General features: G+C 70.7%; 100 protein-coding genes. 49 read left to right on the top strand and 51 right to left on the bottom strand.

Annotated features, from left to right (window positions below; genetic code table 11):
• Positions 1 to 1,337: 1,337 nt before the first annotated feature.
• Together ABZ862_RS33020 and ABZ862_RS33015 are read right to left on the bottom strand one after the other, a co-directional pair.
• Positions 1,338 to 1,739: a hypothetical protein gene (locus ABZ862_RS33020; protein ID WP_360966373.1), complete on the bottom strand. Its 402-nt coding sequence runs from the start codon at positions 1,737 to 1,739 to the stop codon at positions 1,338 to 1,340.
• A gap of 996 nt (positions 1,740 to 2,735) precedes the next feature.
• Positions 2,736 to 3,503, bottom strand: a complete 768-nt coding sequence (locus ABZ862_RS33015) for an IS5 family transposase (RefSeq protein ID WP_360966370.1) — start codon at positions 3,501 to 3,503, stop codon at positions 2,736 to 2,738.
• Between the two features lie 571 nt (positions 3,504 to 4,074).
• Between ABZ862_RS33015 and ABZ862_RS33010 the strand changes: the two genes are divergently transcribed.
• Together ABZ862_RS33010 and ABZ862_RS33005 are read left to right on the top strand one after the other, a co-directional pair.
• Entirely contained in the window at positions 4,075 to 4,437 is a 363-nt protein-coding gene (locus ABZ862_RS33010) for a hypothetical protein (RefSeq protein ID WP_360966368.1), read from the top strand.
• Entirely contained in the window at positions 4,434 to 6,674 is a 2,241-nt protein-coding gene (locus ABZ862_RS33005) for a tetratricopeptide repeat protein (protein ID WP_360966365.1), read from the top strand. The genes ABZ862_RS33010 and ABZ862_RS33005 overlap by 4 nt, the downstream gene beginning before the upstream one ends.
• A 433-nt stretch (positions 6,675 to 7,107) precedes the next feature.
• Here ABZ862_RS33005 and ABZ862_RS33000 read toward each other — a convergent pair whose 3' ends face one another.
• From ABZ862_RS33000 to ABZ862_RS32990, 3 genes are read right to left on the bottom strand one after another with little or no spacing between them, the layout of a single operon-like run.
• Complete coding sequence (locus tag ABZ862_RS33000) at positions 7,108 to 7,491, bottom strand: hypothetical protein (protein WP_360966362.1); 384 nt, start codon at positions 7,489 to 7,491, stop codon at positions 7,108 to 7,110.
• Positions 7,488 to 7,913: an ATP-binding protein gene (locus ABZ862_RS32995; protein WP_360966359.1), complete on the bottom strand. Its 426-nt coding sequence runs from the start codon at positions 7,911 to 7,913 to the stop codon at positions 7,488 to 7,490. Before ABZ862_RS32995 ends, ABZ862_RS33000 begins: the two co-directional genes overlap by 4 nt.
• 46 nt (positions 7,914 to 7,959) lie before the next feature.
• Positions 7,960 to 8,367, bottom strand: coding sequence for an NUDIX domain-containing protein (locus ABZ862_RS32990; RefSeq protein ID WP_360966387.1), 408 nt, complete (start codon positions 8,365 to 8,367; stop codon positions 7,960 to 7,962).
• Positions 8,368 to 8,476: 109 nt separating this feature from the next.
• On the opposite strand from ABZ862_RS32990, the gene ABZ862_RS32985 reads away from it, so the two are divergent.
• The 12 genes from ABZ862_RS32985 to ABZ862_RS32930 all read left to right on the top strand — a co-directional run bounded on the left by ABZ862_RS32985 (position 8,477) and on the right by ABZ862_RS32930 (position 16,015).
• A complete protein-coding gene (locus tag ABZ862_RS32985) occupies positions 8,477 to 9,268 on the top strand; it encodes a GntR family transcriptional regulator (RefSeq protein WP_360966356.1) in 792 nt (263 codons plus the stop codon).
• A gap of 68 nt (positions 9,269 to 9,336) precedes the next feature.
• Positions 9,337 to 9,597 carry a hypothetical protein gene (locus ABZ862_RS32980; protein ID WP_360966353.1) on the top strand — a complete coding sequence of 87 codons (261 nt, stop codon included), beginning with the start codon at positions 9,337 to 9,339 and terminating at the stop codon, positions 9,595 to 9,597.
• Positions 9,598 to 9,761: 164 nt separating this feature from the next.
• The gene (locus ABZ862_RS32975) at positions 9,762 to 10,118 is read left to right on the top strand and encodes a hypothetical protein (protein ID WP_360966350.1); all 357 of its coding nucleotides are present in this window, start codon (positions 9,762 to 9,764) and stop codon (positions 10,116 to 10,118) included.
• Positions 10,118 to 11,431, top strand: a complete 1,314-nt coding sequence (locus ABZ862_RS32970; RefSeq protein WP_360966347.1) for an FtsK/SpoIIIE domain-containing protein — start codon at positions 10,118 to 10,120, stop codon at positions 11,429 to 11,431. The genes ABZ862_RS32975 and ABZ862_RS32970 overlap by 1 nt, the downstream gene beginning before the upstream one ends.
• A gap of 82 nt (positions 11,432 to 11,513) precedes the next feature.
• On the top strand, positions 11,514 to 11,726 hold the full coding sequence (locus ABZ862_RS32965) for a hypothetical protein (RefSeq protein WP_360966344.1): 213 nt from the start codon (positions 11,514 to 11,516) through the stop codon (positions 11,724 to 11,726).
• Between the two features lie 25 nt (positions 11,727 to 11,751).
• On the top strand, positions 11,752 to 12,405 hold the full coding sequence (locus ABZ862_RS32960; RefSeq protein ID WP_360966341.1) for a DUF2637 domain-containing protein: 654 nt from the start codon (positions 11,752 to 11,754) through the stop codon (positions 12,403 to 12,405).
• Between the two features lie 13 nt (positions 12,406 to 12,418).
• Positions 12,419 to 12,610: a mobile element transfer protein gene (locus tag ABZ862_RS32955; protein ID WP_360966338.1), complete on the top strand. Its 192-nt coding sequence runs from the start codon at positions 12,419 to 12,421 to the stop codon at positions 12,608 to 12,610.
• A gap of 10 nt (positions 12,611 to 12,620) precedes the next feature.
• Positions 12,621 to 12,815, top strand: a complete 195-nt coding sequence (locus ABZ862_RS32950) for a hypothetical protein (RefSeq protein ID WP_360966334.1) — start codon at positions 12,621 to 12,623, stop codon at positions 12,813 to 12,815.
• A gap of 22 nt (positions 12,816 to 12,837) precedes the next feature.
• A complete protein-coding gene (locus ABZ862_RS32945; RefSeq protein ID WP_360966331.1) occupies positions 12,838 to 13,083 on the top strand; it encodes a SpdD protein in 246 nt (81 codons plus the stop codon).
• 133 nt (positions 13,084 to 13,216) lie between these two features.
• Positions 13,217 to 14,545, top strand: coding sequence for a replication initiator (locus tag ABZ862_RS32940; protein WP_360966384.1), 1,329 nt, complete (start codon positions 13,217 to 13,219; stop codon positions 14,543 to 14,545).
• Positions 14,538 to 14,771 (top strand): helix-turn-helix domain-containing protein, encoded by a 234-nt coding sequence (locus ABZ862_RS32935; RefSeq protein WP_360966328.1) that lies wholly within the window; start codon positions 14,538 to 14,540, stop codon positions 14,769 to 14,771. Before ABZ862_RS32940 ends, ABZ862_RS32935 begins: the two co-directional genes overlap by 8 nt.
• Positions 14,771 to 16,015, top strand: coding sequence for a site-specific integrase (locus ABZ862_RS32930; RefSeq protein WP_360966325.1), 1,245 nt, complete (start codon positions 14,771 to 14,773; stop codon positions 16,013 to 16,015). The genes ABZ862_RS32935 and ABZ862_RS32930 overlap by 1 nt, the downstream gene beginning before the upstream one ends.
• 80 nt (positions 16,016 to 16,095) lie before the next feature.
• On the opposite strand, the gene ABZ862_RS32925 is transcribed toward ABZ862_RS32930, so the two are convergent.
• Positions 16,096 to 16,857 (bottom strand): phosphoglyceromutase, encoded by a 762-nt coding sequence (locus ABZ862_RS32925; protein WP_360966322.1) that lies wholly within the window; start codon positions 16,855 to 16,857, stop codon positions 16,096 to 16,098.
• A gap of 179 nt (positions 16,858 to 17,036) precedes the next feature.
• Between ABZ862_RS32925 and ABZ862_RS32920 the strand changes: the two genes are divergently transcribed.
• Positions 17,037 to 18,350 (top strand): MFS transporter, encoded by a 1,314-nt coding sequence (locus tag ABZ862_RS32920; RefSeq protein WP_360966319.1) that lies wholly within the window; start codon positions 17,037 to 17,039, stop codon positions 18,348 to 18,350.
• 61 nt (positions 18,351 to 18,411) lie between these two features.
• Here ABZ862_RS32920 and ABZ862_RS32915 read toward each other — a convergent pair whose 3' ends face one another.
• Entirely contained in the window at positions 18,412 to 18,879 is a 468-nt protein-coding gene (locus tag ABZ862_RS32915; protein ID WP_360966316.1) for a DUF2000 domain-containing protein, read from the bottom strand.
• A 49-nt stretch (positions 18,880 to 18,928) separates the two neighbouring features.
• Here ABZ862_RS32915 and ABZ862_RS32910 point away from each other — a divergent pair, with 49 nt between their 5' ends.
• Entirely contained in the window at positions 18,929 to 19,789 is an 861-nt protein-coding gene (locus tag ABZ862_RS32910) for an AraC family transcriptional regulator (protein ID WP_360966313.1), read from the top strand.
• Here the strand turns inward: ABZ862_RS32910 and ABZ862_RS32905 are convergent.
• Entirely contained in the window at positions 19,758 to 20,393 is a 636-nt protein-coding gene (locus ABZ862_RS32905) for a YbjN domain-containing protein (RefSeq protein ID WP_360966310.1), read from the bottom strand. The two genes, ABZ862_RS32910 and ABZ862_RS32905, sit on opposite strands and share 32 nt — an antisense overlap.
• On the bottom strand, positions 20,386 to 21,723 hold the full coding sequence (mshA, locus tag ABZ862_RS32900) for a D-inositol-3-phosphate glycosyltransferase (protein ID WP_360966307.1): 1,338 nt from the start codon (positions 21,721 to 21,723) through the stop codon (positions 20,386 to 20,388). The genes ABZ862_RS32905 and mshA overlap by 8 nt, the downstream gene beginning before the upstream one ends.
• 257 nt (positions 21,724 to 21,980) lie before the next feature.
• On the opposite strand from mshA, the gene ABZ862_RS32895 reads away from it, so the two are divergent.
• The 3 genes from ABZ862_RS32895 (at position 21,981) to ABZ862_RS32885 (ending at position 26,025) form a co-directional block, all read left to right on the top strand.
• Complete coding sequence (locus ABZ862_RS32895) at positions 21,981 to 22,868, top strand: class I SAM-dependent methyltransferase (protein WP_360966305.1); 888 nt, start codon at positions 21,981 to 21,983, stop codon at positions 22,866 to 22,868.
• A gap of 308 nt (positions 22,869 to 23,176) precedes the next feature.
• The gene (locus ABZ862_RS32890) at positions 23,177 to 24,301 is read left to right on the top strand and encodes an NlpC/P60 family protein (RefSeq protein ID WP_360966302.1); all 1,125 of its coding nucleotides are present in this window, start codon (positions 23,177 to 23,179) and stop codon (positions 24,299 to 24,301) included.
• A gap of 365 nt (positions 24,302 to 24,666) precedes the next feature.
• A complete protein-coding gene (locus ABZ862_RS32885; RefSeq protein WP_360966299.1) occupies positions 24,667 to 26,025 on the top strand; it encodes a fused response regulator/phosphatase in 1,359 nt (452 codons plus the stop codon).
• A gap of 78 nt (positions 26,026 to 26,103) precedes the next feature.
• Here the strand turns inward: ABZ862_RS32885 and ABZ862_RS32880 are convergent, their stop codons facing one another.
• From ABZ862_RS32880 to ABZ862_RS32870, 3 genes are all read right to left on the bottom strand, one after another.
• Positions 26,104 to 26,478: a DUF2516 family protein gene (locus tag ABZ862_RS32880; RefSeq protein WP_360966296.1), complete on the bottom strand. Its 375-nt coding sequence runs from the start codon at positions 26,476 to 26,478 to the stop codon at positions 26,104 to 26,106.
• 91 nt (positions 26,479 to 26,569) lie between these two features.
• Complete coding sequence (locus ABZ862_RS32875; RefSeq protein ID WP_360966294.1) at positions 26,570 to 27,250, bottom strand: hypothetical protein; 681 nt, start codon at positions 27,248 to 27,250, stop codon at positions 26,570 to 26,572.
• A 76-nt stretch (positions 27,251 to 27,326) separates the two neighbouring features.
• A complete protein-coding gene (locus ABZ862_RS32870) occupies positions 27,327 to 27,815 on the bottom strand; it encodes a helix-turn-helix transcriptional regulator (protein ID WP_360966291.1) in 489 nt (162 codons plus the stop codon).
• A 224-nt stretch (positions 27,816 to 28,039) separates the two neighbouring features.
• On the opposite strand from ABZ862_RS32870, the gene ABZ862_RS32865 reads away from it, so the two are divergent.
• A complete protein-coding gene (locus ABZ862_RS32865) occupies positions 28,040 to 28,342 on the top strand; it encodes a hypothetical protein (RefSeq protein ID WP_360966288.1) in 303 nt (100 codons plus the stop codon).
• Here the strand turns inward: ABZ862_RS32865 and ABZ862_RS32860 are convergent.
• Positions 28,293 to 29,609, bottom strand: coding sequence for a PQQ-binding-like beta-propeller repeat protein (locus ABZ862_RS32860; protein WP_360966285.1), 1,317 nt, complete (start codon positions 29,607 to 29,609; stop codon positions 28,293 to 28,295). The two genes, ABZ862_RS32865 and ABZ862_RS32860, sit on opposite strands and share 50 nt — an antisense overlap.
• 466 nt (positions 29,610 to 30,075) lie before the next feature.
• Positions 30,076 to 30,777, bottom strand: coding sequence for a TetR/AcrR family transcriptional regulator (locus tag ABZ862_RS32855; protein ID WP_360966282.1), 702 nt, complete (start codon positions 30,775 to 30,777; stop codon positions 30,076 to 30,078).
• 135 nt (positions 30,778 to 30,912) lie between these two features.
• On the opposite strand from ABZ862_RS32855, the gene ABZ862_RS32850 reads away from it, so the two are divergent.
• Positions 30,913 to 31,476 (top strand): hypothetical protein, encoded by a 564-nt coding sequence (locus tag ABZ862_RS32850; protein WP_360966279.1) that lies wholly within the window; start codon positions 30,913 to 30,915, stop codon positions 31,474 to 31,476.
• Positions 31,477 to 31,563: 87 nt separating this feature from the next.
• Here the strand turns inward: ABZ862_RS32850 and ABZ862_RS32845 are convergent, their stop codons facing one another.
• From ABZ862_RS32845 to ABZ862_RS32830, 4 genes are all read right to left on the bottom strand, one after another.
• Positions 31,564 to 32,214, bottom strand: coding sequence for a dihydrofolate reductase family protein (locus ABZ862_RS32845; protein ID WP_360966381.1), 651 nt, complete (start codon positions 32,212 to 32,214; stop codon positions 31,564 to 31,566).
• A 167-nt stretch (positions 32,215 to 32,381) separates the two neighbouring features.
• The gene (locus ABZ862_RS32840; protein WP_360966276.1) at positions 32,382 to 34,451 is read right to left on the bottom strand and encodes an aminoglycoside phosphotransferase family protein; all 2,070 of its coding nucleotides are present in this window, start codon (positions 34,449 to 34,451) and stop codon (positions 32,382 to 32,384) included.
• Positions 34,452 to 34,883: 432 nt separating this feature from the next.
• Positions 34,884 to 35,774 carry an HAD-IA family hydrolase gene (locus tag ABZ862_RS32835; protein ID WP_360966273.1) on the bottom strand — a complete coding sequence of 297 codons (891 nt, stop codon included), beginning with the start codon at positions 35,772 to 35,774 and terminating at the stop codon, positions 34,884 to 34,886.
• A complete protein-coding gene (locus ABZ862_RS32830; RefSeq protein ID WP_360966270.1) occupies positions 35,723 to 36,601 on the bottom strand; it encodes a winged helix-turn-helix domain-containing protein in 879 nt (292 codons plus the stop codon). The genes ABZ862_RS32835 and ABZ862_RS32830 overlap by 52 nt, the downstream gene beginning before the upstream one ends.
• 221 nt (positions 36,602 to 36,822) lie before the next feature.
• Between ABZ862_RS32830 and ABZ862_RS32825 the strand changes: the two genes are divergently transcribed.
• Positions 36,823 to 37,017, top strand: coding sequence for a hypothetical protein (locus ABZ862_RS32825; RefSeq protein WP_360966267.1), 195 nt, complete (start codon positions 36,823 to 36,825; stop codon positions 37,015 to 37,017).
• 4 nt (positions 37,018 to 37,021) lie between these two features.
• Here ABZ862_RS32825 and ABZ862_RS32820 read toward each other — a convergent pair whose 3' ends face one another.
• The 3 genes from ABZ862_RS32820 to ABZ862_RS32810 form a co-directional block, all read right to left on the bottom strand.
• Positions 37,022 to 37,981: a GntR family transcriptional regulator gene (locus ABZ862_RS32820; protein WP_360966264.1), complete on the bottom strand. Its 960-nt coding sequence runs from the start codon at positions 37,979 to 37,981 to the stop codon at positions 37,022 to 37,024.
• A 357-nt stretch (positions 37,982 to 38,338) separates the two neighbouring features.
• On the bottom strand, positions 38,339 to 39,748 hold the full coding sequence (locus ABZ862_RS32815) for a GNAT family N-acetyltransferase (protein ID WP_360966262.1): 1,410 nt from the start codon (positions 39,746 to 39,748) through the stop codon (positions 38,339 to 38,341).
• A gap of 135 nt (positions 39,749 to 39,883) precedes the next feature.
• Positions 39,884 to 40,531 (bottom strand): aerial mycelium formation protein, encoded by a 648-nt coding sequence (locus ABZ862_RS32810; protein ID WP_360966259.1) that lies wholly within the window; start codon positions 40,529 to 40,531, stop codon positions 39,884 to 39,886.
• Between the two features lie 293 nt (positions 40,532 to 40,824).
• Here ABZ862_RS32810 and dtd point away from each other — a divergent pair, with 293 nt between their 5' ends.
• The gene (gene dtd / locus ABZ862_RS32805; RefSeq protein WP_360966256.1) at positions 40,825 to 41,250 is read left to right on the top strand and encodes a D-aminoacyl-tRNA deacylase; all 426 of its coding nucleotides are present in this window, start codon (positions 40,825 to 40,827) and stop codon (positions 41,248 to 41,250) included.
• A 43-nt stretch (positions 41,251 to 41,293) separates the two neighbouring features.
• On the opposite strand, the gene ABZ862_RS32800 is transcribed toward dtd, so the two are convergent.
• The 6 genes from ABZ862_RS32800 to ABZ862_RS32775 form a co-directional block, all read right to left on the bottom strand.
• Positions 41,294 to 42,259, bottom strand: a complete 966-nt coding sequence (locus ABZ862_RS32800; RefSeq protein WP_360966253.1) for a folate-binding protein — start codon at positions 42,257 to 42,259, stop codon at positions 41,294 to 41,296.
• Positions 42,260 to 42,270: 11 nt separating this feature from the next.
• Positions 42,271 to 42,744: a transcriptional repressor gene (locus tag ABZ862_RS32795; RefSeq protein ID WP_360966250.1), complete on the bottom strand. Its 474-nt coding sequence runs from the start codon at positions 42,742 to 42,744 to the stop codon at positions 42,271 to 42,273.
• Positions 42,745 to 42,783: 39 nt separating this feature from the next.
• On the bottom strand, positions 42,784 to 43,359 hold the full coding sequence (locus ABZ862_RS32790; RefSeq protein ID WP_360966247.1) for an FABP family protein: 576 nt from the start codon (positions 43,357 to 43,359) through the stop codon (positions 42,784 to 42,786).
• A 265-nt stretch (positions 43,360 to 43,624) separates the two neighbouring features.
• Positions 43,625 to 44,575, bottom strand: coding sequence for a hypothetical protein (locus ABZ862_RS32785; protein WP_360966244.1), 951 nt, complete (start codon positions 44,573 to 44,575; stop codon positions 43,625 to 43,627).
• Entirely contained in the window at positions 44,572 to 45,699 is a 1,128-nt protein-coding gene (locus tag ABZ862_RS32780; protein WP_360966241.1) for a hypothetical protein, read from the bottom strand. Before ABZ862_RS32780 ends, ABZ862_RS32785 begins: the two co-directional genes overlap by 4 nt.
• Positions 45,696 to 46,427 (bottom strand): hypothetical protein, encoded by a 732-nt coding sequence (locus ABZ862_RS32775; RefSeq protein WP_360966238.1) that lies wholly within the window; start codon positions 46,425 to 46,427, stop codon positions 45,696 to 45,698. The genes ABZ862_RS32780 and ABZ862_RS32775 overlap by 4 nt, the downstream gene beginning before the upstream one ends.
• 210 nt (positions 46,428 to 46,637) lie before the next feature.
• On the opposite strand from ABZ862_RS32775, the gene ABZ862_RS32770 reads away from it, so the two are divergent.
• Positions 46,638 to 47,000 (top strand): DsrE family protein, encoded by a 363-nt coding sequence (locus ABZ862_RS32770; protein ID WP_360966235.1) that lies wholly within the window; start codon positions 46,638 to 46,640, stop codon positions 46,998 to 47,000.
• A 45-nt stretch (positions 47,001 to 47,045) separates the two neighbouring features.
• Here the strand turns inward: ABZ862_RS32770 and ABZ862_RS32765 are convergent, their stop codons facing one another.
• From ABZ862_RS32765 to ABZ862_RS32730, 8 genes are all read right to left on the bottom strand, one after another.
• The gene (locus ABZ862_RS32765) at positions 47,046 to 47,309 is read right to left on the bottom strand and encodes a DUF3099 domain-containing protein (RefSeq protein WP_360966232.1); all 264 of its coding nucleotides are present in this window, start codon (positions 47,307 to 47,309) and stop codon (positions 47,046 to 47,048) included.
• A 110-nt stretch (positions 47,310 to 47,419) separates the two neighbouring features.
• On the bottom strand, positions 47,420 to 47,707 hold the full coding sequence (locus ABZ862_RS32760; RefSeq protein WP_009189358.1) for a DUF1416 domain-containing protein: 288 nt from the start codon (positions 47,705 to 47,707) through the stop codon (positions 47,420 to 47,422).
• Between the two features lie 65 nt (positions 47,708 to 47,772).
• The gene (locus tag ABZ862_RS32755; protein ID WP_360966229.1) at positions 47,773 to 48,612 is read right to left on the bottom strand and encodes a sulfurtransferase; all 840 of its coding nucleotides are present in this window, start codon (positions 48,610 to 48,612) and stop codon (positions 47,773 to 47,775) included.
• A gap of 127 nt (positions 48,613 to 48,739) precedes the next feature.
• Complete coding sequence (locus ABZ862_RS32750; protein WP_351055874.1) at positions 48,740 to 48,820, bottom strand: Ms5788A family Cys-rich leader peptide; 81 nt, start codon at positions 48,818 to 48,820, stop codon at positions 48,740 to 48,742.
• 279 nt (positions 48,821 to 49,099) lie between these two features.
• The gene (locus tag ABZ862_RS32745; protein ID WP_360966226.1) at positions 49,100 to 49,837 is read right to left on the bottom strand and encodes a DUF2993 domain-containing protein; all 738 of its coding nucleotides are present in this window, start codon (positions 49,835 to 49,837) and stop codon (positions 49,100 to 49,102) included.
• 253 nt (positions 49,838 to 50,090) lie between these two features.
• The gene (locus ABZ862_RS32740) at positions 50,091 to 51,275 is read right to left on the bottom strand and encodes a hypothetical protein (RefSeq protein ID WP_360966223.1); all 1,185 of its coding nucleotides are present in this window, start codon (positions 51,273 to 51,275) and stop codon (positions 50,091 to 50,093) included.
• An 8-nt stretch (positions 51,276 to 51,283) separates the two neighbouring features.
• Positions 51,284 to 51,538 carry a MoaD/ThiS family protein gene (locus tag ABZ862_RS32735; protein WP_360966220.1) on the bottom strand — a complete coding sequence of 85 codons (255 nt, stop codon included), beginning with the start codon at positions 51,536 to 51,538 and terminating at the stop codon, positions 51,284 to 51,286.
• A gap of 63 nt (positions 51,539 to 51,601) precedes the next feature.
• Positions 51,602 to 52,441 (bottom strand): alpha/beta fold hydrolase, encoded by an 840-nt coding sequence (locus ABZ862_RS32730; protein WP_360966217.1) that lies wholly within the window; start codon positions 52,439 to 52,441, stop codon positions 51,602 to 51,604.
• A 165-nt stretch (positions 52,442 to 52,606) separates the two neighbouring features.
• On the opposite strand from ABZ862_RS32730, the gene ABZ862_RS32725 reads away from it, so the two are divergent.
• From ABZ862_RS32725 to ABZ862_RS32700, 6 genes are all read left to right on the top strand, one after another.
• Positions 52,607 to 53,407, top strand: coding sequence for a response regulator transcription factor (locus ABZ862_RS32725; protein WP_360966214.1), 801 nt, complete (start codon positions 52,607 to 52,609; stop codon positions 53,405 to 53,407).
• Between the two features lie 224 nt (positions 53,408 to 53,631).
• A complete protein-coding gene (locus ABZ862_RS32720) occupies positions 53,632 to 54,654 on the top strand; it encodes a LacI family DNA-binding transcriptional regulator (protein ID WP_360966211.1) in 1,023 nt (340 codons plus the stop codon).
• Positions 54,655 to 54,808: 154 nt separating this feature from the next.
• Positions 54,809 to 56,062, top strand: a complete 1,254-nt coding sequence (locus ABZ862_RS32715) for a trypsin-like peptidase domain-containing protein (protein WP_360966208.1) — start codon at positions 54,809 to 54,811, stop codon at positions 56,060 to 56,062.
• Positions 56,063 to 56,120: 58 nt separating this feature from the next.
• Entirely contained in the window at positions 56,121 to 56,339 is a 219-nt protein-coding gene (locus ABZ862_RS32710) for a hypothetical protein (RefSeq protein WP_360966205.1), read from the top strand.
• Positions 56,340 to 56,471: 132 nt separating this feature from the next.
• Positions 56,472 to 57,206, top strand: coding sequence for a response regulator transcription factor (locus ABZ862_RS32705; RefSeq protein WP_360966202.1), 735 nt, complete (start codon positions 56,472 to 56,474; stop codon positions 57,204 to 57,206).
• Positions 57,203 to 58,678 (top strand): HAMP domain-containing sensor histidine kinase, encoded by a 1,476-nt coding sequence (locus ABZ862_RS32700; RefSeq protein ID WP_360966199.1) that lies wholly within the window; start codon positions 57,203 to 57,205, stop codon positions 58,676 to 58,678. Before ABZ862_RS32705 ends, ABZ862_RS32700 begins: the two co-directional genes overlap by 4 nt.
• Here the strand turns inward: ABZ862_RS32700 and ABZ862_RS32695 are convergent.
• A complete protein-coding gene (locus ABZ862_RS32695) occupies positions 58,650 to 59,009 on the bottom strand; it encodes a hypothetical protein (RefSeq protein WP_360966196.1) in 360 nt (119 codons plus the stop codon). The genes ABZ862_RS32700 and ABZ862_RS32695 overlap by 29 nt on opposite strands.
• A complete protein-coding gene (locus ABZ862_RS32690; protein ID WP_360966193.1) occupies positions 59,006 to 59,356 on the bottom strand; it encodes a hypothetical protein in 351 nt (116 codons plus the stop codon). The genes ABZ862_RS32695 and ABZ862_RS32690 overlap by 4 nt, the downstream gene beginning before the upstream one ends.
• A gap of 301 nt (positions 59,357 to 59,657) precedes the next feature.
• On the opposite strand from ABZ862_RS32690, the gene ABZ862_RS32685 reads away from it, so the two are divergent.
• Together ABZ862_RS32685 and ABZ862_RS32680 are read left to right on the top strand one after the other, a co-directional pair.
• Entirely contained in the window at positions 59,658 to 60,380 is a 723-nt protein-coding gene (locus ABZ862_RS32685) for a methyltransferase domain-containing protein (protein ID WP_360966190.1), read from the top strand.
• Positions 60,381 to 60,578: 198 nt separating this feature from the next.
• Positions 60,579 to 61,310 carry a response regulator transcription factor gene (locus tag ABZ862_RS32680; RefSeq protein WP_360966187.1) on the top strand — a complete coding sequence of 244 codons (732 nt, stop codon included), beginning with the start codon at positions 60,579 to 60,581 and terminating at the stop codon, positions 61,308 to 61,310.
• Here ABZ862_RS32680 and ABZ862_RS32675 read toward each other — a convergent pair.
• From ABZ862_RS32675 to ABZ862_RS32665, 3 genes are all read right to left on the bottom strand, one after another.
• Positions 61,300 to 63,084 (bottom strand): ABC transporter ATP-binding protein, encoded by a 1,785-nt coding sequence (locus tag ABZ862_RS32675; RefSeq protein WP_360966184.1) that lies wholly within the window; start codon positions 63,082 to 63,084, stop codon positions 61,300 to 61,302. The two genes, ABZ862_RS32680 and ABZ862_RS32675, sit on opposite strands and share 11 nt — an antisense overlap.
• A 115-nt stretch (positions 63,085 to 63,199) precedes the next feature.
• Positions 63,200 to 63,328, bottom strand: a complete 129-nt coding sequence (locus ABZ862_RS32670; RefSeq protein WP_360966181.1) for a hypothetical protein — start codon at positions 63,326 to 63,328, stop codon at positions 63,200 to 63,202.
• 284 nt (positions 63,329 to 63,612) lie between these two features.
• Positions 63,613 to 65,484 carry a bifunctional metallophosphatase/5'-nucleotidase gene (locus ABZ862_RS32665; RefSeq protein ID WP_360966178.1) on the bottom strand — a complete coding sequence of 624 codons (1,872 nt, stop codon included), beginning with the start codon at positions 65,482 to 65,484 and terminating at the stop codon, positions 63,613 to 63,615.
• A 159-nt stretch (positions 65,485 to 65,643) separates the two neighbouring features.
• On the opposite strand from ABZ862_RS32665, the gene mshD reads away from it, so the two are divergent.
• From mshD to ABZ862_RS32645, 4 genes are all read left to right on the top strand, one after another.
• The gene (gene mshD / locus ABZ862_RS32660; protein ID WP_360966175.1) at positions 65,644 to 66,621 is read left to right on the top strand and encodes a mycothiol synthase; all 978 of its coding nucleotides are present in this window, start codon (positions 65,644 to 65,646) and stop codon (positions 66,619 to 66,621) included.
• 341 nt (positions 66,622 to 66,962) lie between these two features.
• Positions 66,963 to 69,338 carry an RNA degradosome polyphosphate kinase gene (locus ABZ862_RS32655; RefSeq protein ID WP_360966172.1) on the top strand — a complete coding sequence of 792 codons (2,376 nt, stop codon included), beginning with the start codon at positions 66,963 to 66,965 and terminating at the stop codon, positions 69,336 to 69,338.
• A gap of 94 nt (positions 69,339 to 69,432) precedes the next feature.
• Entirely contained in the window at positions 69,433 to 70,470 is a 1,038-nt protein-coding gene (locus ABZ862_RS32650; RefSeq protein ID WP_360966378.1) for a CHAD domain-containing protein, read from the top strand.
• 169 nt (positions 70,471 to 70,639) lie between these two features.
• Entirely contained in the window at positions 70,640 to 71,056 is a 417-nt protein-coding gene (locus ABZ862_RS32645; protein WP_360966375.1) for an NUDIX hydrolase, read from the top strand.
• A 50-nt stretch (positions 71,057 to 71,106) separates the two neighbouring features.
• On the opposite strand, the gene ABZ862_RS32640 is transcribed toward ABZ862_RS32645, so the two are convergent.
• A complete protein-coding gene (locus ABZ862_RS32640; RefSeq protein WP_360966169.1) occupies positions 71,107 to 71,280 on the bottom strand; it encodes a hypothetical protein in 174 nt (57 codons plus the stop codon).
• Positions 71,281 to 71,427: 147 nt separating this feature from the next.
• Between ABZ862_RS32640 and ABZ862_RS32635 the strand changes: the two genes are divergently transcribed.
• Entirely contained in the window at positions 71,428 to 72,279 is an 852-nt protein-coding gene (locus ABZ862_RS32635) for a hypothetical protein (protein WP_360966166.1), read from the top strand.
• A 166-nt stretch (positions 72,280 to 72,445) separates the two neighbouring features.
• Positions 72,446 to 72,625 (top strand): hypothetical protein, encoded by a 180-nt coding sequence (locus tag ABZ862_RS32630; protein ID WP_360966164.1) that lies wholly within the window; start codon positions 72,446 to 72,448, stop codon positions 72,623 to 72,625.
• Between the two features lie 32 nt (positions 72,626 to 72,657).
• Here the strand turns inward: ABZ862_RS32630 and ABZ862_RS32625 are convergent, their stop codons facing one another.
• Positions 72,658 to 73,017 (bottom strand): metal-sensitive transcriptional regulator, encoded by a 360-nt coding sequence (locus tag ABZ862_RS32625; RefSeq protein ID WP_360966161.1) that lies wholly within the window; start codon positions 73,015 to 73,017, stop codon positions 72,658 to 72,660.
• 195 nt (positions 73,018 to 73,212) lie between these two features.
• Between ABZ862_RS32625 and ABZ862_RS32620 the strand changes: the two genes are divergently transcribed.
• Both ABZ862_RS32620 and ABZ862_RS32615 read left to right on the top strand, forming a co-directional pair.
• Positions 73,213 to 73,833, top strand: a complete 621-nt coding sequence (locus ABZ862_RS32620; protein ID WP_360966158.1) for a DUF47 family protein — start codon at positions 73,213 to 73,215, stop codon at positions 73,831 to 73,833.
• 8 nt (positions 73,834 to 73,841) lie between these two features.
• Positions 73,842 to 74,840 carry an inorganic phosphate transporter gene (locus ABZ862_RS32615; protein WP_360966155.1) on the top strand — a complete coding sequence of 333 codons (999 nt, stop codon included), beginning with the start codon at positions 73,842 to 73,844 and terminating at the stop codon, positions 74,838 to 74,840.
• 391 nt (positions 74,841 to 75,231) lie between these two features.
• On the opposite strand, the gene pstB is transcribed toward ABZ862_RS32615, so the two are convergent.
• The 4 genes from pstB to pstS all read right to left on the bottom strand — a co-directional run bounded on the left by pstB (position 75,232) and on the right by pstS (position 79,389).
• Positions 75,232 to 76,008 carry a phosphate ABC transporter ATP-binding protein PstB gene (gene pstB / locus ABZ862_RS32610; protein ID WP_360966152.1) on the bottom strand — a complete coding sequence of 259 codons (777 nt, stop codon included), beginning with the start codon at positions 76,006 to 76,008 and terminating at the stop codon, positions 75,232 to 75,234.
• Positions 76,009 to 76,047: 39 nt separating this feature from the next.
• On the bottom strand, positions 76,048 to 77,112 hold the full coding sequence (gene pstA, locus ABZ862_RS32605; RefSeq protein ID WP_360966149.1) for a phosphate ABC transporter permease PstA: 1,065 nt from the start codon (positions 77,110 to 77,112) through the stop codon (positions 76,048 to 76,050).
• A complete protein-coding gene (gene pstC / locus ABZ862_RS32600) occupies positions 77,109 to 78,119 on the bottom strand; it encodes a phosphate ABC transporter permease subunit PstC (RefSeq protein WP_360966146.1) in 1,011 nt (336 codons plus the stop codon). Before pstC ends, pstA begins: the two co-directional genes overlap by 4 nt.
• A gap of 136 nt (positions 78,120 to 78,255) precedes the next feature.
• Positions 78,256 to 79,389, bottom strand: coding sequence for a phosphate ABC transporter substrate-binding protein PstS (pstS, locus tag ABZ862_RS32595; protein ID WP_360966143.1), 1,134 nt, complete (start codon positions 79,387 to 79,389; stop codon positions 78,256 to 78,258).
• 467 nt (positions 79,390 to 79,856) lie between these two features.
• On the opposite strand from pstS, the gene ABZ862_RS32590 reads away from it, so the two are divergent.
• Positions 79,857 to 81,407 (top strand): FAD-binding protein, encoded by a 1,551-nt coding sequence (locus ABZ862_RS32590; RefSeq protein ID WP_360966140.1) that lies wholly within the window; start codon positions 79,857 to 79,859, stop codon positions 81,405 to 81,407.
• A gap of 169 nt (positions 81,408 to 81,576) precedes the next feature.
• On the opposite strand, the gene ABZ862_RS32585 is transcribed toward ABZ862_RS32590, so the two are convergent.
• From ABZ862_RS32585 to ABZ862_RS32570, 4 genes are all read right to left on the bottom strand, one after another.
• The gene (locus tag ABZ862_RS32585) at positions 81,577 to 82,284 is read right to left on the bottom strand and encodes a phosphatase PAP2 family protein (RefSeq protein ID WP_360966136.1); all 708 of its coding nucleotides are present in this window, start codon (positions 82,282 to 82,284) and stop codon (positions 81,577 to 81,579) included.
• A 233-nt stretch (positions 82,285 to 82,517) separates the two neighbouring features.
• Positions 82,518 to 83,525: a bifunctional lytic transglycosylase/C40 family peptidase gene (locus ABZ862_RS32580; protein WP_360966133.1), complete on the bottom strand. Its 1,008-nt coding sequence runs from the start codon at positions 83,523 to 83,525 to the stop codon at positions 82,518 to 82,520.
• Positions 83,526 to 83,747: 222 nt separating this feature from the next.
• Complete coding sequence (locus ABZ862_RS32575) at positions 83,748 to 84,548, bottom strand: trypsin-like peptidase domain-containing protein (RefSeq protein ID WP_360966130.1); 801 nt, start codon at positions 84,546 to 84,548, stop codon at positions 83,748 to 83,750.
• Positions 84,549 to 84,852: 304 nt separating this feature from the next.
• Complete coding sequence (locus ABZ862_RS32570) at positions 84,853 to 85,812, bottom strand: oxidoreductase (protein ID WP_360966127.1); 960 nt, start codon at positions 85,810 to 85,812, stop codon at positions 84,853 to 84,855.
• A gap of 62 nt (positions 85,813 to 85,874) precedes the next feature.
• Here ABZ862_RS32570 and ABZ862_RS32565 point away from each other — a divergent pair, with 62 nt between their 5' ends.
• The 8 genes from ABZ862_RS32565 to ABZ862_RS32530 all read left to right on the top strand — a co-directional run bounded on the left by ABZ862_RS32565 (position 85,875) and on the right by ABZ862_RS32530 (position 96,288).
• Positions 85,875 to 86,465: a TetR/AcrR family transcriptional regulator gene (locus ABZ862_RS32565; protein WP_360966124.1), complete on the top strand. Its 591-nt coding sequence runs from the start codon at positions 85,875 to 85,877 to the stop codon at positions 86,463 to 86,465.
• Between the two features lie 794 nt (positions 86,466 to 87,259).
• Positions 87,260 to 88,570, top strand: a complete 1,311-nt coding sequence (locus ABZ862_RS32560; RefSeq protein ID WP_360966121.1) for a S53 family peptidase — start codon at positions 87,260 to 87,262, stop codon at positions 88,568 to 88,570.
• A 452-nt stretch (positions 88,571 to 89,022) separates the two neighbouring features.
• Positions 89,023 to 89,331 (top strand): hypothetical protein, encoded by a 309-nt coding sequence (locus tag ABZ862_RS32555; RefSeq protein ID WP_014673544.1) that lies wholly within the window; start codon positions 89,023 to 89,025, stop codon positions 89,329 to 89,331.
• A 182-nt stretch (positions 89,332 to 89,513) separates the two neighbouring features.
• Positions 89,514 to 90,380 (top strand): hypothetical protein, encoded by an 867-nt coding sequence (locus ABZ862_RS32550; RefSeq protein ID WP_360966118.1) that lies wholly within the window; start codon positions 89,514 to 89,516, stop codon positions 90,378 to 90,380.
• On the top strand, positions 90,370 to 91,761 hold the full coding sequence (locus tag ABZ862_RS32545) for a hypothetical protein (protein ID WP_360966115.1): 1,392 nt from the start codon (positions 90,370 to 90,372) through the stop codon (positions 91,759 to 91,761). Before ABZ862_RS32550 ends, ABZ862_RS32545 begins: the two co-directional genes overlap by 11 nt.
• Complete coding sequence (locus ABZ862_RS32540) at positions 91,758 to 93,317, top strand: SCO6880 family protein (protein ID WP_360966112.1); 1,560 nt, start codon at positions 91,758 to 91,760, stop codon at positions 93,315 to 93,317. The genes ABZ862_RS32545 and ABZ862_RS32540 overlap by 4 nt, the downstream gene beginning before the upstream one ends.
• Positions 93,318 to 93,326: 9 nt before the next feature.
• Entirely contained in the window at positions 93,327 to 94,739 is a 1,413-nt protein-coding gene (locus ABZ862_RS32535; protein ID WP_360966109.1) for an ATP-binding protein, read from the top strand.
• 13 nt (positions 94,740 to 94,752) lie between these two features.
• Positions 94,753 to 96,288, top strand: coding sequence for a type IV secretory system conjugative DNA transfer family protein (locus ABZ862_RS32530; RefSeq protein WP_360966106.1), 1,536 nt, complete (start codon positions 94,753 to 94,755; stop codon positions 96,286 to 96,288).
• A 34-nt stretch (positions 96,289 to 96,322) separates the two neighbouring features.
• On the opposite strand, the gene ABZ862_RS32525 is transcribed toward ABZ862_RS32530, so the two are convergent.
• Positions 96,323 to 96,904: a GNAT family N-acetyltransferase gene (locus ABZ862_RS32525; protein ID WP_360966103.1), complete on the bottom strand. Its 582-nt coding sequence runs from the start codon at positions 96,902 to 96,904 to the stop codon at positions 96,323 to 96,325.
• Between the last annotated feature and the right edge of the window lie 113 nt (positions 96,905 to 97,017).

Raw genomic sequence — 97,017 nt, 5'->3', positions numbered from 1 at the left:
AGCCCCAACGAATACGAACGCCGACACCACGCCGCTAAGCTCACGCTCGCCGCGTGATCAAAGACCGCGTGCCCACCATCTTGGGGGAAGGCCCGACCCCCCAAACGACGCTTCCGCTGCGGAGAGTGCGATGCCAGGATGCGGCCATGCGGATTGGTGTCGTGACCTCCTGGACGGCTCGTCTTTGCGCCACGGTCGGCGGCATCGCGCTCGCCCCGGTCCTTCTCGTGGCTGGCGGCCCTCTCCTCCGCTGCTACTTGCGGTACGTCTACAGTGACAGAGGTCCAGGGCTTGTGGACAAGGAACGTGGCTGGGTGAACCCCGGTTGGTACGTCGTCAACAACGTGGTCGTGCGACGTCTGATCTGGCCTTCAGAGCAAGTGATGGCCACGCTTGATCGCGGACGACCGAGATGGCATCGCCAGGACGGTTCTTGAGCGCGGTCTGCAGCTTCTCGGACGGGTGACCATCTCGACGCGAACTACGGGCCGGAAGATTGCTGGGTCCGGCCTACAGCAGTACTGGAGGCACTCCGACCCGGGACTGACGCTCAAGGTGTACGCACACCTCATGCCCAGTAGCCGGGACCCTGTCCGAAAGGCTCTCGGTCAGGCACTCCGGCCGCCGCAGGACCCGCCGCGCTGAGGGCCCACAGTGGGCCCAGACCGCGAAAATGCCCCCGACCCGCACCGTATGCGCAGGTCGGGGGCATGATCACGAAACCTACTTCTTCTTGCCCTGGGTCTTGCCCGGGATCTTGGTGACCTGCGTTTTCGCTGCTCAGGTGCGGTGGGCTCGTGCGCCGGGTGGTCGTCGTTGGTCGTCATTGGCCACTGTCGAGCGGCCTCGGACGGCCCAGGGACGGCCCAGCTTTGGTGCCCTCTCCTGACGGCCGGCACTTCGATATGACCCGTCTGAACCTCAGCCGACGACAGTCAGCCACGATGGCGGGTGTGCCGACCGACCACGCACGCGTATGCCCGCTGCACCCCCACCGGTCTCAGCCACGCTGCCAATGCCGTCGACCAGAGTGAGCCACGACGACCGGGCCGCTACGACGGTGCTGTGCCATCAGCTTGGGAAGCTGCGGGCATTTGAGGCCGGTTCGGTCACTGACGTGGGCGAACGCTCGGTTCGTGCTTCTTCTGGGCTCAGCCCCTTTCACTGTTGTTCCCCGCTGCTCCCCGCTCGTTCTGGTGCGGTAGTGGTGCAGAGCTGCGGCAACCAGGAGGCCATCAGGCGGGCACGTGCCATTCATCGCGGGGAGACCCGTGAGGGCCGGTGTCGGTCGCTGGCGGTTGCTGGGGTTGCTGTACTCCATTGCTGTACAGCAACGGCTACCAGTCCCGCCAGTCATCCGTGATCTCGGTGCGGCTGATGCCTCGCCTCGCTGCCAGAGCAGGGACATCGATGCCGTGTTCCGTCAGGGTCTGGTCGATGTAGAGGCACAGTTCCTCGCGCTCTTCGGTCTCGTAGCCGGCGCCGTCGTGGTCTTCGTTGATCTCATTCAGTGCCAGCACGACACGCTTGATCACCTCGAAGATCTGCTCGTCGTCCTGGTCGCGGAGCGGGTCCGCCTCCGACTCGAACGCGTGCAGTGCCGCGTCAGTCGCCGCCAGCAGTGACACAGGGAAGAGCTCCGGCAGGAAGGCATCGCTCGGGGCCCGTGTCCCGGCGGCGAGTTCGGTCGCCTCTTCGTCCACGCGGACCCGCCAACGTGCTGATGGTCTGATTGCCATGCCTGGACCGTAGGCCCAGGCTCTGACAGTGCCGTCAGGGTGCACGCTTTCCAACTGTGGTGGTGGGGCGGCGGGTGTTGTCCGAGGGCGTTCAGCTGCGTTCATTGGTGGCCGGTCGTCTGGGCGGCTACCGCCTCCGGTCCCGTCTGAACGGCCGTGAACGGCGCTGAATGAGACGGAAACTGAGACGGCCCGGCCTGTGACCGAGCCGTCTGACGGGGTGGCGTGACCTTCTGATCCGTAGCTCTGTAGAGATCGGTCATTGGAGGTCTTACAGGCTGCGGAGAGGGTCGTGAGGGCCTGTGCGGGTCGCTGACGGTCGCTGGGGTTGCTGTACTTGGCTGCTGTACCGCAGGATCGCCGGGTGTCCCGTCTGATCGGCCTGCACACCGCCGACCCGTGCCCTCGCTGCGCCGACGAAGCAGTCCGTCTGGGCACTCCGCCCTGTGCCGCCAGCCCCGCTGAGGTCGGGTACACGTGCGACCGCTGCGGCCACGTCTGGTCTCGTTCGATCGAGACGGACTTGGCGGTCTACGACACCGTCCGGGCGGATCTTCCCGACGCGACGCTTTACGGGACGGTCTGGGGCCTGGAGGGCGACCGCGTGTTGCTCCGCGGGCCGGGTGGTGATTGGCACCGGTGGGTCGAGCACTGGCGAGTCATCCTCTACTGACCATCTCCTGTTTGCGCCTCAGCCGACGACAGTCAGCCACGACGGCGGGTCAGCCGACCGCGCAGGCGCGTGTGTGTCTCGCTGCACCCCCACCGACCTCCGCCACGCTGCCCGTGTCGTCGATCAGAGCAAGCCACGACGGCCGGTACGTGAGGACGGGGCCTGAGCCCTCAGCTTGGGAAGCTCGGGTCATCTAGGGAAAGTTGGGCGTCTGACCTGCGGGGGAGTGTCCTAACGCACCGTCGGTGCCGATGTCCCGGTGCCCGTCATTCCCCGTGGCTCCCCGCCCAACCTGGCACGGGTCTGGCACGGAGGCTTTTCCATCATCGGTCTGAGCTGGCCAGATGCAGGGTGAGGACGGCCTGGACGAGGCTGGTGACCCGGGTGGTCGAGCACCGGAGCTTGCGCAGGAGCCGCCAGGACTTGAGGGTGGCCATGGCCTGCTCGACGAGGGCGCGGATCTTCGCGTGGGACCGGTTCACCGCCTGCTGCCCGGTGGAGAGGGTCTCCCACCGGCCCCAGCACGGGGTGCGGACCGTACCGCCGGCACCTCGGTAGCCCTTGTCGGCCCAGCACGGGATGTCGGCCGCGGTGAGGGCGTCGACGATGCCGTGTTCGCGGGCTGCGCGGATGTCGTGGACGGCGCCGGGCAAGGCCGGTGAGGCCCACAGCAGTCGGCCGAAGGGATCGGTGACGACCTGCACGTTCATCCCGTGTCTCTTGTGCTTGCCCGAGTAGTAGGGCCGGTCCGCGGCGATCCGGTCGATCGGCAGCAGGGTCCCGTCCAGCAGCACGAACGCCTTCGAGGATGCCGTCCGGACCGCATCCGCAAGGGTGGGCGCGAGAGCGGCCAGGACCTCGACGGCCTCGGTGATGTACCGGTACGCGGTCGTGGTCCCGATGCCGAACCCCGCCGCGAGCTGGGCATACGGGTGACCGTTGCGGAGATGGACAAGAGTGAGCAGGGCCTGCCGACCGGCGCTCAGGCGCCGCCAGCGGGTACCGAGTTCGTGGCGGCGCTGACGGAGCTTGGCGGACAGGAATCGCAGGGCAGAACTGGACACGTCGACGCCCGACGGGTAGACAAGCACACGAAGCCTCTGGTGGAGACGGATTTCTTGGTCGAAAACCCATCTACCAGGGGCTTCACCTGTCTGTCAGCCCAACTGCCTCACCAGCCAGACAGGTTGGAAAGAGCTCACGGACCTAAGTCGAACAGTAGAGGAGCCTCTACGCGACCCTCTCAGAGCGCGTTAGCTCAGTTCTCCGGGCTTAGGCATGGCGCTACCAGTGTCGCAGACGGAACCCAGTGACCTGGGAATGTCGCTCTGGACAACTATCACTGCCGGTCGCCGTTGGTCACCGTCGAGCGGCCTCGGACGGCCCACAGACGGCCCGAGCCTCCCGGCTCGCCCACGGTGCTGACCAGCTGGTTCCGAGACTCATAGCCCCAGCATGATTCAACGGCTGATTGGCGGCCAGCGTCCGTGACGGCAGGGCATCGCCAGTCCCGTCTGGGTCCTGGCGCAGTTCCCGGTGCCAGCGGTAGCTTTCGGTGATCCGGCTGGTAGCCGGGAGGCGCACGGACAGCTAGGGGGGCTGGTGGATCCAGAACAGTTGACCGCTCTTGCGGGTACCGCCGGGACGACGATTGTCTCGCTCATGGCCACTGAAGCATGGCAACGCACTCGTGATGGGGTCACGGCCATCTGGCGGCGAGTACACCCGGAGCGGGTTGGCACCGTCGCTGGCGAGCTCGATCTGACTCGCGAACAGGTTATTGCCGCACGCAACGACGGAGATGCTCAGACGGAGCAAGAGCTGCAAGCGGAGTGGAGAGGAAGAGTTCGACGTCTGTTGGTCGACGACCCCGGCATCGCTGAAGAACTTCGAGCACTCCTGGACGAGCTTTCCCCAGCGTCACCGGAGAGCGGCGATACGTACAAAGTGCAGATGACGGCCCACGCAAAAGGGAATGGCCGGATTTACCAGGCTGGCCGCGATCAACACATCAAAGAGTCGTGAGCAGGCACGATAATCCCGTAACGCTAAGCGGGCAAGCATCGGGCAATTCCCGCTTATATCAGGCTGGACGCGACCTCTACGTCGGCACTGGTAACAACCTCGCCCCGCCGACGGTAATTCCAATAACCGATTCGAGCACCATCAGAGGGCACCTAGTTGGGCGAAGCGCAGAAATAGAGGCAATATCCGCCGCGCTTCAGAGTAAACCGGGAAGCTCTGAAGGTTCAGTTCTAGTACTGTCAGGGCTTGGCGGCATTGGAAAGACAGTGCTCGCCGGGCACGCCTCTCGCCTTGCCGTTAGACGAGGGGCGTTTCCCGGCGGCGCCATAACGATCGACTTCCGCGGGTACGAGGCAGAATCCAACCTATGCGTTTACCCGCAGCAGGTCTACTCACCCGCACTCAAGGCGCTCGGAGTGGACGAGATTGACCCCGCTCCCGAGAACCATGGCCCTCAATTTCATTCTGAGCTTAACCGGCGAGCCGCCAAGAATAACCCCACACTGCTCTTGCTCGATAACGTTCGGGACCCGGAACAAGTCCTCCCCCTCCTGCCGATTTCTAATCTTCATCGAGTTCTAGTCACCTCACGTAACGCTTTAGCGCCGCTTCTCCCGGGGGCTACAAATCTTCGGCTCGACGTCCTGCCGCAGGAAGATGCGACAAAGCTGATCAAATTGAAAGCTAACAGGGAAATCAACTCGGCCGACCTCGACGAGTTGGCAACTCTCTGCGATCGATTGCCTTTGGCGCTTAGCATCGTTGGCTCCATCTTGGCTTCCGATCCGCAATTGAGCGCTCGAGACCTCGCTTGTGAGCTTTCGCAGGAGGAGGAACGTCTAGAAGGACTGGAGCATGAAGACGTTGCCGTTCGAGCAGCTTTTCACCGGTCCTACGCACGGCTGAGGGATTTCGATGCGCAAGCATTTCGAGCGCTCTCGCTCAACCCGAGTTCAGATATATCCACTGAGGCCGCAGCTCTTCTGATTGATGTCTCAAAGCTAAAGGCGAGACGGGCACTTCGCCACCTCTTGAACTGCCACTTGGTGGAATCGGGTAATTCTTCCGACAGGTGGACCATGCATGATTTGGTCCGACTGTACGCAACCGAACAGGCGGAACAGGTTGATAGAGAGGAGATACGTCATGAGGCGAGGATGAGGCTATTTGAATATTACGTGAGCCAATCCTCAAATGCCGCAGAATGGATTAACGGCCAACCAGAGGAAAGTGATTACGAGGGTTTTTCAAGTCGCGATAGCGCCATGGAGTGGTTCGCCGCGGAAGCGGCAAACCTAATTGCAAGTGTTCGAATCTCCGATAGCCTTGGCGAGCATGACGTTACAACGAGCTTGGCTACGTCTCTCGTCGGCTATCTAGACAACGTGGCGGATTACTCGTCCGCCATTTCCATACTATTTTCTGGGATTGAGGCGGGAAAGAGGAGTCGCAACGATCTGAGTATTGGTGCCGCGTACAACAATCTTGGCATCACGTATACTTCGATGAGGAAATATCGCGATGCGGTGCGCTGGCTAAATAAGGCAGTCGCTCTTTTCAGATCTCTGGGCGAACCTGACGAGGAAGCCCGCTCGCTTATTAATCTTAGTGGGGCGTTACGGATGATGCTCGGCTTTGAGGCCAGCATAGAGCCGCTACGCAGAGCCATGGAGATCAGAGGCAGTGAATCACCTGGTGCAGGCTTTGCCTTCACCAACCTGGGTATCGGATTGCGAGAGGCGGGTCGACTTCAAGAGGCGAAACCTGCTCTCCTGAAGGCGCTTGAGATTCACTCTCGAAGCGGAGCTAGGAATGCCCAAGCCTCCACCCTCACCCAGCTTGGCACAACCATGCTGCAAATTGCACAAAAGAAAAACTCCAGTCGCGACCTTGCGGAAGGTATTCGCTACCTCCAAGAAGGAATTATCGCCTACCGCGATGTTAGGGACCGAACCGGTGAAGGGGCAGCGCTCCTCAATTACGGCAATGCCATCTTGCTGACTTCCGAAAAGGAAAAGGCGCTTGAAGCTTACCGGAGCGCCCTGCAGGTCTTTCAGGACATAGGAGATGGCCACGGACAGGGGTTGGCAGAAGGGGCAATCGGCCTCATGATGGCCCAGCATGGAGATGCTGTAGGCGCCCAACCGCACTTGACCAAATCCCTACAGCTCTTGGCCCCATTTCACGAACCGGAAAAGAAGATGCTGATGGCTAAGTATCTCAGGTCTGGGAATTAAGGCTGGCGGACGGCTGACGTTTATCTACCGAACCATGAACGCCGCTCCCATCCCGTCCGCCGTCGACCCACACACCGTGGAGCGGGCGTGGTTCAGGGGCGTCAAGGTGGAGCGCGCCACTGTACGAACGACCTTGACGCCCCTGAACCACGTCTGCTCGGCTCTGCCTGGGTCGACGGTGGACGGGATGGGAGCCCCCCACGCTCACCACGATGGGCCTGCGGCCGGGAACGGCGCCCCCTCCCACCCGGTGCCGGCCGATCCCCCGCCGGAGGCATCATCTTGTGCCTGCGGATAACGTCCCGCCCTTGCCCGCATGCACGCAGCGCGCCGCCGGGCGCGGCCAGCCGGGGCGGAGACAGGAGGCAGGCCGCGCACGGCGGCGCGCGCCCGCGCCGTGCGCGGGCCTTGAACCCGTGAAGAAGGTTGTAACTCAGTCGGTGTGCTGGGGCTTGTAGTCGTATGCGCAGGATGGGAGTTCGGTGCCTGCTCGGTGGGCGAGGGGCAGGAAGAGCGCTGGTCGGATCGTCCAGGTGATGCGGGTGGTGGCCTGGGTGATGGTCACGGTGCAGGGCTGGGAGCGTAGGAGGGCTCGGCGTGTGGTGATGCGACCTTCGTAGAGCCATTCCCATGCTTCGTCGGAGGCGTCGGTGTCGAGTGCGGGGGTGATGGTGCGGAGTGCGACGGCGACCCATCGGTCGGCCTGGGGTGCGGTGTAGGCGTCGAAGGATGCGTGAAGTGCCGGCGGTTCGGTGGTGGTGAGGTCCTGGGTCCAGCATTCGCACCAGTAGCCGCGTCGAGGGAGGCCGGTCGTCACGGGTGGCCTCCGGGGCGGGTGTCGGTGTAGAGCTCCGCGGTGACGGTGTGGCCGTCGTGGGTGTTGTGGATGACGACGTGGTGGGCGAGCGCGGTGACCATGCTCAGGCCCCGGCCGTGTTCGGCGTCCTGGTCCTGGTGCTCGACCTTCGGCGCGGTGCCGGTTCCTCCGTCGTCGGTGACGGACAGGGCGACCACCTGCGGGGTGACGGCCAGGGCCAGGTGGAAGCTGCCGCGGTGCCGGCCGCTGGCTGTGTGCAGGATCGCGTTGGTACTCAACTCGCTCACGATCAGTTCGGCGGCCTCGGCGTGGGGGGAGCCGTGCAGGATGTCGCGGGTGAAGCGGCGGGCCCGGCTGATCTCCTCGGGGAATCCTGGGCAGGACAGTCCCCAGACCCCCACCCTGCTCGTATACTCGTGCACACAAGTTCCTTCGTGCTGGTAGGCCGCCATGTTCAGCGGGTTCGGGCTAGACGAGTTTCACGCCGTCGTGTGCGCGGACGGCGGGCGGGGCTGCGGCGTCGAGTGCGTCCAGGACGCGGATCGCGTACGCCTCGTCGGCAAGCTCGGTGACCTCGTCGCGGGTGGCCCAGCGCAGTGCGCGGGTCTCGTCACCGGTGGTGGGCGTGCCGTCGGCGGCCTGGCAGCGGAAGACGAGCGAGACGATCAGGCCCGTCATGTTCTTGTAGACGCCGGTGAGGGTGGCGGGTTCGGTGATCTTGATGCCGGTCTCTTCGAGGACTTCCCGCCCGAGGGCTTCGGGGATGGTCTCGCCGCGTTCGAGGATGCCGCCCGGGGGCTCCCACTTGCCGTTGTCACGGCGCTGGATCAGCAGGGCCCGGCCCTCGTCGTCGACGACGACTCCGGCCACGCTCACGGAGTGCGGGCGGTTGATGCTCACGTTCCTCGGCCCTCTCGGCTGGCTAGGCTCTCCACCGTAGCAACAACACTCGGCCACACGTCTAGATACCTAAAGGAGTACACGCATGAGCCCTTCTCTCCCCTCGGGACTCCTCGGCGACCTCGACCCCACGAGCGACCGCGCGGTCTTCCGGCAGATCGCCGACCAACTGCGTGAGGCGATCGACCGCGGCCGGTTCCACGAGGGCGACAAGCTGCCCTCGGAGGCCGACCTTGTCGAGCACTTCGGGGTGTCTCGGATGACCGTGCGCAACTCCTTCTCGATCCTCCAGGGTGAGGGCCTGGTCCACGCCGAGCACGGCAAGGGCGTCTTCGTCCGCCCCCGGCCCCCCGTCCGCCGTCTCGCCTCCGACCGCTTCGCCCGCCGTCACCGCGAGTCGGGCAAGTCCGCGTTCATCGTGGAAGCGGACGCCGCCGGCAGCCACCCCCAGGTCGACAGCCTGGAGGTCAAGGAGGAGAAAGCCAGTCAGGACGTCTCGACGCGACTCGGTTCCGTGCGGCGGGTGCTCGCCCGGCGACGCCGCTACCTCCTCGACGGACGCCCGGTCGAGTTCGCCACCTCCTACCTCCCTCTCGACATCGCGCGGGGCACGCAGATCGCCGAGCCCAACCCCGGTCCCGGCGGCATCTACGCCCGCCTCGAAGAGCTCGGCCACCGCCTCGACCACTTCGAGGAGGAGATCCGCGCCCGGATGCCCTCGCCCACCGAGGTGAAGACGCTCCGGCTGGCCTCCGGCGTGCCTGTCATCCACCTGATCCGCACCGCCTTCGACAGCGAGGGGCGGCCCGTGGAGGTGTGCGACACGGTCATGGCGGCCGACGCCTACGTCCTCTCCTACCAGCTCCCGGCCACGTGAAGCACATGGAGAGCGTAGAGAGAGCGGTGCCGGTGGACAGTTGGCGGCTCACGCAGGGAAGCCGGCTCGTGGGAACGCTGCGGCTGGAGGCGGTCGACATGTTCTGGACCGACTGCCGCTTCGAACCGGGCCCCGGCTGGTCGGCGGTCCGCCCGTTGTTCGAGGCCTCGCGTGACGCCTGGCTGGCGCACGACCGGGAGGCCGCTCGGGCTACGGATGAGCGCATCCAACAGGCTGGCCTCGTCCTCATCCCGGATGACAACAGCGAGCCCATGAGGGACTTCATCGTCCGTATCCATGGAGACCAGGCCCGGTTCAGGTGGTGGTGACACCGAGCGCGGTCCGGGCCCGGCGGCACTCAACTCGTACACCCCAACACGCTTACTCGTATAGACGAGTGGGCAAGTTGTGTGGCAAGATGGTCCGCGTGATCCCGGGAGATCGGGTTCGCAGAACACATCTTGTATAGACGAGTAGATGGGAAGTGTGTGCTGTGCGCACCATCCGTGTGGAGACCTCGGCCGCGACGATCCTGCTGACCGAGGCGCCCGAACCGAAGGTCCGTGACCGTCAGACGGGCGAGATCGCCAAGGACGCGGTGAGCGGTGAGGCGCTGATGACGATCGGCGTCGTCTACATCGAGGACGGTGAGTCGTCCCTGATCAAGGTGACCGTCCCGGAGAGCGGCATCACGCCGGGCCTGGCCCTCGGCTCGCCCGTCTCGCTGCCGGGGCTTCTCGCCCGGCCGTGGGAGAGCGTGTTCAACGGACAGCAGCGGCACGGCATCGCCTACCGGGCCGCCGCCGTCACCCCGGCCGTTTTCCCCGCCGCTGCGGGGGCCGTGGCCTGATGTCGGATCTCGTGACGCTTCTGGAGGTGGGTGGTCCCCTCGCCGCGCTCGGCGGCGGGGCCGCCTACACCCGGGCCAAGCATCCGGCGGCGTACTGGTCCACGGTCGGCCTGCCGATGTCCACGGCCCGGCTGCTGGGCTCGTACGGCTCGGTCATGGAGGCGTGCGGGCTGACCGTGGCCCCGTCCCGGCTGCGGGTCCTCGCCGTCAAGGCCATGACGCAGCGGGAGGTACGGCCCGTGCCGCCCCGCCGGGGCCTGATCCGGCCCACCTCGACCGGGCTGCGCGTCCGCATCCGCCTCGCCCCCGGCCAGGAACCCGCCGACCTGGCGGCCTCGGCGGAACGGCTGCGGCACGCCTGGGGCGTCCACGCCGTCTACGTCACCACCGTCAAGCCGGGCGTCGTCGACCTCCGGCTCGTCGGATACGACGTCCTGCGCCGCGTCCGGATGCCCCGCAAAACCGGCGGCGGGTTCCTCACGGTGCCGGTCGCCTTACGCGAGGACGCCACCCCGTTCATGCGGGACTACCACGCTGTCCCGCACCAACTCACCCTCGGCGCGACCCTGTCTGGCAAGTCGATGTTCCTGCGCCACCTGATCGCCGGACTCGCCCCGCAGCCGGTCGCCCTGGTCGGCATCGACTGCAAGCGGGGCGTGGAACTGGCCCCGTTCGCCGCCCGGCTCTCCGCGCTCGCCGTCGACCCGGACCAGGCCGCCGACCTGCTGCCCGCGCTCATCCAGGAGATGGAGGACCGATACGACCTGATCAAAGCCCGGCAGGGCATCACCCCCACCACCCCCGACGAGGAGATCACCTCCGACATCTGGGGTCTGCCCGAGAGTGAACGGCCCATACCCGTGGTGCTGTTCATCGACGAAGTCGCCGAACTCTTCCTGACCGCCACCAAGAAGGACGAGCAGCGGCGCGACGAGATGGTCACCCAGCTCATCCGCCTCGCCCAGCTCGGCCGCGCCGCCGGTATCTACCTGGAGGTGTGCGGGCAGCGCTTCGGCGCCGAACTCGGCAAGGGCGCCACCATGCTCCGCGCCCAGCTCACCGGGCGCGTCTGCCACCGCGTCAACGACGAAGCCTCCGCCAAGATGGCCCTCGGCGACATCGCCCCCGAAGCCGTCGAGGCCGCCTGTGCCATCGCACCCGAACGGCCCGGCCTCGCCGTCGCGGGCGACACCTCCGGCGGCTGGTCCCGCATCCGCACCCCCTACCTCTCCCTCGGCGACGCCGCCGCCATCTGCCGCGAGACCGCGCACCTCGTGCCCGACCTCCCCGCACTCAAGCCCTTCCAGCCGTAGGGCCCCCTCGATCCGGTCGGCGTGACCGTCTCGCGCCGCGTCCTTACCTCTCCCATGCCCGAAACCGGAAGGAAGCAGCCCTGTGCCACGCCCCTCCATCGCCGAGGTCAGCGCGCTCGTCGCCGACCTGGCCGCGTTCAGGAAGAACCGCACGTCCACCGACTACGCCGCGCTCATGAGCCGTAAGGCGGACCTGCTGGAGCGCATCGCCCTCCACTCGCCCGGCGACGTCGACGCCGCCGAGGTGGCCCGACTCGCCCGTGAGCGCGCCGACTCCCTCACGTCCGCCGACTGATCACACCGGAAGGAGACCGAGACCGATGCGTGCCCACCTGGCCCGAGTCGACGCCGTGCTCGTGCAAGCGCTCATCGCCGCCGCCCTGTCCTTCGCCCACCTGCACGACATCGCTGCGGCGGCCGGACAGGACGGCTGGAAAGCCTGGGCCTACCCCGTCAGCGTCGACCTCCTACTCGTCGCCGCCTGGCGCCGACTGCGCACCGGCCACGCGAAAGCGGCGCCCTGGTGCTGGTTCGTCATTGCCCTGACCGCCTCCCTCGGCGCCAACGTCGCCACCGCCGGACTCCTCGACACGGACCAGGTGCCGGCCTGGCTGCGCATCCTCGTCGCGGGCTGGCCCGCCATCGCCTTCCTCGGCGGCACCCTCCTCGCCCACACCACACCCACCCGGGTCCCCGCAACGGCCGTTCCCGTAGCCGTCGACGCCGAGCACGAGGACCAGGGCCCCACGCCCGAACCGGTCGCCCAACCGGCCGTCGAGCCGATCCCGCACCCGGTCATTGAGGCGGCACCGGAACCTGTCGCCATCTCGGTACCGGCCGCCCTGGTCGACCACGCCCGCAAGGTCGCCGCCGAACACCACACCCGCACCGGGGCACCCATCGACACCCCGACCCTCCGCGCCCGCCTCGGCGTCCCGGCCCCCATGGCCGACGCCATCGCCGCCCAGCTCTGAGAGGAGAGTCCCCATGAGCGCCAACCGCCGCTTCCGCAACGTCACCCGCATCGGCCCCGTCCAGGTCGCCACCTCCTACGACAACCGGGGCCGCGAGAAGCACACCGCCGCCTGCACCGCCCCGCGCTGCAACTTCTCGGCCGACTACGACAGCCGCGCTGCCGCCGAACTCGCCGCCCGCACCCACCGCTGCCCCATCCGCTGAGGAGACCCCCGTGAGTGTCAGCCTGCCCCTTGTCTTCGTCCTCGGCGCCTTCGCCTGGGGAGCCGTCAAGTTCCTCGGCGTCCGCACCTGGGTCGTCGTCCTGATCGCCCTCTTCGGCTTCTGGCTCTCCCACACCTTCCTGGCCCCCGCCATCGAGGACGGCACCCGTACCGGCGTGACCGTCATAAACCGCACACATAACTAGACGAGTAGATGAGGAGATCGCCGTGTTCCTGCCCAAGTACCCCGACAACCCCACACCGCCGCCCGTCCACCAGCACACCCCCACCGCCCCCGTGCCGGTTCGGCGTCCGGGCCTGCCGGTCTCCGTCGACCGCCACACGCTCGCCCTCGTCGTCGTGGGCGGTGTCGTCCTGACCGCGCTCCTGGCCGCCGTCGCCGTGACCGCGATCTCCGTCGCCGTCGCCGCCGTGGTCCTGCGCTCCCTGCTCAACGAGCACCACCGCCGCTGAACCCCCACACCCCCGCACTCCCAGCCTCCGGGGCGGCACGACACCGCCAAGCATCCGCCGCCCCGGGGCCCAACCCTCCCGACCCAAACGCCAGAAGGAGACCACCATCTTCACCCGCACCACTTTGGCCCCGCTGCCACAACTCGCGAACCTGGCAGCACAGGGAACCCTGCCCGGTATCCTCCGCCAGCTCGCCGGCCTCGGCGGCTGCACCCGCCCGATCCGCCTCGACGGACACCGCACCGAGCACGCCGTCGACACCACCACCGGTGAGATCGGCCGCATCCTGCGCCACTTCGACTCGGCAGACCTCCCCGCCGGTCAGCTCCTCGTCCGCTGCAACAACCGCCGCACCACCCGCTGCCCGGCCTGCGCCGAGGTCTACCGCCGCGACACCTTCCAGCTCATCACGGCGGGCCTGCGCGGCGGCAAGGGCACCCCGGAAACCGTCGCCGCACACCCCCGCGTCTTCGCCACCTTCACCGCCCCCGGCTTCGGCCCGGTTCACAACCGCCGCACCGACCACCGCCCCTGCCGCTGTGGCACCCGCCACGACCCCGACGACACCGCCCTCGGCACCCCGCTCGATCCCGACGCCTACGACTACGACGCGGCCGTCCTGTGGAACGCGCACGCGGGTGTCCTGTGGCGGCGCTTCTCGATCTACCTGCGCCGTGAGGTCGCCAAGCGCGCCGGACTCTCCCAACGCCACCTCCGCGACCACGCCCGCGTCTCCTTCGCCAAGGTCGCCGAGTACCAGAAACGCGGCGCCGTCCACTTCCACGCCGTCATCCGCCTCGACGGACCCGGCGACACCACCGCCCCACCCCCGCCCTGGGCCACCGCCGAACTCCTCACCGACGCCATCACCACCGCCGCGGCCAAGGTCCGCGTCGACGGGCCGGTCGTCGACGGACGCGCCCACACCTTCGCCTTCGGCCGACAGCTCGACGTCCGCACCATCCACTCCGCCGACTTCAACGACGGCCAGGAACTCACCGAACGGGCCGTCGCCGCCTACATCGCCAAGTACGCCACCAAGGGCGCCGAGACCGCCACGGGAGCCCTCGACCGCCCCCTCAAGTTCGCCGCCGAACTCGCCCAGCTCGACATCAGCGACCACGCCCGCCACCTCATCCGAACCGCCTGGACCCTCGGCGCCCGCAAAGACCTCGAACACCTCCGCCTCCGCGCCTGGGCCCACATGCTCGGCTTCCGCGGCCACTTCTCCACCAAATCCCGCCGCTACTCCACCACCCTCGGCGCCCTCCGCACCGCCCGCGCCGAATGGCAGCGCGCCCAGACGGCCCCGCCCGAGCAGCACGACACCGGCACGACCTACGTCCTCGCCCACTGGGCCTTCGCCGGAACCGGCCTGTCCGACACCGAGACCTGGCTGTCCGCATCCCTCGAACCCACCCCCACCCCCACCGGAACGGAAGGAGAACCCACCCATGGCTGACCGACGCCTGGCAGTGGCGGAGGCCGCACCGCGTGCGCTGCCTTCGCGGTTCCTCACTCCTGACGACCTGGTGGAGCTGTTCGAGCTGCCGAGCGTCGAGACGGTCTACCAGTGGCGCCGCAAGCGCACCGGACCGCGCGGTTTCCGCGTCGGCCGGCATCTGCGCTTCGACCCGGACGACGTACGTGCCTGGGTTGAGTCCCAGCTCAAGGGGGCTGCTGCCTGATGGCCGGGCATATCCAAGACCGCTGGTACAAGATGGAGACCGGCCCGGACGGCAAGACCCGCAAGGTCAAGACCGAGCGCTACGGCTCCGGCTCGCGCTACCGCGCCCGCTACGTCGGCCCGGACGGTACGGAGAAGTCCAAGAGCTTCCCCGATCGGCAGAAGCGCCTCGCTGATCAGTGGCTGGCCGAGACCGAAGCGGACATGGCTCGCGGCCAGTACATCGACCCCCGGGCGGCCCGGATCACGTTCCAGCAGTACGCGGAGACGTGGGTGACCCACGCGCCCGACCCGAATACTCAGGCGTCGATGGAGTCACAGCTCCGATTGCACGCGTTCCCGTACCTGGGTTCGCGTCCTCTCGGCTCCTTCCAGCCCGCGCACATCCGTGACTGGGTGCGGCAGCTCCAGGCGAACGGCGTCCGGGGCTCGTACGCCCGGACGATCTATTCCAACGTTCGCGCCGCCCTGAGCGCGGCCGTGGACGACGGGCACCTTCCCCGGAACCCGTGCGCCGCCCGCTCCGTCCGGCCGCCGACCGTGGACACCAAGCGCGTTGTCCCTTGGGAGCCGGAACGGGTCTTCGCCGTCCAGGCCGGTATGCCCGAGCGGTTCCGGGCCATGGTCGACCTGGGCGCCGGCTGCGGGCTGCGGCAGGGGGAGATCCTCGGCGTCGCCGTCGACGCGATCGACTTCGAGTCGGACACGCTCCACGTGGTCCAGCAACTCAAGCTGAGCCGGAGCAAGGCGGTGTTCGCCCCGCCCAAGGGCGGCAAGCTGCGCGATGTGCCGCTGCCTGGACCGGTCGCCGATGCGATCCGGGCCCATATGAAGCGGTTCCCACCGGTCGAGATCACCTTGCCCTGGAAGGTGGCCGACGGCCCTCCGGTGACCAAGCGGCTGATCTTCACCAGGCCGCGGGGCGGGCACGTCTGGCGTACATCGCTCAACGAGGAGGTGTGGAAGCGGGCACTCGCCTCGGCCGGGGTGATCCCTGAGCGGAGGCCAGGTGAGTCGTACGCCGAGTCACGCGAGAACGGAATGCACGCGCTCCGCCACTTCTACGCCTCGGTGCTCCTGGACGCCGGGGAGAACATCAAGGCTCTGGCCGAGTACCTGGGTCACTCGGACCCGGGCCTGACGCTTCGCGTGTACGCGCATCTGATGCCGTCAAGCCAGGAGCGCACCCGCAAGGCGGTCGCCGCCGTCTTCGACACGGCCCGGCCGGACCCGTCCAGCACCTGACGGCCCAGAGACGGCCCAGAGGCAGCAACGAGCCCCCTGCTCGCGGAGAAACCGCAGGCAGGGGGCTTGTTCGTGCGAGTTTACTTCTTCTTGCCCTGGTTCTTGACCGCCTCGATGGCGGCTGCGGCGGCCTCCGGGTCGAGGTAGGTGCCGCCCGGGGTGAGCGGCTTGAAGTCGGCGTCGAGCTCGTAGGACAGCGGGATGCCGGTCGGGATGTTCAGGCCCGCGATGTCGGCGTCGGAGATGCCGTCCAGGTGCTTGACCAGCGCGCGGAGGCTGTTGCCGTGGGCGGCGACGAGGACCGTGCGGCCGGCCAGCAGGTCCGGGACGATGCCGTCGTACCAGTACGGGAGCATCCGGAAGACGACGTCCTTCAGGCACTCCGTCTTCGGACGCAGCTCCGGCGGGATGGAGGCGTAGCGCGGGTCGGCCGACTGGGAGAACTCCGTGCCGTCCTCGAGCGCCGGCGGGGGGGTGTCGTAGGAGCGGCGCCACAGCATGAACTGCTCCTCGCCGAACTCCGCGAGGGTCTGCGCCTTGTCCTTGCCCTGGAGGGCGCCGTAGTGGCGCTCGTTCAGGCGCCAGGTGCGGTGGACCGGGATCCAGTGACGGTCGGCGGCCTCCAGCGCGAGCTGCGCGGTACGGATCGCGCGCTTCTGGAGCGACGTGTGGACCACGTCGGGGAGAAGATCGGCGTCCTTCAGAAGCTCGCCACCGCGGACTGCCTCCTTCTCGCCCTTCTCGTTCAGGTTGACGTCCACCCATCCGGTGAACAGGTTCTTCGCGTTCCACTCGCTCTCGCCGTGGCGGAGGAGGATCAGCTTGTACGGTGCTTCGGCCATGCGTATGAGACTAATCCAAGGTTCAGATCCTTGACGCTTTCAACCGGTGATACGGGCATACCGGACACCCTGTGTTCACCGGTCGGTTTATCGGGTAGCCCCGGCGCGACTAGGGGTTGTAAGTTGCCCTACGGCTATTCGGCGCTTACATATGGTGCTTACGCACGTGGGGGGTCCTTGTGTCCGTCGGCAGGGTCGGGCGTGCCGTCCGGGAGTCCGTCTCGGGGCTGCCCCGGGAGTTCTGGTGGCTGTGGACCAGCACCCTCGTCAACCGGCTCGGCGCCTTCGTCGCCACCTTCATGGCGCTCTACCTCACCCTCGAACGCGGCTACTCGGCCTCCTACGCCGGTCTCGTCGCCTCCCTCCACGGTCTCGGCAGCGTCGTCGCCTCCCTCGGCGCCGGTGTCATGACCGACCGGCTCGGGCGGCGGCCCACCCTGCTGATCGCCCAGACCTCCACCGCCGCCTCCGTCGCCCTGCTCGGCTTCATGAGCCACCCCGTCGCCATCGCCGGTGTCGCCTTCCTCGTCGGCATGGCGAGCAGCGCCTCCCGGCCGGCCGTGCAGGCGATGATCGCCGACGTCGTACCGCCCGCCGAGCGCATGCGCGCCTTCTCCCTCAACTACTGGGCCATCAACCTCGGTTTCGCCGTCTCCTCCGCCGCCGCCGGCTTCGTCGCCGAGTTCAGCTACCTCGCCGGTTTCCTCATCGAGGCGGTGATGACGCTGCTGTGCGCCGTCGTCGTCTTCCTGAAAGTGCCCGAGTCCCGGCCCGCGTCCGGCAGCGGCCCGCAGACGGAGGGCACCGCCGTCGGGCTGCTCACCGTGCTGCGCGACCGCCGGTACATGAGCGTCGTCGGACTGTCCTTCCTCGTCGCCCTCGTCTTCCAGCAGGGCGCCGTCGGACTGCCCGTCGCCATGGGGCGCGCCGGGTTCAGTCCCGCCGACTACGGCCTCGCCATCGCCCTCAACGGCGTCCTCATCGTCGCCCTCCAGATACCCCTCACCCGGTTCATCGAGCACCGCTCCCCCGGCCGGCTGCTCGTCGTCTCGTCCCTCCTCGCCGGGTACGGCTTCGGGCTCACGGCCTTCGCCGGATCCACCGGCTCCGTCGGGGCCATCGCCCTCACCGTCTGCGTGTGGACCCTCGCCGAGATGATCAACGCGCCCACCCAGACCGGTCTCGTCGTCCGGCTCTCCCCGGTGCACGGACGCGGGCGCTACCAGGGCGTCTACAGCCTGTCCTGGTCACTGGCCGCCCTCGTCGCCCCGCTCATGGCCGGTTTCGTCATCGACCGGTTCGGGGCCGGGTGGCTGTGGGGGCTGTGCGCCCTGGTGGGTACCGTCGCCGGACTCGGGTACGGCCTGCTCACCCGGCGGACGGGGGAGGGGGAGGGCAGGAGGAAGGGGCGCGCGGAGGCGTCCGGTGGTTCCGCCTCCGGTGGTTCCGTCTTCGGCGGGGTGGAGGCGGAGAAGGAGGTCGGGGCACCCTGACCCGGCCAGGACCAGGACCAGGACCCGGCCTCAGGCCCCGGCCCCGGCCTCACCGGAGGCGTCACGGGTGCATCTTCGCCCCCTTCAGCACCTTGTCCACCGCGTTCCGCGGCCCGTACACCGCCAGGCCCACCAGGTCCAGTTCCGCCGTCGGCACCGCCCGTACCGCCGCCCGGTTGTCGCCGTCGTGGCCCGTGGCGAACAGGTCCGACGTGAACAGGGCGCGCGGCAGCGCCCGGGACAGGGTGCGGGAGTGGGCCGCGGTCAGCGTCTCCTTCGTGCCCTCGAAGACCAGCACCGGCTGCCGGAGCATCGGCAGGTACGGCACCCCGTCACCGTCCTCGTACGGCTCCCCGATCACCTCGGGCAGCTGGGTGCCCAGGCCGCTGACCAGGAACGCCGTCACGTTCAGACGCTGCCAGGTCTCCAGGTCGGAGCGCAGCAGCACCGCGATCTTCGTGTCGAAGCGGACAGGGGCGGGCGGGGCGGTGTCGGCGGGCGTCGTCGCGGTGGCGGGCATCTCGTTCATGCGCTGAGACTGCCGGGCCTTCCGCCGCCCCGTCTTGTACGTTTCTTGCATGGCCGCTCGGCGTGACATCACCGCCTGGCGCCCGCGGGTCCCGGGCGTCACCGAGGTCTTCCACGCCCACTTCACCGAGTACGCCTACCCCATGCACGTCCACGAGTCCTGGACGCTGCTCATCGTCGACGACGGCGCCGTACGCTACGACCTGGACCGGCACGAGCACGGCACCCCGCACGACACGGTGTCGCTGCTGCCGCCGCACGTCCCCCACAACGGCTCCCCCGTCACCCCGCACGGCTTCCGCAAACGCGTGCTGTACCTGGACTCCACCGTCCTCGACGACAGCCTCATCGGTCCCGCCGTCGACGGCCCCGATCTGCGCGACCCGCTGCTGCGCCGCCGCGTCGGGCAGGTGCACGCCGCGCTCGCGCGTCCCGGTGACGAACTGGAGGCGGAGAGCAGGCTGTTGTTCGTCGGGGAGCGGCTGCGGGAGTATCTGCGGCCGAGGATCGGCACGGCGGCGGCACGGGAGCGCCGTGATCCGGTACTGGCCCGGCGGTTGCGCGAGCTGCTGGACGAACGGCTCGTGCCGGGGTTGAGCCTGGAGGACGCCGCCGCGCTGCTGCACGCCCATCCCGCGCACCTGGTGAGGGCGTTCACGCGCGCCTACGGCATCGCCCCGCACCAGTACCTCACCTCGCGCCGCGTCGGACGGGCCCGGCGGCTGCTGCTCGACGGGCTGCCGCCGGGCGAGGTCGCCGCGTCGGCCGGGTTCTACGACCAGGCCCATCTGACGCGGCACTTCCGGAAGTTGGTCGGGGTGACGCCGGGGCGGTACCGGACGGGGGCGGCCGGTGAGCGCGGTGACCGTCAGGGACGGGTCATTCGCCCGGGCGCCGGATCAGGTTCGTGAACGCGTCGAGGTTGCGCGTCGATTCGCCCCGGGCCACCCGCCAGGCGTACTCCTTGCGGATCGCGGTGGCGAAGCCGAGTTCGAGGAGGGTGTCGAAGGCGCCGTCCGCCGCCTCCAGCACCTGGCCGAGCAGCCGGTCGACACCGTCCGGGGTGACGGCGGCCAGCGGCAGCTTCCCGGCGACGTAGATGTCGCCGAGCGGGTCGATGGCGTAACTCACCCCGTACAGCTTGAGGTTGTGCTCCAGCAGCCAGCGGTGGACGCCGGGTTCGTTCTCGTCGGGGTGGCGGATCACGAAGGCGTTGAGGGAGAGGGTGTGGCGGCCGACGAGGAGGGAGACCGTCGTCGACAGCTTGCGGGTGCCGGGGAGCCGGACGACGTAGTGGCCCGACTCCGGGGATTCCCAGTCGAGTTCGGTGTCGTCGTCGAGTGCGGTGTCCTTCAGGACGTGCTCGACGACCTCCCTGGCCCGCCGCTGTTCGGGGGTGTCGTTCGCGTCGTCCGTCCCGTTGCCGGTCTCGTCCGTCCCGTTGCCGGTCTCATCCGTCCGGTCGGCGGTCACCTTCGTCCGGTGGTCGGCACCGCTGTCACTCGTGTCACCCATGGTGGGAGCGTACGCGACGGCGGTGGGCCTGCGTCGCCGCCGTGTAGACGTCCGCCGTGGCGGCGGCCGAGGTGTCCCAGCCGAAGGACTGGGCGTGCCGGGCGGCGGCCTGCCCCATACGGGCGGTGAGCGCCGGGTCGTCGGCGAACCGGCCCAGGACACGGGCGTACGACACCGGGGCGTGCCCCTGCACCAGGAACCCGGTCTCCCCGTCCCGTACGGCCACCGGCAGGCCGCCGACCGACGCCGCGAGCACCGGCGTACCGGATGCCTGCGCCTCTATGGCGACCAGGCCGAACGACTCGCTGTACGACGGCATGACGAGGACGGACGCCGCCCGGAACCAGTCCGCGAGCCGCTCCTGGCCGACGGGCGGCTGGAACCGTACGACGTCGGCGACGCCGAGCCGCGCGGCCAGCTTCTGGAGCCCCTCCGGCTTGGCGAGGCCGCTGCCGCTGGGGCCGCCGACGACCGGTACGACGATGCGGGAGCGGAGTTCGGGACGCTCGTCGAGGAGGACGGCGATCGCGCGCAGCAGGACGTCCGGCGCCTTCAGGGGCTGGATGCGGCCGGCGAAGAGCGGGACCAGGGCGTCGGGCGGGAGACCGAGGCGGGCGCGGGCGGCGGCGCGGCCGTCGGCGGGGCGGAAGCGTTCGAGGTTGACGCCGGGGTGGACGACGGCGACCTTGGCGGGGTCGGCGTCGTAGTGCCGCACCAACTCGTCCGCCTCCTCGGCCGTGTTGGCGATGAGGCGGTCGGCGGCGACGACGATCTGGGTCTCGCCGATGACCCGGGCGGGCGGCTCGGGGGTGTCGCCGTCGGCGAGGTTGGCGTTCTTGACCTTGGCCATGGTGTGCATGGCGTGGACCAGCGGGACGCCCCAGCGCTGGGCGGCGAGCCAGCCGACGTGGCCGGAGAGCCAGTAGTGCGAGTGGACGAGGTCGTAGTGGCCGGGGCGGTGCTCGGCCCAGGCCTGCATGACGCCGTGGGTGAAGGCGCACAGCTGGGCGGGGAGGTCCTCCTTGGCGAGACCCTCGTAGGGGCCCGCGTCGACATGCCGTACGAGGACTCCGGGGGCCAGTTCGACGCTGGGCGGGAGGGCGGCGGCGGTGGCCCGCGTGAAGATCTCGACCTCGATGCCGAGGGCGGCGAGGCGCTGCGCGAGCTCGACGATGTAGACGTTCATGCCGCCGGCGTCGCCGGTGCCCGGCTGGTGGAGCGGTGAGGTGTGCACGGAGAGCATGGCGACGCGCCGGGGGCGGCGGTGCAGCCTGAGCCGCGTGGGTGCCGCCGGTGAGCGACGCCCGAGCCTGCTGACGTACTGGCTCACGGTGGCGGTCCTCCTTGCTGCGGGCATGGCGGCGGGAGGGGGTGGGGCTCCCTCCGGGGGATGCAACGCCGGAGGTGGCGATTCCATTTCCGGGCCGTTTCGGGAGAGGGGGACTTTGCTCAATCATTACCGTGAGGGGCTCAACCGCGGGACCGGGTGGGGCGTGGGCGGGGTGAGGCACAGGGGCTACACGTGGTCGAGGAGGGCGGGGGCGTGAGGGGGCACCGCCGTACGCGTGCCCGCATACCCTCGTACGTATGACAGCCCGCGCAGCGCCCCTCCCCCGCTCTCGGCCTCGCCCGGCCGGGGGCGCCTCCGTCGTGGGAACGGTGACGCGCGGGACGACCAACCCCAACCGGCTGCGACGCATGGACCGCTGGATCGTCGCCACGCACGGCGCCGCGCTGCGCCGGGCCGCCGGGCCTCTCGCTTCCGGCCCGGTCGGCCCGGTCAACCCGCACGGCCCGGGCGGTCCGGTCGCCGTCGACCTCGGGTACGGCGCGGCCCCCTGGACGGCGGTCGAACTCCTCGCCCGGCTGCGGACCGTCGCGCCGCGCACGCGCGTGGTCGGCGTGGAGATCGAACCGGCGCGGGTCGCGGCGGCGCTGCCGTACGAGCGGGACGGGCTGGTCTTCCGGCACGGCGGCTTCGAAGTGCCCGTCCCCGGGCGCCCGTCGCTGATCCGGGCCGCCAACGTGCTGCGGCAGTACGAGGAGGGCGAGGTCGCCGGGGTGTGGGCGCGGCTGTGCGGGCGGCTCGCACCGGACGGGCTGCTGGTCGAGGGGACGTGCGACGAGATCGGGCGGCGGCACGTCTGGGTCGCCCTCGGGCCGGAGGGGCCGCGCACGGTCACCTTCGCGACCCGGCTCGGCTCGCTGGAGAGGCCGTCCGACCTGGCCGAACGGCTGCCGAAGGCGCTGATCCACCGCAACGTCCCCGGGGAGCCGGTGCACGCCTTCCTGCGGGACTTCGACCGCGCCTGGGCGGCCGCCGCACCGTACGCCTCCTACGGCGCCCGCCAGCGGTGGATCCGCGCCGTGCGGGACCTCACGGCGGACTGGCCGGTGCGGGACCGGGCGAGCAGGTGGCGGCAGGGTGAAGTCACGGTCGCGTGGGAGGCGTTGGCACCGCGGACGGGGGCGTGACCGGCACGTCGGGACGTGACCGGCACGCCGGTGGGGTGAACGTCACGCCGGTGATGTGACGGAGTCCGCACCACGAGTGCACCGGCCGTGGCGCCGCCCGTCACACCCGCCGCCGACCTGCGGGGAACGATCTCGGTGAGCCGTTCGTCACAAAGGCATGGAGATCGTCTCGCGTGGGCGGGAAGGAGGAAATTCCCGGAAGTGACCCGGGGACGACATCTACGACCCCTGTCGATTTACGGCGCGACGTGGCACGATCCCCGAGGCGTCCGTAAGTTACTGACGGTAAATCACCTGGGGGCAGGGGTATGGGGACGGGCAAACGTGGTCTGCTCGCGGCGGCCGTGACCGTGGTCTGCGCGGTCACCGTGCTGGGCGCGTCCGGTACGGCGTACGCGAGCCCGACGCCGTCGAAGTCGCCGTCGCCGTCCGCGTCGAAGTCCCCCGCCGCCACGTCGACCGCGTCGGCTCCGTCGGTTCCCTCGGCTCCCTCGAACAAGGACCTGGAGGCCGTCCGCAAGAAGCTGGACGAGCTGTACCACGAGGCGGCCGTCGCCACCGACGCCTACAACGCCGCCCAGGAGCGGGCCGACCAGCAGTCGGCGCAGATCGTCGAGTTGGCCAAGGTGATCGTCAAGGGCCAGGCGAAACTGGACGATCTGAAGAACCGGGCGGGCGCCGCGGCCCGCGCCCAGTACCGCACCGGCGGACTGCCGCCCGAGGCACAGCTGATGCTCAGCGACAACCCGGGCGAGTTCCTCGACGGGGCGGGCCGGGTGATCCAGGGCGAACGCGCCACCAAGGGCCTGCTCAGAGAACTGACGCAGACGCAGCAGGACTTGAAGCAGTACGCCGCCGACGCCTCGGACCAGTGGCAGAAACTGGAGGCCAACCGCAAGGCCAAGGCGTCCGCCAAGAAGCAGATCCAGCAGCGGATCAAGGCGGCCGAACAGCTCGAGTCCCGGCTGGAGAAGGCGGAGAAGGAACGCCTGGCCAAGCTGGAGCAGGAGGCCGCGAACAAGGCGCAGACCGCGTGGCTGGACTCCGGCGTCCTCAAGGACATCACGAGCAAGGCGTCCGAACAGGGCAAGAAGGCCGTGGAGTTCGCGACCAAGCAACTGGGCAAGCCGTATGTGTGGGGCGCCGAGGGCCCGGACTCCTACGACTGCTCCGGGCTGACCTCACAGGGCTGGGCCGCCGCCGGGCATCCGATACCGCGCACCTCGCAGGAGCAGTGGAAGCAGCTGAAGCACGTCGCCGTCCAGGACATGCGCCCCGGTGACCTGATCATCTACTTCAGCGACGCCAGCCATGTCGCGATGTACATCGGCGGCGGCGCCATCATCCACGCCCCGCGTCCCGGACGGACGGTGACGCTCGCGGGGGCGGGTTCGATGCCGATCCTGGGTGTGGTCCGGCCGGACGCGAGCTGACCCCGGCACACCGCGGCAGGGCCTCGGCACCGGTGACGGTGAGGGGAGCGACGGCGGCGGCAGAGGCGGAGACGACCACGTCAGAAGCACAGGCGGGGCCGGCGCGTACGACGGTGACGGGCGCCACGTGAGCCACCGCACCCCAACGCCGTTACAAACTGCCCGCGGACGTGACCTTCGTCATCCCGCCCGTGCCGTCACCACACCCAACTTCCTTACAAAGCACGGAACATGACGGATACCACCAGCCGAGCGACCCAGCTCACACCATTCCGTTACCACCTCCTCAACCGCTATGGTCCCCGTCTGGTGGCGCGAGACCCCTTGCCCGCCGCGCCCTCGGGGGGAGGGAAGGAAACAACACGATGCCCGTACCCGTACCGCGGCAGAGAGTGATCCCGGCCGTGGAGAGCGGTCCGGCGCGGACCACCACGGCGGTCCGCAGCCCCTCCGCAGGAGAGGGCCCCTCCACGAGAGACACGTCACGCAAGGACGAAAAGGTCGAGAACACCCACATCACCCTGACGCTGCTGCTGATCGAGGACGATCCCGGCGGCTCGCCGGTCGTGCCCGAGCTGCTGGACCCGGTGGGCCGTCCCATGCGCGTCCGCACCGCCCGCAACCTCACCGAGGCCGAGCGGCTGCTCACCGACGACGTCCACTGCATCCTGCTGGACCTCGCGCTGAGCGAGAACGGTGAGGGTGGCGGCGCCGCGGCCCCGGACACCGGCGGGACCACCGTCGTGGACGTCGACGAACTCGCCGTACTCCGTCAGGTCCTCGAACTGGCCCCCCGCCACGCCGTGCTCGCGCTCACCGCGTCCGGCGATGCGGAGCGCGGTGCCGAGGCGGTGCGCGTGGGCGCCCAGGACTACCTCTTCCGCGACGAACTGGACGGACGTCTGCTGAGCCGCGCGATCCGCTACGCGGTGGAGCGGAAACGTTCCGACACGGCCGAGCGCAGGCTGGCCGAAGGCCGGCTGCGCGCCCAGGAGAACCGCCGGCTGGAACGCGGACTGCTGCCGACGCCCCTGCTGGAGGGCTCCTCGCTGCGGTTCGCCGCCCGCTACCGCCCCGGCCGCTCCCGCGCGCTGCTCGGCGGCGACTTCTACGACACCGTCCGCACGCCCGACGGCACCGTGCACGCCATGATCGGCGACGTCTGCGGCCACGGCCCGGACGAGGCGGCGCTCGGCGTGGAACTGCGCATCGCGTGGCGGGCGCTGACGCTGGCCGGGCTGTGCGGCGACGCGCTGCTGAAGACGCTGCAACAGGTGCTGGAGCACGAGCGGTCCGAGGAGGAGATCTTCGCGACCGTCTGCACGGTGGACATCGCACCGGACGGCCGCCGGGCGGGACTGTGCCTGGCCGGCCACCCGGCGCCGCTGATCGCCCGCCCCGGCCGCCCGGCGGAACTGCTGCCGTACGACAACAACGGCCCCGCGCTCGGTCTGCTGCCCGGCGCGCGCTGGCCGCGGCTTCAGGTGGAGCTGGGGGCCGAGTGGAGCCTGATGCTCTACACCGACGGCCTGATCGAGGGCCGGGTCGGCGCGGGCGGGGAACGCCTGGGGCAGGACGGGATGGTGGAGATGGTGCGCCGCCAGCTCGCGGAGGGACTGCGGGGCGAGGAACTGCTGCGTGCGGCGGTGCAGGAGGTCCGCGAGCTCAACGGCGGGGAGCTGACGGACGACGTGGCGGTCCTGCTGCTGGACCGCACGGCCTGACACCCGTCACCGGCCGGGGGACGGACGCGGGACGCCGCACGCCGGGGGCTGCGGGGGGGCTGCCGAGGGCTGCCGCCCTCACCGCCCGCCGTTGTACGGCCCGTAGGGCCCGTCGCTGCTGCTGCCACCGCCGCGGCGACGGCCCCAGCCGCCCCTGCCACCGCCACCGCCGCCGGAGATCTGCCGCACGGCGGGCCGGACGTCGACGATGTACACGATGCTCGCGATCACCCCGGCGATGGGCAGGATGGACAGGATCGAGAAGAGATAGCTCACCACGAGCGCGATGGCGAGGATGACGAGCCAGAACACCTTGTTCTGCTTGCCGGCCGCGCGGAACGCGTCCTCGCGCCGGAAGGCGGCGTCGAACAGCCCGAACGCGGCCAGCCCCATGAGCACGATCTTCAAGAGCCCGAGAAATCCCGTGAAGCCCAACATCAACATGTTGCCCACCGCCCGTTTTCTCCGATTCCGACGCGCTTCACCGTACCCGTACAACGGGCCGGACACCCGACTGGTGCCCGGCCCGATGCGGCGGTAGACCTCACTTGGCGGGAGGCGTGGTCTTCTTGGCGGTGGTCTTGCGGGTCGGGGTCTTCTTGACGGCGGCCTTCTTCGCGGGCTCCCCCGGCTCGACGACGGGCTCGGCCACGGGCGCGGCAGCGGCGGGCTTCGCCTCCTCGACCACGACGGGCCCGGTCTCGGCCTTCGGCTTGGCCTCGGGCTCGACGACGATGGCGAACTCCTCGATCTCCTCGGCGGCCTCACCACGCCAGGTGCGCACGGTCTGCTCGCCGTGCTCGGCGACCTTCTCGTAGGTCTCGCGGGCCTTGACGGCGTACTCGGCGGCGACGCCGACACCGCGCAGGGCCAGGTCCTGGGCGGACTCGCCGAGCTTCTTGAGGTCGGCGTCGAGGGTGGTGCCGAGCTTCTTCAGGTCGCCGTCGAGGCTGCTGATGAACTCGCTGACCTTGGTCTGCAGCGTCTCCTGCGCCTCCTTGGCCTTCACCGAGGCCTCCTTGGCGCGGGCGGCGGCCTTCTCCTGGACGGCCTTGGTGTCGGCGTTGCGCACGGCCTCGATACGGGCCGGGGCCTCGGCACGCAGCTGCTCGACCAGGCCGGGGACCTTCTTCGCCTCCTGGAGGGCCAGGTCGGCGGCGCCGGCGGCGAAGTAGAGCGGAGTGGGGTTGCTGAGGGTCTTGCGCAGCTCGTCGGTGATGGCCATGGTGATGGTCCTCCCGGATTCGTTCTGGTCTGGGGTCAATGGGGTCCGCAGCCGGACGGCCGGCGCCTTGCCGGGTTCACCCGGCCGTCTGCTGCGGACCGGAGCCGTTTCCGCTCTCGCCGTTGCTGTGCTTGCTGTTACTGCTGTTGCTGCCGGTGTCGCTCCTCAGGACGTCCGCCACCGCGGTGCCCCCCTCTTCGCCCTCGCCGCCGGTCCCGAACCCGTTCTCCTTGCGGAAGGACTCGTAGATCTGGAGCAGCACCTGCTTCTGCCGCTCGTGCAGCGTGGGGTCGGCGAGGATGACGGCGCGCGTCTCGACCTCGTCGCGGTCCCGTTCGGCGTCGAGGATGCCGGCGCGCACGTAGAGCGTCTCGGCGGAGATCCGCAGCGCCTTGGCGACCTGCTGGAGCACCTCCGCGCTCGGCTTGCGCAGCCCGCGCTCGATCTGGCTCAGGTACGGATTGGACACCCCGGCGGCATCGGCGAGCTGCCTGAGCGACAGCTGCGCGGTACGCCGCTGCTCACGCAGGTACTCACCGAGATTGCCGACGTTGAGCGATGCCATGCCTCCACTGTGCCAACCTTTGCTAACTATTGCAAGCGCCCTGCTTGCAATAGTGCACCACACCTTCCGGGCTCCCCGTGTGACTTCACGCGATAGGTGTCACCAGTGGTCCCGTACATGTCAGACGCGGACAGCCGAAGTCAGGAGTCGCCGTCTGATGTGCCCGGGTCCGATGGAGTCGGGTTGCTGGAGAATGGGCTGTCCAGCAGTATGCGGAAGCTGTCATGCCCCACAGCTGTCCACCCGAGTTCCGCCGCAAGATCCTGGACCTGGTCGGGTCCGGCCACAAGGTCGCTGAGGTCGCCCAACTCCTGCGGATCGGCGCGCAGACCATCTGCGTATGGCGCCGCCGGCGCTTGATCGACGCCGGTCGGCTGCCCGGCACCACCCCTGCCGAGAACGCCGAACCGGCCACCGCACGGCGGCGGATCGCCGGGCTGCCGGCGGAGGTGGAGATCCAAGGCTTCGCTCTCGGGGTCACGGCCGAGGTGGGCACTCCAGGATCCGGCCGTCGACGGTTCCGATGAGCAGGTGCCCTCGGGGCGCCACAGCGAGGGACAGCGCCGTGGTCGGTACTCCGTCGACCTTGAGCTCGGTGTGCCATCGCACCGAGCCGTCGTTGACGTCCAGTGCTGTCAGGGCGCCGGAGTTGCAGGCCACGTAGACGGTGTCCCCGTCGGTGTCGAGGGCGGTGGCAGGATGATCAGTGCGGTACTGCCACCGCACCGAGCCGTTCAGTGATCGCCGCACGACGTAGGCGCCGCCGGGCTGGAGCCCGTGACCGTGGTGGACGGCACCGGCATAGATCAGGGACTGCCCTGTTTCGACCGCAGGACCCCCGAAATGATGTTCCTCCGGTACCCAGGAGTGTGGGAAGAGCCGCCGCAGCGTCCCATCGGTGTCCAGGGCGGTGACCCACTTGTCCCTGTGCGGCTTGTCCGGGTCAGTGCCGACCAAGATGTAGGGACGGCTCGCGCGACGGACGGCGAACGGGTGATTGAGCAAGTCGAAGTGGCTGACCTCCGGACCGTCCACGGGACCGTTGAGGTCGAACATCAGCAGCCGCTCGGGATGTTTGCGGCGGTCGTCCACCGGCCTGAGGATCGTCCTGTGGTCGACTGCGACCACAACCGTGAACACTCCTGGACTCAGGGTCTCCAGCACCTGCCCTGTGCCGACAGCGATTCGGGCCAGCCGGGGTGCGGGCGTCTCCCGGCGTCCTCCCTTGCGGCGACCGCGGCGTTCGGCGTTGGTCCAGACCGATGCGCCGTCGGGGGCCAGAACCAGCTGTCGGCCGCCTTCCTCGTCCTCGACCGCCCATTGCAGGTCTCCTGACGGCAGCCACGACTCCGCCAGGACCCCGTCCAGAGCGGCCAGCACGCGACCGTCCTCCGTACCTTCGACAGCCCACACCCGCCGGCGTACGGACCACTGTCGACCGGCCGAGGCCGCGAGGTCCGCGAGGAACCGGCGGGCCTCCGCACCGCGTTCCGGCTGGACGACCGGTTCCGCAGGAGCAGCCAGTTCCTCGGCACCGATCGCTCTCTGCCCAACGGCGCCCCAGTCCGGGCGAGCCACAACGACCGCATGGCCCTGCTCATGCGCCTGCGGGTTCTTCCAGTCGTCGCACGGCGCCAGGACCATACGAAGTGCCGTCTCGCTGCGCCATTCCACGCCGAGCACCTCCCGCGAGTACTGCAGGGCGGACACCACGTCGCCGGAGTCCAGGTGGATCAGCAGCAGCTCGCCTTCAAACGAGTAGCCACCGTCGTACTGCCCCGTACCGACGGCCATCAGGGGCAGAACCGGGTGAAAGGCGAGAGACCGAACGGGGTGCCTCGACCGCACCAGGTGCCGACACCGCAGCCCGTCCTGCTCGTAGACACCGATCCGGTGCCCCGTCCATCGGGAGTCCGCGGTCCCGCTGCCACTCCACTGGACATACCCGAGGTCCCCACCCACAGCGACCGTCCGCGAGCGCTCGTCAGCGACGGCCAGAACAGGTTCTCCGATCTCGGCAAATGGACCGTCGCCAAGCACGCGTCGGACTGTAGGCGCAAGGGTCATACAGGGTTCCTCCCGGGTCGGCACATGAACGACCGCCGTCCTGGGCGCGGCACGGCGGCAGCTCATGATCCCGTCGGGCGGCGGGGTACACCAATGGATTTGAGATTCCTGGCATCTCCCCGTCTCAGCTGAACTGGTCTCCGCGAGTCAGGAGTCCGGCTCGGAGCCGGATCGCTTGAGACGGAACATGGGATCAGGGGGACTGCGGGGCGGGTGGGGAGCAGTCGGGGCCGGAGATCGTGGTGGTCGCCGGGGGTGTCGGGTCGGGTGTGGGGGCGGTGCTTTCGTCGGGTCCGCGGCCGGTGTGGGCCCGCAGCAGTCCTTCGATGCCGCGCAGCAGGGTCTCGCCCGCCTCGGCGGGGCCGTCGAGGTGGCCGCCGCTCATCGCGCCGTCGCGGAGCATGACGAAGTGCCGTCCGGCGTGCTCGGCCGGCGCGTCCGCGGTCTCGGCGAAGAGTCCGGTGATCGTCCGCAGGTACCACGCGCGGTGCTGCACGACGGCCCGGTGGACGGGGTGGTCGGGCGCGGGGAATTCCGCCGCCGCGTTGAGGAAGGCGCATCCGCGGTAGCCGGGTGAGCGGATCTGCTCGACCAGCGACGCGCCGATGCCCCGCAGGATGCCGTCGGCCGGCAGCCCGGCGGCCGTCAGGGCGCCGAGCTGGGCGCGGATCGCCTGGTCGACGCTGCGGACGTAGGCGACGACCAGGTCTTCCTTGCTGCGGAAGTGGCGGTAGAAGGTGGCGTTGGTGACCTTCGCCTCGGCGACCAGGCGGTCGACGCCCACCGTGTGGATGCCCTCGGCGTAGAAGAGCTGCCCGGCGGTCCGCAGGAGGCGTTCCCGGGCCTCGGAGACCCGCCCGCCGGTGCCGACTTCCGCCTGTGCCATGCCGCTCATCGTAGCGGGCGGATCGACCGTTCCAGCGAAGAGGGAGAACGGTCTCTCTTGTCCTCGGGGCCACGGTGTGTCATCGTCTGGGGGGAGCGGTAGAGAGAACGTTCTCTCTACCTGAACCACTCACGGGAGAACCCCATGGCATCCACCACCGCCTCCGCCCGGCACGCCGGCTCCGCGCCCGCCCTGAGCCGGCTCTACCTCGTCCGCTTCGCGTTCGCCGCCGCGTGGGCCGCGCTCCTGCTGCTGTCCGGCTCCCACCTCACCACCGGGGCCCGGCTGCTGCTGTTCCTCTATCCCGCCTTCGACGTGGTCGCGGCCGTGGTGGACGCCCGGTCGGCGCGCGTCTCCGGGCCGGTCAGGGGCCTGTACGCCAACATGGCCGTCAGCACGCTCGCCGCCGTCGGCGTCGCGGTCGCCGGTGCCTCGGGCGTCGCCGACGTCCTGCGTGTCTGGGGCGCGTGGGCGGTCGTGTCCGGGCTGGTCCAGCTTCTCGTGGGCGTCGCGCGCCGGCCGATGGGCGGCCAGTGGGCGATGATCCTCAGCGGCGGCATCTCCGTCCTCGCCGGGGCGTCCTTCTTCCGGAGCGCGGCACAGGACGACCCCTCACTGACCGCACTCGCCGGTTACGCCCTGCTCGGCGGGATCTTCTTCCTCGTCTCGGCGATCCGCCTGTCCCGCTCGACGGCTCCCAGGAGCTGACCCGCGTCGCGTCACCCGCACATCACGGCGAGCGGGCGCGATGAGCGGGCGCGGCGAGCAGGCCAGGGCAGGGCAGGGCAGGCCAGTTCAGGGCGACCTGCGCCAGAACAGGTGGTGGGTCACGCCGCTCGGGCTGGGCACGACCTCCAGGTGGTACCGGTCGAGCAGTTCCTCCGGGGACTCCCAGAGCCGTAGCCCGGCTCCCAGCTTCAGCGGTGAGACCGCCACGTGCAGGGTGTCGACGAGACCGGCGTCGAGGAACTCGCGGATCGTGGTGACCCCGCCGCCGAGCCGGACGTCCCGGCCCCGTGCCGCCTCCCGCGCCTGTCCGAGGACCGTGGCCGGGTCGCCGCCGACGAAGTGGAACGTGGTGTCGGAGAGCGTGAACGACGGACGGGCGTGGTGGGTCATGACGAACACCGGCGTACGGAACGGGGGCTCCTCCCCCCACCAGCCCTGCCACCCGTCGTCCTGCCAGGGCCCGCGCCGGGGCCCGAACTTGTTGCGGCCCATGATCTCGGCGCCGATGTTGCGGGCGAAGTCCCGCGTGAAGTAGTCGTCGAGGCCCCGGCTCCCGCCGGGATCCGTGCGCATGGGCCAGCTCGCCGTGGCTCCCGCCCAGGAGAACAGCCTCTCGGGCCGGTCGAGGCCGAACGGCCGCTCCAGACTCTGCTCCTCCCCGGCACCGATCCCGTCACTCGAGACGTTGAAGTTCATGACTCTCAGCAGCTGGTCCATGATGTCCCTCGCCAGATCCGTCACGTCGTCGTACGGCAGGACGCCGCACACCATCACGTCGAACGGGAAACGGCCGTATCGACAGCGGCCCCCGTCACTTTTCCAGGGCGGCACACCGGCGGCGAGCCGTGGCCACCCGGAGGGTCAGGTCAGGGGTACCCGGACGGTCATGCCAGGGCCCGGGTCAGGTACGGGTTCGGGGTGGGATGGGCCGGGAGGCCCAGGGCGGCTTTCGCGGCGGCCAGGGTCATGGCGTACGAGGCGAGCGCGCGGCGGACGTTGGGGGCGTCCAGGCCGGTGCCGGTCGCCAGGCGGTCGAGGTCGACGTAGGCCGAGCGGACGGTCTCCAGCCAGCGGTAGACGCGCCAGTCCTGCCGCCAGTCCGCCGTGTGCGCGAGGTCCAGTCCGCGCTCCCAGCGGGTGAACATGCGGGTGCGGATCTCCGGTCGGGTCGGCGTGAGGTGCATGTGGCGGACCAGGTCGTAGAGGGGGTCGCCGACCAGGGCCATCTCCCAGTCGATGATGGTCAGGGCGAGGTGGTCGGTGCGGCGGACGAGGTTCCAGGGGTTGAGGTCGCCGTGCAGGAGGGCCGGCTTCCGTTCGCGGACGGTGTGGCGGGCGAGGATGTCCGCGAGACGGTCGGCGTCGGGCAGGCCGAGCAGGCGGGCCAGCTGCCGGGACTCCCGGGGGAGGCCGGCCACCAGGGCGACGAGCTGGCGGGTCAGCCAGGGATGGAAACCGCCCTCTCCGGCGGTCGGGTCGACGGTCCGGTGGTCGACCGCCGTCAGGGCGCAGAGCTGGTCGACCAGGGCATCCGCCTCATGGGGCAGGAGGCCGTTCACCGGGTGGTCGGGCGGCTGGTCGATGCCGTCGTCACGGCCCAGCGGCGGGCCCTCGTACGTGTGGACGGTGAAAGGTTCCCCCTGGCGGTCCCGGCCCAGCGCCAGCGCCTTCGGCGCGCCCACGGGGGCGCCGCACAGCTCGATCGCCCGGAGCACCCTGTGCTCGCTGAGGTAGCGGGGTTCGCGCCGGGACACGTCCGGCAGTCCGCGGCGCACCACCACCGGGACGTCGTGGCCGGGCACCCGGACCACGGTGTTGAGGTGCGCGGTCCCCTTGAAGACCCGGCTGGCCGGGGCCCCGCCCTCCTGGCTCAGGGCCTCGGTCACCGCGGCGTGCGGGAAGTCGGGGCGTTCGCCGAGGCGGTGGTCCGGCCGCCATGACGAGACACGCGTCCCGGTGCCCGCGCCGCTCAGCGCCCACCGGGACACCTGCCAGCGCAGCAGCGCGCCCTCGATCTCCTTGGCGGTCGGCACGCCGCGCAGTCCCAGCGGCTCCGCCGCCGCGGTCAGGGCGCGGCCGACCTCCTCCGTGGCCCGGTCCATGACGGCCTGCTCGAACGTGCCCTCCAGCGTCCGCGCGGCCCGCATGACGTCCGCGAACGCGGCCTGCGCGCGCTCGAGGCGGATGTAGTGCCGGAGGTCCTTGGCCCAGCCGTTCACGGCCGCCGGGCGGGTCGCCCGCATGGCGGTCGCCCATGCCTCGGTGACCTCCGGCCACTGCCCCTCCGGGTACCGCATGCGCACCAGATGGGTGGCGAGGTCGTACAGCGGGTCGCCGAAGGTGGCCAGTTCCCAGTCGACGCAGACGAGCGGCGGACCGCCGCCGTACGCCAGGATCAGATTGTCGCGGTGCAGGTCGGCGTGCAGGAGGCTGAAGGGCCGTCTCGACATGGGCGGCACGCGCTCGGCCAGCTGCGAGAGGGCGTCGTCCGGGATGCCGAGTGCGGCGAACAGGCCGCCGTGGACCGCCCAGTTGGGCTGCCGGATCTGTTCGTCGGCGGCGTGGGCGAGCTTGCGCAGGAACGCCTGGCTGTCCGTGTGGGCGGCGGGCCAGCCGGGCGGCAGGGGCGGCAGGGATCTCAGGCGCACACGCGTCATCTGGGCCAGCAGGTCGGCCAGCGCCCGCACGATCAGGTGGTCCACCGGCGTGCCGTTCGCGCACACTGCGGACAGGGGCACGCCTTCCACATGGCTGTGGATCGCGAACCCGTCGCCCTCGGCCAGGCACTCCGGGGCGTGGGGCAGAACGCCCCTGACGGCGCGCAGGACGTCCGACTCCCTGCGCCACGTCCTGACGACCACGGGCAGGGCGTCCGGCCGCGGGACGCGCACGATCACCGCGGTCCCGGGGGCGCGGTCCAGCAACCGGGCGATGTCCTCCGGCAGTTCCGCCACATGGTTGTGATGGTGGTGGCCGCTGCTCGCCGGGCCGGACGCGGCGGCCCTCGCGAAAGCTCTCAGGGCTTCGGAACGATCATCACCGAGTCGTCCCCGGAAAAGGTGTCCGGGAACAGGGGGTGCGCCCACTGGCCGCTCCGTGGTACGTGCAGAAAGGGTGGTCCGGTACGGCGAACCCTAGGTCTTCCGATCCCAGGTAATACGCCGAACGGCCAAAGTCACAGCGGAGCGCGGCCAATGGGTGCAATCACCGCGTTCACGGACGATCAGCCGTGAGGTCGTCCCGGGTGGGGCCTGTTCGCCGGAGCCGGACGTCCGCGCCGGAGCGGTCGCTCGCGCGAGGGGGATGCTAACGCATTTCCGGCCACCTCATGGGGGCCGGCCCCCTGACCGGTACCCGGGCGCCGGCCCGAGTGCTCCTCCGCCGGCTCACGGCCGGGGCGTCGCCGCCGCCCGGACCGCCTCCAGGAGCGGCTTCAGCGACCCCACCACGTCCGTGGCCCCCGCGTCCCTCAGCCGCTTCTCCTTGTACGCGTTACGCGCGTAGCCCAGGAACCGGACACCGGCCTTCTTCGCCGCCGCGCAGTCGGTCGGGGTGTCGCCGATCATCAGGGCGTTCTCCGGGGCCGAACCCATGGTGTTCAGGGCGCGGTTGAGGCAGTGCGGGTCGGGTTTGAGGCGGTGGAGGTCGCGGGTGCGGCCGTAGAGGTGCGGGGCGAAACAGGAGAGGAGGCCGCGGCCCGCCAGGTACTCGTGGACCACCAGGGGGGAGTTGTTGGTGGTGATCGCCATACGGGAGCCCAGGGCCGTCCAGGTCCGGATCAGCGGGTCGGCGTACGGGGTGGGCATCGCGGAGGCCGCGGCCTTGTGCTCCTCCTTGGTGAGACGTTCCTCCAACTCGGTCACCAGGTCGCTGCCGGGGTGCCGGTGGTCCACGGCGCGCAGCACGAAGTGCGGGTCGACGGAGGTCCGTTCGTCCTCGGTCAGCAGCCCGTGCAGACCCTGGCGCGCCAGCCACCGCACCAGGTCGTCGGCGACCAGGCGGGCGGAATGCTGCGCGAACAGCCGGCAGATCGGCCCGTCGAAGTCCCACAGGACCACTTTGGCGCGGGCCACGAGGTCGGCCAGCGGGCTGCCGGTGTCCGCGCCGGTGCCGGTGCCGGTGTCCGTGCCGGTGGCGTCGCCGGTGTCCGTGCCGGTGCTCCTGCTGGTACTGGTACTGGTGCTCTTGTCGGTGTCTGTGCCGGGCTGTGTCGTATCAGAAGTCACTAGGAGAGTGTCAGGTCCGTCGAGATGGTTTCCCAGAGGGCGTTGAACCACTTCTGCGATTCGCCGGTGTACGCCGCGTCCCGCCGGCCGGCTCTGGCCTCGAAGGAGAAGAGCAGGGACTCGGTGCCGAGCACGTCGTACATGTCCAGGGTCCCGCCGTCCGTGGGCTCCTCCCGGCGCGTGACCATGTAGTACGCCATCAGCGCCTCGGTCCCGTTGAGCAGGTACAGCTTCACCGGCGGGGTGAACGGCAGCGCGCGGAACGTCACGCGTACGTCGATGCCGTGCGAGGTGCGCAGGCTCTGGAGGTTGTGGCGCAGGACGTGGCCCTGGGCGTTGCGCTGGGCCAGCCAGCGCTGGTGGACCGGGTCGCTCTCGCCCCGTCCGTCGACCTGGACCGGGAACGCGAGGTTGATCTCCCGTGAGGGCAGCAGGATGCGCACGTCGATCGACTTGGGCTGGAGCTCCCCGCTGTGGATGAGGCGGATCGGTCCCCCCAGGCCCAGCATCAGGGACTCGGCGGTGAGGCACACGGCGTCGATCCGCACCTGCGGCGCCCGGAACGCCTCGACGAGCCGGGCGGCCAACGCCACCATGGTGGGCTGCGGTTCGCCCTTCGAACGGGCCGGTTCGGCGATCCGCGGCGGACTGCCCTTGCTGACGTTGCTGAGCAGACCGGCCTCGTGGAGAACGCGCAGGGCCTGGCGTACGGCGCCGCGCTCCACGCCGAACTCCTCGGCGAGCTCGGCCTGGGTGGGCAGCCGGTCGCCGACCTTGAGGTCACCCACGCGGATGCGTTCCCGCAGGACGTCGGCGATCTCCTGGGGCGAGAGCCTGCTGCTGCCGTTCACTGCCACGTTCTCCTGGGTCACGACCAATGACGCTACAACTCCGACCTATCTTACGGCAGTTGTTTGAAAGTTGTTTATAACCGGTAACCAAGTGGGGACAACATAGTTGTAGTTGGTTACCAACTTTAGCCAGTTGGTAGAAGTTCCGCTCACCGGCCAGGAGTGATCAACGATTCACGGTCCACGGATCCACCGTGCGACAGCGCGATCACGGACTCCGCGCCCGGCAGTCTCAAGGGGGAACCGCCATGCCTGCCGCATCCGCCATCTTCTTCACCGTCGTCGAGAACGGCGCCGAGCAGTTCGTCCAATGGAGGTTCGGCACCGCCGGCTTCGTCGGCCTGCTGCTGTTCAGCATCGGGATCAAGGCGAGGAACGCGAAGGTCGCGTCCGTCGGGGCGGCGCTGCTGGCCATCCTGATCGCCGGTAACCCCGCCCAGTGAGACGTCAGCTCGTGAACATCAGGTCCGAGCTGATGGTCCCCCACAGCGCGTCGAACCACGCCCTCGACTGCGCCACGAATGTCGTGTCCCGCGGCCCCGCACCCCGCTCGAAGGCGAACAGCATCGACTGCGTGCCCACGGCGTCGTACGTCTCCAGGTGTGCGTCGTCTATCTCGGTGGGGCGCCTGACCAGCGTGTAGTAGGCGAACAGCGCCTCCGTGCCGTTGAGCAGGTAGAGCTTGACCGGCGGGGTGAACGGCAGGGCCCGGAAGGACACCCGGACGTCCACACCGTGGGTCGAGCGCAGCTGGAGCAGGTTGTGGCGCAGCACCTGCACCTGGGCGTTGCGCTGGGCCAGCCAGCGCCGTTGCAGCTGCCGTCCGGCCGCCGGACGGTCGGGGACGGAATCCCCCGCCGACGGGGCCGGGGCCGGGAAGGCGAGGTTGATCTCCCGGCTGGGCAGCAGCACCCGGACGTCGATCTTGGCCGGTTCCAGCCGTCCGGCATGGATCTGGCGCAGCGGTTCTCCGATGGCGATGCCGAGAGAGACCGAGGTCAGGCACAGGGCGTCGATCTCCACGTGCGGCGCGGCGAACGCCTGCGCGATACGCGGCGCGAGGGCCACCGTGGTGGGCTGGGGTGCGGCCTGCGGATCGGCCGGCGTCCGGTCGAGGCCCAGGTCGGGAAGCTGATCGCGGCCGGGGAACGGGGCGACGGTGGCCGGGCTGCCCTGGGTCGCGTCGACGAGCAGCCGCTCGGCGCGCAGGATGCTCAGCGCCTGCCGTACGGCGCCCCGTTCCACCCCGAACTCGTCCATCAGCTTGGCCTGGGTGGGCATGCGCTGACCTGGCCGCAGTTCCCCGGACCTGATCCGGGCGCGTAAGGCGTCGGCCACCTGGTGGTGTGACGTGCGTGGCCGCTGTGCCGTCTTCCGCCCACCGGCGGCGGCGTTTCCCGGTTCCACACCAGAACACTACAACTTCTCGCCATCTTGCGTCAGTTGCCGGGAAGGTGGTTATGAGACGCTTCCAAATGGAGATAACCAACATTAAGTTGGCTGCCAACTTGGGCAACATGGTCAAGACTTCAAGTGGTTGGCCACCGGGGAAACAGCCGGGGGATTCGTCCGGCCGACCGGGCTCCCTTCCGGGAGGGGAGCCGGAGCCCGGTCGGTACCGGAGACGCACAGTCACAACTGAACACCGACAACCGAACAGGGCATGCACCGTCACAACTCAACATCGACAACCGAATCGACAACCGAATCCACCACCGCACAGCAAGCTACGGATGTCCACCCGTCGCCGGCAGGAGGGAGCGCTCAGAACAGGTCCGGGCACCACGGTCGCCTGGACGTACGCAGCAGGGCGTCGGCCACCTGGGCGGCGCCCGCTCGTTCTTCCCGCACCCGGCCGAGCGCCGCGAGCCGTACGGCCGACTCGTCGCCCAGCCACAGCGAGGCCAGCGCGGCGGCGTCCAGCGTGAGGTCCGCGTCCCGCGTCGTCGGCGTGCACGAACCGGCGAACGGCCCGGCGAACGGCCCGGCGAGCGGGCCGCCGACCGAGCCATCGACCGAGCCGCCGACCGACCCGGCGAGCGGTCCGGTGGTGTCCGCGGCCGTCTCGAGCAGCCAGCGCCCCGCCGCGTAGCCGTCCCGGTCGGTCACCTCCAGCACCAGCGCGCCCGCGGCGCCGTACGTCCGCGCCTCCAGGGCCGCCGTGACGTCCAGGACCCGCACCCACAGCCAGTCCGCCAGCGTGCTGATCCTGGCCGCCCTCGCGTCGGGGAGGAAGTGCGGGAGCAGGTCGTCGAGGGGCCGTCCGTCGCTCTTCACCTCGGTGATCCAGTCGATCGAGCAGAGGTAGTGCCACAGCGCGCGCTCGGCGGCGGGGCCGTCGGCCAGCAGCCAGTTCACCTCGGCCGTGTTCTCCGGCTGCTTGCCCTGCCACTTCACCTTCGCCTCGTACGACACCAGGCCCCGCAGCTCGCCGTCCGCGGAGCGGTACGCGGCGAAACAGGGCTCGGTCCAGGAGGTGCCGAGGCGCACCTCGCCGGTCGCCAGCCGCCACCACTGCCCGGTACGGCTGACCGCGCCGGGCCGGGCCCGCCGGAAGCGCTCGTGCAGCGCGGGGCCGAGCCTGCGCACGTCCTCCGCGTCGACGATGTCGATCCGGCCGCCGTCGTCCGGGCCCGACCGGCGGGGGTCCAGGCCGGTACGCGGCACGTCCACCGTCCACTCGGCGATTCCGGCGGCGGGGCCGAAGCCGTAGCGGCCGTAGATCGGGTACTCCGCGGCTATCAGCGTCGCCACGACGTCCCCGCGTTCGCGGGCCGCCGCGAGGTCCTGGTCCATCATGCGGGTGAGGAGGCCCCGGCGGCGGTGGGTGGGGCTCACGGTGACGTTGGAGATGGCGTCGGCGGCCACCGGCCTGCCGCCCACGGCGGTGATCTGCTGGGCGAAGCTGCGGAACGTCGCCACGCAGCGGCTGCCGTCGAAGGCACCCAGCACCCGGCCGAACACGAACTCCGGGCGGCGGGCGTCGAGCTGGGCCTGGCCGGGGGTGGGCTCGGCCAGGAAGCCGACGTTCTTGGCGCGGTGCCATTCCGGCAGTTCGGCCTCGGTGACCGGGCGGATCTCGATACCGCCGGACGCCGTCCCGGCGGCGGGGGCGGCGGCGGTTTCGGTGGTGGGGCCGGTGGCAGGGGCGGGGGTGTGGGCGCGGGTGGTCATGAGGTCACGGTAGGACCGCTGCGGTGAGGGCGTCGCCGGGTTTTCCGCCCGCCGCCCGTCCTCCCCCGCGCTCTGGTCGGCGGGGTCACCATGGTCCGCTCCGCCACCCCCGCCGTCGGACCGGCAGGTCCTCCGTCACACCGGCAGGTCCTCCGTCAGGTCGTCCACCAGGTGTTCCACCAGCTCGTCCACCTGGGCCTCTCCCTCCCGGTACCGGCGGGTGATCTCCGCGCTGCAGTCGTCGACCGTGCGCTGGAGCCGCTGGCGGCGGTGGGACACCTGGCGCTCGTACCCCACGAGGCGGCCCATGGCGGTGTCCAGTTCGGGGTCGGTGCGCGCCTGGAGGTCGGACAGCTCGACCTCGCCGAGCATCTCGGCGGCCAGCAGCCGGTACTCCTCGCCGTACGGGGTGCCCACGGTGACGTGCCGGGCCGAGGAGCGGATGCGGGCGGGGGCGTCGGTCAGGATCTCCGGGAGACGGTCGACCACCGGTGCCCCGGCCGGTACGACAACCACCCCTCCGGCCGGTACGGCCACCGGCGCCGCCTGCGGGGAACGGTGGGCGAGTTCCGCGCGCAGGATGTCGATGCGCCCCTGCAGCAGCCGCCGGACGTAACTCAGGTCGGCCTCGTCGCGCTGGGCGTCGCGTCGCAGGGCGCGCAGCTCGGGCAGGCTCAGCCCGGTCAGGCCCGGGTCCGGGGCCTGCGGGGGCAGCGGTGGACTGTCACTGCGCTGGGCGGGTGGCCTGGTCATGCCCGCCCGCTCGGTACCGCGTGTGCTCATGTGTCTCTGACCGTCCCCTCGACCGGCGTGTGGGAAGCATCGTGCCACCCCGCGTGGCCGCTATGTGACCGAGTGCCCCCGAACGGCCCCAGATGGGGGGTTAAGGATCAGAAACAGTCGTCCTGTGGACCGCGTGCGAACGCACCGCGATCCTCCTGTGCATCTATTGCGCGCTCTTCGCGCGCCCTGTGCGCCACTTTTGACACGCCTCTCACGCGCCTGCCCACACCCCTGTGACCCCTCGCGCGCCCCTCCCGGCCGGCGCACTCCGCCGTCCGGGCATGATGGTCCGCATGCGAGCAGTGGTGCAGAGGGTGGACGGCGCGAGCGTCGTCGTGGACGGCGAGACCGTGGGACGGATCGAGGGCGAGGGCCTGTGCGTCCTGGTCGGGGTCACCCACGAGGACACCAAGGAGAAGGCGGCCCAGCTGGCCAGGAAACTCTGGTCGATCCGGATGCTGCACGACGAGCAGTCGTGCAGCGACATCGACGCGCCCCTCCTCGTCATCAGCCAGTTCACCCTCTACGGCGACGCCCGCAAGGGGCGCCGCCCCACCTGGAACGCGGCCGCGCCCGGCGAGGTGGCCGAGCCGCTGGTCGAGGAGGTGGTCGCTCAGCTGCGTGCGCTGGGCGCGACGGTGGCGACGGGCCGCTTCGGCGCGCGGATGCGCGTGTCGCTGACCAACGACGGCCCGTTCACCGTCCTCCTGGAGATGTGAGAGCCGCGGCGGACCGGGCCTGGACCAGCCGGGCCGACCCGGGCTACGGCGCCACGACGACTTCCTGCGCCGCCGCCGTCGTACCGGCGACGAGCGGCGCGTCCGCCGGCACGTTCCGCTTCACCAGGGCGAGGGCGATCGGGCCGAGTTCGTGGTGCCGTACGGACGTGGTGATGAAGCCGATCCTGCGGCCGTCGGGCCCGTCCGCGGCGAGCCGGATGTCCGTGCCGTGCGGCGGCAGGTGGACCTCGCTGCCGTCCAGGTGCAGGAACACCAGACGGCGGGGCGGCTTGCCGAGGTTCTGGACGCGGGCGACCGTCTCCTGGCCGCGGTAGCAGCCCTTCTGCAGATGCACCGCCGTACCGATCCAGCCCAGCTCGTGCGGGATGGTGCGGTGGTCGGTCTCGAAACCGAGCCGCGGGCGGTGCTGCTCGACGCGCAGCGCCTCGTGGGCGAGGATCCCGGCGGCCGGACCCGCCTCGCCCGCGTACGACTCCAGATCCGCGCGCGGCAGGAACAGATCACGCCCGTACGGCGTCTCGCGTACGACGACGCCCGGCGGGACCTCGGTGATCGAGCCGGCCGGCAGGTGGACGACGGCGAAGTCGGCGGTGCGGTCGGCCGCCTCGACCCGGTAGAAGAACTTCATCGACTCCAGGTACGCGAGCAGCGCCTCCTGGGTGCCGGGCTCGACGTGGGCCCAGACCGTGGCACCGTCGTCGACCAGGTACAGGGCGTGCTCGACGTGGCCGTGCGCGGAGAGGATCAGCGCCTCGGTGGCCTCGCCCACGGGGAGGTCGCTGACGTGCTGGGTGAGCAGGAGATGCAGCCAGCTGAGCCGGTCCTCGCCGGAGACGGTGACGACGCCGCGGTGCGAGAGGTCGACGAAGCCGGTGCCGTCGGCGAGGGCGCGCTGTTCTCGGAACAGTTCGCCGTAGTGCGCGGCGACACCTTCGTCCACGCCTTCGGCGGGAACGGCTCCGGGCAGGGACAGCAGGGGGCTCTTCATGAAGGACAAGCCTACGACCCGGTAGTTGAGCCCCGCGCGGAACCCTGGGCCGGATCGTCGGCCGTGCCCTTCAGCGCGCATTTCTTGCAGCGGCCGAAGATCGCGAAGTGCTTCATGTCGGTCTCGAAGCCGAACCGCTCGCGCAGCCGGTCGGTGAGGACGGCGGCCACCTCCTGGTCCGCCTCGATGACGTCGGAGCAGTCCCGGCAGACCAGATGGATGTGGCGGTGGCGGTCCGCGAGGTGGTAGGTCGGCGCGCCGTGCCCGAGGTGGGCATGGCTGACCAGCCCGAGCTCCTCCAGCAGCTCCAGCGTGCGGTACACCGTGGAGATGTTGATCCCCGACGCCGTCCTGCGCACTTCGACCAGGATGTCGTCGGGTGTCGCGTGCTCCAGGGTGTCCACGGCCTCGAGCACGAGCTGCCGCTGCGGGGTCAGCCGGTAGCCGCGCTGCCGCAGATCGGTCTTCCAGTCGGTGCTCACCACACCGGAGAGTCTAGGACGTCGGGGCCCGGTGGTGCCGGGTCAGCGGAAGAAGGCGATCCCGTCGTCCGGCATGTCGTCGGGCAGGGCCTTCGCCCAGCGCTCGACCTCCTCCGGGGTGACGGCCTTCTTCAGGTGCGCCGACATGTAGGGGCGCAGCTCGACCTCGGGGGTCTGCTTCTCGCCGACCCACATCAGGTCGCTCTTCACATAGCCGTACAGCCGCTTGCCGCCGCTGTAGGGCCGGGAGGCGGAGGTACGCGCCACCGCGTCCGTGACGAGGTCGATCTGCGGCTTCTTGTGCGCCAGTTCGCCGTACCAGATCTCGATGACGCCGTCGTCGCGGGTCATCGTGACCTCGACCCTGCGGACGCCGTCGATCCGCCAGAACCCGTGCTCGGACTCCAGCGGGCGCACCTTCTCCCCGGCCTGGTCCAGCACCCAGGTGTGGGAGTGGTACTCCAGGAAGTCCCGGCCGTCGTGGGTGAAGCTGACCTCCTGCCCGAAGTTGCACTTCTCGGAACCCGGGAAGTCGTGCACGCCCGCGCCGGCCCAGTTGCCGAGCAGGAAGGCGAGCGGGACCAGGTCCTTGTGGAGGTCGGACGGAATCTCGATCATGAGTGGCGGTTTTCCCTGGACGTGACTGAGGAGGCTTAGCGCTGGCCCTGGTACAGCTTCTTCACGGTCAGCCCGGCGAAGGCGAGAACACCTACGGCGACGATGGCCAGCAGGGTGTCGAAGAAGATCTCCACGGGGCTGCTCCTTGGTGAGCGGAGTGCGGTGCGTACACAGGACCGGGCCCCAGCTTACGCGGCTGGGGCCCGGGTCCGGCGGCCAGGTCCGCCCCCGGCGTGCGGGGGCGGGCGCGACGTGCGGGGCCGGCTCAGGCGAGGAGTTCGCTCTGGAGGGTCACCGTCTGCTGGAACGGCACGGTGGCCGCGCCGCCCTTGCGGCTCTGCTCGACGACGGCCACGGTGTCACCGGCCGACACGAACGCCGTCCGGAGCTGCTCCGCCCCGTACGGCTTCGTCTCGCTGTACGGCATGACGGTGACGTCCTTCGGCCGGGGGATGGTCGAGAACGCGTCGTCCGGTTCGTAGAGCTCCGCGCCGCGGAAGGGGTGCTTCGGGGAGGAGTAGTCGGCGAGCACGCCCGAGGTCACCTGCTCCGCGACGGCCGCGGTGGAGAACTGGAGCAGGAAGACGCGGGTACGGGTGCCGTCCGGCATGGTCCAGCCGCGCGCCGCGATGTGCCGCAGGCCGTAGTCGGTGAGCTGCTGCGCCATGTCCTCGCGCTGGTCCGCGGCGATCTCCGCCAGGAAGACCTTCCGGTCCAGCCAGCCGTCCGTCCCGCGCAGCGCCGGGTCGGCCTCGGCGCCCTTCGGCGCGGGCAGCACCAGTGCGCGCAGGTCGGCGTAGTGCGCGCCGGCCTTGTTCGAGTCGGCGAGCGGTCCGGGGCTGCCGGAGGGCAGCGGCGGCCGCACCAGGGTGGGGTAGTCCCAGCGGCCGTCCGAGTGGGTCGCCAGACCGGGTACGTCGGTGCGGTCCATCCCGGTGACGCCGTACGCGGTGCCCGCGCCGAACGCCGCGAACACCGCCACGGCGGCGGTCCAGCGGAGGGCGGCACGGAGGACCCGGCGGTCCTTGCGGGGGCCGGGGGCGGACGCCGTCCAGGCTCCGGCCACGGCGGGGACGTCTTCGGCCGGGCCGGACGTGCCGGTCTCCTCGCCGGGTGCGGGGGGACCCTGCGGGGTGTCCTCGGCGGCGGCGTCGGCGACCGCGGACGGCTGCGGCGGTTGCTGCGGCGGCTGCGGCTGCTCGGTCGTCTCGGTCATACGGACTTCCCCGGTTCCTTGATGCGGTCGAGCTGCGTCTCCAGGAGCTTCGCGATGTCGGCCGTCGCCATCGTCTTCGGGCCGCCGGCGTTGACGGTCACCAGCACATCGCCCTCGTAGGCGGAGCACACCATCGCGTCGATCTTCTCCTCGGCGTCCTTGGGCGGCTGGAAGCACTTGGCGTTCGGGTGGCCCTTGACGGCGGGGCCCTTGCGGAAGATGCCCAGGGCGTCCATGAAGCGGTTCTCGAACGTCGACGACTCCTTGACGGCCGCCTGGTCCTCCAGCTGGGACAGCACGATGCTGACGGTGGCGGAGTGCCGGTCGTCGTAGTGCGAGTTGTCGAGGAGATAGCTGCGCATCGCCATGCCCTTGATGTGCTGCTTATCGATCAGCTGTTCCATCCGTTTGCGCTGGGTACGGGGCAGGTCGCGCAGCGACTCCTTGCGCAGGGCGGTCGCCTCGGCGCCGCTGAGCTGCGTGTCGGAGCCGAACTGCGCGAGGTCCGGACCGGGCGTCCACTCACCGTCGTACGGCACGAGGGTGGCGGCGAGGCCCTTCGGGGCGGGGGCCTTCGCCTCGGCACCGCCGGCCTTCGGCAGGTGCCAGACGGGGTGGCCGGGATCCCGGTCGGCGCCCTGCACGGTGACGACGGTGAATCCGATGCCGGCGGCCAGTGCGGTGAGCGCGAGGGCGATGCCGGTGACGGTGGTGGCGCGGCGCCGTCCGGTGGGGGCGGGGGCAGGGACAGACACGGGCGCGGGCGCCTCGGCTCCGCCTTCGGCGGGAGTGTTCCCACCCGCACCACCGGTGCGGGTTTCGTGGTCAGGTGCGGGTGGCCCCTGTGGGGCGTCCCCGCCGTCGGCGGCCGCTGCCTCCGGGGCGGCAGGAAGCTCGGGGCCACCAGGCCCGGTACCGGCCTCCGCAGAAGCCTCCACGACCGGCCCGGCAGCACCGGCCCGCGCCGAAGCCTCCACGACCGGCCCGGCGGATTCCTCGGCCCGGACGACCGGCTCCGCGGATTCTTCGGTCGGGGTGGCCGGCTCGGCGGGTTCCTCGGTCTGTGCGAGCGGCTCGGTCGGGGTGGCCGGGTTCGTGTCGCGGGTGGGTTCGGTGTCGGTCACAGCCGCTCCATCTGCCGCTCGGCCAGGTCCACGATGTCCTTCTTCGGGATCTGCCGGGTGTCGGTGATCCAGATCTCCATGACGAGGTCACCGCGCCAGGCGACCGCCTCCGCCGAGTAGCCGTCCACGTATCCGGACCGGTGTTCCGGGGCGTGGTGCACGTACGCCATGCCGTCGCCGGTGCCCTTGACGGGCCAGCTGTCGGTGTCCGGCTGCTTCCCGGCCCAGTAGGCCTGGCCCGACGCCCAGTCGGAGGCCGCCGCCTTCTCCTCCTGCCGGAACTGCACCAGCTGGATCTCCACGGTGTACGTGCTGCCCACCTGCCAGTCGGTCTCCACCGCGCGGCGGAACTCGTCGATGACCAGGTTCTCGAAGGCTGACGCGGGCTTCGTGTACGTGTCCGCGTACTCCCCCGCGTCCAGCCAGCCGCCGCCGTCCACGGAGAAGGCCGCGTCCCGGGCTCCCTTGGGCCGTTGCAGCAGCAGTTTGCGCAGGTCGCCGCCGGTCTTCACCTGACGGTCCTGGGCGGCGGACAGCGGCTCGGGGGCCGGGCCCTTGGCCTGGGCGAGGGCCGGCTGGGACAGCGAGGGCAGCTCGGTGGGCGCGCGGCCGGCCTGCACGACGTAGCCGGTGCAGGTACCCGCGACGATGCCCAGGGCGGCGGCACCGGCGATCAGCAGGGTGGTGCGGCGGCGTCCGGAACGGCGCGCGGGTGCCACGGGTGCCATCGGCGGTACGGGCGGCGCGGGCGGTGCTTCGTCGTCTCGGGCGGTGGCTTCGGGGCTTAACGCCCCCCGGACCTCTTCGGCGCCGTCCGGTTCTTGCAGGACTTCCACGTGTCCCCCCACGGAACATGAGGTACGGATTCCGTATCCGCACTGCACAGCAGACTCATGGCATGTCCATGGAGTTGTGGAGACGTTGATTACGATTTGACCATGGCGAACAAGCTGGTGATCAAGGTGACCGCGGGAGCCGACGCTCCCGAGCGGTGCTCGCAGGCGTTCACGGTGGCGGGCGTGGCGTTGGCGAGCGGCGTCGACGTGTCGGTGTGGCTGACCGGGGAGTCCTCGTGGTTCGCGCTCCCGGGGCGCGCGGCGGAGTTCGAGCTGCCGCACGCGGCCCCGCTGCCCGACCTGATCGACGCGATCCTCGCGGGCGGCCGGCTCACCCTGTGCACCCAGTGCGCGGCCCGGCGCGGCATCGCGGAGAAGGACCTGATCGAGGGCGTACGCATCGCGGGCGCGCAGGTCTTCGTGCAGGAGATCATGACGGACGGGACCCAGGCACTGGTCTACTGACCGGCGGGCCGGGGGCGGGGGCCGGCGGCGCGGGGGCCACAGGGCTCACTGCCGGGGCCGCTTCTTGCCGTCCAGCTCGTCCCACCAGTCGTCCGACTGCGGATCGCCGGACGGGTCGTCCCACCAGCGGTCCTCCGGTCCCCGCCGGTTGGCGACCATCGCGGCGACGGGCGGGATGACCATGGCGACCGCGCACATGATCACGGCCGCCGGAACCGACCAGATGCGCACGACGCCCCACGCCAGGACGAAGAGCGTGACGCAGATCCCCATCATGACGAAGTAGACATGGCGACGCCGTCCGTACATGACTCCAGCGTAGGTCGGCGGCCCCGATCGCGCGGGCGCACGGCGAAGGGCCGCACCCGGGACGTCCGGAGGATCTCCCGGGTGCGGCCCTTCGGCGCGCGTGGCTGCCGTCAGACGGCGATCGCGACCTCCGCGAGGCCGCCCTTCTGGGCGACGACCGTGCGGTCGGCGGTGCCGCCGGGGACGAGGGCGCGCACGGTCCAGGTGCCCTCGGCCGCGTAGAAGCGGAACTGGCCCGTCGCCGAGGTCGGGACCTCGGCGGTGAACTCGCCGGTCGAGTCCAGCAGACGGACGTAGCCGGTCACCGGCTCGCCGTCGCGGGTGACCTGACCCTGGATGGTGGTCTCACCGGGCTTGATCGTCGAGGCGTCCGGGCCGCCGGCCTTCGCTCCGCACATGTCGTACTCCTGAAGAAGGGGGAAGGGGGTCTTGAGAGGTCGGGGTCGGGAGGGGAGGCCGTGGCCTACTTGGCGGCGCCGAGCTCGATCGGCACGCCGACGAGGGAGCCGTACTCGGTCCAGGAGCCGTCGTAGTTCTTGACGTTCTGCACGCCGAGCAGCTCGTGCAGCACGAACCAGGTCAGCGCCGAGCGCTCACCGATGCGGCAGTACGCGATGGTGTCCTTGGCCAGGTCGACGTTCTCGTCGGCGTAGAGGGCCTTGAGCTCGTCGTCCGACTTGAACGTGCCGTCGTCGTTGGCGTTCTTCGACCACGGGATGTTGCGGGCGGTCGGGACGTGGCCCGGACGCTGCGACTGCTCCTGCGGCAGGTGCGCGGGGGCGAGCAGCTTGCCGGAGAACTCGTCGGGCGAGCGCACGTCGACCAGGTTCTGCGAGCCGATCGCGGCCACGACGTCGTCGCGGTAGGCGCGGATCGAGACGTCCTGCGGCTTGGCCGTGTACGTCGTCGCGGGGCGCTCGGGGACCTCGTCGACCAGCTCGCGGGCGTCCAGCTCCCACTTCTTGCGGCCGCCGTCGAGGAGCTTGACGTTGTCGTGGCCGTACAGCTTGAAGTACCAGTAGGCGTACGACGCGAACCAGTTGTTGTTGCCGCCGTAGAGGATCACCAGCGTGTCGTTGGCGATGCCCTTCGCGGAGAGGAGCTTCTCGAAGCCCTCCTGGTCGACGAAGTCGCGGCGGACCGGGTCCTGGAGGTCCTGCGTCCAGTCGATCCGGATGGCGTTGCGGATGTGGTTCTTCTCGTAGGCGGACGTGTCCTCGTCCACCTCGACGAGGGCGATGCTCGGGTCGTCCAGGTGGGCCTCGACCCAGTCGGCGTCGACCAGGACGTCGCTGCGGCTCATGCTTTCTCCTCCGGGGCAGGTGCGGGGGCGTGCGTGTGCGAGGGGGTGCGCGCTCACCGGCGGGCGGGAGCGGCGCAGGGGTGCCCTGGACAGGGCACGGCGGGGAATGCGGAAACGGTACGTCCGCTCAGAAGGGGCGACAGAGCATGGCGGCCACGCGGCACAGGTCGACTGCCCGCCGCTTCGTGAGATCCGCTTGTCGCCTCATGGGCTCGATCGTAGGGACGGACCGGCGGACATGTCACCGGTGTGTCGTATTTTGAGACGCGATCGTCCGAGATGCGGGACGGGGTGCCCTGCGGGCGGCTCGGCGGAACCACCCGCGGTACGGCCGGCGGGCCCGGGAACGCCCCGCATCTGCGCTACGGACATCAGCGTCTCGGTGCGCGGACAGCCCGGTGTGCGGAACCAGGGCCCAGGGCCGGCGGCCGGCGAGCCGGAGACCGAGCGGCCGGGCTCCCGCGCCGTGCCCGCGCGCACGGGGCACCTACCCGGCGAGCTTGACGTTCGAACCCTTCACCGTGATCTCCACCCCGGTCTTCGCCGCCTCGACCTTGTCCAGCTGGATACCGCCGGGCAGCCCGTCGACCGTCTGGTCGAAGTCGGTGATGGACCGGATCCGGCTCTCGGCGAGCGACACGCCGCCGAACTTGGGCAGCGCGTCCGCGTGCACCCGCACGATGTCGCCCTTGGCGGTGACGGTGCTGAGCACGTAGACCGGGTCGGGCAGCTTCTTGCCGAGGATCTCCGCCTCGACGGCGACCTTGATCTTGCCGTTGCCGCCGTCGGAGAGGCCGATCACGCGGGCGGTGACACCCGGGGCGACCTGGGTGGTCTCGGACTTGGCGGTCTTCAGCAGCTCGTCGTACGAGATCATCGCCGACCCCGTCGCCGTGGACGCCGTGGCGGAGCTGTAGTCGCCGGAGAAGTCGACGCCCTTCATGTCGGCCTTGAGGTCGTCGATGCGGATGGTCCGGCCATCCTTGCCCGTGGACGCCTGGTAGTCCTTGATCCCGACCTCGATGTCGTCCAGCGAGCCGGACGCGACCTGGGTGAGGAACGGGAAGCCCTTGATGGACACGTCGGGGGTGGCGGCGAGGTTCTCCGTGGTCCGGAGCTTGTCCGCGGCCTGGCCCTCGGCGAAGTACACCGCGACCCGGTCCACGACGACGAACAGCCCTCCCAGGATCACGACGACGACCAGGAGTATTCGCAGTGCGCGCATGTTCGGGGTTCCCCCACCTCGACGGTCTGACGGATCAGCGGACTCGGGCTGACGGACCGGCGGTCCGCCGATGTGACGGACCGCCGGATCGCGGAAGGCCGCCGAGCGTGACTCTAGCCCTGAACACGCCGACGGCCGACGGATTGTCGATCACCTGTGACACAGACGCGTGCACACCACACCTGGAACACGGCGCGCGGCGCACGGCGCACCGCTCGTGGCACGCGGCGGATCGCGGCCCTCCGTCCGGTACCTAGCCCAGTACCCGTCCCAGGATCCACACCGCCGGCGCCGCCGCCGTCAGCGGCAGGGCCACGCCCGCGGTGAAGTGGACGAAGCGGGAGGGGTAGTCGTAGCTCGCGACCCGGTGGCCGACGCACGCGAAGAGCGCCGCGGCGGCGCCCAGTACGGCGCCCTGGCCGCCGAGGTCCGTCATGCCACCCACCGCGTAGCCCGCGCCCGCCCCGGCGAGCAGCGCCACCACGACCGAGAGCACGGTCGGCAGCGGCAGGGCCCGTACGACGATCGCCACGGCGACCGCGGCGGCGCCGACGGTGACGGCGTCCGGAACGGCCGCCAGATAGCCGCCCGCGACGATCGCCAGGGCGGCGGAGGCGACGCCCGCCATCAGGCCGTACATCCGGGTGTCGGGGTCGGCGTGCGAGCGCAGGTTCAGTACGAGGGAGAGCAGGACCCACACGCCCAGGGTGCCGAGGATCGCGGCGGGCCCGTGCGAGCGGCCCGCCGTCAGCACGGCCGCGTCCGCGACGAGCGCGCCGAGGAAGGCGAGGGCGATGCCCTGCCGGGCGGGCCACATGCCGTTCAGCCGGAACCAGCCCGCCGCCGTGACGGCCTGGAGCAGGACCAGCGGCACGACCAGCGCGTACGAGCCGACGGTCGCCGCGCCCGCGAGCAGCAGGCCCAGCAGCGCGGTGAGCGCCGCGGGCTGGATGCCGGGCTCGATGATCGGGGAGCGGCCCTCGAGGCGGGCGCGCTGGGCGTCGGTGACGCGGGCGTTGCCGCCGAGGGTGGCGGGACCGTAGGCCGACTCGCCGGATGCCGCGGACGGCGCGGCTGGCGCGGACGGCGTGGATGCCGCGGGAGCCGTCCGCGCCGGTGGCTGGACGGCGGGGGCGGGCATGGGCGCCGGGGCGGGGGTGGGCGCGGTCTGTACCGGGGCCTGGAGCTGGGTCTCCCAGGTCTGGCCCTGCCACTGCTGCGTCTGCTGCAGCGGGTCCTCGTAGGACTGCTGGTAGGCCTGCTGGGGGTGCGGCTGAGGCTGCTGATGCTGGTGAGGCTGCTGCGCCGCGGGCCACTCCTGTTGCTGCGGGCCGCCGTACTGCTGCCGGGTCCCGTACTGCCCGGCGTACGGGTCGTACCCCTCGTACCCCTGCTGGTGAGGCTGCTGCCCGTGGGGCTGCTGAGGCTGGTCGGTCATCGGTCTCGTCATCCTCCTGCGAACGGCGGGAGCACTTCGACCGTGCCGCCCTCGGCCAGCCGTACCGTCTCATGTCCGCGCGTCCCCACGGGAGCGCTGTCGACGAGGAACGAGCACCGTTGCAGGACCCGCACCAGTTCGCCGGGGTGACGCTCGCGCGCGGAGTCGAGCGCCTCGGCGAGCGTGGCGGCCTCGTGGGGTTCCTCGGCGACCCCGGCCGCGGCCTTGGCGGCGGCCCAATAACGCACCGTGACCTTTGCCATCTCGTCCCCAGGGTCCCTCGTCGTGATCGATGCCGATGTGCCGGTGGCTGTGAACACCCCAGGCTAGCCCTCCCGGGACACCGCCCAGTCCCCTATACGGCGCAGCAGGTCGTCGCCGACCGCGTTCTCGGCGTGGCCCATGCCGGGCTCCACCCAGAGTTCGCCGTGGTCACCGGCCGCCTCGGCGAGGCTGCGGGGGTGGTCGAGGGGGAAGTAGCCGTCCTGGTCGCCGTGCACGACGAGCAGCGGCACCGGTGCGATCCGGGGCACCGCCTGCACCGGCGACAGCGGCACCGGGTCCCACTCCCGGCGGTCGATACGGGTGCGGAAGCCGTAGCGGCCGACGAGCCGCCCCTCCGGCCGGGTCACCAGCCAGTGCAGCCGCCGCATGGGCGCGGTGCCCCGGTAGTACCAGCGGGCCGGGGCGCTGACCGAGACCACGGCGGCCACGCCCGCGGGGTGCAGCGCGGCGTGCCGCAGTACGACGGAGCCGCCCATCGAGAAGCCGACGGTCACGATGCGGGTGTGCCCCAGGTCCCGGGCCCAGCTGACGGCGGCCTCCAGGTCGAGGACCTCGCGGTCGCCGACGGTCGACAGGCCGCCGGAGGCGCCGTGCCCCCGGAAGGAGAAGGTCACCACGGCCCCGTAGGCGGCGAGCACCTGGGCGACCCGGCGCACCTGCGGCCGGTCGGCGTCGCCGGTGAACCCGTGGGCGACGACGAACGCCAGGTCACGGGAAGATGGCGCGGAGGCGTCGTATACAGCGGAGGCGGGATCGTATACGGAATCGATCGAAATCCCGTCGGTGGTGTGCAGAAACGTCCGCAATGGTGCGCGTCTGCTCGTCTCGGAGTTCGGACGAATGGTGGAACGTGCCACATGACCTGCCGGACCGTTGCTCATGTGGGCTATTCTGCTGTGCAGAGGACTCGGGCAGCGAAGCCCCCGGGTCCTTTTGTGCTTTCGGAAGCGTTGTATACGAAGCGGGTAACCGCAGGTGTACGGGGCCCCGGGATCGCAGAGCAGTACCGCAAACGTCCTCGCAGGGACCGAGGAGGAAAACGACGTATGAGTTCTCTGCTGCTCCTGACCAACGCCCTTCAGCCGTCGACGGAGGTCCTGCCGGCTCTCGGCCTGCTGCTGCACAGCGTGCGTGTGGCTCCCGCCGAAGGCCCCGCCCTCGTCGACACCCCGGGCGCCGACGTCATCCTGATCGACGGCCGGCGTGACCTCCCCCAGGTGCGCAGCCTGTGCCAGCTGCTGCGTTCCACGGGCCCCGGCTGCCCGCTCATCCTCGTCGTGACCGAGGGCGGCCTCGCCGCGGTCACCGCCGACTGGGGCATCGACGACGTGCTCCTCGACACGGCGGGCCCCGCCGAGGTGGAGGCACGGCTGAGGCTGGCCATGGGCCGCCAGCAGATCGTCAACGACGACTCCCCGATGGAGATCCGCAACGGCGACCTGTCGGTCGACGAGGCGACGTACTCCGCGAAGCTCAAGGGCCGGGTGCTGGACCTGACCTTCAAGGAGTTCGAGCTCCTGAAGTACCTCGCGCAGCACCCCGGCCGCGTGTTCACCCGGGCCCAGCTGCTCCAGGAGGTCTGGGGCTACGACTACTTCGGCGGCACCCGGACGGTCGACGTGCACGTACGGCGGCTGCGGGCCAAGCTCGGCCCGGAGCACGAGTCCCTCATCGGGACGGTACGCAACGTGGGCTACCGGTTCGTCACCCCGGAGAAGGGCGGCGCGGGCGCGGCCGAGGAGGCGAAGGCCAAGGCGGCCGCGGTCCAGTCCGGCGCCGGGACCGGCACCGGCGGCGCGGGCGACTCGGCCGCCGTGGTCGGCGCCGAGGTCTCCGCCGACGTCTGACGACGTCCGACCGGCGCCGAGCCCGACCGGCACCCCGCACCACCCGGCAGCACCTCGCACCACCCGGCGGTACCCCAGCGGTACCCGGCGGCACCTGGCAGCGCCCCGCACGACCGCGCGTCATCGCGCGCGGTCGTGCGGGGCGCTGCGCATCGCGCGGCGGGCGCGTCTCACGTTTTTGATACGCCCTGCCCAGCGCGGGTCTCTCCGCGTAGACTCCGCGCGTGGCCAAGGTGACTCGGGACGATGTGGCGCGGCTGGCGGGGACCTCTACCGCCGTGGTCAGCTATGTCATCAACAACGGACCCCGGCCGGTCGCACCGGCCACGCGCGAGCGTGTCCTCGCCGCGATCAAGGAACTGGGGTACCGGCCCGACCGCGTCGCCCAGGCGATGGCGTCCCGGCGTACGGATCTCATAGGACTGATCGTGCCGGACGCCCGCCAGCCGTTCTTCGGGGAAATGGCCCACGCGGTCGAGCAGGCCGCGTCCGAGCGCGGGAAAATGGTCCTCGTCGGCAATTCCGACTACATCGGCGAACGCGAGGTCCATTACCTGCGCGCATTCCTCGGAATGCGGGTCTCGGGCCTCATCCTCGTCTCGCACGCGCTGAACGATCTCGCGGCCGCCGAGATCGACGCCTGGGACGCCCGGGTGGTGCTGCTCCACGAGCGGCCGGAGGCCATCGACGACGTGGCCGTCGTGACGGACGACCTGGGCGGCGCCCAGCTCGCCGTACGGCATCTGCTGGAGCACGGCTACCCCTACGTGGCCTGCATGGGCGGCACCGCCGAGACCCCCGCCGTGGGCGACCCGGTCTCCGACCACGTCGAGGGCTGGCGGCGCGCCATGGCCGAGGCGGGGATCAGCACCGAGGGCCGGCTGTACGAGGCTCCGTACAACCGCTACGACGCCTACCAGGTGGCGCTGGAGGTCCTGGCGGGACCCGACCGCCCGCCGGCGTTCTTCTGCTCCACCGACGACCAGGCCATCGGTCTGCTGCGGGCGGCGCGCGAACTGCGCATCGACGTGCCCGGCGAGCTGGCGGTGGCGGGCTTCGACGACATCAAGGAGGCCGCGCTGGCCGACCCGCCGCTGACGACGGTCGCCTCGGACCGCTCGGCGATGGCGCGGGCGGCGGTGGACCTCGTCCTGGACGACGGGCTGCGCGTCGCGGGCTCACGGCGGGAGCGGCTGAAGGTGTTCCCGTCCCGGCTGACGGTACGGCGGTCGTGCGGGTGCGAGTGAGCGGGTCCCGGGCGCTGCCCGGCGTTCGCTGAGAGAAGTCTGAGAGCCGCGCCGCAGACCGCGAGGGCGTCTTTATATCGGGCATACGAGGTTCTGCCGGGCTTCTCAGCGGGCACTCAGCTGGCTCTCATGGTCGCGGGACATGCTTTTTGACATGACCGAGAGCTTCCGCCGCAGCGGCGCGTACGAGTCCCCCCGGGGTGACGGCACGCAGGGCACCACCATGGCCCCGCAGCCGACGTACCCCCAGCAGCAGCACTCCGCCTCCGCCGTGGACCCGGAGTGGCCGCCCCCGCCGGCGTACGGCCCGGCAGAGCCGTTCAGCGGCGAACCGTTCACCGCCGAGCCGCTCGCCGCCGAGCAGGGCGCGGCTCCGTGGCCGGGCCGGCCGGCGCAGGCACCGCCGTCGGCGCACCCGGCGCAGGGCATGCAGCCGGCGTACGCGGCGGGCACCGGTCAGGACACCACCGCCGGCCACGGCGGTGACGGCACCGCCGTCTTCCCCGCTCCCCCGGCCGCCGACGGCGCCCCGAAGAAGCGCACCCGGGGCCCGATAGCCCTGCTGGCCGCCGTGGCGATCGTGGCGGCGGCGGTCGGCGGCGGCACCGCGTACGCCTTCCAGGAGCTGACCGGCAAGAGCACGGTCGCCACCAGCTCCACCAGCACGAGTGTGGTGCCCTCCAGCAAGAAGGGCTCGATCTCCGCGATCGCCGCCGCGGTCAGCCCGAGCGTCGTCGAGGTCACCGCCACGCTCAGCAACGGCACGTCGACCGGCGCCGGTGTGATCATCACCAGCGGTGGTGAGATCGTCACCAACAACCACGTCATCTCCGGCGCGTCCTCGATCAAGGTGAAGACCAGCGACGGCAAGTCCTACACCGCCGAGGTCGTCGGCACCGACAGCAAGAAGGACCTCGCCCTGATCAAGGCGCAGAGCGCCTCGGGCCTGAAGGCGGCCTCGCTGGGCGACTCCAGCGGGGTCCAGGTCGGCGACGAGGTCGTGGCGATCGGCTCGCCCGAGGGCCTGACCGGCACCGTCACCAGCGGCATCGTCTCCGCGCTGAACCGTGACGTGACCGTGTCGACCGACGAGAACCAGGGCCAGAACCAGGGCGGCGACGGCAACTGGCCGTTCCAGTTCGGCGGTCGGCAGTTCAACGGCGACACCGGCTCGTCCACGACGACGTACAAGGCCCTCCAGACCGACGCCTCGCTCAACCCCGGCAACTCCGGCGGCGCGCTGATCGACATGAACGGCAACATCGTCGGCATCAACTCGGCGATGTACTCGTCCGGTTCGAGCTCCTCGTCGTCCTCGGACGCGGGCAGCGTGGGCCTCGGCTTCGCCATCCCGATCAACACCGTCAAGTCCGACCTGGCCACCCTGCGGTCGGGTTCCACCAACTGACGCGACGACCCGGCCCGCACCTACTCCGGCACACGCCCACTCCGGCAAGGAGCACGACATGAGCACGTCCCGCACCACCGTCCCGATCCAGCGGATCTCCCACGTCCCGGCCGGCGCGGGCGCCGCCGACTTCACCCTCGCCCTGGAGGTCGCGTACGGCCTCCACACCCCGGCGGGCCGCGCCCCCGAGGTGGCGACCACGCCGCCCACGTCGCTGGGCACCACCCGCCGCACCAAGGCCCGCTCCCGCCACTACGCCCCGTCCCGGGCCGCCTGACCGGACGCACCGCCTTCCTCGCTTCATGACCGGACCGGGAACATGCGACGCTGAACACGCCGGACCCGTCGGCCCAGCACCCGTAGCCGCACCCCGCCCCGTCACCGACCGCACCAGAGGAACCCGACACCCATGAGCCCCGCCGAAGGCGACCGTGACCCCCAGCGCATCCTGATCGTCGACGACGAACCGGCGGTCCGCGAAGCACTCCAGCGCAGCCTCGCCTTCGAGGGATACGACACGAAGGTCGCCGTGGACGGCGCGGACGCCCTGGAGAAGGCCACCGCCTACCAGCCCGACCTGGTCGTCCTCGACATCCAGATGCCCCGCATGGACGGCCTGACCGCCGCCCGCCGGATCCGCGGCGCGGGCGACATGACCCCGATCCTGATGCTGACGGCACGGGACACGGTGGGCGACCGGGTCACGGGTCTGGACGCCGGGGCCGACGACTACCTGGTCAAGCCGTTCGAACTGGACGAGCTGTTCGCCCGCATCCGCGCGCTGCTGCGCCGCAGCTCCTACGCCGCGACGGTCGTCGGCGCCACGCAGGACGACGACGCGCTGACCTTCGCGGACCTGCGGATGGACCTGGCGACGCGGGAGGTCACCCGGGGCAGCCGGCAGGTGGAGCTGACCCGCACGGAGTTCACCCTGCTGGAGATGTTCATGGCGCACCCGCGCCAGGTCCTGACCCGCGAGCAGATCCTCAAGGCGGTCTGGGGCTTCGACTTCGAACCGTCGTCGAACTCCCTCGACGTCTACGTCATGTACCTGCGCCGCAAGACCGAGGCGGGCGGCGAGCCCCGCCTGGTCCACACGGTGCGCGGCGTGGGCTACGTACTGCGCCAGGGCGGCGCCGAGTGAAACGACTGGCCCACCGCTTCCGCACGCTGCCCATCCGGGCGCGGCTGGCGATGCTGGTCGCCGCCGCCGTGGCCTTCGCGGTGGCGGCGGTCTCGGTGACCTGCTGGTTCATCGTGCAGGGGAAACTGTACGACCAGGTGAACAGCGACCTCCGGAAAGCGGCGGCGCAGGCGGTGGCGCAATCGGAGAGGCGCGGTCCGCAGAACGAGATCGTCAGCGCCTTCAGCAACTGCACCACCACACCGCAGACGGCTCCCTTCGGCAGCTTCCGCGATGCCTATTCGGAGGCGATCACGGAGGCCGGAACGGTCTGCGTGCTGGAGAACTCGATCGGCAGGATCAGGATCACCGAGGGCGACAAGAAGATCGCCGCGAACACTGACAGCAGCAGCGCCGTGGTCCGCAACGGCACGGACTCTCAGGGCACCCCCGTACGGGTCCTGACCGTCCCGCTCGGACTGTCGGTGACCGAGAAGACAGGTGCCGTTTCCGGTACAGCCTTCGTCGTGGCCATGTCCCTCAAGGGAACCCAGAACACCCTCAACGACCTCGCCCTGATCCTCCTCATCGTCTCCGGCATCGGAGTCCTCGGCGCCGGCGCCGCCGGTCTCGCGGTCGCCCGCGCCGGTCTGCGCCCGGTGGACAAGCTCACCGAGGCCGTCGAGCACGTGGCCCGCACCGAGGACCTGGACATCCGCATCCCGGTGGAGGAGGACAGCGAGGACGAGATCGCCCGTCTGTCACGCTCCTTCAACTCGATGACCGCGTCCCTCGCCAGCTCCCGCGAGTTGCAGCAGCAGCTCATCGCGGACGCCGGCCACGAACTCCGCACCCCGCTCACCTCCCTGCGCACCAACATCGAACTCCTCACCCGCAGCGAGGAGATCGGCCGCCCCATCCCGGCGGAAGACCGCAAGGCACTCCTCGCCTCCGTCAAGGCGCAGATGACGGAACTGGCCTCCCTGATCGGCGACCTTCAGGAACTGTCCCGCTCGGAGGCCCAGCGCGGCGAACGCGCCCAGGTGATCTCCTTCGAGGACACGGTGGAGTCCGCCCTGCGCCGAGCCCGCCTGCGCGGCCCGGAACTGACGATCACGGCGGCACTCGAACCCTGGTACACCCGCGCGGAACCGGCGGCGCTGGAACGGGCGGTGGTCAACATCCTCGACAACGCGGTGAAGTTCAGCCCCGAGAGCGGCACGATCGAGGTCCGGCTGACGGATGGCGTCCTCACGGTCCGCGACCACGGCCCCGGCATCCCCGCCGACGAACTCCCCCACGTCTTCGACCGCTTCTGGCGCTCCCCCTCGGCCCGCGCCCTCCCCGGCTCCGGCCTGGGCCTGTCCATCGTGGCCCGCACGATCCAGCAGTCGGGCGGCGAGGTGTCCCTGACCCGCGCGGAGGGCGGCGGCACCCTGGCGACGGTACGACTGCCGGGAGCGCCTACGGCTCCGCCGGAAACGGCGCAATAGGTTCGGCTTCTTGCCAGAAGAACTCTTCGACCACGATCTGCGGATCTTCGGTTCGGCGGACGAAGCTGTACTTCAGCCAGCCGTATCCGCTGTCGAAGAAGCAGATGTGGCGGCCGCCCGGATCAGTGGACCGGCCCGGCACGACCCTCATGCCCTCGGGGAGCCCTGCGTCAGCATCGATGCCGCGGAAGTACGGGTCTTTCGCCGTCACCAGTTCCGCGCGCGCGGCGAGCACGATCTCACGAGCGTAGTCGGGCAGTGCCTCGAAAGAGACGCGAGCATCAGTCCGCCAGTCCATCTGCCAGGGCGGCCCCATGAACCCCTCAGTCACTCGCCGGGCTCCAGTTCTCGGACCCGGTGGTGAATCTTCGCCGCCTCTTCAAGCAGAGCTTTGGCTTCGGCGACGTCGGTGCACTCGTACGCGGCCCTGCGTTCGAGATCACGAACATGCGCGTCCAGCTCGGCGTCTCGGGCGAGGGCGTACTCACCCCACCAGCGGGCCATGAATGCCGGCACCGGACCGATGTCGTAGGCGTCGGCGATCGCCCACTTCCAGTGCGAGTCGAAGTCCGGAAGAAGGTCGGGAGTGTGCTCGGCGATGGCCTCGCGCAGCGCCTGAGGAGTCCGCTCGGGCATGGGGGGGATGGTCGGAGCGGAGTTCGCAGCGTGAGCAGCCATGACCGATGCCTTCCTTCGACGCGCCGTCCTCACGACCATAGCCGCCTCGCTCCCCGGGAATCAGTCGATCGCCTCTCAGCCACGAGATCACCCTGACGAAGACAAACGGCAGAAATCAAGAAAATCAGGCAGACATCATCTGAAGGTGTGATCACTCGCCTCCTTCTTGACCTGATCCATGGACCGTCGACCGGAGCAGAGCCGTGAGGCGGTCGGGCACAGCCACGGTCCGGGTGAATCCCAGGGGTGTGGCGAGATGTGGCTGTTGCCCTGGGTCCTGCCCGGACCCTACAAACGGGGCATGCCTCACACCGACACCGACACCACCCGCCCACGCCCCGCCTGGCTCTTCCGCGAGTACGAGCCCGTGGGCGTCGACCTGGGCACTCCGGAAGCGGTGGCCGCCTACGACCGCAATCAGGGCACCGACCCGGGCGCCGACGACGCCCTGCTCGACCGTCTCGGCGTCGGCGCGGGCACCCGCCTCGTCGACCTCGCCTGCGGCACGGGTTCCCTGGTGGTCCAGGCGGCCCGCCGCGGGGCCGAGGCACACGGCGTCGACGTCTCGGCGGAGATGCTCGCCTTCGCCCGGGCCAGGGCGGATCGGGCCGACGTGCACGCGTACTGGCACCGCGCCGGTTTCCTGGACTACGCGCACCGGGCGGCACCCGCGGACGTGGTCACCACCAAGGCGGCACTGCACCAGCTCCCGGACTTCTGGAAGCAGCAGGCGCTCCTCGACGCGGCGGCCCTGCTGCGGCCGGGCGGCACCTTCTACCTGTGGGACGTCGTCTTCGGCTTCCCTCCGGCCGACGCGGCGGAACGACTCCAGCAGTGGATCGACTCCGTGGCCAGCCCGGAGAATCAGGGGTTCACCCGGACCGACTTCGAGACCCACGTCCGGGAGGAGTTCTCCACCTACTCCTGGATCCTGGAAGGCATGCTGGAACGAGCAGGCTTCGACATCGTCTCGCACACGTCCCTCAGCCCCACCCACGGCGAGTTCCTCTGCCGTCGCCGCTGACGCCGGGGCTGTCGGCCCGGATCAGTCGATGCACGTGCGCATTGCTGCTCACGAAACCTGCCACGAAGCTCGACCGGGCCGTGGTGATCAACGCCATCGATCTGGTCGTCCTCTGACCGGCGAGGCCGCCCTTTGCTCCCCAGCTCACGCACATCCCGGTGCCAGGCTCGGCACAGCCCGTCGTCACATTTTTAAGGAATGGTGAGGACGATTCTGCTGGCCGACGACGATGCCGACATACGGGACGGAGTCGGGCGGCTGCTGAGGTTCGAGGGGTACGCGACCGTGCTCGTCGGGGACGGGCGGGGGGCGCTCGAGGTCATCGGCGGGCCCGGCGGTGAGCCCGATCTCGTGCTGATGGACGTCACCATGCCCGGCCTCGACGGGCTCGCCGCGACCCGGCGGCTGCGGGCCTCCGGGTGCACCGTGCCGATCCTCATGCTCACCGGCCGCAACGCCGTCGGCGACCGCATCGTCGCCCTCGACAACGGCGCCGACGACTACCTCGCCAAGCCGTTCGCCGCGGAGGAGCTGCTCGCACGGGTGCGGGCCCTGCTCCGGCGCAGTCCGCAGCGGGCGGCACCGGAGGAGGCGAGCGGTCCGGGCGGGGGGCTGCTGGGGTTCCAGGACGTCGTTCTCGACCCGGTCACGCGTGCCGTCACCCGGGGCGTGCGGGTGCTGGACCTGACGAGAACCGAGTTCGCCCTGCTCGCCTATCTGCTGCGGCATCCCGGCAAGGTGCTCAGTCGGCGGACGATCCTGCGGGACGTCTGGGGGCTCGACCTCGAACCGTCGTCCAACACGCTCGACGTGTATGTGATGTATCTGCGGCGGAAGCTGGAGTGCCAGGGCGAGTCCCGGCTCATCCATACCGTGCGCGGGCTGGGGTACAGCCTGCGCGGGGGCGAGGGCGGGGGCTCTACCACCTGAGGATCATCGTGTCCTCCGGCAGGACGGGGGGCACCGCCGTGCGCGGGAGGGAAGGTGAGGCCAGGCGGGCGTAGACGCCGTTGCGGGTCATCAGGGACTCGTGGGTGCCTTCCTCCACCAGACGGCCTCCGTCGACCACCAGGATGCGGTCCGCGTCGGGGGCCAGGCTCAGGTCGTGGGTGATCATGATGGTCGTACGGCCCGACATCAGGCGGCGCAGCGGGGCCATGATCTGGCGGGCGGAAACCGAGTCCAGGCCTGCCGTCGGCTCGTCGAGGATGAGGACGGGGGCGTTCCGGAGCATGGCGCGGGCTATCGCGACGCGCTTGAGCTGGCCGCCCGACAGGGCCGCCGTGCCGGGGGCCACGGGGGTGTCGTAGCCGTCGGGGAGGGCGGTGATGAAGTCGTGGGCCGCCGCGGACCGGGCCGCTTGCTCGATCTCCGCGTCGGTCGCGTCCGGGCGTCCGCACGCGATGTTCTCGCGGATCGTGCCGGTGAGGACGTGGGTCTCCTGGGGGAGGAGGGTGATGTGCGTGCGGACGAAGTCGAGGGGGAGGTCGTGCAGGGGCACGCCGTCCAGGCGGATCGCCCCGGCCGAGGGGTCGTAGAAGCGGGTCAGGAGCTTCGCCAGGGTCGACTTGCCGGCTCCGCTCGGGCCCGTCACCAGGAGCAGTTCGCCCGGGGCGGCCGTGCAGGTCACGTCGCGGAGGGAGGCGTGGGAGGCGCCGGGGTAGCGGAAGGAGACGTCGTGGCAGCTGACCCAGCCGCGCACCGGCCAGGGGGCCACCGGGTCCGCCGGGTCCGTCACCGACGGCCGCGCGTCCAGGATCTCGCCGATGCGTTCGGCGCCCGCCGTGGCCGCGGTGACCGTGAGGCCGAGCTGGCCGAGGCTGCGGACCGGCGGGTAGAGGTAGCCGATGAAGGCGGCGAAGGCGAGGAGCTGGCCCAGCGTCATGCGGCCGGCCGAGATCTCCCACACTCCGAGGCCGATCACCGTCAGTACGCACAGCGTCTCCACCACCTCGACGAACTGCTCGTACAGTTCGCCGAGCCGTGCCCCGCGCACGCTCGCCCGCAGCCATGCGCGGGCCTCGGTGTCCAGCCGCTTCTCCTCGTCCCGGGCGCGGTTGTACGCCTGGGTCATCACGATGTTGCCCAGTGACTCCTCGACGACGGAGGTGATCGCGCCGTCCGCCACCCGCTCGTCCCGTGACGCCGACCGGATACGGCCGGAGAAGCGGCGCGCGGCGATCAGGAAGAGAGGGGCCAGGACGAAGGTGGCCAGGGCCAGGTCCCAGCGGAGCCAGAAGGCGGCGCAGGCGTAGAAGACGGCCGAGAAAGCCGCCGATATCGTGGCTACGACGCCTGACACCACCATTTGTTCAATGGCCTCCACGTCTCCGGTGAGGCGCTCGACGAGGTCGCCCCGGCGGTGCCGCTGGAAGAAATGGGGTGGAAGATCCTGGACGTGCCGGAACACTCCGGCCCGCAGGCGCAGGACGAAACGCTCGGCGGTCCAGGTGGCGAGGGAATTGCCGAGGTAGCCGACGAGCGCGCCCAGTGCCGCGACGCCCAGCCAGGCCGCCGCCGGGCCCCAGAACGCGGACAGTGAGCCGGCCTTCAGGGCGTGGTCGGTGAGCTGGGCGAACAGCAGGATCGCGGCGGTCTCGGCGAGCGCGGACACCACCACGCACGCGACGATCGTCACGAGCCATCTGCGGTCGCCCCTGGTCAGCGGCCAGAAACGGCGGAAGGCGACGAGCGCTTCCCTCATGGCTGCGGCTTCCTTTCCCGCACGTTCGGGTACTTTTGGGCATGGCCGAGGCGGGGCCATCGGGCGGCGGTGGCAGTGCACCGCCGGGCCCGTCGGCCCCGCCTCGCGGCCTGGGTCAGCCCTGGTGCGCGACCGGGCGGCGCTTCGGGGCGGCCTTCTTCACGGTCTTCTTGGCGGCGGGCTTCGGGGCCGGGGCGGCGGCCTTGTGGTGCTTCTTGACGGGGACGATCTTGTGGAAGCTCATGGGTTTCTCCTTTGGATTTCCTGGGTTTGCTGTGGTTTTCGTCTTCGCGATCTTCGCTTTCGCTTCGTTCGCTTCCGACATCGAAAACATTACGTCACCCCGGAACCCGGAAAAGCCAAATCCGCTAAGACCTCGATGAAATACGCCTGAAAGCATTTTCAGGCGATCGCCGGAACCATCTACGCCTTTACACAGAATTGATGGCAGCAAAGAGAGGGCCCTGCCCGTACGGATGCCGTACGGGCAGGGCCCTGATGTCACGGGCAGCGCCGCGCTGCCTGGTGCTACTGCACGATCGTGATCCGGTTCGCCGCCGGAGGTGCGATCGGGGCCGCGGCCGACGAGTTGGCCGTCAGGTACTCCGCGAGGGCCGTCAGGTCGTCGGTGCCGACGAGGTCGCCGGTGCCGAGGCCCAGCGTGGTGAAGCCGTCGCCGCCGCCCGCGAGGAAGCTGTTCGTCGCGACGCGGTAGGTGGCCGCCGGGTCGATCGGGGCGCCGTTCAGCTTGATGGAGTCGGTGACGACCCGGTCCGCGCCCGACTTGGTGAGGTCGAGCGTGTACGTCAGGCCCGAGGAGATCTGCAGGATCTTCGGGGACGCCGCGTTGCTGCCGCTGACCTGCTCCTTGAGCACCTGGACGACCTGGGCGCCGGTGAAGTCCTGGAGGTTGACCGTGTTGGCGAAGGGCTGCACGGTGAAGCCCTCGGCGTACGTGACCACGCCGTCGCCCTCGGCGCCCTTGGCCGCGTAGGTCAGCCCGGCCCGGATGCCGCCGGGGTTCATCAGGGCGAGGTCGGTCTCCGGGTCCAGCTCCTTGCCGTACGCCAGCTGCGCGTCGGCGATCAGGTCGCCCAGCGGGGACTCGCTGCCGGTGTTGTCGATGTCGGCGGAGATGTAGCCGATGGCGCGGTTGCCGATGGGGGCGGCGAGGGTGTTCCACCTGGCGATCAGCTCGGTGAGGTCGGCCGCCTTGGGCACGTCCCGGGTGACCACCCGGTTGGCCGACTTCACGGCCGTACGCGCGATGTCACCCGTACGGCGGTCGTAGGTCAGCGTGGTGTCCGTGTAGAGGCGGCCGAAGGACGCGGCCGAGGTGACCATGCGCGGGTTGCCCGCCGGGTCGTCGATCGAGCAGACGTACGCCTGGTGGGTGTGGCCCGTCACCAGCGCGTCGACCTGCGGGGTGACGTTCTTGGCGATGTCGACGATCGGGCCCGAGATGCCGTCGCCCGCGCCCGGCGAGTCGCAGTCGTAGTTGTACGACGCCGACGCCGGCTGGCCGCCCTCGTGGATCAGGGCGACGATCGACTTCACGCCCTGCTTCTCCAGCACCTTGGCGTACTTGTTGATCGTCTCGGCCTCGTCCTTGAAGGCGAGGCCCTTCACGCCGTCCGCGGAGACGATGTTCGGCGTGCCCTCCAGGGTGACGCCGATGAAGCCGATCTTGACGCCGTTCTTCTTCCACACCCAGTACGGCTTGAGGATCGGCTTGCCGGTCTTCTCGTCGAGGACGTTGGCCGCCAGGTAGGGGAAGTCCGCACCCTCGAAGCCGTCGGGGGTGTAGCAGCCGTCGGTGGGGTGGCAGCCGCCGTTCTGGAGGCGGGCCAGTTCCCGCGCGCCCTCGTCGAACTCGTGGTTGCCGACGGACGTGACGTCCAGCTTCAGCTCGTTGAGCGCCTCGATGGTCGGCTCGTCGTGGAACAGGCCCGAGAGCAGCGGGGACGCGCCGACCATGTCGCCGCCGGCCGCGGTGATCGAGTACGGGTGGCCCTTGCGCGCCTCGCGCAGATGCGTGGCCAGATACTCGACGCCGCCCGCGTCGACCGTCTTCGTCGTGCCGTCCGCCTGGAGCTCGGTGACGCGGCCGGACGAGCCGGACGGGGGCTCCAGGTTGCCGTGCAGGTCGTTGAAGGAGAGGAGCTGGACGTCCTGGTAACGGGCGGGAGCGTGACCGCCGTGGCCCTTGCCGGGGGCGTGGCCGCCGCCGTGACCGTTGTCGTGGGCGTTCGCCGGGAGGGCGGCGGACAGGGCCGCGACGGTGGCCAGCGCCGCCGCCGTGGCGAACAGCCGCGCACCGCGCGTACGGCGTGCACGGCGTGCGGTGGCCGGCTGATGCGGCTGGTGGGGATGGTGCGGATGGGTGGAAGTGGCTGGCATGCGCCCCCCTGTGAGTCTGCTGTCGGTGTCGGCGTTCCGGCGCAGCCTAGGGTCAACGCGCGTAGCGCGGTAGATGGTTCGTGGTTAATTCCCGATGTCTCCTTTGCCGTGCCTTTGCCCGTCGGGTGGGTGCGGGAGGCTCCGCTTACGCTCGTACGCATGACCAGCGACGACACTGCGGGTCCGGGCCCCTCCTCCCGGGCCGTCGAGACCCATGCCGTACTCAGCCCTGACCAGGCGTCGGATGTCCTGGACCTGCTCGCCGAGGCCGCGCACGCGGACGGGCGGCAGGCGGTGTCCGAGCAGGGGCGGCTGCAACTGCGCGGCGGGGCGCGGGAGGGCGTCTCCCATCTGCTGCTGCGGGTCGACGGGCGGCTCGCCGGCTACGCGCAGCTGGAGGACACCGATCCGGTGGAGGCGCCGGCCGGTGAACTCGTCATCCGGCCGGCGTACCGCGGGCACGGGCACGGACGGGTGCTGGGTACGGCGCTGCTGGGCGCGTCCGGGAAGCGGCTGCGGGTGTGGGCGCACGGGGGACACTCCGCCGCCCGGCATCTCGCGCAGGTGCTCGGACTGACGCTGTTCCGTGAACTGCGGCAGATGCGGCGGTCGTTGGAGGACGGGGCGGAATCGGCCCAGCCGGGTCGGGCGGGCCGGGCGGATGCTGATGCGGGGTTCGGTGCGCCGGTGCTGCCGGAAGGGGTCGTCGTGCGCACCTTCGTGCCCGGGCAGGACGACGCGGCCTGGCTCGCCGTCAACTCCGCGGCGTTCGCCCACCATCCCGAGCAGGGTTCGCTGACGCAGCGGGACCTCGACGACCGGATGAGCCAGCCCTGGTTCGATCCGCGGGGCTTCTTCCTCGCCTTCCGGGACGACGAGCTCATCGGGTTCCACTGGACCAAGGTCCATGCCGAGGAGCAGCTCGGAGAGGTGTACGTGCTCGGGGTGCGGCCGGGGGCGCAGGGGGGCGGGCTCGGCAAGGCGCTCACCGTCATCGGGCTGCGGCATCTGGCCGCGGAGCGGGTGCCCACGGCGATGCTGTACGTCGATGCCGACAACCGGGCGGCCGTGGCGGTGTACGAGCGGCTGGGGTTCCGGACGTACGAGGTGGATCTGATGTACCGCACCGAGACGTGACGGGTGGCCTGCGGCCGGTTCTGCGGGGACGGGGCACGGGACCGCGGGGGCGGAGCCTGCCGGGCGCGAGGCCCAGGGGCTGCCAGGGGCCGGGCGCGGGGCCCGGGGCAGGTTTTTCGCCCCCGCCGCCCCTTCCCCGTTCCCGTCCCTGGGGGCTGCGCCCCCAGACCCCCTTTTCGGCCCTGCGGGCCTCGTCCTCGAACTCCCCCAGAGGGGGTGCCCCCAGGACGGGCTGGAACGGGCCGGGTGGGGCCGGGGGGACTTCCGGGGGCCGTTTCTCGCTAGCCGGGACGTCATGTGTCCTTAACCATTGATTCAGACGGGCTTGCAACGCTCAGTCAATGAAGCCCGCCGTGCCAGAGCCTTCGCCGCACCCGGCGCAGAATGCCGGGCCCGCGCTTTCCGACGCGCCTGTCTCACGCCTGGCGCGGAAGAATAGGGTCATGAGCCAGCAGAACGCCCAGGCACCGGTCAAGAAGTCCCAGCCCGCCCCGTCCGCGCCGCACGTCCCGGCGGAGCACGCGCAGCCCTCCGTGGGCTCCATCGCCGCGCACCGGCCGCACACGGTGGCCGCCACCGTCTCCGACCTGGAACCCGACATCGACGGCGACCTCGACGTGTACGAGGAGGCCCCGAACGTCGGCGGACCGCTGCCGCAGGGACGGTTCCTCGACCGGGAGCGGAGCTGGCTCGCGTTCAACGAGCGGGTCCTGGAGCTCGCCGAGGACCCGAACACGCCGCTGCTCGAGCGCGCCAACTTCCTCGCCATCTTCGCCAGCAACCTGGACGAGTTCTTCATGGTCCGGGTGGCCGGGCTGAAGCGGCGTATCGCCACCGGCGTGGCCACCCGGTCCGCCTCCGGGCTCCAGCCCCGCGAGGTGCTGGAGATGATCTGGGCCCGGTCGCGCGAGCTCATGGCCCGGCACGCCGCCTGCTACCACGAGGACGTCGCCCCCGCGCTCGCCGAGGAGGGCATCCACCTCGTCCGGTGGAGCGAGCTCACGGAGAAGGAGCAGGCGCGGCTGTTCACGCTGTTCCGGCACCAGATCTTCCCCGTCCTCACCCCGCTGGCCGTCGACCCCGCGCACCCGTTCCCGTACATCTCCGGCCTGTCCCTCAACCTGGCCGTCCGGGTCCGCAACCCCGTCACCGGCACCCCGCACTTCGCCCGGGTCAAGGTCCCGCCGCTGCTCAACCGCTTCCTGGAGGCCTCCCCCGGCCGTTACGTCCCCCTGGAGGACGTGATCGGCGCCCATCTGGAGGAGCTGTTCCCCGGCATGGAGGTGCTGGAGCACCACGCCTTCCGGGTCACCCGCAACGAGGACCTCGAGGTCGAGGAGGACGACGCCGAGAACCTGCTCCAGGCCCTGGAGAAGGAACTCATGCGCCGCCGCTTCGGGCCCCCGGTGCGCCTGGAGGTCGAGGAGAGCATCAACCAGGAGGTCCTGGACCTCCTGGTCCGCGAACTGAAGATCAACGAGGCCGAGGTCTACCCCCTCACCGGCCCCCTGGACCTCACCGGTCTCTTCCGCATCGCCGGTCTCGACCGCCCCGAGCTGAAGTACCGCAAGTTCGTCGCCGGCACCCACCGCGACCTCGCCGAGGTCGAGTCCGCCTCCGCGCCCGACATCTTCGCCGCGCTGCGCAGCCGCGACGTCCTGCTGCACCACCCGTATGACAGCTTCTCCACCTCCGTGCAGGCGTTCCTGGAGCAGGCCGCGGGCGACCCCGACGTCCTCGCGATCAAGCAGACCCTCTACCGCACCTCCGGCGACTCGCCGATCGTCGACGCGCTCATCGACGCCGCCGAGGCGGGCAAGCAGGTCCTGGTCCTCGTCGAGATCAAGGCCCGCTTCGACGAGCACGCCAACATCAAGTGGGCGCGCAAACTGGAGGAGGCGGGCTGCCACGTCGTCTACGGCCTCGTCGGGCTGAAGACGCACTGCAAGCTGTCCCTGGTGGTGCGCCAGGAGGGCGAGACGCTGCGCCGCTACAGCCACGTCGGCACCGGCAACTACCACCCCAAGACGGCCCGCCTCTACGAGGACCTCGGCCTGCTCACCGCCGACCCGCAGGTCGGCGCGGACCTCTCCGACCTGTTCAACCGGCTGTCCGGCTACTCCCGCCGGGAGACCTACCGCCGGCTGCTGGTCGCCCCCAAGTCCCTCCGGGACGGGCTGATCTCCCGGATCAACAAGGAGGTCCAGCACCACCGCGCGGGCCGCCCCGCCTACGTCCGCATCAAGGTCAACTCCATCGTCGACGAGGCCCTCGCCGACGCCCTCTACCGGGCGTCCCAGGCGGGCGTGCCCATCGACGTGTGGGTGCGCGGCATCTGCGCGCTGCGCCCCGGCGTGCCCGGCCTGTCGGACAACATGCGGGTCCGGTCCGTCCTCGGCCGCTTCCTGGAGCACTCCCGGATCTTCGCCTTCGGCAACGGCGGCGAACCCGAGGTGTGGATCGGCAGCGCCGACATGATGCACCGCAACCTCGACCGCCGTATCGAAGCCCTGGTCCGGGTCACCGACCCGGCCCATCGCGCATCCCTGAACCGGCTCCTCGAGTCCGGCATGTCCGACACCACTTCCTCCTGGCACCTGGGTCCCGACGGCGAGTGGACCCGGCACGCGACCGACGCGGACGGCCAGCCCCTGCGCAACGTCCAGGAGATGCTCATAGACGCCCGGAGGCGCCGGCGTGGCACAGCAACACCTTGAACCGACGGACCCCGCGGCCACCGGGACCGTCCCCGAGCGCCCGACCCCGGTCGAGCAGCGGGGCACCCCCACGGGGGACGCTCTCGCGTCCTACCTGAGGTCCCAGGCCACGGAGTTCCTCCGCGCCCTGCGCCAGCACCGGGAGACCGGCAGCGCGGCGGGCGGCGCGGAGGGGTCCGTCGGCGCGGCGCGCGCGCTGCGCCGCTCGGCCCGCCGCATCAGCGGCAGCCTGCACACCTTCCGCCCGCTCCTCGACGCCGGCTGGTCGGAGGAGATGCGTCCCGAGCTCGCCTGGCTCTCCGGGACGCTCGGGCTGGAGCACGCCTACGAGGCCCGGCTGGAGCGGCTGCTGGCGGCACTGCACCGGCTGTCGGGGGTGACGGTGTTCCCGCCCCGGTCCGGCCCCTCCGTACCGGCCGGCGGGCCTGCCGCCTCACCGGCCGGCGCACCGGTCGGCGGGCCGGTCGCCGCCCCCGCCGCCCGGCAGTCCGCCCAGCAGTCCAACGGGGGCACCCTGACCGTCGGCGCGGCCAAGGCCGGCGCCCTGCTGGAGCGCCAGCTCACCCTCGCCCGGACCCGCGCCCACTCCACGGCGCTCCAGGCCCTCGGCTCGTCCCGCTTCCACGCCGTCGCCGACAAGGTCGCCGTACTGGCCAGCGAGGTCCCGCTCACCCCGGCCGCACCCGCCACCGACCTGCGCCCGCTCGCCACCGCCGCCGAGGAACGCCTCACCGCCGCCGTCGCCGCGCTGCCGCTGGTCACCGCCGGGCACCCCTACAACGCCGAGGCCCTGGTCCACGGCCTGTCCCCGGACCCCGCCCCGCACCCCCAGGACGGCCCCTGGCACCAGGTACGGCTGCTGCTGCGCCTGCACCGCTACGCCCGTGAGGCGCAGTACGGGGACGACCTCCCCGTCGACGTACGGCTGCTCGCGGCCGGCCAGGCCCTCAACCGGCACCGTGACGCCTCGGAGGCGGCGGCCGCCGCGGCGTCGGCGGCGCGCACCCCGCGCATCGCGCCCGCGACGGCGTACGCCCTCGGGGTGCTGCACGCCGATCAGCGTCATGAGGTGGAGGCGGCCCGGTTTGCCTTCCAGCAGGCCTGGCAGAAACAGATCGTCGGCACCCCCTGACGCGCAGGTCCCCTTCCGAGGAGGCGGTGAGGCACCGGTGACCAGCCCGAAGGAAACCCCGAGCACGCCGAACACCCCGAACGGTCCGAGCACCCCGGATGCGCCCGGCGCAGCCGGCGCACCGGCCGCACCGGCCTCACCGGGCGGCGGCACCCCGGCGGACCCCGTCATCGAGGCCGCCGGCTGCGTGCTGTGGCGCCGGTCCCCCGTCGGCGGGGAGGTGGAGTTCTGCCTCGTCCACCGGCCGAAGTACGACGACTGGTCCCACCCCAAGGGCAAGCTGAAGCGCGGCGAGGAACCGCTGGCCGGGGCGCTGCGCGAGGTCGCCGAGGAGACCGGCTACGCCGCCGACCCCGGCAACCGGCTGACCACCCTGCACTATCTCGCCAACGGCCGCCCCAAACAGGTCCGTTACTGGGCGGCGGAGGCCGGAGGCGGCCGGTTCGTCCCGAACGACGAGGTGGACCGCATCCTGTGGCTGCCCCCGGTCGCGGCCCGCGACCGGCTCACCCAGCCGCGCGACCGCACCCTGATCGACGAGTTCCTCGCCCCGCTGCACCAGCGCACGGGCCCCGGCCGGCACTGACGGCCCGCCGCCGCGGGGTGGCGGAAAGGTTCCGGAAGGTCCGGAGGGGCTCAGGCGGCGGCGAGGTGGGCCGTGGCGTCCGAGCGGGCCAGGCTCCTGGCCCGGCGGGCCGGACCCCGCCAGCCGCAACTGCATCTGGCGAGGCAGAAGCGGCCCTGTTCGACCGTGGTCGTACGGTGTTCCCCGTCCAGCAGGGGCTGGTCCAACCCTTGGTACTGCGTCACACCGACAACGTTACCCACAGGGACTGTGAGGAACTCATGGGGCCGCCTCTTTCCCGGTCCCCGCCGCCCGGCGTGACCGCGCCTCCCCACCCGTCGTTAACCGGAGCGACAGGGGCCCGTGGCGGATGTACCGGGGGTAGGCAGGCGATGGCCAAGGAGCGGGAGCGGCAGCACGGACGGCGGCGCACGGCCGTCGCGGCGGTGCTGGTGGCGGCCGGTCTCTGCGCCTGCGTCACCGGCTGCGCGGGCGGCGGCGCGGCCGCGGAGGACGCGCGCGGGGTCTCCGGTGCGGTCGGGCTGCTGCGCCACGCGGCGGACGCGCTGCGCGGGGCGGGCAGTTCACGGGCCGCCACGGCGATGGAGATGGCGACCGGCGGCACCCGGGTCACCATCCGCGGCCGGGGCGGCTACGACTTCCGCCGCCGTCTGGGCCGGCTGAGGGTGACGCTGCCGCAGGACCCGACCGGGCTGAGCGAGCACCGGCCGATCACGGAGCTCCTCGCGCCGGGAGCCCTGTTCATGAAGAACCGGGGCGCGGGAGTACCGGCCGACAAATGGGTGCGGGTCGACACGGAGACGCTCTCCGACGGCAATCTCGTCACCGGCGGCGCCACCGATCCGCTCACCGCGGCGGAGGTGCTGTGCGGGACCCGGTCGGCGGTCTACCTCGGGCGGACCGACCTGGAGGGCACCGAGGTACGGCACTTCAGGGGCATCGCCGACCTCGCGGTGGCGGCGCGGGGCACTCCGGCGGACGGCAGGGCCGCGCTGCGGGCGGCGGCGGAGGGCTTCGCCACGGCCCGGGTGCCGTTCGACGCCTACCTCGACGACCAGGGCCGCATCCGCAAGCTGCGGCAGCAGTTCAGCTTCGTCAACGGTCACCGCCGCACCCCGGTCGCGGTCGCCTCGACGACGCTGCTCTACGACTTCGGCGCGCCGGTCGACGTACGGCTCCCGGCGCCGGGCGACATCTACGCGGGCCGGATCGCCGACGAGTGACCGGGCACGCCCGGGACGGACACGGCAGGGGCGGGCGCGGCCGGTCCCGGAGGCCGGAAAGGGACCTGTGCACTATGCGGACTAGTCCTCCGAACTAGCCCTTCCGTGCCATGCGCGGTGCGTAGGCTGCTCCCTACTCTAGGAAGTCGGTGTCGGCAGAGAAGAGGTGAAGCACGTGGCTCCGCTCGGCGGTACGGCGGTTCAGGACCACGTGGCCCTCGCCGAGATCGAACTGTGCGGCGAGCTGATGATCGCGGCCTCGGCCGCCGACGAGGAACGGCTCAGCCTGGAGAGCATCGACGAGGTGCTGAAGGTCGCCGAGGAGCGGGCGGCACCGGCGGGCTGACGGCTCCCGGCGGCCGGTCGGGCCGGGCCCGGTCACGTCCGCAGCAGCCGGCCGATCGCCTTGGTCGCCTCGTCCACCTTCATGTCGATCGCGTCGCCGCCCTGCCGGGCCGCGTCGGCGACGCAGTGCCGCAGATGCTCCTCCAGCAGCTGGAGGGCGAAGGACTGCAACGCCTTGGTGGACGCGGAGACCTGGGTGAGTATGTCGATGCAGTAGACGTCCTCCTCGACCATGCGTTGCAGGCCGCGGATCTGGCCCTCGACGCGGCGCAGCCGCTTGAGGTGCTCGTCCTTCTGATCGTGGTAGCCGTGCGTGGCGTGCTCGGCGACATGCCGGACATGCTCCGTGCCGTGCCCGGAGGGCGCCGCGGCGCCGGCCTCGGTGGTGGTCATGGCGTCCTCGTTCCGCAGACAGATACCCCTGGTGGGTATATGGTAACGAACTTTGCCGGGTAAGGAGCCCTTGGTACGCCCCCGTGCTGATCATCGTGCCTGATGGGCGACACTGGAGGACGGCCCCTTAGCCATGGCCGGAAGATGCCCTTAGCATCAGCCTGACCGAAACCGATGCAGCCCTAGGAACCCCACGTGCGCTTTCGTCTGACCCCCAGGGAGACGAGCTTCTATGACATGTTCGCCGCATCCGCGGACAACATCGTCACGGGCTCCAAGCTCCTCATGGAACTGCTCGGGGCGGACGCCTCCGCCCGGGCCGAGATCGCAGAGCGTATGCGGGCCGCGGAACACGCAGGTGACGACGCGACGCACGCGATCTTCCACCAGTTGAACTCCTCGTTCATCACGCCGTTCGACCGTGAGGACATCTACTCCCTCGCGAGCTCCCTCGACGACATCATGGACTTCATGGAGGAGGCCGTCGACCTGGTGGTCCTCTACAACGTCGAGGAACTACCGAAGGGCGTGGAGCAGCAGATCGAGGTACTGGCACGTGCCGCCGAACTGACGGCCGAGGCGATGCCGAACCTGCGGACGATGGCCAACCTGACCGAGTACTGGATCGAGGTCAACCGCCTCGAGAACCAGGCCGACCAGATCCACCGCAAGCTCCTCGCGCACCTCTTCAACGGCAAGTACGACGCCATCGAGGTGCTCAAGCTCAAGCAGATAGTCGACGTGCTGGAAGAGGCGGCGGACGCCTTCGAACATGTGGCGAACACGGTGGAGACCATCGCCGTCAAGGAGTCCTGAGCCGGTTCATGGACACCTTCGCTCTGGTCGTGACCATCGCGGTCGCGCTCTTCTTCACGTACACGAACGGCTTCCACGACTCCGCGAACGCGATCGCCACCTCGGTGTCCACCCGTGCGCTCACCCCGCGGGCGGCGCTCGCGATGGCCGCGGTCATGAACCTGGCCGGTGCGTTCTTCGGCTCCGGCGTGGCCAAGACGGTCAGCGAGGGGCTGATCGAGACGCCGACGGGCTCCCAGGGGATGGGCATCCTCTTCGCCGCGCTGGTCGGCGCGATCACCTGGAACCTGGTCACCTGGTACTTCGGGCTGCCGTCGTCGTCGTCCCACGCGCTGTTCGGGGGCATGGTGGGCGCGGCCCTCGCGGGCGGTACGAAGGTGCTGTGGACCGGGGTGCTCGACAAGATCGTGATCCCGATGTTCCTGTCACCGGTGGTGGGGCTGCTGGTCGGCTACCTGGTGATGACGGCGATCATGTGGCTGTTCCGCCGGGCCAATCCGCACCGGACGAAGCGCGGCTTCCGTATCGCGCAGACCGTCTCGGCGGCCGGGATGGCGCTCGGGCACGGTCTGCAGGACGCGCAGAAGACGATGGGCGTCGTGGTGATGGCGCTGGTCATCTCCGGCAACCAGACCTTCGGGGACCCGATCCCGGTGTGGGTGAAGATCATCTGCGCGGTGATGCTGTCGCTGGGCACGTACGCCGGCGGCTGGCGGATCATGCGGACGCTGGGGCGGAAGATCATCGAGCTGGACCCGCCGCAGGGGTTCGCCGCGGAGACGACGGGGGCGGCGATCATGTTCACGACGGCGTACCTGTTCCGGGCACCCGTGTCGACCACGCACGTGATCACTTCGGCGATCATGGGGGTGGGTGCGACGAAGCGGGTGAACGCTGTCCGCTGGGGGGTGGCCAAGAACATCGTGCTCGGGTGGTTCATCACCATGCCCGCGGCCGCGCTCGTCGCTGCGCTGGCCTACGGCGTGGTGGACGTGGTGTTCCTGTAGCCCGGCGTGCCAGGGGGCTCCGCCCCCTGGACCCCCGTTTCTTTCTCACCCACCCACCCGACTCGGCCGACTGATCAGCTCCCCCACTCCCCCACGACCGCACATTCCCGGCCACCCGAGTCGGGGTGGGGCGGGCGCCGTTCCAGCCGACCGAGTCGGGTGGTGGGTGGGCACAGGCCGGGGTCCAGGGGCGGAGCCCCCGGCGGGGTCCGGGGCGGGGTCCGGGGCGGAGCCCCGGCAACGGGCCCGGCAGCGGAGCCCCCGGCGAACCCCGGTGGAACCCCTGGTGCAAAAAGGACGGGCCCGCCCCCCGGGAGCCAGGGGGCGGGCCCTGTCGACCTCGCGGTGGCACCGCCATGCAGCACCGCGAGGAGTCACAGAAGCGGGCGGATCAGCCGAAGCGCCCGGAGATGTAGTCCTCCGTGGCCTGCACCGACGGGTTGGAGAAGATCCGCTCCGTGTCGTCGATCTCGATCAGCCTGCCCGGCTGCCCGACCGCGGAGAGGTTGAAGAAGGCCGTACGGTCGGAGACTCGCGCCGCCTGCTGCATGTTGTGGGTCACGATGACGATCGTGAACCGTTCCTTCAGCTCACCGATGAGGTCCTCGATGGCGAGCGTGGAGATCGGGTCGAGGGCCGAGCAGGGCTCGTCCATGAGCAGCACCTTCGGCTCGACGGCGATCGCCCGCGCGATGCACAGCCGCTGCTGCTGGCCGCCGGACAGGCCGGAGCCCGGCTTGTTGAGGCGGTCCTTGACCTCGTTCCAGAGGTTGGCGCCCTTGAGGGACTTCTCGACGACGTCCGCGAGGGCGTTCTTCTTGTAGCTGCCGTTCAGGCGGAGCCCGGCGGCGACGTTGTCGAAGATGGACATCGTGGGGAACGGGTTGGGCCGCTGGAAGACCATGCCGACCTCGCGCCGCACCGACACCGGGTCGATGCCGGGGCCGTAGAGGTCCTCGTCGTCGAGGAGGACCTTGCCCTCCACCCGCCCGCCGGAGGTCACCTCGTGCATCCGGTTGAGGGTGCGCAGGAACGTCGACTTGCCGCAGCCGGACGGGCCGATGAACGCCGTCACCGAGCGGGGCTCGACGGTCATCGAGATGTCCTCGATCGCCTTGTGGGAGCCGTAGTAGGCGGTGAGCCCGCTTACGTCGATTCGCTTGGCCATGATTGTTTCACTTCCGGTGAGTCGCTGAGAGGGCCGCGGTCAGCGACCGGTCTTCGGGGCCTTCCAGCGCGCGATCGCGCGGGCGCCCAGGTTGAGGATCATCACGAAGGCGATGAGCGCGAGCGAGGCCGCCCAGGCACGGTCGTAGGCCGCGCCGGAACCCGCGCTGTTCGAGAACTGCTGGTAGATGTACAGCGGCAGCGACGCCTGCGCACCCTCGAAGGGGTTGTTGTTGATGAAGGGGTTGCCGAAGACCAGCAGCAGCACCGGAGCGGTCTCACCGGCGATACGGGCGACCGCCAGCATGACGCCGGTGGTGATACCGCCGATGGAGGTCGGCAGGACCACCTTCAGGATGGTGCGCCACTTCGGCACGCCGAGCGCCAGGGACGCCTCGCGCAGCTCGTTGGGGACGAGCTTGAGCATCTCCTCCGTGGAGCGGACCACGACCGGCATCATCAGGATGGCCAGGGCGAGGGAGCCGGCGAAGCCGAACGGCTGCATCTTGAATTCCAGCATGATGCTGAGGATGAACAGACCGGCGACGATCGACGGGATGCCGGTCATCACGTCGACGAAGAACGTGACGGCCTTGGCGAGGTTGCCCCGCCCGTACTCGACCAGGTAGATCGCGGTGAGCACACCGATCGGGGCGCCGATGAGGGTGGCGAGGCCGACCTGCTCCAGGCTGCCGATGATGGCGTGGTAGATACCGCCGCCGGGCTCGGTGTCGGCGACGACGCCCATGGAGTGCGTCAGGAAGTAGACGTCGAGGACCTTGATGCCGCGGACGACGGTCACCCAGATCAGGGAGACCAGCGGCACGACGGCGACGATGAACGCCACCCAGACGAGGCTGGTGGCCACGTGGTCCTTGGCCTGCCGGCGGCCCTCGACGCGTGCGGCGATGACGTAGGTGCCGAGCACGTACAGCAGCGCGGCGATCAGGCCCCACTGGATCTTGCTGTCCAGGCCGCCGATCAGACTGATGGCGATACCGAGGAGGATGGAGCCGCCGGCGATCGCGTAGGGCGACCACGAGGGCAGGCTGGCACCGCGCAGGGTGCTGGCGGGCTTGGCGTCGGTGACGGCTGCGTGGCTCATGCGTTGGCCCCCGAGTACTCCGCGCGGCGGGAGATGATGTAGCGGGCCGCTCCGTTGACCAGCAGCGTGATGACGAACAGGACCAGACCGGAGGCGATCAGCGCGTCCCGGCCGAACTCGGTCGCCTCGCTGAACTTGCTGGCGATGTTCTGGGCGAAGGTTCCGCCGCCCGCGTTGAGCAGGCTGCCGTGGATGATGAAGTCGGGCGAGAGCACGGTGGCGACGGCCATCGTCTCGCCGAGGGCGCGGCCGAGGCCGAGCATCGAGGCGGAGATCACGCCGGAGCGGCCGAAGGGCAGCACGGACATGCGGATGACCTCCCAGCGCGTGGCGCCGAGGGCCAGGGCCGCCTCCTCGTGCATCTGCGGGACCTGCCGGAAGACTTCACGGCTCACGTTGGTGATGATCGGCAGGATCATGATCGCGAGCAGGATGCCGACGGTGAGCATCGAGCGCGCGGGGCCCTGGTCCCAGGAGAACACGCCGGTCCAGGAGAAGTAGTCGTTCAGCCAGCCGAAGAGGCCGTTCATGTGCGGTACGAGGACCAGCGCGCCCCACAGGCCGTAGACGATGGACGGCACGGCGGCGAGGAGGTCGATCACGTACGAGACGACGCCGCTCATCCGGCGGGGCGCGTAGTGCGTGATGAACAGCGCGATGGCGACCGCGACGGGCACCGCGAGGACCATGGCGATGACCGAGGAGACGATCGTGCCGAAGGCCAGCACGGCGATGCCGAAGACGGGCGGCTGGAGGTTGGTGTTCCACTCGAAGGTGGTGAGGAAGTTCCCGTGGTCCTTGCCGATGGCGAGGACGGCGCGGTAGGCGAGGAAGGCCGCGATGGCGGCCATGATCACCAACAGGAAGATACCCGAGCCGCGGGACAGACCGAGGAAGATCCGGTCACCGGGTCGGGTGGCTCCGCGGGCGGCACGCTTCTGCTCGCCGGTGGGGTGCTGAGAAGTGGGGGGAGGTGCTTCTTCTGTGTGCTGTGTCGATATGTCCATCGGGTTCTCCGGTCTGCGGAACCGCACGTGATGTGCGGCCCCATGGGGCCGTACGACGCGTACGGCCCCGGGCGGCGGTGCACCGGACGGTGCGGGGTCCGGACCCGGTCTCCCGGTTCCGGACCGCGCACTCAGATCAGCTCAGGCCCTCGATGGTGGTGCGGACCTTGGCGATGATCGCGTCGGGGACGGGCGCGTAGTTGATGCCCGAGAGCACCTTCTGGCCGTCCTCGCTGGCGATGTAACGGAGGAACGCCTTCGTGGCGGGCAGCGTGTCGGCCTTGTTGCCCTTGTCGCAGACGATCTCGTAGGTGACCAGGGTGATCGGGTAGGCACCCTCGGCCTTGGTCTTGTAGTCCAGCTGCAGCGAGAGGTCGCTGCCGGTGCCGATGACCTTGGCGGCCGCGATGTCGGCGGTGGCGCTCTCGGTGCTCGGGGCGACCGGCTTGCTGGCACCCGTGTCGATGGAGACGGCCTTGACGCCGTCCGCCACGTAGGACAGCTCGAAGTAGCCGATGGCGCCGGAGGTCTGCTTGACCTGCTGGGCCACACCCGCGGACTGCGGGGCGGACTGGCCGCCCTTGGCCTGCCAGGCCTTGCCGCCGGAGTACTTCCAGTTGTCCGGGGTGGTGGCGATCAGGTACTTGGTGAAGTTGTCCGTGGTGCCGGACTCGTCCGAGCGGTGGAACGCCTGGATCTTCAGGTTCGGGAGCTTCACGCCCGGGTTCAGCTTGGCGATCGCCGCGTCGTTCCAGTTGGTGATCTTGCTGTCGAAGATCTTCGCGAGGGTCGGCGCGTCCAGGACCAGGTTGTCGACACCCGGGACGTTGTAGCCGAGGGCGATCGGGCCGCCGACCATCGGGAGGTCGATGCCCTGGCCGCCGGAGCAGATCTTCTTGGAAGCGGTGACCTCGTCGGGCTTCAGCGCGGAGTCGGAACCGGCGAAGGCGACCTGACCCTGCGTGAACGCCGTGACACCGGCGCCGGAGCCGCCGCCCTTGTAGTTGATCTGGACGCCGCAGGCCTGGCTGAACTGCTTGACCCACGCGTCGATCGCGTTCTTCTGCGCGGAGGAGCCGTCCGCGAGCAGCTGGCCCTTGGCGTTGTCACACTTGATCGAGCCGGCGTTCGCGGAGGAGGACGAGGAGGAGCTGTCGCTCGACTTCGAGCTCGTGTCGTCCGAGCCGCACGCCGTCAGGGCCAGGGCGCTGGAGACCGCGACAGCACCGAGGGAAAGGGCGCGAAGCCGGTTCTTGCGCTGAAGCTTCACTTTCGGAGGTTCCTTCCAAGGAGCCGCCCGTGCGGCGGCGTGCGGAGAGTGATCCCAGTCCGCGAGGTAGTCCTCTGGGACTGTGCCGTTGTCAGTGGTGAGCAGTGCAGTCCCGGGCCGCACTCCGCACCTTGCAGTACCGAAATTAGGCAGATCAGGTGAAGCGGTCGAAGGTCATAAATGAACGGAAGGTGAACCCCTGCCGTCGGCCCGGTTAGGTCACGGAATGCTCACGGGGAGGGCACGTCGAGGTCCCGGGAACCAGGTTACGGACAGCGGTCCACTGATCGCCTTTCACACACCTCTTCGAGTGAACGCACACGTGATCGACAAGGAGGCGTCCCGCCGGGTGACACGACCGATCAGGGAGCCGGCGCCCACGGGCCGCCGTGGCTCCGGGAACCCGGGGCACCGGGTGGCCGTCTCGTTCCAGGAGAGCCGAGGGGCGGCGACGGAGGGCGGAGGCCATGGAGCGGCGTACGGTGATAGCGGGCGGCGCGGCCGCGCTGACGGCGGCGGTCACGGCCGGCTGCACGGCCGGCGCCGGTCATCACACGCGGGCCGCCACGGCCACCGGCCCGGCGCTCACGGCCACCGCCGCCAAGGCCGTCGCCGCGAACTGGACCGCCCTCGCCCGCGACCTCGACGGCCTCCTGATCCGCCCCGGCGACTCCCGCTGGGCGACGGCCCACCAGCTCTACAACACCCGCTTCGACGGCCTGAAGCCCGCCGCGGTCTGCTACGCCGCCCACACCGGCGACATCCGCACGGCCCTCGCCTACGCCCGCGCCCACGGCATCCGTGTCGCCATCCGCAACGGCGGCCACTCCTACGCCGGCTGGTCGTCCGGCAACGGCCGGCTGATCCTCGACGTGTCCCGGCTCGCCTCGGTCCGGGTGGGCGGCGGCGAGGCGGTCGTCGGCGCCGGGGCGAAACTCATCGACGTCTACCGGGGCCTCACCGCCAAGGGCGTGACGATCCCGGCGGGCTCCTGCCCGACCGTCGGCGTCTCCGGCCTGGTCCTCGGCGGCGGCCACGGCGTCGTCTCCCGCGCCTACGGCCTGACCTGCGACAGCCTCACCCGCGCCACCGTCGTCACGGCCGACGGCAGCCGGCTCACCGCCGACGCGAGCACCCACACGGACCTCTTCTGGGCGCTGCGCGGCGCGGGCAACGGCAACTTCGGCGTCGTCACCGAACTGCACTTCAGGACCCATCCCGCCCCGCAGGCCGTCACCGGCTACCTCACCTGGCCCTGGGCCAGGGCGGCGGCGGTGGTGAAGGCATGGCAGGAGTGGGGCCCCGGCCAGCCCGACGAGATCTGGTCCGCCCTGCACCTGGAGGCCTCGGCCGGCGGCACCCCGACCGTCTCCGTGTCCTGCTTCTCCCTGGGCACCTACGGCGAGCTGCAGAACGCGGTCGACCGGCTCGCCTCCGCCGTCGGCGCCCCGGCGCGCAGCGTCTCCCTGCACCGGCGCGGCTACGAGGAGGCCATGGAGATCTACGCCGGCTGCTCCTCGTTCGCCTCCGCCGACCGGTGCCATCTGCCCGGCAGCACTCCGGGCCGCTCCCCCCAGGGCGCGCTGCGCCGTGAGACGTACGCCGCCCGCTCGCACTTCTACGGCCGCTCGATCCCCGCGGCGGGCATCCAGACCCTGCTGGCCCGGATGCGCTCGGTGCGGGGCGGCGCGGGCAGCATCGCCCTGACGGCCCTGGGCGGCGCCGTCAACCGCGTCTCCCCGACGGCCACGGCGTTCGTCCACCGCCGTGAGCGGATGCTGGCGCAGTACCTGGTGTCCTGGCCGGCGGGCACGGCGGGCACCGCGGCGCAGTCCTGGCTCACCGCCACCCACGCGGCGATGGCCCCCCACACCTCGGGCACGGCCTACCAGAACTACACGGACCCCGCCCTCACCGACTGGCGCCGCTCCTACTACGGCGACGCGGCGGCCCGCCTGAAGCAACTGAAGGCCCAGTACGACCCCACCCGTTTCTTCACCTACCCCCAGGCGCTGTGAGGAAGGAGGACGCGGCGAGGGCGGGAAGAAGGGGAGAGCACCCGCGGCGTGAGCGACGCAGTAGCCGCACCGGCACACGGCTCACCGCACGGGCGCGGACACCCCGCACCTCGCGCCCCCGCACCTCGCGCCCCCGCACCACACAGCCCGGCGGCCCCGCGCCCAGCGGCTACGCGGCGAGGTCCTTCTCGCCCTCCGGGGCCGCTCCCGCCCCCCGGGCGCTCGGTACGACCGCCCGCTCCCCCGCCCCGGGTTCACAGCCCCCCACGAACCACGCCCCGTAGGCGGACCGCCCCACCGCCCCGACCACCGGGGTCAGCGCCGCCATGGCCACCGGAGCGAGCAGCAGCGCCACCGCCGTGCCGAGGGCGAGCCCGCCGACCACGTCGGTCGGGTAGTGCACCCCCATGTACACCCGGCAGAATCCCTCGAACAGCGCGAGGGCGATGCCCGCGAGCCCGAACCGCCGGTCGGCGACGAACAGCCCGACCCCGAGCGCCATGGCGAGGGCGGCGTGGTCGCTGACGAACGAGTAGCCGGCCTTGCCGCCCACCAGGACATCGAGCCCCTCGTGGTCCACGAAGGGCCGGGGCCGCGCCACGAAGTCCCTTATCGGCACGTTCACCACCACCGCCAGCGCGGCGGCGAGCGGTGCCCACAGCAGTGCCGCCACGGAGGTCACGGCGTCCTCGCCGCCACGCCGCCGCACCGACCACCAGCACCCCGCGACCAGGAGCACGAGGGCGATCAGCAGCCCGTACTCGCCGACGAAGGCCATGGCACGGTCGAACCAGCGGGGCGCGCCGTCGGCGAGACCGTTGATGTCATAGAGCAGATCGACGTCCGCGTTCGAACCGGATTCGGCGAGTCCAGCCATGGTGCCGTGACTCCTTCGTCGTTCTCCCGGGCGCGCTCGGCGCGTGCCCCTGTCCGCCCACCCCCGTGGTCTGTAGATCAGCTGTCACTGCGCACGTGTGTCCGCATCGGCCGGCTACACCGACAGGAACGCACGGCCTTGGTGGATACGTTCCACACTCCACCGAAAGATCACGCAGACGTTACCGAAGAGAGACTCGTCACCGCAGCTCAGGGGGCGGGTTCACGCCGGGTTCAGACGTGTGTGGGGAGCGCTTTCGCGCCATCCTCGGTGACCCGGGTGGCGCCGAAGTAGTCGGGTGTGTCGATCGGGTCGAACCGGATCACCGCACCCGTCCTCGGCGCGTCGATCATATAACCGCCACCGACGTAGATGCCCACGTGGCGGATCGCCCGAGAGTCGGTCAGATCGTCCGAGAAGAACACCAGATCGCCCGGCATCAGTTCGCTCCGCGTGGGGTGCGCCCCGGCGTTGTACTGGTCGTTGGCGACACGCGGCAGGGTGACCCCGGCGGTGGCGTACGCGGCCTTCGTCAGACCGGAGCAGTCGAACCGTCCGCCGTCCTGGGCGGTTCCGTCACCGCCCCAGAGGTAGGGCGTGCCGAGCTTGGACTGGGCGTAGTTGATGGCGGTCGCGGCCTGCTCGGAGGGGTCCACCCGGGTGGTGGGAGCGGCGAAGCTCTTCGCGAGCGTGGTGATCGTCTTCACGTAGTTCCGCGTCTCGCTGTACGGCGGCACGCCGCCGTACCTGATGACCGCGTAGGCGCCCGCGTTGTAGGAGGCGAGCATGTTGTCGGTGATGCTGCCGGGAACGTCCTTCACGTACTTGGCGAGTTCGCAGTCGTACGACGCGGCCGACGGGATCGCGTCGTTCGGGTCCCACACGTCACGGACGCCGTCCCCGTTGCCGTCGATGCCGTGCGTGGCCCAGGTGCCGGGGATGAACTGCGCTATGCCCTCGGCCGCGGCGGCGCTGCGCGCGGTCGGGTTGAAGCCGCTCTCCTGGTACAACTGGGCCGCCAGGAGGGCCGGGTTGAGGGCCGGGCAGAGATTGCCCCAGCGCTGTACGAGCGCCTGGTACGCGGCGGGCACGGAGCCCTTGGCGAGCGCGACGCTGCCGCCGCCCACGCCGTTGCTGAGGTTGCCGGCGACGATGTACACCCCGACGACGAGCAGCAGCACGAAGCTGAGCCCGGCACCGACCGCGGCACCCGCCACGAGCCACGCCTTACGCACCGTCAACCGCCCCTCACCCGCCGGGATTCCGCCCGCGCCAGTGTAGGAGCTTCCCACGCCGGATCCGCCGCAACCCGGGCGTCAGTACGGATCCGCCGCTTTCCGGCCGCCGGTCACCGTCGCGCACCGCGGCCGGGCGCGTTCAGAACCGTCCGGAATCACCGCGTCCCGCCCCGCCCCGCCTCTCGTCCCCGTCCCTCCCCGGCCACCGTCTCCGGTGCCGCGGCACTAGCCGAGCCCGGCCACCCGGCGGTAGAGCGCCCCGGCCTCGCCGCCCAGCACCACGCTGTACGACACGTCGTCGGTGACACCGCCCTGCTCGTGGCCGCCCAGCACGCCCACGATCCGCCCGTCCCCGTTGGCCCAGGGGCTGCCGCTCGTCCCGCCGGTGAAGCCGGGGCACTCGATGCGCTGCTGCGTGGAGCTGTGGGCGGTGGGCCTGTTGGTGCAGGTGACCGGCCGCTCACCGGCGTCCGGGTACCCGGTGACGGTGACGGCGGTGGAGCCGGTGGCGGTCCCCGCGGCGAACCCGTACCCGCCGCCGACCGCGTCCTCGACGCCACCCGCGCCCTCCCCGGCCCGGCCGCCCTGCCCGTCCTGTCCGCCCTCGACGACGGCGAAGGCGACGTCGCTGTCCTCGTCCTGTCCGGTGGCCCAGCCGTCCGCCGTGTACCGCTCGGTGACCCGCCACACCCCGTACGGCGCCTTCCCGTCCCGGTAGCCGGGCACGAACACGAGGTCGCCGCTCCGGTCGAGGCAGTGCGCGGCGGTGGCGATGAGGTCGTGCCCCGCGCTGTGCACCACGGCCGCGGTGCAGAAGTGCCCGCCGGCCAGGCTCCCGGCCCGGTCGGCGCCGAACAGCGCGCCCACCCGGGCGAAGCGCGCGGTCGCCGCCGCCTCCGCGGTGACCCCGAGGGGCCCCGGCCCGTCGTCGGCGGCCGCGACGGAGGAGGACGTCACGGCCAGCAGGACCATCGCCCCGAGGAGCGCGTGGGTACGGGTGCCGAGCAGGCGGCCGGTGCGGTTCATCGGCGCCCACTGTGACGTATGGGGGTGAGGAAAGCGGGGGAGGGAAAGGTGAGAGAACGGTCAGGCGTGCGTGCACCGGTCACCGCGGGCATGTGCGCCGCTCCGGTCACACCGGGTACGGCGGACGCTTCGGGCGCCGCCGTGCCCACGGCCACCACGGCCGTCTTCTCTGCCGCCACCGCGCACCTCCCGGTTCCGCCCCTTCCGGTGCCCCCCGCCTCCAGCAGTCTGCCGTCTCCGGCCCCGGCACGCCCCCGGGAGGCCGTACGGCACCGTCACGGCCGCACCGGCCGGCCGCGCCGCCTCACACCGCCGCCACCAGCGGGTACCGCACCCCCGTGAGCTCCTCCGACACCGCCCACAGGCGCCGCGCCGCCACCGGGTCGCCCGCCGCGGCCGAGCGGCCCGCCAGCGCCGGAGCCCCGCGCCGTCCCCCGGGTCCGCCCGGGCCGACGTAGGAGGCGCCGGGCAGGTCCCGGGTCGCGGCGAAGAGCGTGGGCAGCGCACCGGACCGGCTGTCCTGGCCCAGCAGCATGGTCGCCAGACGCATCCCGGTCCGGACCACGGGATTCGCGGCGTGAGCGGTCAGGCCGGTGGACGCGAGGCCGGGGTGCGCGGCGAGGGCGCGGACCCGGCTGCCGGAGGCGGTGAGGCGGCGCTGGAGCTCCAGGGTGAACAGTAGGTTCGCCAGTTTGGACCGGGCGTAGGCGCGGCGGGGGTCGTAGGAGGCCGGGGAGTGCGGGGAGTCCGGGCCGAGGCCGTCGGTCCAGCGGTGGGCCTCCGAGGAGACGGTGACCACCCGGTCGGTGACGCGGGGCAGCAGAAGGTTGGTGAGGGCGAAGTGCCCGAGATGGTTGGTGCCGAACTGGGTCTCGAAGCCGTCCTTCGTACGGCCCTCCGGGACCATCATCACGCCCGCGTTGTTGATCAGCAGGTCCACCGGCCCGGTCAGCCCCGCGGCGAACTCCCGCACGGACGCCAGGTCGGCGAGATCCAGCGGGCGGACCTCCGTGCTCCCCGCGGTGCTCCGCGCGCCGCCGCCGGCCGTGCGGGCCGCCGCCTCCCGCCCGCGCCGCGGGTCCCGTACGGCGAGCACCACGTGCGCGCCCGCACGGGCCAGCGCGTCCGCCGTGGCGAGCCCGATGCCGCTGGAGGCGCCGGTGACGACCGCCGTACGGCCGGAGAGGTCCGGGAGATCCGGGACGCCCGGGACGCCTGAGGCATCCGGGACATCGGAGAGGGGCGTGTCCTGAGTGGGTGACATACCGCCAATGTAGACACCGCCAACAATGCTGTCAATGTCAACATTCAGCTACGATGACCCCCATGCCCCAGCACCCCTACCACCACGGAGACCTGCGCTCGACCCTGCTCCAGAGCGCGGAACGCACCCTCCGCGAGCGGGGCGCCGGCGCCCTCTCCCTGCGCGAGCTCGCCCGGGAGGCCGGGGTCAGCCATGCCGCGCCGGGCCGGCATTTCAAGGACAAGCAGGCCCTGCTGGACGCACTGGCCCTGGCCGGGTACGAACGGCTGGCACAGAGCCAGGAGGCCGCCGACCGGCCCGACCTGCCCCTGGAGCCACGGCTGACCGAGCTGGCGCGCGCCTATCTGGCCTTCGCCATCGACAACAGCGAGCTGCTGGAGCTGATGTTCACCCGTAAGCACGACACGGAGGTGTCGGTACGGCTCGCCGCCGCGATCGAGCGGTCCGTCGGCGTCCTCACCCGGCTCATCGGGGACGCGCAGCAGCGGGGCGAGATCGTCGCCGGGGACCCCGCGGGACTCACGCTGGTCACGGCCGCCGGGATGCACGGGCTCGCCGCGCTCACCGCCAACGGCACCCTGTCCCCGGCCCAGGCCCTCGGCAGCCTCGACGCCCACATCCACCACCTCCTCCACGGCCTGCGCCCCCGCTGAACCCCGGCCGCCGACGGACCCACCGGACCCCCCGGGTCTCGGCGTCCCGCGCCGGAGGTCCCGGTCCCGCTGAGCGGGCTGTGCCGTCGCTGTGGGTTGCTTCAAGGCGGGCCCATCCGCCTTCCATCCGCCCGCCAACGGCGGGTAACCCCCGCGCCTGGTTCGTAAGGCGGTGGTCAGGGTTGGGCGGCCGGCCTTGTCGTCACGGACGCGGCGGGGGAAGGTCACGGTGGGCCACCGGCACGCACCCGGTGGCGGCAGCCGGTCGCGCGCTGCGCACGACCTCCCCGTCGGGTCACGGGGAGCCGCTCGCCGGGCGGGGGACGTGGGGTCCCCTCGGCGGCACGGCAGGGACACGGGCCACGACATCCGGTCGTGGCCCGTCGTCCGTCCCGCCCGGGCGACGGCCACCGCGGATGTCCGCCGTTCCCGCCGCCCCCATGACGCCCGTTCCCTCCGAACGGCCCCGGTGACTCCCCTGCCCCATCCACACGGCATCCGGCGGTCCGGGTGAAGATCCGTTCCCGCCCGTTTCCCGTGAACCCCCTGTGAGTCCGGTCAAGTGCGGGCCACCGGAAGGCCATCGCGCAGCCATCGAACGGCAACGCCCACCCCTGGTTCGGTAAGGCGGAAGTCAGGATTCCAGAAGGGTCTTGTTGTCACGTACTCAACAAGGGATCGTCTTCGCGGGCCGCCGCCCGCCGCCGGGGACCCCGTACCGGCGGCCTTGCACCCGCACTCAACGCAACTCCCCCTGTTCCAACCCCATTTCAGGAGCACCAGGAGGCTGCACGATGCGTTCCACTCCCCCCGAAAGAACCTCCTCCCGCGGCAGCAGGCGCCGGATCGGAGCCGCCCTGGCGGCCACCGCGGCGCTGGTGTTCGCCGGCTTCGGCACCGCCGCCCAGGCGGACGCCGCCACCTCCGCGTCCGCCAAGGTCACCTGGACCGCCACCCCGTGTGCCACCCCCCAGCACAAGGGTGAACTGGCCTGTGATTCCTACCGGGTGACGGGCGGTGTCACCGCCTTCCAGAAGGCACAGGCCAAGGCGGACGGCGTCACCCCGAACGCAGCCGACGCCGCCACGCCCTCCGGCTACGGCCCCACCGACCTCCAGTCGGCCTACGGCCTGACCTCCGCGGCCGCCTCCAACGGCTCCGGCGAGACCATCGCGATCGTCGACGCGTACAACGACCCGAACGCCGAGTCGGACCTCGCCACCTACCGCTCGTACTACGGCCTGTCGGCGTGCACCACCGCCAACGGCTGCTTCAAGAAGGTCAGCCAGACCGGCTCCACCACCTCCCTGCCGACCAGCGACGCCGGCTGGTCCGAGGAGATCTCGCTCGACCTCGACATGGCCTCCGCGATCTGCCCGAAGTGCAACATCCTGCTCGTCGAGGCCACCAGCGCCACCATGGCGAACCTGGGCAAGGCCGTGAACGAGGCGGTCACCCTGGGCGCGAAGTTCGTGTCGAACAGCTACGGCGGCTCCGAGTCGTCCTCCGACTCGACGTACGACACCTCGTACTTCAACCACCCGGGCGTCGCCATCACCGTCAGCGCCGGTGACAGCGGCTACGGCGCCGAGTACCCGGCGGCCTCCCGCTACGTCACCTCGGTCGGCGGCACCGCCCTGTCCAAGGCGACCTCCACCACCCGCGGCTGGAGCGAGACGGTCTGGAAGACCAGCAGCACCGAGGGCACCGGCTCCGGCTGCTCCGCCTACGACACCAAGCCCACCTGGCAGACCGACACCGGCTGCACCAAGCGCACCATCTCCGACGTCTCCGCCGTCGCCGACCCCGCCACCGGCGTCTCGGTCTACGACTCCTACGGCGTGACCGCCGGCTGGTACACCTTCGGCGGCACCAGCGTCTCGTCCCCGATCATCGCCGGCGTCTACGCCCTCGCCGGCACCCCGTCCAGCAGCAGCTACCCGGCCTCGTTCCCGTACGCCAAGGCCGGCACCTCCGCGCTGAACGACGTCACCAGCGGCAACAACGGCTCCTGCTCGACGACCTACCTGTGCACCGCCCAGTCCGGCTACGACGGCCCGACCGGCTGGGGCACCCCGGAGGGTCTGACGGCCTTCACCGGCTGAGTCACCGGAAGTCCCCTTCGGACACTCGGCACTCCGCGCTCCGCGACGGGCCCCGGCACACCGCCGGGGCCCGTTCGCCGTGCCCGGCCGCCGGGCACGCGCGGGCGCACGCCGCACGCGGGACGTCTGCTGCCACCACCCGGGGCCCGAAAACCCGTGCTATGAGAACATCGAGACGGCCCGTCACCCGGGCGGCCGTCAGGACCCGTGCGCGGCCGTGAAGAGGATCAACGACGGAACCGCACCCCAGGTTCCGCCCAGGCCTCGTTGCCCGGCGTGACCTGCCGTGATACACAGAGTGACGAGACAAATCAATCGTACGAAACACGCCACCCAATGACGTCAAGTCGACATACGACGGCGCATTGTCGGCGACAATGAGACCTGACCTCTGCTGCACCGCAGGGTTCAACGGACGACAGCGGAACTACCCACCAGGGGCGGTGACTTACATGCTCTTTGCGGCCGACAAGGGAGACATCAACACCATCATCGGCGGGATCGCTCCGGACTGGGGCCCCTTCGGCAGCCTGGGCAACGAGGCCAAGGTCATGATCGAGGTCGTGATGGCCGTGGCCATCCTCCTCTGCCTCGGCATCGCCGTCTGGGGTGCCGCCAAGCAGCGTATCGGCGCCACCGCCCTGCGGGACACGTTCAGCGCGGAACAGGGCAAAGGTCTCATCATCGCCGGTCTGACAGGCGTGTTCATCATCGGCTCACTCGGCACACTCTTCACGATCGTGTACGGCATGGCCGTCTAGGCGACGCCGTCCTCCCCCTCCGGGCACGCCCGGTCCCCTCTATCCCACCTGCCCGTCGTGCCCACCGGCTGAGGTTGCGTTTCCCTGATGTCGAGTCACCACACCGCGCCCGCGCGGGAACCAGCGCGGCTACCGTCGTACTCTGACACGTTTCCGCACAACGGCGAGGAGGCGTACGCGGCATGAGCCCCGGGGACGAGCAAGCACACGCCGACGACGCCTCCGGCGGGTACGCCGGCGGCGGCCACACCCGCACCAGACTCCCCGGCGGCGACCCCTACGGCGGCGCGCGGCGCGGCGGCCGGTCGTCCTCGCGGGGACTGGTCACGGTGGTCGGCGTGGTGGTCGTACTGATCGCGGCGATCGCCTTCGCGAACCGTGGAGGAAGCAGTTCCGGTTCTGCCGGAGGCAGCGGAGCCGACAGCGGCAGCGGTGGGGGCGGCGGCGACAGGGCGCAGAGCGCGCCGACGGCGGCGACCGGCACCAAGCCCGTCGGTACCAGTACCTCCGGGATCCCCGCGGGTTTCGCCCACACCGAGCAGGGCGCGCAGTCGGCGGCGGCGAACTACTCCGTGTCGCTCGGTTCGACGGACATGTTCCACACCGCCACCCGGCACACCATCGTCGACACGCTGTACACGGACGCCGCCGCCACCAAGCTCCAGGGTCCGATGGACCGCGCCTATTCGGCCACTTTTCTGAACAGGCTCGGGCTCGACGCCGACGGAAACGCCCCCAAGGGCAGCACCTTCGTCTCCCGCGTGGTGCCCGTGGGCACCACCGTCCGGGACCACACGGACAGCACCGCCGAGGTCGACGTCTGGTACCTGGGCCTCATCGGCATGTCCGGCCAGGCCTCGACCGACCCGGTCACCACCAGCTGGAAGACCTGGACCTTCGCGCTGAAGTGGTCCGACGGCGACTGGAAGATCGTCTCGGACTCCCAGAAGGACGGCCCCGCACCGGTCCCCGGGGACGACAAGGCCGCCACCTCCGACGAGATCAGCAAGGCCATCGAGGAGTACGGAGGGTTCACGTATGCCCGGTAACCCGCACCGCGTGCTCAGGCTCGCCGGAGTCGTCACGGCCGTGCAGACGACCGCCGTGCTCCTCGCGAGCCGGGCCTTCGCCGATCCCAGCCCAGGCGCCACCCCGACCGGGGACCCGTCGGCGTCCGCCTCACCTTCCGCGTCCGTGTCGCCCTCGGCATCGTCCTCCCCGAAGGCCGGCAAGGACAACTGCGACCTGATCTTCGGCCAGGCCAAGAAGTACTGCGAACGCGGGCAGGGCTCCTCCGGCAGCGGGTCCGGGAGTCAGGGGGTCACCACCAACACCCTCGACCCCCTCACCTCCCTCTCCAAGGGCTGCGCCGACGCCGCCTCGTGGACCGTGGACAAGCTCAGCGTCGCCGTCAAGGACACCGCGAACGTCGACTTCACCAACACCAGGTTCCTCCAGCAGTACGCCGTGGTGTTCGCGGCGTCGACGATCCTCACCCTGCTGCTGTGGCTGCTGGCCGTGGCGAAGCGGGCCGTCCGCGGCGTGCCGCTGACCACCGCGATCGGGGAGGCCGTCGGCTTCCTGTGGCTCACGGTGATCGCCTCCGCGTTCACCCCGCTGATCCTCTACACCGTGGTCTCCGCGACCGACGGTGTCACCGAGGTCCTCGCCAAGGCCACCGGCGACCAGACGGACACCTTCTTCGGCACCTTCTCCGGCGCGCTCGGCAAGGGCACCGACATCGGCGGCGGACCCATCATGCTGATGGTCGTCTCCCTGGTGTCGATCCTCGCCGCCGGAGTGCTCTGGCTCGAGCTGGTCATACGCGCCGCCCTGCTCTACGTCGGCGCCCTCCTCGGCACCGTCGTGTACGCCGGGCTCGTCGACAAGAACCTGTGGGGCCATGTGCGCCGCTGGGCGGGCATCATGATCGCGGTCATCCTGGTGAAGCCGGTCATCGTGATCGTGCTGGGCCTCGCCGGTGCCCTGTCCGCGTCCGACAACGGCCCGGACGCGTTCTCCGCGGTCGTCTCCGGCCTCGCCATCATCCTGCTCGCCATCTTCGCCAGCGCGATGATCTACCGCTTCGTGCCCGGCTTCGGCGACGAGATCGCCAGCGGCCGCAACAACCGCATCATGCAGGGCGCCGAAGGCAAGGCCGCCGCCGTCATCAGCTCCCCGGCGACCCTGGTGGCCCAGGGCATCAAGACCCACAGCACCCGCGCCGACAACAACGGGGGCGGCGGCCAGTCGTCCTCCGGGGCCCGCCCGTCCAACCCCGTCGCGGGCGGCGTCGCCGCACACAGCTCACGCGGTCCGGGCGGCGGACCCGCCGCACCCGCGCCCCGCACACCCGGCCCGGCCGGCAGCCCGCACGCCGCGAACTCACGCAACAGCAGCAGCAACCGTTCAGGAGGTGACGGGCGTTGACGACCGAAGCGCATGTGTCCCACGCGATGACGCCCCGCCGTACGTATCTCATCGGCCGGGCCCGGCCGAACGCCGTCGTCGGCCGCAACCGCGAGACCGGCGAGATCGCGCTCATCATCCTGGGCGCGTTCCTCGGCATGATGTGCGGCCTCCTCGTCCCCGTCCTGTCCCTGCGCATCGTGCTGCTGACAGGCTTCCCGATGCTGGCGCTCGCCGCGGTCTACGTGCCGTACAAGCGCCGCACGTTCTACAAGTGGTTCGAGATCAACCGCTCCTACAAGCGCACCCTGCGCCAGGGCACCGTCTACCGCTCCGGCGTCATGGAGGCCGGCACCACCCTCGACGGACGCGAGGTCGAGATCGGCCCGCCGCCCGGCATCGGCCGGATCAGCTGGCTCGCCGCGCCGTTCGGGCCCGACGAGATCGCCGTACTGCTGCACGCCGACCGGCGCACCGTCACCGCCGCCATCGAGATCGAGGGCCCCGGCGTGGGCCTGCGCGACTCCGAGGACCAGGAAGCCCTCGTCGACCGCTTCGGCACCCTCCTCAAGCACGTGGCGAACGGCGACGGCTTCGTCACCCGCCTCCAGATGCTCGCCCGCACCCTGCCCGCCGATCCCGACGCGCACGCCAAGGACGTCGCCCAGCGCGGCGACGAGAAGTCCCCGGAGTGGCTCCAGCGCTCCTACGACCAGCTCCAGTCCATGGTGTCCACCAGCAGCGAGCAGCACCGCGCCTACCTCGTCGCCTGTATGCACTACACGCGCGAACTCGCCGCCGAGGCACAGGCGATGGCCCGCGCGGCCCGCCCGCACTCCGGCCGCAAACTGGACCGGGACGCCGGACTCGCCGTCGTCATGGCCCGTGAGCTGACCGACATCTGCTCACGCCTCCAGGAGGCGGACATCCGGCTGCGCCAGCCCCTCGGCCAGAGCCGGCTCTCCTCCCTCGTCCACTCCATGTACGACCCGGACCACCCCATCGACCACATCCAGGCGATGACCCAGCGCAACGCCTGGCCGGCCGAGCTCGACGCGATGGAGCCGACGTACCTCCAGGCGAAGACCCGCGAGTCGCTGACCCGCGCGCCCTGGTGCCACGCCACCGCCTGGGTCAAGGAGTGGCCGATGACCCCGGTCGGCGTGAACTTCCTCGCGCCGCTCCTCGTCCACACCCCGGACGTCATCCGCACGGTCGCCGTCACCATGGATCTCGAACCCACCGAGATCGCCATCGAGCGCATGCTGACCGAGAAGACCAACGACGAGGCCGACGCCAGCCGCGCCGCCAAGATGAACCGCACCGTCGACCCGCGCGACGTCGCCGCGCACTCCCGGCTCGACCAGCGCGGCGAGGACCTGGCCAGCGGCGCCGCCGGCGTCAACCTGGTCGGCTACATCACCGTCTCCTCCCGGAGTCCGGAAGCCCTCGCCCGCGACAAGCGGACGATCCGGGCGTCGGCCGGGAAGTCGTACCTGAAACTCGAGTGGTGCGACCGTGAGCACCACCGCGCCTTCGTGAACACCCTTCCGTTCGCCACCGGCATCCGAAGGTAGGGCTCCACCATGAGGGATCCGCTGTCCGTCCTCACCGATGCCTTCGCGTCCTTCCTGTTCGGGAAGGTCGAGACGACCAGGCTGCCGGTGCGCACGTCCACGGGCCAGGCCCAGGCGGTCTACCTGCCGACCGCCGCCCCCGGCCTCGGCGACTCCGGCGTCATCATCGGCCGCGAGGTCTACTCCGGCAAGGGCTACATCTACGACCCCTTCCAGCTCTACGGCCAGCAGCTCCCGGCACCGCACTGGCTGGTCCTCGGCGAGTCCGGCAACGGCAAGTCGGCCCTGGAGAAGACGTACGTCCTGCGCCAGCTGCGCTTCCGCGACCGCCAGGTCGTCGTCCTGGACGCGCAGGGCGAGGACGGGGCCGGCGAGTGGAACCTCATCGCGCGGGAGCTGGGGATCACGCCCATCCGGCTCGACCCGACGGCGGCCCTGGACCACGGCATCCGCCTCAACCCGCTGGACCCGGCGATCACCACCACCGGCCAGCTCGCCCTGCTGCGCACCATCATCGAGGTGGCCATGGGCCACGGCCTCGACGAGCGCTCGGGTTTCGCCCTCAAGGTCGCGCACTCCTTCGTCAACGAGACCGTCCTCGACCGGCAGCCGGTCCTCACCGACATCGTCGAGCAGCTGCGGCACCCGGAACCCGAGTCGGCCGAGGCCATGAACGTCGCCGTGGACGACGTACGCGCCTGGGGCCTGGACGTGGCGCTGGTCCTCGACCGCCTCGTCGACGGTGACCTGCGCGGCATGTTCGACGGCCCGACGACGGTCGGCATCGACCTCGACGCGCCGCTGATCGTGTTCGACCTCTCCCACATCGACCGCAACTCCATCGCCATGCCGATCCTGATGGCGATCGTCGGCGTGTGGCTGGAGCACACCTGGATCCGCCCGGACCGCAAGAAGCGCATCTTCCTGGTGGAAGAGGCCTGGCACATCATCAACAGCCCGTTCGTGGCGCAGCTGTTCCAGCGTCTGCTGAAGTTCGGCCGCCGCCTCGGTCTGTCCTTCGTCGCCGTCGTCCACCATCTGTCCGACGTCGTCGACGGCGCCGCCGCCAAGGAGGCCGCGGCGATCCTCAAGATGGCGTCCACCCGGACGATCTACGCCCAGAAGGCCGACGAGGCACGGGCCACCGGGCGGGTGATCGGCCTGCCGCGCTGGGCCGTGGAGATCATCCCGACGCTGACCCCCGGCATCGCCGTCTGGGACGTCAACGGCAATGTCCAGGTCGTCAAGCACCTGGTCACGGAGACCGAACGCCATCTGGTCTTCACCGACCGCGCCATGACCGAGACGTCCGCCGAACGGGCCGAGGACGACGCGCTGCGCGCCGCCGAGCTGGAGGCGGAGGAACGGGCGGCGGCCTTCGTGGAACAGCATCTCGGTGACGCCGAATCGACGGTGGCGTAAGGGGGACGGCTACGTGAGACCGGACGACAACCGGGGTGAGCGAAGCGACCGGGGTGACCTCGGCGATCACCCGGGAGGCCGTCGGGGCGGTCAGGGCGGCGTCCCCGACGGCCTGCTGATCGGCATCCTCGCCTTCCTCCTCGGCATGACTCTGCTGGTCTGGACGGCGACCGGTCTGGCCGCCTGGTTCGCGCACGGCACCTGGCCCCGCAGCGTCACCTTCCTGCGCACCCCCGCCGCCATGCGCCACCTGATCACCGCACCCCACGACCTCCCCGGCGCCTGGCCCGGCACCGCGGCGGGACGGCTGCCGGGGTGGGGGCTGTTCTGGGGACTGTTCATCGGCCAGCTGATGATCCTCTTCGTGCTGACGGTGTTCCTGATGGGCACGGTGGCCCGCTGGCGCGCCGGCCGCCGCACGCGCCGCCGCACCTCCGCGGCGGCGCCCTCTGCCGTGGAGGCCCCCGCCCATCGGCCGTATGTTCCGCCGCACGTTCCGCCGTACGGGCACGAGGTGCCCGTGCCCCGCTCGGAATCCGAACCCCTGGAGAGCCCGGAGACGGCTCCCGCGGGCCCGGGGGCGTTCGTGCCCCTCTCCGGGGGACCGGTCGCGGGCGCCGGCCGCCGGGAGACGCTGCTGGTCGCCGACCGCGAGAGACGCCGCACCACCGCCGTCCAGGCCGTACGGGACGCGGAGGGCCCCGCCCTGGTCGTCACCTCGAACCCGGCCGTCTGGCAGGACACCAAGGACGCCCGCGCCAAGCTCGGCCCGGTCCTCCTCTACGACCCGAACCACCTCTGCGACACCCCGGCACGCCTCCACTGGTCGCCGACCGCCGGCTGCGAGGACAAGGCCACCGCCGCGGCACGGGCCGCCGCCCTGCTGGCCCCGGTCCGCCCCACCGCCAAGATCGACCAGGCCGTCGCCGACACCGCCGAGACCCTGCTCCGCTGCTGTCTCCACGCCGCCGCGATCGACGGGCGCACCGTCCGGCACGTCCACCGCTGGGCCCAGGGCAGCCAGATCCAGGAGGCCGTACGCGCCCTGCGCACCAGCCCCAAGGCCGCCCCGGGCTCCGCCGGGGAGCTGGAGGCGGCGCTCACCGCCCACCCCGAACGCCGGGACATCGCGCAGGAACTGACGAGGCGTGCCCTGGCCGCCCTCGCCACGGTCAACATCCGCGAGGCCTGCACCCCGCACCGAACTGATGCGCTCGCCCTGGATTCCCTCGTCGGCGAAGGGGGCACGCTGTACCTTGTCGGGGAATCCATCGAGGACCCCCGTACGAACCCGGGGGCGATGCCCCTGCTCACCGCCCTCGCCGCAAGCGTGGTCGAGCGCGGCCGGCGCATGGCCGAACGGTCATCCTCCGGTCGGCTCGACCCACCAATGACGCTCGTCCTCGACGACATCGCCGCGGTGGCCCCGCTGCCCCAGCTGCCGGACCTCCTGTCCACGGGAGCCGACCACGGCCTGCCCACCCTGGCCCTGCTGCGCTCCCGCGAACAGGGCCGTACCCGCTGGCCGCACGACGAACTACCGGTGTGAGCCGCCGCAGCGGTCTCAGCAGTCTTCGAGGGCGTTACGCGCGGTCCAGGACGAACTCCAGCTCGGATTCGCCGGGTGTCATCTCCAGCGAGACGACCCGCCCCGTGGGCGCGAAGCCGCACTTGCGGTAGAGCCCCTGCGCCCGCTCGTTGTCCTCGTGCACCATCAGGCGCACCCGGTCGACACCGATGTGCCAGGCCCACTCCACGGCACGGGCGAACATCCGCTCGGTCATGCCGATGCCACGGTGATCGGGCCGCACCCACACCCCGACGAGATGCCCCTGCCGACGCTCGACGGGATACCCGGCCCAGTCGACGGTGCCGGCCTCCTCGATCAGTACCGTCACCGACCCGACCCACGCCCCGTCCGTGCCCTGGGCGATGATCTGCTGCCCTGTCCCGGAGTCCCGTGCGCCCCGCTCGGCCCGCTCCTGCCAGAAGGAGTCCGGCTTGGCCAGCGCGTCGTCGTACGTCTCGAGGAAGGCGAGAGGGGCGACCGGGTCCTGGAGGGCGAGCAGGCGCAACCGCTTGACCTGCGGCCACTCGTCGGCCGATATCGAGCGGATGAGATGTTCTCCGGGCTCGTCCCGGGGCTCAGTGGCATCACGATTCATGGGCTCACTGTAACCAGCAAACAAAAAAGGCCCACACCGTTTTACGGTGTGGGCCTTTCTCAAGAATTGTTCGGCGGTGTCCTACTCTCCCACAGGGTCCCCCCTGCAGTACC

Origin of the sequence: Streptomyces sp. NPDC047000 (assembly GCF_040644295.1) — a bacterium.
In the GTDB taxonomy this organism is placed as follows: Bacteria; Actinomycetota; Actinomycetes; order Streptomycetales; family Streptomycetaceae; genus Streptomyces.
This window is presented reverse-complemented; position numbering and strand designations above follow the sequence as displayed.

Excerpts from the sequence above, each read along its gene's own strand:
- ABZ862_RS32845 (WP_360966381.1), bottom strand. The coding sequence starts at position 32,214 with ATGGACCAGCTGCTGAGAGTCATGAACTTCAACGTCTCGAGTGACGGG.
- ABZ862_RS32670 (WP_360966181.1), bottom strand. The coding sequence starts at position 63,328 with ATGAGCTTCCACAAGATCGTCCCCGTCAAGAAGCACCACAAGGCCGCC.
- ABZ862_RS32855 (WP_360966282.1), bottom strand. The coding sequence starts at position 30,777 with ATGAGCGGCATGGCACAGGCGGAAGTCGGCACCGGCGGGCGGGTCTCC.
- ABZ862_RS32615 (WP_360966155.1), top strand. The coding sequence starts at position 73,842 with ATGGACACCTTCGCTCTGGTCGTGACCATCGCGGTCGCGCTCTTCTTC.
- ABZ862_RS32910 (WP_360966313.1), top strand. The coding sequence starts at position 18,929 with ATGGCCGCTCGGCGTGACATCACCGCCTGGCGCCCGCGGGTCCCGGGC.
- mshD (WP_360966175.1), top strand. The coding sequence starts at position 65,644 with ATGACCAGCGACGACACTGCGGGTCCGGGCCCCTCCTCCCGGGCCGTC.
- ABZ862_RS32565 (WP_360966124.1), top strand. The coding sequence starts at position 85,875 with ATGCCCCAGCACCCCTACCACCACGGAGACCTGCGCTCGACCCTGCTC.
- ABZ862_RS32575 (WP_360966130.1), bottom strand. The coding sequence starts at position 84,548 with ATGAACCGCACCGGCCGCCTGCTCGGCACCCGTACCCACGCGCTCCTC.
- ABZ862_RS32800 (WP_360966253.1), bottom strand. The coding sequence starts at position 42,259 with ATGAAGAGCCCCCTGCTGTCCCTGCCCGGAGCCGTTCCCGCCGAAGGC.
- ABZ862_RS32760 (WP_009189358.1), bottom strand. The coding sequence starts at position 47,707 with ATGTGCGGAGCGAAGGCCGGCGGCCCGGACGCCTCGACGATCAAGCCC.
- ABZ862_RS32525 (WP_360966103.1), bottom strand. The coding sequence starts at position 96,904 with ATGAATCGTGATGCCACTGAGCCCCGGGACGAGCCCGGAGAACATCTC.
- ABZ862_RS32730 (WP_360966217.1), bottom strand. The coding sequence starts at position 52,441 with ATGAGCAACGGTCCGGCAGGTCATGTGGCACGTTCCACCATTCGTCCG.
- ABZ862_RS32790 (WP_360966247.1), bottom strand. The coding sequence starts at position 43,359 with ATGATCGAGATTCCGTCCGACCTCCACAAGGACCTGGTCCCGCTCGCC.
- ABZ862_RS32590 (WP_360966140.1), top strand. The coding sequence starts at position 79,857 with ATGGAGCGGCGTACGGTGATAGCGGGCGGCGCGGCCGCGCTGACGGCG.
- ABZ862_RS32955 (WP_360966338.1), top strand. The coding sequence starts at position 12,419 with ATGAGCGCCAACCGCCGCTTCCGCAACGTCACCCGCATCGGCCCCGTC.
- ABZ862_RS32890 (WP_360966302.1), top strand. The coding sequence starts at position 23,177 with ATGGGGACGGGCAAACGTGGTCTGCTCGCGGCGGCCGTGACCGTGGTC.
- ABZ862_RS32635 (WP_360966166.1), top strand. The coding sequence starts at position 71,428 with ATGGCCAAGGAGCGGGAGCGGCAGCACGGACGGCGGCGCACGGCCGTC.
- ABZ862_RS33010 (WP_360966368.1), top strand. The coding sequence starts at position 4,075 with ATGGCCACTGAAGCATGGCAACGCACTCGTGATGGGGTCACGGCCATC.
- ABZ862_RS32810 (WP_360966259.1), bottom strand. The coding sequence starts at position 40,531 with ATGAGCACACGCGGTACCGAGCGGGCGGGCATGACCAGGCCACCCGCC.
- ABZ862_RS32915 (WP_360966316.1), bottom strand. The coding sequence starts at position 18,879 with ATGAACGAGATGCCCGCCACCGCGACGACGCCCGCCGACACCGCCCCG.
- pstA (WP_360966149.1), bottom strand. The coding sequence starts at position 77,112 with ATGAGCCACGCAGCCGTCACCGACGCCAAGCCCGCCAGCACCCTGCGC.
- ABZ862_RS32960 (WP_360966341.1), top strand. The coding sequence starts at position 11,752 with ATGCGTGCCCACCTGGCCCGAGTCGACGCCGTGCTCGTGCAAGCGCTC.
- ABZ862_RS32930 (WP_360966325.1), top strand. The coding sequence starts at position 14,771 with ATGGCCGGGCATATCCAAGACCGCTGGTACAAGATGGAGACCGGCCCG.
- ABZ862_RS32735 (WP_360966220.1), bottom strand. The coding sequence starts at position 51,538 with ATGGCAAAGGTCACGGTGCGTTATTGGGCCGCCGCCAAGGCCGCGGCC.
- ABZ862_RS32585 (WP_360966136.1), bottom strand. The coding sequence starts at position 82,284 with ATGGCTGGACTCGCCGAATCCGGTTCGAACGCGGACGTCGATCTGCTC.
- ABZ862_RS32710 (WP_360966205.1), top strand. The coding sequence starts at position 56,121 with ATGAGCACGTCCCGCACCACCGTCCCGATCCAGCGGATCTCCCACGTC.
- ABZ862_RS32775 (WP_360966238.1), bottom strand. The coding sequence starts at position 46,427 with ATGGCACCCGTGGCACCCGCGCGCCGTTCCGGACGCCGCCGCACCACC.
- ABZ862_RS32675 (WP_360966184.1), bottom strand. The coding sequence starts at position 63,084 with ATGAGGGAAGCGCTCGTCGCCTTCCGCCGTTTCTGGCCGCTGACCAGG.
- ABZ862_RS32535 (WP_360966109.1), top strand. The coding sequence starts at position 93,327 with ATGAGGGATCCGCTGTCCGTCCTCACCGATGCCTTCGCGTCCTTCCTG.
- ABZ862_RS32725 (WP_360966214.1), top strand. The coding sequence starts at position 52,607 with ATGAGTTCTCTGCTGCTCCTGACCAACGCCCTTCAGCCGTCGACGGAG.
- ABZ862_RS32690 (WP_360966193.1), bottom strand. The coding sequence starts at position 59,356 with ATGGCTGCTCACGCTGCGAACTCCGCTCCGACCATCCCCCCCATGCCC.
- ABZ862_RS32785 (WP_360966244.1), bottom strand. The coding sequence starts at position 44,575 with ATGACCGAGACGACCGAGCAGCCGCAGCCGCCGCAGCAACCGCCGCAG.
- ABZ862_RS32560 (WP_360966121.1), top strand. The coding sequence starts at position 87,260 with ATGCGTTCCACTCCCCCCGAAAGAACCTCCTCCCGCGGCAGCAGGCGC.
- ABZ862_RS32680 (WP_360966187.1), top strand. The coding sequence starts at position 60,579 with ATGGTGAGGACGATTCTGCTGGCCGACGACGATGCCGACATACGGGAC.
- ABZ862_RS32665 (WP_360966178.1), bottom strand. The coding sequence starts at position 65,484 with ATGCCAGCCACTTCCACCCATCCGCACCATCCCCACCAGCCGCATCAG.
- ABZ862_RS32745 (WP_360966226.1), bottom strand. The coding sequence starts at position 49,837 with ATGCGCGCACTGCGAATACTCCTGGTCGTCGTCGTGATCCTGGGAGGG.
- pstB (WP_360966152.1), bottom strand. The coding sequence starts at position 76,008 with ATGGCCAAGCGAATCGACGTAAGCGGGCTCACCGCCTACTACGGCTCC.
- ABZ862_RS32985 (WP_360966356.1), top strand. The coding sequence starts at position 8,477 with ATGAGCCCTTCTCTCCCCTCGGGACTCCTCGGCGACCTCGACCCCACG.
- ABZ862_RS32870 (WP_360966291.1), bottom strand. The coding sequence starts at position 27,815 with ATGGCATCGCTCAACGTCGGCAATCTCGGTGAGTACCTGCGTGAGCAG.
- ABZ862_RS32850 (WP_360966279.1), top strand. The coding sequence starts at position 30,913 with ATGGCATCCACCACCGCCTCCGCCCGGCACGCCGGCTCCGCGCCCGCC.
- ABZ862_RS32765 (WP_360966232.1), bottom strand. The coding sequence starts at position 47,309 with ATGTACGGACGGCGTCGCCATGTCTACTTCGTCATGATGGGGATCTGC.
- ABZ862_RS32815 (WP_360966262.1), bottom strand. The coding sequence starts at position 39,748 with ATGACCACCCGCGCCCACACCCCCGCCCCTGCCACCGGCCCCACCACC.
- ABZ862_RS32770 (WP_360966235.1), top strand. The coding sequence starts at position 46,638 with ATGGCGAACAAGCTGGTGATCAAGGTGACCGCGGGAGCCGACGCTCCC.
- ABZ862_RS32685 (WP_360966190.1), top strand. The coding sequence starts at position 59,658 with ATGCCTCACACCGACACCGACACCACCCGCCCACGCCCCGCCTGGCTC.
- ABZ862_RS32555 (WP_014673544.1), top strand. The coding sequence starts at position 89,023 with ATGCTCTTTGCGGCCGACAAGGGAGACATCAACACCATCATCGGCGGG.
- ABZ862_RS32970 (WP_360966347.1), top strand. The coding sequence starts at position 10,118 with ATGTCGGATCTCGTGACGCTTCTGGAGGTGGGTGGTCCCCTCGCCGCG.
- ABZ862_RS32750 (WP_351055874.1), bottom strand. The coding sequence starts at position 48,820 with ATGAGGCGACAAGCGGATCTCACGAAGCGGCGGGCAGTCGACCTGTGC.
- ABZ862_RS32885 (WP_360966299.1), top strand. The coding sequence starts at position 24,667 with ATGCCCGTACCCGTACCGCGGCAGAGAGTGATCCCGGCCGTGGAGAGC.
- ABZ862_RS33020 (WP_360966373.1), bottom strand. The coding sequence starts at position 1,739 with ATGGCAATCAGACCATCAGCACGTTGGCGGGTCCGCGTGGACGAAGAG.
- ABZ862_RS32755 (WP_360966229.1), bottom strand. The coding sequence starts at position 48,612 with ATGAGCCGCAGCGACGTCCTGGTCGACGCCGACTGGGTCGAGGCCCAC.
- ABZ862_RS32715 (WP_360966208.1), top strand. The coding sequence starts at position 54,809 with ATGACCGAGAGCTTCCGCCGCAGCGGCGCGTACGAGTCCCCCCGGGGT.
- ABZ862_RS32825 (WP_360966267.1), top strand. The coding sequence starts at position 36,823 with ATGCCTGCCGCATCCGCCATCTTCTTCACCGTCGTCGAGAACGGCGCC.
- ABZ862_RS32935 (WP_360966328.1), top strand. The coding sequence starts at position 14,538 with ATGGCTGACCGACGCCTGGCAGTGGCGGAGGCCGCACCGCGTGCGCTG.
- ABZ862_RS32655 (WP_360966172.1), top strand. The coding sequence starts at position 66,963 with ATGAAGCCCGCCGTGCCAGAGCCTTCGCCGCACCCGGCGCAGAATGCC.
- ABZ862_RS32905 (WP_360966310.1), bottom strand. The coding sequence starts at position 20,393 with ATGGGTGACACGAGTGACAGCGGTGCCGACCACCGGACGAAGGTGACC.
- pstC (WP_360966146.1), bottom strand. The coding sequence starts at position 78,119 with ATGGACATATCGACACAGCACACAGAAGAAGCACCTCCCCCCACTTCT.
- ABZ862_RS32875 (WP_360966294.1), bottom strand. The coding sequence starts at position 27,250 with ATGGCCATCACCGACGAGCTGCGCAAGACCCTCAGCAACCCCACTCCG.
- ABZ862_RS32740 (WP_360966223.1), bottom strand. The coding sequence starts at position 51,275 with ATGACCGACCAGCCTCAGCAGCCCCACGGGCAGCAGCCTCACCAGCAG.
- ABZ862_RS32550 (WP_360966118.1), top strand. The coding sequence starts at position 89,514 with ATGAGCCCCGGGGACGAGCAAGCACACGCCGACGACGCCTCCGGCGGG.
- ABZ862_RS32895 (WP_360966305.1), top strand. The coding sequence starts at position 21,981 with ATGACAGCCCGCGCAGCGCCCCTCCCCCGCTCTCGGCCTCGCCCGGCC.
- ABZ862_RS32625 (WP_360966161.1), bottom strand. The coding sequence starts at position 73,017 with ATGACCACCACCGAGGCCGGCGCCGCGGCGCCCTCCGGGCACGGCACG.
- ABZ862_RS32925 (WP_360966322.1), bottom strand. The coding sequence starts at position 16,857 with ATGGCCGAAGCACCGTACAAGCTGATCCTCCTCCGCCACGGCGAGAGC.
- ABZ862_RS32705 (WP_360966202.1), top strand. The coding sequence starts at position 56,472 with ATGAGCCCCGCCGAAGGCGACCGTGACCCCCAGCGCATCCTGATCGTC.
- ABZ862_RS32860 (WP_360966285.1), bottom strand. The coding sequence starts at position 29,609 with ATGGCCGTCGGTACGGGGCAGTACGACGGTGGCTACTCGTTTGAAGGC.
- ABZ862_RS32545 (WP_360966115.1), top strand. The coding sequence starts at position 90,370 with ATGCCCGGTAACCCGCACCGCGTGCTCAGGCTCGCCGGAGTCGTCACG.
- ABZ862_RS32570 (WP_360966127.1), bottom strand. The coding sequence starts at position 85,812 with ATGTCACCCACTCAGGACACGCCCCTCTCCGATGTCCCGGATGCCTCA.
- ABZ862_RS32865 (WP_360966288.1), top strand. The coding sequence starts at position 28,040 with ATGCCCCACAGCTGTCCACCCGAGTTCCGCCGCAAGATCCTGGACCTG.
- dtd (WP_360966256.1), top strand. The coding sequence starts at position 40,825 with ATGCGAGCAGTGGTGCAGAGGGTGGACGGCGCGAGCGTCGTCGTGGAC.